We start from the raw sequence: 108,339 nt of genomic DNA on the forward strand, positions 1-108,339 counted from the left end.
GGCCGCGGCGGGTTCGGCCGCCTGGCGGGCCGGCGCGGCGGGCGCCTCGATGGCGGTCTGCGGACCGGCGTCACCGTTGAGCGCCAGCATGCGCAGGCAGGCCATGATGAAACCGGCGTACTCGTCCGGCGCCAGGGTCAGTTCGCCGCGGCTGTGCACCGCCACCGAATAGAACAGTTGCACCGCGTCGGGATGCAGGGTTTGCGCAAGGCGGGCGATGTCGGCCGCCAGCGGGTCCTCGGCCGGCGTCACGCCCGACACGCGCTGCTCGATCGCGATGCGCGACAGCAGCACGGCCAGGTCGGCCAGCGCGCCGGCATATGACAGTCCGCGCGTGGCCAGTTCATCGGCAACCGCCAGCACGCCTTTGGCATCGCCGGTGGCCAGCGCGTCCAACAGGCGCACCAGGTGGCGCTGGTCGATGGTGCCGAGCATGCCGCGCACGGCGTCCTCGGTCAGGTTGCCGGCGCTGTAGGCAATGGCCTGGTCGGTCAGCGACAGCGCATCGCGCATGGAACCGCCCGCGGCCTGGCCGATGAGACGCAGCGCCGGCACTTCGAAGCCGACCTGCTCTTCGCCCAGCACCGCCTGCAGGTGGCCCACGATGGAGTCGGCCGGCATCTGCTTCAGATTGAATTGCAGGCAGCGCGACAGCACCGTGACCGGGATCTTCTGCGGGTCGGTGGTGGCGAGGATGAATTTGACGTGTGGCGGCGGCTCTTCCAGCGTCTTGAGCATCGCGTTGAACGCGTGCCCCGTCAGCATGTGCACTTCGTCGATCATGTAGACCTTGAAGCGGCCCGCGCCCGGCGCATAGACGGCCTGCTCCAGCAGTTGGGTCATTTCCTCGACGCCGCGGTTCGAGGCCGCGTCCAGTTCGAGGTAATCGACGAACCGGCCGGCGTCGATCTCGGTGCAGGCGCGACAGACGCCGCAGGGCTTGGAGGTGATGCCGGTTTCGCAGTTGAGCGATTTGGCCAGGATGCGCGACAGCGTGGTCTTGCCGACGCCGCGGGTGCCGGTGAACAGCCAGGCGTGATGCAGGCGCTGGGTGTCGAGCGCATGCGTCAGCGCGCGCACCACGTGATCCTGTCCCACGAGGGTATCGAACGATCGCGGCCGCCACTTGCGGGCCAGTACCAGATAAGTCATGGCGGGATTGTAGAGCCTTTGCAAGAGCCTATGCGATTGCCGGCGCGAAATGCAAAAGGGACGGAATCATTTTCCGGGGAATCCCCCTTGGAAAACAACCCCGTCCCCTTTGAGAAACCGGTTGGCGAGCCTTACTCCGGCACTGACCCTAAACGACTATGGCTGCTTCGTTCCCGACCTGACCAGGTTCACCGTCGAACCATGCGGAGGGGCCCGCCAAGCAAGATTCTAGCAGAGCTTCGCGTTGCTCGCTCGGCTAGCCTCTTGCTTGGCGGGCCCCGGGGGGCTGTATGTGCGCCCCCTCCCCGGCCCTCCCCCCGAGGGGGAGGGGGAGAAGACGTTGCTTCGCTTGTCTTGGTGGCTCGCTTCGCTTTGCCTTGCTTGCCTTGCTTGCCTTGCTGCCTTGCTTGCCTTGCTGCTTTGCTTGGCTTGCTGTCTTGCTGCCTTACTTGGCTTGCTGTCTTGCCTATCTTGTTGTCTTGCGGTCTTTCTTGCTTGTCGCCTGGCTGGGTGTGCTTTGTTTGACCTCGTCGCTTTTGCCTTCCGGGGGGGGGGGGCTTGTCGGCGCTATTTGAGGGGGGAGGGTTACAGGTCGATCCAGGCGCGGGCGCGGGGGAAGTAGAGGGCGGCGCGGGCGTTGCGGCCGTCCAGGGCGGTGACTTGGGCGCAGTAGCGCAGGAGTTGGTCGCCGTGGCGTTGGCGCATGCGTTGGGCGAAGGCGGCGGGAGATTCATTGGGTTGGGGGCGGCCGGTCTTGTAGTCGACGATGAGCCAGCCGTCTTCGGTGCTCAGCGCCAGGTCGATGACGGAGACCTTGCCGGCGGCGTCGATGAGGGGCCATTCGCGACGGGCGCCGGATTGGGACAGGAGCCAGAGGCCGCGTTCATCGGCCAGGGTGGACTGGAGCGTGTCGAGCACGGCTTCGGCGGCGGCGTCGGCCTGGCTGGCGGGGATGCCGGCGCGGGTCAGTTGGCGGCGCATGGCGGACTGGCGCTGGGCCAGGGCCTCGGCCGGCCAGGCGGCGATGCCGTCGTGGCCGATGCGGGCCAGCCAGGCGTGGGCCAGGGTGCCGATGGCGGCGTCGTAGCCGGATTCGAGTTGCCAGGCGGGATGTTCGGCGCTGTCGCCCCAGGCGCCGCGCGCGGTGGCGGCGAAGCCGGGGCTGATGGCCACATCGGTCTGGCGCGCCAGCTGCGCCAGACCATCACCGCGCACGCGGCGCAGGGGCTCGCCTTGCCACTCGGGGCCGTCGTCGCGGGGTTCGGCGTTGTCGCCTTCCGTCGCGGGTGGCTCCGGTGTTGCCAGGCACGGCCAGAGGCGCCCCAGCAGACTGGCGGATGGCGGGGGCTTGGCCTGGCCGGTGGCCTCGTCGACGGCGACGTGGCCCACCAGGTGCAGGCGCTTGCGGGCGCGGGTGGCGGCCACATACAGCAGGCGGTCGATTTCGTAGGAAGCGCGGCGCGCCTCGCGCGCGCCGAGGTAGCGCGACACGGGGTCGGCCTCGGTCTCGGCGCGCGGCTTGACCGGGCCGAACAGCACGCGGCCGGCGCTTTGCTCGAAGCGCACCAGCGGCGGCTGGTCGCCGCGCGGGGCGCGATGCAGGCCGTAAAGGATGACGGTTTCGAACTGCAGGCCCTTGGACTTGTGCATCGTCATGATCTCGACCGCGGCATCTTCGTCGGCCGCGTCGGGCGCCGCGAACAGGCGCGCGATGCCGGCGTCAAGCGCGGCCGCATCGATGGCGCCGTGCGGCGCCAGCCGCTCGACCAACTGGAACAGGCTTTCGGCATCGTTGGCCACCGAGGGGCCGCTGTACAGCGCGGGCCCGCCCAGGCGGCGCCACAGCATCTCGACCCAGGCCGCGAAAGGCATGGCGCCCGACGCGTTGCGGGTGTCCAGCAGCACCGCCGCCACCTGCTTCAGGCGCGCGTATTCCTCGGGACGCAACAAGGCCTCGGCGCTGGGCCGGACGTCCGCGCCGCCCAGCGACGGCGCGGCCTCGCCCGCCGCCACCGGCATCGCAGCGGGTTCCTGCCGCGCCGCGGACGCCGAGTCGTCGAACAAGGCCCCTTGCGCCGGGTTCTCGGTGTCGTCGAACAAGGCCCCTTGCGCCGGGTTCTCGGTGTCGTCGAACAAGGACCCCTGGCGCGCCGCCGGCACAGTGGCCAAGGGGGTCGCGGCGGCCTTCGCTGGCGCGGGGCGCAACAGCCGTTCCAGCAGGACCGGCACCGGCGTCACGTGATCGTCGCCGAACAGGCGCTGCAAGGATTCCAGCGTCAGGCCGCAGAACGGCGCGCGCAGCACCGACAGCCAGGCCAAGCGGTCCCCCGGATGCGACAGCGCCCGCACCAATTGCACCAGGTCCGCCACCACTGGCCGCAACGCCAGCGGCACCAGGTCCACCGCGCGGCAACGGATGCCTTCCTGCGCCAGCCGGCGCGTCAGATTGCCCAGGTGGCTGCGAGCGCGCACCAGGATGGCGACCGGATGCTTGCTGCCCGCATGGTCGGCCAACGCCTGCCGCACCAGGCCGACCGCGATGTCCTCGGCCTGCTCCTCGGCCGGCGCGGCGCCGGCGCGTGACCAGGCGGGATGGAAACGCACGGCGGGCTCCGGCAGGGCCTCGTGGAAAGCGCTGGACGGGCTGTACTTGATGGCGCCGGCGGCGGCGTCGCTGCGCTTGGGCAGCAATTGCGCGAACGACTGGTTGACCCAATCGACGATACCCGCCTGTGAACGGAAATTGTCGGTCAGGTTGAGAAAGTCCGGCTGCAGCTCCCCCACGCCCTGCTCCGCCACTTCCAGGAACAGGCCCACTTCCGCCTTGCGGAAACGGTAGATCGACTGCATCGGGTCGCCCACCAGGAACAGGCTGCGGCCGTCGCCCGCCTGCCAGCCCGAGGTCAGCGTGCGCAGCAGGTCGAGCTGCGTCTGGCTGGTGTCCTGGAATTCGTCGATCAGCAGATGACGGATCGACGCATCCAGCTTGAGCAGCAGCTCGCCGGGATCGTCGGCGCTGCCCAGCGCCGCGGCGGCGCGCTGCGAGATCTCGATGAAATCGACCTCGCCGGTGTCGGCGAAGCGCAGCCGCAGTTGCGCCACGGCCAGCGTCAGTGTCATCAGCTGCGCGCCCAGCACCTCCCACTGGGCATCGCTCAAGCGCGGCGCGGGAATGTCGCGCACCGCGGCCAGGCGCCGCACCCACGGAGCATCGGCGTCGGCGCTTTCGAGCCAGGCCACGAACGGTTCCTTGTGCGCGCACTTGGCCGGAAACCCCAGGGTCTTGGTGACGGTCTTGCGCAGCGTACCCGCGCCGGTCAGCAGCAGATGCGCCACGGCGCGCCACTGGTCCAGCACCTCGGCGTCGGGCGGCAGTTCGTCGGTCCAGTCAAGCAATGCCGCCAGCCGGTCGTCTTCGCCGCCGTCCTGCAACTGGGCCGCGGCCAGGCGCGCCGGGCCGCACAGCGCCTCGGCCCAGCCGAGGGGCATGGCCTCGCACAGCGCGTCCAGGTCTTCGCCGATGGCCTCGGCCAGGGTTTGTTCCAGGGCCTCGCGGTCGGCGCTGTGGCGCAGCAGCGGCAGCCATTGGTCGCGCTGGCCCAGCATGTCGGCGATGGCATCGCGGGCCGCCTGCACGTCCACGTCCATGTGTTGCAGCAGGATGCGCACCGCGTCGTAGTCATCGGCCAGATCGAGCGTGGCGCGGGCCGCCGCCAGGTAATGGGCGCGGGCATCGTCGGTGATTTCGGGCATGCCGCCCAGTTCGGACAGCCACGGCATGCTGCGCACCAGGCCGGCGCAGAACGAGTCGATGGTGCGGATGGCCAGCCGCGCCGGGTGTTCCAGCAGGTGCCATTGTTGTTCGGCATTGCGCGCCAGCGCGGCGCGTGCGAGTTCCCAGCTGCGGCGTTCATGCGCGGCCTCGGGCGGCGCCTCTTGCCCGCGGCGCAGCTTGCTGAGCACGCGCGCATGCATCTCGGAGGCGGCTTTGCGCGTGAAGGTGATGGCGACGATTTCCTCGGGGCGGCTGACAGTGGCCAGCAGCGCCAGGATGCGGTCGGTCAGCAGCTCGGTCTTGCCGGAGCCGGCGGGGGCCTGCACCAGAAACGAGCGCGCGGGATCCAGCGCGGCCGCGCGCGCGGCGTGGTCCTGGGGCAGGCGTTCGACATCGGCCATGGCTCAGGCGTCCTCATCGTCCAGGTGCAAGCGCAGGAACGGCAGCGCATCGCAGTATTTCAGGTCATCGCGCCGGTAGGCGACATTGGCGGCATGCCCCGCCACGTATTCATCGGCCAGCGATTCGATCGCGGCGCGCCAGCGCTGGCGGATCTCGGGCCAGGACAGGCCGTCGAAATACTTGCTTTCGGCGGCCAGCGTCACGCCTTCCATGCCCAGGTCTTCGTCGGCCAGGCCCTGCGCCGCCACCTGGCGCGCGTGGATCTGGGCCAGCACCAGGCCGGCCACCTCGCCGCCGGCGGCGTCGGCCAGCACCGAGGCGTAGAACGGCAGTTGCAGGTTGACGGGACGGCTGCGCGACCAGTCCGGCTCGGGTTTGGCGGCGGCCACCCCGGTCTTGTAGTCGAGGATGACGTTGCGGCCATCGGCCAGCGTGTCAATGCGGTCCAGCCGCAGTTTCAGGTGCAGCGCGCCCCGCCGCCATTCATGGTTCTTCTCGACCTGCGCCACGGCGAACGGCAGGCGCTGGGCCTCCATGTCGAGCCACGACGCCAGTACCGCCCGGGCCCGCGCGCATTCCAGCGCCTTCAGGGCCGGCGCGTATTCCTTGAGTTCCTCGTCCGCCGCCTGCGCCACCGCCTGTTCGAGCAGCGCGGGCAGGCGGCCCGCGGCCAGCGTCTCGTGCAGGGCCTCCTGGTCGGGCAACATGCCCCACACCCGTTCAAGCGCCTTGTGCAGGAACTGGCCGCGCACGTTCACCGTGGCCGCGTCGGCGTAGGGCGCCAGTTCGCGCCCGCCCAGCCGGTGCCGCACGAAGGCCCACAAGGGGTTGCGCGCCTGCGTGTCCAGGACATCCAGGCCGCCGCCGCCGCGATCAGCGGCGGCCAGGGGCGGCCCGCGCGTATCGTCCAGCGATTCCTGCGGCAAGGCGGCCACGGCGGCAACCGGCGCCGGCCGCCAATCGGTCGGCGGCGCCGCCGCGATCAGCGGCGATGGCCGCAGCTCGCGTTCGCCATCCATGTGCGCATGGCTGACGATGACCTGCGGCGCGCAGCGGCACAACGCCGCGTAGATGCCTTCGGCCCATTCACGCTCGCGCTCGGGCGTGGCGCGCGGCGCCTTGGCCTGGCGCAACACGGCCAGCGGCAGCAACGGATTCGGCTTGGGCGAAGCCGGCAGCACATCGTCGGTCAGGCCCAGCATCCAGATGCCATCCCAGAAGCCGCCCTCGGCCTCGAGCAGGCCCAGCACGTCCAGCCGCGCCAGCGGATCGCGCTGCGGCTGGAACGACGCGGAGCGCGCCACGCTTTGCAGCAGATTGACCGCCGCCACGCCCCCCAGCCTGCCCGCCGCCGGCGCCAGCGCGGAGAAACCGCCCAGGGCCTCGCCCAGCGCGCCCAGCACCTGGTAGCCGACGCTGTCCAGCACGCCTTCGCCGGGAAAGCCCAGCGCCGTCAGCGCCGCTTTCATGCGCAGCATCCAGACGTCGCAGGAGGCGCGGGCGCCGCCGCGCGTCCAGATTTCCATGGCCTGGTCCCAGGCCTGCGCCAGCGGCGGCAGCAACGCCAGCTGCTTGCGCCATTCGACCGCGCCGACATGGACCTGGCCGCGGCGGCGCCAGCGCGCATCGATGGCGGCCAGGCGGGCACGCTCGCTGACATCGCCAGCGCAATGCCCCGCCAGCAGGGCCGCGCCAAGCACCTCGACGCCGCAGCCCTTGCCCGCCGCGCATTCGGCCAGCGCGCGCAGCCAGGCCAGCGCCGCGCGCGCCATCGGCCATTCATCCAGCGGCCGGCCAACCGCCACGTTGAAGGCGAACGCCGGCGCGCCGTCGCGCCCCGCCAGGGCCTGGCTGAGGACGCGGCGCGCAAAAGGCGACTCGGCCTCGAGCTGCGGGGACACGATGGCGTAGCGGCCGGAGGGGTGACGCGCGAGCTGGTCCGCGGCCCATTCGGCGGCCGCGCGCCATTCGGCCCCCTGGTCGGACGCCTCGAAGCGCCGCGGCGCGGCCGGCGCGCGCTGCGTGTCGCGCCATTGCGCGATCCGGCAGCCCTGCGCCTCGAAGGCTTGCAGCAGGCGCCGAAAGCGCGGCGACAAATCGGTGAAACCCGCCAGGACCAGTTGGCCGGGAACGGCCAGGCGGCCGTCTTCGAGCGCGCGCAATACGCGCGCGTAGCCCTGGTTCGCATCCTCGGCGTCGATGGCTGCCAGCGCCTCGCGGTAGCGCCGGCGCCAGCGGGCAAAGCCGCGGTATTCATCGGTATCGGCGCCGGATGGCACCTGCAATGTCCATTCGTCCATCAGCAGGTCGGCATCCATCGACAGGCGGGCGGCCTGGCTGGCGTCGAGCAGCACGCGTTCGGCCTCTTCGGCGCGGATGGCCTCGGTCCAGACCAACTGGGTGGCGAAGCTGTCCAGGCGATAGGCCGGCACATCCTCGTCGTCCTCGAACGCCAGCTCATTGGCGGACTCGGCCAGCCAGGCGGACAGGGGCAGGATGCGAGGCAGTTCGCTGACCTGGCGTTCCTGGCGCAACAGCCCGGCCAGTTCAAGCGTGAGCCGGCGCGACAGGCGGTTGTTGACCGTCAGCACCAGCAGGTCGGCGGCGGGCAAGGCGCCGATGCCGGGCAGGCTGAGATCAGGGAAGGAAAGCGGGGCGTCCTGCATGGAAAGGCGAAGAATCGTTCACCGCCGTAGGATACCGCGAGCCCGCCCCGCCAGCGTGCTCAAAAACCGCACAGCGAGGCCAGATTTTCCCAGTGGATCTGCATGCCGGGCGTGGTGTAGCCCCAGAAGGCCAGGCCCAGCACCAGCGCCAGCGCCACCCAGCCCAGCAGCCGCCAGCCGCGTTGACGGCGGACGGGCTTGGATGCTGGCGTGGCGTTCATGATGGCTTGCGGCAAGTCAGGCGGCGGCCGGCTGCGCCAGCGGCTGTTCGCGCACGGGCAGGCACAGCAACGCCGCGGCCACCGCCAGCGCCACGCCCAGCCACCAGACCAGGTCGTAGCTGCCGGTAGTGGCGTAGGCATAGCCGCCCAGCCAGACCCCGATGAAACTGCCGACCTGATGGCCCAGGAACACAATGCCGGACAAGGTCGCAGCATAGCGCAGGCCGTAGATCTGGCCGATCAGGCCCTGCGTCAGCGGCACCGTGCCCAGCCAGAACAGCCCCATCCAGGCTGCGAATGCATACAGCACCCAAGGTGACAGCGGCAGCCACAATAGCAACAGGATGCCGAAGGCGCGCATGCCGTAGACCACCGCCAGCAGACGCTTCTTGCTGTACTTCCCGCCAAGCTTGCCGGCATAGAAAGAACCCAGCACGTTGAACAGCCCGATCAGCGCGATCGCGGTGGCGCCCTGCCCCGGCGTCAGGCCGCCATCGGTGACGTAGGCCGGCAGGTGCAGCGTGATGAAGGCGGTGTGGAAGCCGCAGACGAAATAGCTCCAGAACAGGAAGTGGAACGACGGATGCCGCACCGCCTGGCGCACCGCCGCCGCCAGCGATTGCTGCGGCCCGCCATGGGCTTGCGGGCGGCCGCGCAGGTAATAGGCCAGCGGCGCGGCGCAGGCCACGAACAGCGACAGCACCCACAGCGCGCCCGGCCAATCCAGGCCGGAGATCAGCACCTGGCCGGTCGGCACCACGGCGAACTGGCCCAGCGAACCGCCGGCGCTGGCGATGCCCATGGCGGTGCTGCGATAGGCGGGCGGCACCGCGCGCGCCACCACCGGCAGGATCACCGGGAAGGTCGTGCCGGCCTGACCCAGGCCGACCAGCAGGCCGGCGCTCAGGTAGAGCGTGGTTTCGTCGGTGGCGAAACGCGTGCCGATCATGCCCAGCATGTACAGCAGCGCGCCCAACGCGATGGTACGGCCGGAACCATACCGGTCGGCCAGGATGCCCATGAAGATGCAGGCCACGCCCCAGACCAGGTTCTGCAGGGCGAAGGCCATGGAAAACACTTCGCGGCTCCAGCCGTGGGCCAGGCCCATCGGCTGCATGAACAGGCCGAAGGTGGCGCGCACGCCCATGGCCAGCAGCACCACCAGGGTACCCAGGATGATGGTGCGCAGGTAACGCGTATCGGTAGTGCTCGACATGATTGTTCTTATTGACGACGGCGGGCGCCCCCCTCTCCTCGGGACGGTCGGGCCTTGGGCCAGACGCGCACATCATAAACAAATAACCCGGACCGCCCGGGAATACCCGCGTCGGCACATCGCATATGCCCCCACAATTTAGTTGATTTTATCAACTACATATTCCAGAATGGGACTTTTCCCACCTCCCCTGAACCATGACTCTGCAAACCCCGCTGACCCGCCTGCTGGGCACGCGCTATCCGATTATCCAGGGCGGCATGAGCTGGGCCTCGTCGAATGCGGCGCTGGCGCTGGCGGTGTCGCGCGCCGGCGGCCTGGGCGTGATCGCCGCCGGCCCCATGTACCCCGAGGCGCTGCTGGCCGCCATCCGCGCGGTCCGCGCCGGCACCGACGCGCCTTTCGCGGTCAACATCCCGCTCTACAACAAACGCGCGCAGGAACACATGGACATCGCCCTGAGCGAGGGCGTGCCCATCATCATCGCGTCGCAGGGCGGGCCGCAGAAGCACATCGGCCGCGCGCGCGAGGCCGGCGCCAAATGGCTGCAAGTGATCGCCAGCCCCGAACATGCCGCCAAGGCCGAAGCGGCTGGCGTGGACGCGGTGATCGCGGTCGGCCTGGAAGCCGGCGGCCATCCCGGCCCCGATGAAATCGGCTTGCAGGTATTGCTGCGTTCCGTGGTGCGGCGCGTGTCGGTGCCGGTGGTGGCGGCCGGCGGCATCGCCGATGGCGCCGGCATCGCGGCGGCGCTGTGCCTGGGCGCCGCCGGCGTCCAGTTGGGAACACGGTTCCTGCTGACGCCGGAGGCCGGCGTGTGCGATGCCTACAAAGCGGCGGTGCTGGCCGCCGGCGTGGCCGACACCACGCTGGTGGGGCGCGGCCGCTCGCCGGTACGGATGCTGCGCAACGCCTTTGCCCACGACTATCTCGCGGCCGAACGCGACGGCGACCAGACCGTGCTGGAGACGATGTTCGCCGGCAGTTCCCTGAAGCAGGCCGCCTTCGACGGCGACGTGCGGGGCGGCAAGGTCGAGGCCGGCCAGAGCGCGGGCCTGATCGACAGCCTGCAACCGGCCGGCGCGGTGGTCGAGCAACTGGTGGCGCAAACCCGCGATGCGCTCAGGCGCGTGGCGTTACTGGCCGGATGAACCGCAGCGTCCGGCCAGAATCCGCCTATTTCTTCATCAACCCCGCCGCCTGCACCAGCTTGCGCATGGCGGCCTGGTTCCGCTCCACGAAGGCAGTGGCTTCCCGCGGCGTCATGGTCCACAGGTCTACCCCCTGCGCCTGCATCAGTTTGCGGTATTCGGGACTGGCGTTGACCTTGGCCACCGCGTCGTTCAGGCGCTGCACGACTTCCGGCGGCGTGCCCTTGGGCGCGGCCAGGCTGTACCAGGAGGCCGATTCGGCCCCCTTCACGCCGGATTCGGCCAACGTCGGCACCTCGGGCAGCAGCGGCGAGCGATGGTCGTTGGCATAGGCCAGCGCCTTCAGGCGCCCGCTGCGGATGAACGGCAGGCTGGCGGCCAGGTTCAGCACCGCCATGTCCACCTGCCCGCCAACCAGGTCGTTGATGGCCGGCGCGGCGCCGCTGTAGGGAATATGGACGATATCCACGCCGGCGCGTTCGCGGAACAGCTCCGCGCCCAGGTGTGGCGAACTGCCCGGCCCGGCCGACGCGTAGTTGATGCGCCCCGGCTCCTTGCGCGCCATCGCGATCAGTTGCCCGACGCTGTCGACCTCGAGCGTGGGCCGCACCACCAGCATATTGGGCTGGTTGGCAACAATCGAGATAAATGCGAAGTCCTTGATGCCGTCGTACGGCGTCTGCTGCATCAGCGGCGTGACCACATGCGCGGCCGAGGTGCCGAGCAGCAGCGTGTAGCCGTCGGGCTTGGCGCGCGCCACGTAATTGGCGCCGATGGCGGCGCCGCCGCCGGCCTTGTTCTCGACGATGACGGCCTTGCCCAGCTGTTTCTCCAGTTCGCGCGCCAGGGCCCGTCCGAGTACGTCGGCCGGACCGCCGGCGGCGTAGGGGTTGACCAGCGTGATGGGTTGCGACGGGTAGGCCTCGGCGGCCATGGCCGGGCCGCTCAGCGCGCCCGCCAACGCCGCGCCGCACAGCAGGCGCTTCATAATCTTCATGGTTTGTCTCCTGGAATATTGTGTTTTGTGTCTGATGGTGTGCGAGGGATGGCAACGGGGCGCCGCGCCCCGCCCCCTAGATCGCGCCCTGCTCGCGTAAAGCCTCGATCTGCGCCGGCGCCAGGCCCAGCCGGCCGGCCAGCACGCTGTCGGTATGCTCGCCCAGCAAGGGCGGGCGCTGCAGCCGCGGATCGTCGAAACCGTCGAACTTGAATGGCACCGGCACCGCGCCGAAGCGGCCGATGGACGGATGCTCGTAGCTGCCAACCATGCCGCGCGCCAGCACGTGCTCGTTGTGCAGGATTTCCTCTACGTCCAGGATCGGGCCGGCCGGCACGCCACGCGCATCGCAGCGGCGGCACAGTTCGTCGCGCGTCAGCCGCGCGGCGGCGGCCGACAGACCGGCCATGACCTCGTCGCGCCGCGCCACGCGCACGGCGTTGCGCGCCAGTTCCGGGTCGTCGGCCCATTGCGGCAGGTCGAGCGCCTCGCACAGCGGCTTCCAATGCTGGTCGCTGCCGGTGATCTGCACCCAGCGCCCGTCCCCGCACTGGAAGGCGGCGGACGGCACCCGGCCGGGGTGCTCGGTGCCCAGGCGCGGCGGCACTTCGCCCAGCGCAAAATAGCGCGCGGCGGCCAGCGACAGCAGGCCTACCTGCCCGTCCAGCATCGAGAAATCGATATGGCAGCCCTGCCCCGAACGCGCCCGTCCCACCAGCGCCGACAGGATGCCGATGGCGGCCCACAGGCCCGAGGTCAGGTCGCTGACGGGCAGGCCCGGCTTGACCGGACCGCCGCCCCGCTCGCCGGTCAGGCTCATGATGCCGCCCATGGCCTGGAACACCGTGTCATAGCCCTTGCGCGGCGCGTATGGCCCGGTCATGCCGAAACCGGTGCACGAGAAATAGATCAGGCCGGGGTTGTCCGGGGCGATGTGCTCGCGGTCGAGGCCGTACTTGGCCAGCGTGCCGACCGGGAAATTCTCCACCACCACGTCGCAAGTCTGGGCCAGGCCCCGGATCACGGCCTGCCCTTCGGGGTGGCGGAAGTTCACCGTGATCGACTGCTTGCTGCGGTTGAATGCTAGGTAGTAGGCCGACTCGGTGCCGCCCTCGCCATGCACCTTGGGTTCGAAGCCACGCGTCTCGTCGCCACCGCCGGGCTGCTCGACCTTGATGACCTCGGCGCCCAGCTCGGCCAGGATCATCGAGGCGAACGGGCACGCCAGCACGCGCGACAGGTCCAGGATAGTGACGCCTTCGAGCGGCCTCATCGCGCCGCCCCCTGGCGGAAGCCGCGCATGATGACGTTGGCGTCGCGGCCCACGCCCAGCGCCTCGCCCAACCCCAGATCGGCCGCGCGGTGGAAGGCGCGCTTGGTCAGGCCCATGGCCGCCGGTTCCCAGCCCGCCAGGCGCCGCGCCATCGCCAGCGCCTCTTCCAGCACCTGCGCGGCGGGCGCGACCCGGTTGGCGATGCCCAACTGCAACGCGCGCGCGCCATCGATCGGCTCGGCCATCGCCACCAGCTCGAAGGCATGCTTGCGGCCCACCTGCCGCACCAGGTTGGCCATGACCACGGCGGCCACGATGCCGTGGCGCAGTTCCGGATAGCCAAAGCGTACGTCCGAGGCCATGACCGTCAGGTCGCACGCCAGCGCCAGGCCGGCGCCGCCGCCGAGCGCGTTGCCATGCACCGCGCCAATGACCGGCTTGGCCATGCGCGAGAACACCAGGTGCAGATCGGTGGTGAGATCCGCGCGGCGCAGCACCGCGTCCGGTTGTTCCGGCGTCAGCGCCGAGAACTCGGTGGTGTCGGCGCCCGCGCAGAACGACTTGCCGTTGCCCGCCAGCACCACGGCGCGGATCGCCTCGTCGCGGTCGGCCTGGCGCAGGGCGTCCAGCAGCGACGTGGTCAGCGCGGTGTTCAGGGCGTTGTGTTTTTCCGGACGGTTCAGCCGCAGCAGCCGCACGGCGTCCAGGTCTTCGATGATCAGTTCCGACATCACGGATATCCTCTTCCAATGGCGATGTGCAAATTGATTGATTAAATCAACAATAAGGGTAAAAAAAGGCGCAAGGCGCGCCCCTCGCGTTCAGCGCGGCTGCACCCCGCGGCCACGACGCGCCGGCACCTCCGCCTTGCACTCGTTCAACATCTCCAGCGCATGCGCGGTGAGCTTGTCCAGCGTGCGCTCCAGGGTTTCGCGTTCGGTCTCCGAAAGCACCGACAGCATGCTCTCGTTGCGCTCGATCGCAGCCGGGAACATCTCTTCGTACAGCGCGCGGCCGGCGCGCGTCAGGTCCAGGCTGACGCCGCGCCCGTCCTGGCTGTCGGCGCTGCGCTGGATCAGGCCGCGCTCGATCAGCTCCGACACGGTGCGGCTGGCCTGGCTCTTGTCGATATTGGCCTCGCGCGCCACCGCGTTCAACGACATGTCCGGCGCCGCGCCCAGTAGCGCGATGATGCGCCATTCGCGCGGACCGACGCCGTAGCGGCTTTCGTTCAGGCCGGCGGCGATACGGCTGGACACATAGGCCAGCCGGTTCAGGCGGTACGAGAACAGCTCCTTTAACGCCCGGGGTGCGGGACGCGCGGCGGTGGCGGACTTGGATGCGGTGCGGGTGGCCATGGCGAACTCGTCAGATGCGGAAAAGCGTGGCGCGCGCGCGCGGCGCGCGCCACTGCCCGCATGATATACAAAGGCCGCGCGCGGCCCTCATGCCGCCGCTCCCGCGGCCACGCCGATCAGCGGGTTCAGCCCGCTTTGCGCCACCCGGCTGTGCAGGACGCGCCCCAGCACCTCCTGGCAGCGCGCCGAGATGGCCGCCAGCGCCCGCAGGTCCAGGCCGGTGCGCACGCCCATCGACTCGAACAGGTTGACCAGGTCCTCGGTCGCGACATTGCCGGTGTGGCCGCCGCCATAGCGCACCTTGGCCGGATGGCCGCCGACGCCGCCGAAGGCGCAGTCGAAATGCGTGACGCCCGCTTCCAGCGCTGCCAGGTAGTTCACCAGCCCGGTACCGCGCGTGTCGTGGAAATGCGCCACCGGCGTCACCTCGGGCAGCTCGCGCGCCATGCGGCCATACAGATCGCGCACCGAAGCGGGCGTGGCCATGCCGGTGGTGTCGCCCAGCGTCACGATGCCCACGCCCAGCGCGGCGAAGCGCCGCGCATCGGCCATGACCGCATCGGGATCGACCGCCCCCTCGAAGGGGCAGCCGAACGCTACCGAGATCGTGCCGATGAGGCGAAAGCGGCCATTCGCCAACCGCGCCATCGCGGCGATGTTGTCCCATTGCGCGGCGCGCTCGCGCTTGAGGTTGCGCGTCGAATGCGATTCGCTGGCCGAGACCAGCAGGCTGATCTCGTTGGCGCCGATGCCAGCGTCCAGGTCGGCCAGCGCCCGCTCGACGGCGCGCGCGTTGGCGCAGGTAGCCTTGTACCAGACCCCCGCGCGGCGCGGCAGCGCCGCCAGCAGTTCGCTGGCATCGCCAAACTGCGGCACCACTTTGGGGTTGGAATAGGAGGTCGCCTCGATCCGCTCGAAGCCCAGCGCCGCGAAACGGTCGATCAGGTCGGCCTTGACCGCCGTGTCGATGAAGTCGGGCTCGTGCTGCAGGCCATCGCGCGCGAAGCATTCGCACAGCACCACGTCGCGCGCGCTCATGCCTGTTGCTCCAGCCCGAACAGCGCCAGCGCATGGGCGCGCAGCTTGTTCTTCTGCACTTTGGAGCTGCCGGTCATGCCGATGTGCTCGAAGCTGTCGACGATCTCAACATAGCGCGGCACCTTGAAATTGGCGCACCGCGCCTTGCACCAGGCTGTCAGCTCGTCCGGCGTGCAGTCCTGCCCGTCCTTGAGCAGCACGAACGCCGCCGGCACTTCGCCCAGCCGCGCGTCCGGCACGCCCACCACCTGCGCCATGCGCACGGCGGGATGGCCGTGCAGGGTCTCCTCCACTTCGGCCGGCGCGACGTTCTCGCCGCCCACGCGGAACATATCCTTCAGCCGGCCCACCATGCGCAGCCGGCCGTGCGCGTCCATTTCGCCCAGGTCGCCGGTGCTGAGCCAGCCGTCCGCGCCGAGCGCGCGGGCAGTGGCCTCGGGCATTTTGTAGTAGCCCTTCATCACGCTCCAACCGCGCGCCTGGATCTCGCCCTGCATGCCGGGCGGCAATGGCGCGCCCGTTCCCGGGTTCACCACCCGCACCTGCATGCCCGGATGCGGCAGCGCCCAGCCCATGGCGCGCAGCTCGAACGGATCGTCGTGCGCCGACAGCGTGATGTTGGGCGAAGCCTCGGATTGGCCGTAGGCATTGCAAATGCCCGGCACGCCCATCACATCGCGGATCTTGCCCATTACCTGCGGGCCGGCGGCGGCCCAGCCGCCACGCAGGTGGATACGGCTGCGGTCGAAATCAGGATGCCCCATCAGCATGAGGAAGATGGTGTCATTGCCGGACGTCAGCGTGCAGCGTTCTTCGTCCAGCATGCGCAATGCCTCGGCCACGTCGAACTTCGGCAGCGTCAGCAGGCAGCACCCGGTCATCAGGCTCACCAGGATCGACAAGGTGGTGCCGGCCACGTGAAAGTACGGGCGGATGCTGAAGTAGCGGTCGTCGGGCCGCACGCCGATGCGCTGCGCCGCGGCCCAGGCGTTGGTCAGCATGTTGGCGTGCGTCAGCATTACGCCCTTCGGGAACGAGGTGGTGCCCGAGGTGTACTGGATCAGCAGCACGTCGTCCGGCGCCACGGCGCGCATGACGGCGTCGAGCGCCGCATCGTCGACCGTGGCGCCGGCCCGCAGGAAGTCCTGCCATGATTGCGCGCCCGTGGGGCAGCGCTCTCCCAGCACCACCACGCGCCGCAGCAGCGGCAGGGCCTGCCCGGGCAAGGCGGTCGTCAGCGCCGGCTCGACCTGCGCCAGCAGATCGAGGAAATCGATGCCCAGGAAGGTGTCGGCCGTCAGCAGCAGTTGAACGTCCGCCTGCTTGAGGCAGAACGCCAATTCATCGGTCTTGAAGCGCGTGTTGACCGGCACCGTCACGGCGCCCAGCAGGGCGCAGGCATAGAACACCTGCACCCAGGCGCCGCCGTTGCCCAACAGCACGCCGACGTGGTCGCCACGGCGCACCCCCGCCGCATGCAGGCCGCGGGCGATGCGGCGCGCGCCTTCCTGCAACGCCGCCCAGGTGTGGCGCTCGCCGGGCGCGACAAAGGCTTCGGCGTCGGCGCGATCGGCCACCTGGCGCGCCAGTGCCTGCGACAGAATCGTCGGGCCGATCATGCCTTGTCTCCCGCCGCGCCGAATCCGGCGATGGCCTGCTTCCAATCGGTGCCGCGCAGGTTTTCCTCGATGGCCAGCAATTCGATCGCCATCGCGCCCTCGCGCGTCGTCGCCAGCCCCTGGTCGATACTGCGCTTGGTCAGCCTGACGGTCAGGGGCGCGGCGCGCGCAATGGCTGCCGCCATCCGCGCCGCCTCCGCGGCAAGCGCCTCGGGCGCATAGACCTGATTGACCAGACCGATCACGCGCGCTTCGGCCGCGTCGAAACGGCGGCCGGTGAACAGCAGCTCCTTGGCCTTGCGGGCGCCGGCGATACGCGGCAGGCGCTGGGTGGCGCCCACCGTGCCCCAGCCCACCTCCGGATAGCAGAACGTGGCCTCGGACGAGGCCAGCACGAAGTCGCAGGCCGCGGCGATTTCGCAACCGGAACCGAACGCGGCCCCCTGCACCACCGCGATCACCGGCTGCGGCATGCGCTCGATGGCGGCATAGGCGGCAAAGCCCTGCACCCGGCGCGCCGTCAATTCGGCATTCGACATGGTCTTGCGCTCTTTCAGGTCGGCGCCGGCGCAGAACGCCGGGCCGGCCGCGGCGATCCGCAGCACGTGCACGTCGGGGTTGTCCGCCAGTTGCTGCATGGCCTGCACCAACTCGGCGCACATCAGGGAATTGAGCGCGTTACGGCTGTCGGGCCGGTTCAGCGTCACCGTGGCGACACGGTCCTGCACGTCCAGCAGGATCGTGTGGAAAGTCGGGGTCATGCCTGCTCCTGGATGTTCTGGGTCTGGGGCCGGCCCGCCGCGTCCAGCGCGACGACGACGGGCCCATGCCGGGCAATATAGGGCATATAGTTGATTAAATCCACTATTTTTCGGCTACTACCCAATGGTGTTACACTTGCGCCCCTGGTCTTTCCCTGGAATATCAAGGCACTAGGCGCCCTTTATGGCCCAGGCGTCTTCCGGGAACGCCCATGCTGCCCGTCTCGCCGTAGTTAAATGGATATAACCGGCCCCTCCTAAGGGTCAATTGGTGGTTCGATTCCACCCGGCGAGGCCACCCTTCCCGGCCTCGATCACGCAGGCCCATTGCAAACCCTTCCCACGTATTCAGCCAATTGAGGGTCATTCCGGGCTACGCTCACGCGCCGCGCGCCAGTAGCGTCGCGGAACGCGCCCGGTGACGTCTGTGTCGCCCGTCAATACGGCCCCGATATTTTTTTGCCCAATGATGGTGAATCGCCTTGCGCATCACTTGAAATTGCTGTTTAAATTCGACGCGTAACCCCCTAATTCATCTGGACTTTTCCGGAACCGCCACAAGCTCGACCCGGGAAACAATTCTTCACAGACTGACAAGCCTGCTCAAACCATGGCATTTAACTGGAAACGTGCAATTGCGAACGCGATAGCGCCGGCGGCGCTGGCGATGTGCGCGCTCCTGCCCCCTGCCGCGCTCGCCGCGAAGCACACCGATCCCTGCAAGACCAACGCCAAGTCGGCCGCCTGCAAGGCCCAACAAGCCAAGAAAGCCCCCGCCCCCGCCAAGAAAGCCGGCGCCGGCAAGGCGGCCACGCCCAAGCACGGCACGGCCAAGGCCACGCCCAAGGCCGCCGGCAAGCAGGCCGCGCCGAAGTCGGCCGCTGCCAAATCCACGCCCAAGGCCGCCGCGGGCAAACATACGGCTGGCAAGGGCGCGCCCAAGCAGGTTGCGGGCAAGAAGGCGCCGCCCAAGGGCAGCCGCCAGGCCGTGGCCCAACATGGCTCATCCAAGAAGGGCGCCAGCGGCAAGAACGGCAAGCCGAACAAGCCGCCGCGCGCGCAACGCACGGCCGCCGCCGCCATGCCGCCACCCGCGGTGTCGGTGCGCGCCGAAGCCGCCGCGCTGCGCTCCAGCACGGCTTACGTGCAGGATCTGGCCACCTCCACCGTGATCTTCGCCAAGAACGAAAACGTGGTGCGCCCGATCGCCTCGATTTCCAAGCTGATGACCGCCGTGGTGGTGGTGGACGCCAACCAGCCCATGGACGAGATGCTCGAGATCACCGATGACGACATCGACGGCCTCAAGCACACCACGTCGCGCCTGCGCGTGGGCACCCGGCTGTCGCGCGGCGACATGCTGCACCTGGCGCTGATGTCCTCGGAAAACCGCGCCGCCAATGCCCTGGGCCGCAATTACCCCGGCGGCCTGCCCGCCTTCGTCGCGGCCATGAACGCCAAGGCGCAGTCGCTGGGCATGACCAGCACGCATTTCATCGAGCCTACCGGCCTGTCCAGCAATAATGTCTCGTCGCCGCGCGACCTGGCCCGCCTGCTGCGCGCCGCGGCGCAGCGCCCGTTGATCCACCGCTATTCCACCGACACCGAATACGACGTCGAAATCAACAAACGCACGCAGACCTTCCGCAACACCAACCTGCTGGTGCGCAAGCCCGACTGGGACATCAAGGTATCCAAGACCGGCTACATCAACGAAGCCGGCGAATGCCTGGTGATGCTGGCGCGCATCAATGGCCGCGATCTGGCGATCGTGCTGCTGGATTCGCAAGGCAAGTTGTCGCGCATCGGCGATGCCGTGCGCATCCGCCGCATCGTGCAGAGCGAAGTGGCCATGGCCTCGACCCAGCCCGGCGGCTGATTCGCGCATCGCCCCGCCCAAGCAAAAGCCCGATCCAGGATCGGGCTTTTTTTCGCCTGCTGCGCCATGGTGAGCCGTCTACGCCGCCACCGGCCGTTTCGCACGCAGCGGCTGAGGGTCGTACATCGCAGGCGGCAGGCCCTCCAATACCGCCTTGGCGTTGAGCGAGCGGATCGGCACCGCCGCATCGGCGGGAATGCGGCCCTCGGCCTGCAGCAGCTGATACCTCAGGCAGCACACCCGCAGGAACGAAGTGAAATTGGCGGCCTCGCCGCGGTATTCCACCAGTTCGTCATAAAGGCGCTCGATCAGTTGCGTCACCCGCATGCCGTCGCGTGCCGCGATTTCTTCCAGCACCTGCCAGAACAACTGCTCCAGCCGCAGGCTGGTGGCCGCGCCGTGCAGGCGCAGGGAACGGGTCTCGGGCGCGTAGGACTGCTCGCTCGCGCGGATGAAGATTTCACACATGGGCGCTCCTGATGCCGACACGATACCTGCGGGCCACTGTACGACGAGAGCCGCCAGCGCGGCAAGATACCCGCGCCCAGGTGCGCACCGCGCCCATTCTGCAACGATAAGTTTCTTGCGTCGAAGCCTTCCGGCCCCCGTTGATATAAATCAAGGTCTCGGCCGCACACCCATCCGAGCATGCTAAGACTGTTCTGACTTCGGAGGTAGCAATGAACAAAACCATGAAGGCCGCCGTGGCTCGCGCATTCGGCAAACCCCTGGAAATCGAAGAAGTCGACGTGCCGCGCCCCGGCGCCGGCGAACTGCTGGTGAAGATCGAGGCCTGCGGCGTCTGCCACACCGACCTGCATGCGGTCGAGGGCGACTGGCCGGTCAAGCCCAATCCGCCTTTCATTCCCGGCCACGAGGGCGTGGGTCACGTGGTGGCGGTGGGCCAGGGCGTGACGCACGTCAAGGAAGGCGACCGCGTCGGCATCCCGTGGCTGTATTCCGCCTGCGGTCACTGCGAGCATTGCCTGGGCGGCTGGGAAACGCTGTGCGAACAGCAGCAGAACGCAGGCTACTCGGTCAACGGCGGCTTCGCCGAGTACGCGCTGGCGGCGGCGGACTATGTGGGCCTGCTGCCCAAGAATGTCGGCTTCGTGGACAGCGCCCCGGTGCTGTGCGCCGGCGTCACGGTCTACAAGGGACTGAAGATGACCGACACGCGCCCGGGCAACTGGGTCGTGATCTCCGGCATTGGCGGACTGGGCCACATGGCGGTGCAATATGCGCGCGCCATGGGCCTGAACGTGGCGGCGGTGGACATCGATGACGACAAGCTGGACTTCGCCAAACGCCTCGGCGCGGAAGTGGTGGTGAATGCCAAGACCACCGATCCGGCGGCGTACCTGAAAAAGGAAATCGGCGGCGCTCACGGCGCGCTGATCACGGCGGTGTCGCCCAAGGCCTTCGAACAGGCGCTGGGCATGGTGCGCCGCGGCGGCACGGTGGCGCTCAATGGCCTGCCGCCGGGCGACTTCCCGCTGTCGATCTTCGACATGGTGCTCAACGGCGTGACCGTGCGCGGGTCGATCGTGGGTTCGCGGCTGGATCTGCAGGAATCGCTGCAGTTCGCCGAGGAAGGCAAGGTGCACGCGACCGTGGCCACCGAGAAGCTGGAGAACATCAACAGCGTGTTCGACCGCATGCGCCGTGGTCAGATCGAAGGCCGCATCGTGCTGGACATGGCGGCTTGACCCTCGCCTGCCATGCAAAAGGCGCCTGCCGCGGCAGGCGCCTTTGTTTTGCGGCCACACGCCCATCGGCCGGGCGACGCGCCAACGAGGCGGCGACCGGCGCCGGATCGCGCGCAGCGGCCCAGGCCGCCACACGGCGCCGCTTCAGGGCGTGATCCGGGTGCCGAGCACGGCCAGGAATTGCGCCAGCCACGCCGGATGCGCGGGCCAGGCCGGCGCCGTCACCAGGTTGCCGTCGGTGTAGGCCTGGTCGATACCGATCTCGGCATAGGTGCCGCCGGCCAGCCGCACTTCCGGCGCGCACGCGGGGTAGGCCGAGCAGGTGCGGCCTTGGAGGATGCCCGCGGCCGCCAGCAATTGGGCGCCGTGGCAGACGGCGGCGATCGGCTTGCCGGCCTGGTCGAAGGCGCGCACGATCTCCAGCACTTTCTCGTTCAGGCGCAGGTATTCCGGCGCGCGGCCGCCCGGGATCACCAGGCCGTCGTAGGAGCCGGCCTCGACCCGGTCGAAGTCGTAGTTCAGCGCGAAATTGTGGCCCCGCTTTTCGCTGTAGGTCTGGGCGCCCTCGAAGTCGTGGATCGCGGTGGCGATGCTTTCGCCGGACTTCTTGCCCGGGCAGACCGCGTGCACCGTATGGCCCACCGCCAACAGCGTCTGGAACGGCACCATGGTCTCGTAGTCTTCGGCATAGTCGCCGACCAGCATCAACAGTCTCTTGCTCATGATTGTCTCCTGGAGTTGGGGAATCGCCGGCTACGGCGCCCCAGGACAGGGCGGCCGGTTCTTGATGTTCTGTAGCCATTGTGCCCCCGCCCGCAGGAACGGGGGTGGTAACCGGATACCACGCGGCGGCGGATGCCCCGACGCGGAGCCGCGTGCGGCCCTTGGGGGTCATGAGCGGCCCGCGCGCAACGCAAGGCCGTGGCCAGTCCCCTACTCCAGCGCCACCGTCACCGGCTTGGCGCCGAGCAGGCTCACCAGCGCGTTCGGATCGATGCCCACGAGGTAGCCGCGGCGGCCGCCGTTGATGTAGACGACCGGGTATTGCAGTATCTCGGCCTCGACCCACACCGGCATCTTCTTGCGCGTACCGAAGGGCGAGGTGCCGCCCACCTGGTAACCGGAATGACGCTGCGCCACCTCGGGCTTGCAGGGTTCGACCCTCTTCAGGCCGGCCTGGCGCGCCAGGTTCTTGGTGGAGACTTCGCGATCGCCATGCATCACCACGATCAGCGGCTTGGCCGCTTCGTCTTCCATCACCAGCGTCTTGACCACCGCGTGCGGGTCCAGCCCCAGCTGGCGCGCGGCCTCGCCGGCGCCGCCATGATCGACGTAGTCGTAGGTGTGCTCGGTGTACGCCACCTTGTGCTGCTTGAGGAACTGGGTGGCGGGCGTTTCGGAAACGTGGCGGGCTTTGCTCATGGCAGGGCGTTGGAAAGGCGAAGGCAAAAGTGTAGGCAGGCGGGCGCGGACGCGCAAACGCCGGCGTCAACCGCGCGGATGATGCGCGGCGTGCAGCGCCTTCAGCCGCTCGCGCGCCACATGGGTGTAGATCTGCGTGGTGGAGATGTCGGCGTGGCCCAGCAGCATCTGCACCACGCGCAGGTCGGCGCCATGGTTCAGCAGATGGGTGGCGAAGGCATGGCGCAGCACGTGCGGCGACAGCGGCGCATGCACCCCCGCCAGCACCGCGTACTTCTTGACCAATTGCCAGAACGCCTGGCGCGACATGGCCTCGGCGCGGGCGGTGATGAACAGCGCATCGCTGACGCGCCCGGCGGCCAGCTCGGGGCGCGCGGTCTTCAGGTAGCGATCGATCCAATGCGCCGCCTCCGCGCCCAGCGGCACCAGCCGGTCCTTGCCGCCCTTGCCCAGCACCACGCGCACCACGCCTTCGTCCAGGCTGACGTCGAGCGCCCGCAGGCCGACCAGCTCCGACACGCGCAGGCCGGTGGCGTAGAGCGTTTCCAGCATGGCGCGGTCGCGCAGGCCGCGCGCCTGGGACAGGTCCGGCGCGCGCAGCAAGGCATCGACCTGTTGCTCGGACAGCGTCTTGGGCAGGCGCGGGGGCTGCTTGGCCGCCACCAGGGTCAGGCAGGGGTCTTGCGCGGTGCGGTGCTCGCGCAGGGCCCAGGCGTAGAAGCGCCGTAGCGCCGCCAGGCGCCGGTTGGCGGTGGTGGCGCGGGTTTCTTCGTGGCGAAAGGCGAACCAGGCCTCGATATCGGCCTTGCCCGCCTCGGCCAGCGCCTTGGCGGGGCCGGCCGCCGGCGCGGCATGGGTCGGGGCCGCCTCGCCGTGCCGGTCAGCCATCTCGCGGGCGTAGGCCGCGGGGTCTTCCAGCCAGCGCGCGAAACCGGTCAGATCGCGCCGGTATGCCGCCAGCGTGTTGGCCGACAGGCCATCCTCGAGCCAGACGGCGTCGATGAAGGCATCGATGTCGGCCTGGGAAGCGAGCGTCGGGCGGGAATCGGGCATGGGGCGGATGCGATGCGTCAGGAGAGCCGGCCGGCGGCTGGCGGGGCCGGAAGCGGCGCCGGCAATGGGCCACATTCTACGGCGGCGCGGCCCGCGCCCGGGGTCAGCGCCCCACCACCGCCGCGGCAGCCGACTTGAGCCAGGCCTCGAACAGCTTCAACGCCTCGGAGCGCTCGCTGCGTTGCGGATAGCCAAAGTAATAGCCCTGGCTCACCGTCAGCGACTGCGGCACCGGCATCACCAGCGTGCCCAGGTCCAGCGCCGGCTGCGCCAGGAAGCGCGGCATCAGGCCCACGCCCAGCCCGGCCTGCACCGCCGCCATCACCATGGTGAACAGTTCATAGCGCGGGCCGCCCGCGGCCTGCGGGCCATACAGGTAGTTGTTGGCGCCGTACCACTGGCGCCAGGCATCGGGCCGCGAGCTCAGGTGCAAATGGGTCATGCCGGCCAACGCCCCCATTCCGGCCTCGGAAACCCCTGCCATCAGCCCGGGCGCGCAGACCGGCACCAGCTCGCGCTCGGGAAACAGCAAGACCCCCTGCGTGCCGGGCCAGAGCGTGTCGCCATGGTAGACCGCGCCGTCGAACGGCTGGTCCTTGAACTGGAACGGCAGGGTCCGCACCGACAGGCTGACCGTGATGTCCGGCTGTGCCCGCTGGAAATCCGCCAGCCGCGGGATCAGCCAGGTGGTGGCCAGTGTCGGCACCACGGCGATGTGGATGCTGCGGCCCATGCCGGTGCGGCTGACCAGGCCGAACGTGTCCTTCTCGATCTGGTCCAGGTGATGGCGGATACGTCCCGCATATTCGGCGCCAGGGTCGGTGAGCACGATGCGCCGCCGCACCCGCGTGAACAGTTGCACGCCGAGCCGCGCCTCCAGGCTGGCTACCTGGCGATAGACGGCGCTGTGGGTCAGCGACAGTTCTTCGGCGGCGCGCGAAAAGCTGCCCAGGCGGGCCGAGGCCTCGAACGCCTGCAGGGCGCTCAGATTGGGAATGCCGTTTCTCATGGGAGGCGTAATACCGGAGGCGTAATACCGGCCGGGGATGCGGCACCGCCCGGCAGCGTCAATGGCGACGCGGCCCGGGCCGTCCCGCCGGGTCGTGCCGGCGAATCAATAGATTGTGCAATTTTATCAATTGCGTTGTGCGATCAAGGAACATTATGCTCGGGAGTCTTATTCTCGGCTCATCCTGACACCCACCATGTCCCAGCAAGCATCCCGCCTCGGCGGCCACATCCTGGTCGACCAGCTCGTCGCCCAAGGCGTCAAACACGTATTCTGCGTTCCCGGCGAGAGCTACCTGGCGGTGCTGGACGGGCTGCACGACGCCGACATCAAGGTCACGGTCTGCCGCCAGGAAGGCGGCGCGGCCATGATGGCCGACGCCCACGGCAAGCTGACCGGCGAACCCGGCATCTGCATGGTGACCCGCGGCCCGGGCGCCTCCAATGCGCTGGCCGGCGTGCACATCGCCAAGCAGGACTCGACCCCGATGATCCTGTTCGTCGGCCAGATCGAACGCGGCATGCGCGAGCGCGAGGCCTTCCAGGAAATGGACTACCGCGCCGTCTTCGGCACCCAGGCCAAATGGGTCACCGAAATCGACCAGGTCGAGCGCATTCCCGAACTGATCTCGCGCGCCTTCCACATCGCCACCTCCGGCCGCCCCGGCCCGGTGGTGATCGCGCTGCCCGAGGACATGCTGGTCGAAGCCGCCCAGGTGGCCGACGCGCCGCGTTACGAAGTCATCGACTCCGCCCCCACCGCCGGCCAGTTGGCCGACCTGGAGCATCTGCTGGCGCAGGCGAAGCACCCCGTCGCGATTCTCGGCGGCACGCGCTGGGACGCGCGCGCGGTGCAGCAGTTCGCCGATTTCGCGCAGCGCCACGCGTTGCCCACGGCGGTGTCGTTCCGCCGCCAGATGCTGTTCCCCGCCGACCACCCGTGTTTCATCGGCGACGTCGGCCTGGGCATCAACCCGGCGCTGCTCAAGCGCGTGGCCGACGCTGACCTGGTGCTGCTGGTCGGCGGCCGCATGTCGGAAAACCCGAGCCAGGCCTACACCCTGCTGGACATCCCGGTGCCCAGGCAGAAGCTGGTGCACGTGCATCCGGATGCCGCCGAACTCGGCCGCGTGTACCGCCCGACCCTGGCCATCAACACCTCGCCCGCCGCCTTCGCCGCGGCGCTGGCCGGCGTGAAAGCCCCCGCCCAGCCGGCCTGGGCCGAAGGCACGCAGGCCATGCGCGAGTCGTACCTGAAATGGAGCGACCCGACAGCCGTCGCCACCCCGGGCGCGCTGCAGATGGGCCAGGTCATGGACTACCTGGAAAAGACCCTGCCGGCCGACGCCATCATGACCAACGGCGCCGGCAACTACGCCACCTGGCTGCACCGCTTCCACCGCTTCACCCGCTTCGGCACGCAGCTGGCGCCGACGTCTGGCTCGATGGGCTACGGCCTGCCGGCGGCCGTGGGCGCCAAGCGCGTCTGGCCCGACAAGACCGTGGTCTGCTTCGCCGGCGACGGCTGCTTCCTGATGCACGGCCAGGAATTCGCCACCGCCGTGCAGTACGACCTGCCCATCATCGTGGTGCTGGTCGACAACGGCATGTACGGCACCATCCGCATGCACCAGGAAAAGCACTATCCCGGCCGCGTGTCCGCCACCGAGCTGAAGAACCCGGACTTCGCCGACTACGCCCGCGCCTTCGGCGGCCACGGCGAACGCGTCGAGACCACCGAGCAGTTCGCCCCGGCCTTCGAACGCGCGCTGGCCAGTGGCAAGCCGGCCATCCTGCACTGCTTCATCGACCCGCAGGCCATCACGCCGTCGACCACGCTGGACAAGATCCGCGACGCGGCGCTCAAGGCCCAGCACTGATACCCCGGGGCGGCGGCAACCCACGGCGACGCGCCCGCGCGTCACGTAAACCCCGGGTTGCCGCGCCAATTATTTTAGGTTTAAACTTTCCAGATTCCGAAAACGGAAATCCATAGCGGAGACCCAGCATGTCCTCGAATCCCTCGTTCCACTGGCAAGACCCCCTGTTGCTGGACCAGCAGCTCACCGAAGAAGAACGCATGGTGCGCGATGCCGCCCACGCCTACTCGCAGGACAAGCTGGCCCCGCGCGTGCTGAATGCCTTCCGCAACGAAAAGACCGACCCGGAAATCTTCTCCGAAATGGGCGAGCTGGGCCTGCTGGGCGCCACCATCCCCGCCGAATACGGCGGCGCCGGCCTGAACTACGTCAGCTACGGCCTGATCGCCCGCGAAGTCGAGCGCATCGATTCCGGCTACCGCTCGATGATGAGCGTGCAGTCGTCGCTGGTGATGGTGCCCATCAACGAATTCGGCAGCGAAGCGCAGAAGCAGAAATACCTGCCCAAGCTGGCGCGCGGCGAGTGGATCGGCTGCTTCGGCCTGACCGAACCCAACCACGGTTCCGACCCCGGCGGCATGGAAACGCGCGCGGTCAAGACCGCCGACGGCTACAAGCTGACCGGCAACAAGATGTGGATCACCAACTCGCCCATCGCCGATGTGTTCGTGGTGTGGGCCAAGTGCGTCGGCGGCGAGTTCGACGGCAAGATCCGCGGCTTCATCCTGGAAAAGGGCACCAAGGGCCTGTCCGCCCCCGCGATCCACGGCAAGGTCGGCCTGCGCGCCTCGATCACCGGCGAAATCGTGATGGACGAAGTGGAAGTGTCCGACGACCAGATGATGCCCGGCGTGTCCGGCCTGAAGGGTCCCTTCACCTGCCTGAACTCGGCCCGCTACGGCATCGCCTGGGGCGCGGTCGGCGCCGCCGAAGCCTGCTGGCACACCGCCCGCCAATACACCCTGGACCGCAAGCAGTTCGGCCGCCCGCTGGCCGCCAACCAGTTGATCCAGAAGAAGCTGGCCGACATGCAGACCGAGATCACGCTGGCGCTGCAAGGCTGCCTGCGCCTGGGCCGCATGAAGGACGAAGGCACCGCCGCCGTCGAGATCACCTCGATCATGAAGCGCAACTCGTGCGGCAAGGCGCTGGACATCGCCCGCCTGGCCCGCGACATGCTGGGCGGCAATGGCATCTCCGATGAATTCGGCGTGGCCCGCCACCTGGTCAACCTGGAAGTGGTCAACACCTACGAAGGCACCCATGACGTGCACGCCCTGATCCTGGGCCGCGCGCAGACCGGCATCCAGGCCTTCTATTGATTCACAGTTCGCTGCGCGGAAGGAGCCCGGCTCTGCTCCCGACGCGCGGTTCGCCGCCATGGCGAAACGTTGACGCCCCTTTCGAGGGGCGTTTTTTTTGGCAGAGTCCCAACGACGCCGACCTCGCTGGTCCTGGCCGGGCATCAGCTTGAAGCGCTGGGCGGGGCCCCTTCGACATCGTGACAACGTAGGGTTTTCAGGATCTAGCCGGCATCCGGCCCTTGCCGTACGCTGTGCGGCATTGGCCTGGCGCCGGCCTGCTGCATCGGCCTGCCCGACCCCGGATTTTTCGTCACGACCAGGAGTCGCGCATGCACGGCAGTCCCTCGTTCCGCCTGTGGGCGGGCATCGTCATCGCCTTTGCCAGCCACGGCGCATTTGCCGCCACCACCCTCACCATGACCACCGAGTATCCGGCCACCTCGATGCCGGGGCAAGGCGTGTCCACCTTCGCTGACCTGGTGCGCAGCAAGAGCGGTGGCCAGGTTCTGATCGACACCAGCTTCGACGCCGCCCGCGGCATCAAGTCCGGCGACATGATCGACGCCGTCGAGGCGCGCAAGGTCGATGCCGGTGACGCCTTCGCCGGCGCGCTGGCGACGAAATACCCGCTGTTCGGCGTGTCCTCGCTGCCGTTCCTGGCCGATTCGCTGACCAAGGCCCGCGCGCTCAACAAGTCGGCGCGTCCCGCCTATGAAAAGCTGCTGGCCGCGCACGGCCAGAAGCTGCTCTACACCACGCCATGGCCGGCCTCGGGTATCTGGTCCAAGCAAAAGGTCGACAGCGTGGCGGCCCTCAAGGCCCTGAGCATCCGCACATACGACGCGACCTCGCAAAACGTGATGCAGAAGGCCGGCGCACGCGCGCAGAACATCTCGTTCGCGGATGCGATGCCGCGCATCGCCTCGGGCGAGGTCAACGCGGTGCTGTCCTCGGGCGACGGCGGCGCCGGCCGCAAGCTGTGGGAACATCTGCCGCGTTTTGCGGAGATCAACTACGCCATGCCGATCTCGGTGGCCACGATGAATCTGCAGGCTTACCAGGCGTTGGACGCGAAGTCGCGCAAGGCCATCGACCAGGCCGCCGCGCAGACCGAAGCCGAACAGTGGAAACGCATCGAGGGCCGCTTGCAACAGAACTACGCCAACATGCGCAAGAACGGCGTGACCATCGATACCGCAGTGCCCATAGCGGTGCGCCGCGCATTGAAGGAGGCGGCGGCGGATTCGGTAAAACAATGGGAAGCGGCGACGGGACCGGAGGGTGCGAATATCCTGAAGGCGGTACGGCGGCCCTGATCGCCGAAGCCGGCCTAGTCCCCCGACAGATCGAACAGGCTGGTCGCGTCCAGTTCCAGCACGGCTTCGTCGTGCTGGTTGATCACCGTCCAGGCCCAGGTGATGATGCCCAGGTCGGGACGGGACGACGAGGTGCGCGCACCCTGCACGCGGGCTTCCAGGCGCAGCTGGTCGCCTGGCCGCACGGGTGTGCGCCAGCGCACTTCGCCCAGGCCCGGTGAACCGAATGATTCGGAATCGTGCAGCGCGGCGTCCACCGCCATGCGCATGGCCAGCGCGCAGGTATGCCAGCCGCTGGCGATGAGGCCGCCCCAGCGGCCCTCGGCGGCGCGCTTGAGATCGGTGTGGAACCACTGCGGGTCGAACTTGCGGGCAAAATCGAGAATTTCCGCTTCCGTGATGGTGACCGGGCCGGCCTTGATCAGCATGCCGTCCTTGAAATCAGCGAACTTCATTGGTGGACTTCCCCTCGCATTAGCGACCGTTCGCGAGCGGCCGCAGCCGCCCGCTCAATAGGTCTCGAAGTGCAGCCGCCCCTCGCGGCGCAGCACATCGTGCAGGATAGTCCAATCCTGTCCCGCTTGCACCGTCACGTCGCGCAATGCGTCCAGCACGCCGACTTCCATGCCCTTCAGGCCGCAGACGTAGATGCAGGTATTGCGATCGGCCAGCAGGCCGCGCACGTCGGCGGCGCGTTCACGGATCAGGTCCTGCACGTAGCGCTTGGGCTGGCCGGCCTCGCGCGACAAGGCCAGGTTGATGTCGATGAAGTCGCGCGGCAGCTTCATCAGCGGGCCGAAGTACGGCAGCTCGCGTTCGGTGCGGGCGCCGAAGAACAGCATCAGCCGGCCGTTCTCGCCGGTCTCGATGCGGCGCCGGTAGCGCTCGGTCATGGCGCGCATCGGCGCCGAGCCGGTGCCGGTGCAGATCATGATGAGATTGGCGCCCGGGTGGTTCGGCATGAGGAAGGTATGGCCGAAGGGCCCGATCACCTGCACCGTGTCGTTCCTGGCCAGGTCGCACAGGTAGTTGGAGCAGACCCCGCTCACTGGCTGGCCCTGGTGGTCTTCGATGACGCGTTTGACCGTCAGCGACAGGTTGTTATAGCCAGCGCGCTCGCCGTCGCGCGGGCTGGCCAGCGAATACTGGCGCGCATGGTGCGGCCGGCCCTGGGCGTCGGTGCCGGGCGGCAGGATGCCGATGGACTGGCCTTCCAGCACCGGGAACGGCAGTTCGCCAAAGTCCAGCACGATGTGATGGATGTCGCTGTCGGTGTCGGCGCCGGTCACGCGGTAGTTGCCGACCACGGTGGCGGTCACCGGCGTCTTGTGGGTATAGAGGTTGACGTAGGGATGCGCGGCGGACCAGGGCGGCACGCTGGCGCCCGGCGTCACGCTGGCCTGCGCCGCCGGCGCGGGGTCGATGGCCGCATCCGCTGCCGGCTCCACGGCGGCCAGCGCGTCCGGCAAGGGCTGCTCGCGCGGCAGCTCGTCCCAGCCAAGTTGCTCCTGCACCGAGTAAGCGTCGCTGCGCGCCACCAGCCGCCAGTTGTCGATCGAGCCGGTCGGGCACGGCGGCACGCAGGCCATGCAGCCGTTGCAGATGTCCGGGTCGACCACGTAGTTGTTGCTGTCGTGCGTGATCGCGTCGATCGGACAGGTTTCTTCGCAGGTGTTGCAGCGAATGCAGATCTCGGGATCGATCAGGTGCTGCTTCAGGACTGCTACGGGCAGGGCTGCGTTCATCGCGGTCATCCGAATGCGCGGGGCGGCGGCGCCAGGCGCCGCCGCGGGGCCTTAGTTGAAACGTACGTACTCGAAGTTCACCGGCTGGCGGTTGATGCCCATGACCGGCGGCGCGATCCAGTTGGCGAACTTGCCCGGCTCGGTCACGCGCCCCATCAGCGATGCGACGAACGCGCGGTCTTCCGGCGTGGGCAGCCACTGGTGGCGGTGCGCCTGCCACTGCGCTTCGGACAGGATCTCGCCCTCGGGCGACATGCGGATGCCGGCCAACGAGCCGATCTGGCGGTTGAAGGCCTTGTGCGGCACCTGCAGGCGGAAGGCGATGCCGCTCTTCTCGATCACCTTGTTCCAGCGGCCGATGCCGGCCACCGAGTCGCGGATGAAGTCGTCGCGCAGCACTTCGTTCAGCGCATTCAGCATCGGCACCTCGATTTCGCGCAGCTTGCCGTTGTCGACGGAGAGCACGCGGTAGGTGTCGTTCTTGAGCTGGTGGTCGTCGTTGCGCTTGCTTTCCTCATAGCGGCCCTTCAGGCCCGAGCCGTAGAAGATGGCGGCGTTGGACGACTGGTCGGCGCCGAACAGGTCGATGGTGACGCTGTAGTGGAAGTTCAGGTAGCGCTGGATCGTCGGCAGGTCGATGACGCCGGCGGCGCGCACCGCGGCGGGGTCGTCGGTCTTGAGCTGGTTCATCACTTCGCAGGTGCGCTGGATTACGCGCGAGATGCCGGATTCGCCCACGAACATGTGGTGCGCCTCTTCGGTCAGCATGAACTTGGTGGTGCGCGCCAGCGGATCGAAGCTGGATTCGGCCAGCGCGCACAGCTGGAACTTGCCGTCGCGGTCGGTGAAATAGGTGAACATGTAGAACGCCAGCCAGTCTGGCGTCTTCTCGTTGAAGGCGCCGAGGATGCGCGGGTTGTCCGAATCGCCGGAAGTGCGCTGCAGCAGCGCGTCGGCCTCTTCGCGGCCGTCGCGGCCGAAGTAGCGGTGCAGCAGGTAGACCATGGCCCACAGGTGGCGGCCTTCCTCGACGTTGATCTGGAACAGGTTGCGCAGGTCGTACTGCGACGGCGCGGTCAGGCCCAGGTGGCGTTGCTGCTCGATCGAAGCGGGTTCGGTGTCGCCCTGCGTGACGATGATGCGGCGCAGGTTGGCACGATGTTCGCCCGGCACGTCCTGCCACACGTCGCGGCCCATGTTTTCGCCGAAGTGGATCTTGCGCTGGCCGTCCTGCGGCGCCAGGAAAATGCCCCAGCGGTAGTCGGGCATGCGCACATGGTTGAAGTGGGCCCAGCCGTCGGGCTCGACGCTGACGGCGGTGCGCAGGTAGACATCGAAGCCGTGGGAACCGTCAGGGCCCATGTCCTGCCACCATTGCAGGTAGTTGGGCTGCCAGTGCTCCAGCGCGCGTTGCAGCGTGCGGTCGCCGGACAGGTTGACGTTATTGGGAATCTTGTCGCTGTAGTTGATGCCTGACATTGTCTCTGCTCCTGGATGGAAGGCCGCGTCGGGGCGGCGTCGGGTACGTGGGGCGCCGGCCGCATGCGGACCGACGCCGTGTCTCGGTGTTTGCCGTGGGAAGCCGATCAGACGCGGTTCCAGTCGAACGCCGCCGGTTCGCCCTTGCCGTACAACTTGAGCGCGCCCTTCTCCCCCGCCGCGTTGGGACGGTTGAAGATCCAGTTCTGCCACGCGGTCAGGCGGCCGAAGATGCGCGTTTCCATGGTTTCGCGGCCGCCGAAGCGCAGGTTGGCCTCCAGCCCGGTGAGCGCGTCGGGCGACAGCGCGCGGCGCTCCTCCAGCATCATGCGCACTTCGTCATCCCAGTCGATGCTGTCGGGCGCGTAGGTCACCAGCCCCAGTTCCAGCGCCTCGCGCGCGGCCAGCGGCTGGCCGGCGCGGGCCCGCACCGCTTCCAAAGGCGCCGGTTCCTCGTGGAAACGGCGTTGCAAACGGCTCTGGCCGTTGACCATCGGGTAGGCGCCGAAGTTGCTCTCGCCCACGATCAACTGGGCCGCCTCGTGTTCCTCGCCCTCGCTGTCCAGCATGTAGCCGCGGTCGGCAGCCAGCGCCAGTTCCAGCAGCGTGCCGGCAAAGCACGAGCCCGGCTCGACCAGCGCGAACAGGCTGCGCGAGGTCACGTCCAGGCGCGCCAGCGTGCGGCGCAGCAGGCCGGCTGTTTCGCGCACGAACCAGTGACCGGCGTGGCGCTGCAGCGCGGCGTCGGCCGCCAGCACGGCCTGCGCATCGCCCTCGGTCTTGAAGATCCAGGTGCCGATGTCCAGCGCATTGGTGCGCAGCGACAGGATGGCGTCGTCCAGCTCACGCGCCATCTGCAACGGCCACCAGGCCGCGCCGGCGGCCAGGATGTCGGCCAGTTCGGATTCCACCGGGCCCTGCGGCGCGCGCACGGTCCAGGTGGCCTGGCGCTTGTCGCGATCGAGCCGCACGTCGACGTAGCGGTAGGACAAGCCATCGGCGCTTTCCTCGCGCGCCAGCGGCGTCAGCGCCACGCCGGCCTCGCCGGCCGGACGGTCGCTGCCTTCGGCCAGGGCCAGCGCGCGCGCGCGCACCGCGGCCTCGAATTGCGCCGGCTTGACCACATCGTCGACCAGGCGCCAGTCCTTGGCGCGCTGGCCGCGCACGCCTTCGACCAAGGTGCAGAAGATGTCGGCGTGGTCATGGCGCACGCGGCGCTTGTCGGTCACGCGGGTCAGGCCGCCGGTGCCGGGCAGCACCCCCAGCAGCGGCACTTCGGGCAAGGCGACCGAGGAAGAACGGTCATCGACCAGCAGGATCTCGTCGCAGGCCAGGGCCAGCTCGTAGCCGCCGCCGGCGCAGGCGCCGTTGAGCGCGGCGATGAACTTCAGGCCGCTGTGGCGGCTGGAGTCCTCGATGCCGTTACGGGTTTCGTTGGTGAACTTGCAGAAGTTGACCTTCCAGGCATGCGAGGACAGGCCCAGCATGAAGATGTTGGCGCCCGAACAGAAGATGCGGTCCTTCATGCTGGTGACGACCACGCTGCGCACTTCGGGATGCTCGAAGCGGATGCGCTGCAGCGCGTCGTGCAACTCGATGTCCACGCCCAGGTCGTAGGAATTGAGCTTGAGCTTGTAGCCAGGGCGCAGGCCGCCGTCTTCGGCCACGTCCATCGCCAGCGTGGCGACCGGGCCATCGAACGACAGGCGCCAATGACGGTACTGGGTGGGATCGGTCCGAAAGTCGACCTTGCTGGCGGTGCTGCTCATCGCTTGTCTCCTAATGCCCGAATCGGACAGGAAAAATACTGCACGACATGAATTATTATGCAGATTAGTGCAGGCGAAAATCACCGTCAAGCAAAAGATGCACAAAAGTGCAGATCGCAGGATGCCGCCGCGCTGCCGGCCGCTGGCGCCGCTTCCGGTGCGCGGACGCCCCGCCCCCCTGCGCCGCGCCAAAGAAAAGGCCGCCAAAGAAAAGGCCGCCAAAGAAAAGGCCGCCAAAGAAAAGGCCGCCCCAAAGGGCGGCCCCGGCGGCCGGCGCAAGGACGCGGGCGTTACAACGGCAGGCCGCAGGCCTTGCGCACCTGCGCGCGCAGGCCGGCGAAGCTCTCCTGCACCTCCAGGTGGCTGGTGACCCAGGTCAGGTCGGCCTTGGCGTAGAAGGCCTCGCGTCCGGCCAGGATGCGCTTCAGGTCCGCCATCGCCTCGTTGTTGCCGGACATGGGCCGGAAATCGCCCTGCGCCATCACGCGGCCCATGTGCTCTTCGGGCGTGGCGCGCAGCCAGACCGTATAGCAATGGGCCAGCAGCAGGTTGAGCGTGGCGGGCTCGGACACCAGTCCGCCCGGCGTGGCCAGCACCATCTCCGGATAGATCTGTACCGCTTCTTCGAGCGCGCGGCGCTCGTAGCGGCGGTAGGCGTTGGGGCCATACAGGTTGTGGATCTCCAGGATGCTGCAACCCGCGACGCGCTCGATCTCGCGGTTCAGCTCGACAAACGGGTAGCCCAGGTCGTCGGCCAGCATCTGACCCAGGGTCGACTTGCCGGCGCCGCGCAGACCGATCAGCGCGATGCGCTGGGTGCGGTTGGGCCGCTGCGCGCCGGCGCCCACGCCGAACAACTGGGTCAGCGCCTCGCGGGCGCGCTGCAGGTCGGATTCGGTGCGGCCGCTGAGCAGTTCGCGAATCAACAGCCAGTCGGGCGATTCGGTGGTGACGTCGCCAACCAGCTCGGCCAGCGCGCAGTTGAAGGCCTTGGCGATCTGCAACAGCACCAGGATCGAGGCGTTGCCCACCCCGTGTTCCAGGTTGGCCAGGTGGCGCTCGGACACGCCCGTCACCTGCGACAGGCTCTTGCGCGTCATGCCGCGTATGGCCCGCAGGCGGCGCACCCGCTCGCCCAATGCCACCAAAAAGGCTTCCCGCCTGGGTTCGGTTGGCGCCGTGTCTAGCGCTTGGTTCATGGTGTAGCTGACTCCGCAAAAACCCTGATAACACCCGATTTATGCACTATAGTGCTTGACCCACATCAATGGAAGCACTATTTTTCCTTCCATGGCTTCAACAGTGTGTCAGGTGTCGCAAAACAGCATTGGATTGCATCCGCCGCTGAAGCGCCGACAGTGTATAGGAGGAGACAGGGTGAGCACGCCAGAACAATTCCACGCGCTGATGCGCCAGGTGACAGGCCTGATGGCCGGCCAGGCGCTCGACGGCGCCCTGCAACAGCGGCTCAATGCCGAGGCCGGCCCCGACAGCGCCCTGTACGCGGACATCTTCGCCACCTGTAGGCAGGGCGTGGCCGACGGCTGGATGTGCAGCCGGGAAGGCGGCGGCATCCGCTATGGCCGCGTCATCAAGCCGGCCGAGGATCTGGCCGGCTGCTCGGTCGATGTGGTCGACATGGACGACCTGGCCGGCCCGCACCACGCCCATCCGAATGGCGAAATCGACCTGATCATGCCGTTGACCGCCGAGGCCCGCTTCGACGGCCACGGCGCCGGCTGGCTGGTCTACGGACCTGGCAGCGCCCATCGCCCCACGGTGACGCAGGGCCGCGCGCTGGTGCTGTATCTGCTGCCGGGCGGCGCCATCGAGTTCACCCAGCCATGAATCCGCGTCCGCTTCCCCGCCGCCGCATCGCGCGCGGCCGGCCCACCGCCGGCGTCGGCTGACCCACGCCCCTGCCATGCCGCCGGTCACGACAAGCCGCCAGACGCTTGCGGACCGCCGCAAGGGCCGCCCCGCCCGCCAGGACACCAGGAGACAACCGTGAATGCCTGCCCCACCGAACTGAATTTCGCCAGCCACCTGGCCGCCTTGAACGCGCCGCGCGCCGCCAAACCCGCCTACATCGACGATAGCGGCCAGATCACCTACGGCCAGTTGGCCGAGCGCGTGGCCCGCATGGCGGGCGCGCTGCGCCAGCTGGGGCTGCGGCGCGAAGAGCGCATCCTGCTGCTGATGCAGGACACGGCCGACTGGCCGGTGGTGTTCCTGGGCGCGCTGCACGCGGGCGTGGTGCCGGTGGCGGTGAACACGCTGCTGACGCCGGACGATTATGCCTACATCCTCAGCCACAGCCGCGTGCGGGCCGCCTTCGTCTCCGGGAGCCTGCTGCCGACGCTGCAGGCGGCGCTGGCTCAGGCGCCCGGCGAGGTCGAGCACCTGGTGGTGTCGCGCCCGGCCGCGGCGCTGCCTGACGGCGCCCACGACCTCGAAGCGCTGCTGGCCGCCGCCCCGCTGGCGCCCGCCGCGCGCACGCTGTCCGATGAAATCGCCTTCTGGCTGTATTCGTCGGGGTCCACCGGCAAGCCCAAGGGCGTGGTCCACACCCATGGCAATCTGTGGCACACCGCCGAGCTGTACGCCAAGCCGGTGCTGGGCATCCGCGAGGACGACGTGGCGTTCTCGGCCGCCAAGCTGTTCTTCGCCTACGGGCTGGGCAACGGCCTGACGTTTCCGCTGTCGGTCGGCGCCACCGTCGTGCTGATGGCCGAGCGGCCCACGCCGCAAGCCGTGTTCCAGCGCCTGGTGCGGCACCGCCCGACCGTGTTCTATGGCGTGCCGACGCTCTACGCCAGCATGCTGGCCGCGCCGGACCTGCCGTCGCGCGACCAGGTGGCGATGCGCATCTGCACCTCGGCCGGCGAAGCCCTGCCGCGCGACATCGGCGAACGCTTCCAGCGCCATTTCGGCTGTGACATCCTGGACGGCATCGGCTCGACCGAGATGCTGCACATTTTCCTGTCGAACCGCGCCGGCCAGTTACGCTACGGCACCACCGGCAAACCGGTGCCCGGCTACGAAGTACAGCTGCGCGACGACAACGGCGCGCCGGTGGCCGCCGGCGCCATCGGCGACCTCTACATCAAAGGCCCCAGCGCCGCGCTGATGTACTGGAACAACCGCGACAAGACGCGCCAGTGCTTTCTGGGCGACTGGCTCAAGAGCGGCGACAAGTACATCTGCGACGCCGACGGCTACTACACCTATGCCGGCCGCAGCGACGACATGATCAAGGTCAGCGGCCAATATGTGTCGCCGGTGGAGGTCGAGAACGTGCTGGTGCAGCACGAGGCGGTGCTGGAAGCGGCGGTGATCGGCGTGCCCGATCACGATGGGCTGGTCAAGACCAAGGCCTATGTGGTGCTGCGGCCGGGCTATGCGCCCGACGCCAACACCGGCGCCGACCTGCAACGCTACGTCAAGCAGCACCTGGCGCCCTTCAAATACCCGCGCCAGATCGACTTCACCGACGAACTGCCCAAGACCGCCACCGGCAAGATCCAGCGCTTCCGGCTGCGGCAATTGGAACAGGTCACGCCATGAGCGCCGTGCCGCTTCCCGCATCCGGCGCCCGCGCCGACGTGCATGTGTTCGGCCGCCCCCTGCAGCTGGAATACCAGTGGATCGCGGCATCGCGCCCGCACGCGCCGCTGCTGGTGTTCCTGCACGAAGGGCTGGGCTCGGTGTCGATGTGGAAGGATTGGCCGCGACAGGCCTGCGCGGCCGCCGGCTGCCGCGGCCTGGTCTATTCGCGCTACGGCTATGGCCGCTCCACGCCGCTGGCGGCGGGGGAAAAGCGCCAGGTGGATTTCATGCACCGCGAGGCCGGCGAGGCGCTGCCGGCGCTGTTCGCCGCGCTCGGCATCGACGCCGGACGCGACCGCCCCATCCTGTTCGGCCACAGCGATGGCGGCTCGATCGCCCTGCTTTATGCCGCCATGCATCCCGGCGCGGTGGCCGGCGTGGCGGTCGCCGCGCCGCACATCTTCGTCGAGGACCGCACCGTGACCCACATCGAACAGGCGCGCCAGGCCTACCGGGACACGGATCTGCGCGCGCGGCTGGCGCGCCACCACGACGACGTCGATTCGGCCTTCCGGGGCTGGAACGATATCTGGCTCGATCCCGCCTTCCGCCGCTGGAACATCGAAGAACATCTGCCGCGCATTACCTGTCCGGTCCTGGCGATGCAGGGCGTGGACGATGAATACGGCACGCTCGAACAGATACGCGGTATCCGCCGCGCCGCGCCGCAGACGCAACTGCTGGAGATTCCCGACTGCCGCCATTCGCCGCACAAGGACCAGCCCGCCACCGTTATCCAGGCCATCGCCGGCTTCGTCGGCGCGCTGGAACAACCCGGCCGCCCCAGCGGCAGCCCATGACAAGCACGGAGACTCCACCATGACCCACGCCCTGACCCGGGCCGCGCTAGGCGCGGCGCTGATGCTGGCCGCAAGCGGCGCCCTGGCCGCCGACAAACTCAAAGTCGGCTTCATGCTGCCCTACAGCGGCACCTATGCCGCGCTCGGCACCGCCATCGAGAATGGCTTCAAACTGTATGTGGCCGAACAAGGCGGCAAGCTCGGCGGGCGCGAGCTCGAGTACTTCAAGGTGGATGACGAGTCCAACCCTTCCAAGGCCGACGAGAACGCCAACCGGCTGATCAAGCGCGACCAGGTCGACGTGCTGATCGGCACCGTGCACTCGGGAGTGGCGATGGCCCTGGCCAAGGCCGCCAAAGACACCGACACCACCCTGATCGTGACCAACGCCGGCGCCAACGCCATCACCGGACCGCTGTGCGGCCCCGGCATCTTCCGCACCTCGTTCACCAACTGGCAGCCCGCCTACGCCATGGGTCCGGTGGCCAAGGCGCGCGGCCACAAGACCGCGGTGACCATCACCTGGAAGTACGCGGCCGGCGACGAAGCCATCGGCGGCTTCAAGGAAGGTTTCGAAAAGGCCGGCGGCAAAGTCGTCAAGGAACTCAGCCTGTCCTTCCCCAATGTCGAATTCCAGTCGCTGCTGACCGAGATCGCCGCGCTCAAGCCCGACATGGTGTTCACCTTCTTCGCCGGCGGCGGCGCCGTGAAATTCGTGCAGGACTATCACGCGGCCGGCCTGGATAAGACCATTCCGCTGTACGGCTCGGGCTTTCTCACCGACGGCACGCTGCAGGCGCAGGGCGCGTCGGCGCAGGGGCTGCTGACCACGCTGCACTATGCCGACGGCCTGAACACGCCGCGCGACAACGCCTTCCGCGCCGACTACGGCAAGGCCTACAACATGCAGCCGGACGTGTATGCGGTGCAGGGCTATGACGCCGCGCAACTGATGCAGTCGGGCCTGGCGGCGGTCAAGGGCGACTTCGGCAAGAAGGCGGAATTCCGCCAGGCCATGCGCGGCGCCACGGTCGACAGCCCGCGCGGTCCGTTCACGCTGTCCAAGGCCGGCAACCCGGTGCAGGACATCTACCTGCGGCGCGTCGACGGCCTGGAGAACAAGGTGGTCGAGGTGGCCGTGCGCAAGCTGGCCGACCCCGCGCGCGGCTGCAAGCTCTAGGGACGGCGCTCCCATGGACGTCGGCATCCTGCTCATCCAGAGCCTGAACGCCTTCCAGTACGGCCTGTTGCTGTTCCTGGTGGCCAGCGGGCTCACGCTGATCTTCGGCATCATGGGGATCATCAACCTGGCGCACGGCAGCTTCTACATGATCGGCGCCTACATGGCGTTCGCGCTGGGGCCGGCGGTGGAGCGCTGGCTCGGCGGCGGCTTCGTCGCCACGCTGGCGGTGTGCGTGCTGGCCGCCGCCGCGCTCGGCTATCTGCTGGAAGCGGCGTTCTTCAGCTACCTGTACCGCCGCAATCATTTGCAGCAGGTGCTGATGACCTATGGCCTGATCCTGGTGTTCGAGGAGTTGCGCAGCATCCTGGTCGGCAATGACGTCCACGGCGTGCCGCTGCCGTCCTGGCTGCAAGGCAGCATCGCCCTGGGCGACGTGATGAGCTATCCGGTGTACCGCCTGTTCATTTCGGCGGTGGGCATCGCGGTGGCGCTGCTGCTGTACTGGGTCATCGCGCGCACGCGGCTGGGCATGATGCTGCGTGCCGGCGCCAGCAACCGCGAGATGACAGGGGCGCTGGGCATCGACGTCAACAAGCTGTACCGGCTGGTGTTCGCGGCCGGCGTGGCGCTGGCGGCGCTGGCGGGCAGCATCGCCGCGCCGGTGTCGTCGGTCTATCCCGGCATGGGCAACAGCGTGCTGATCATCTGCTTCGTGGTGGTGGTGATCGGCGGCATCGGTTCGATCCGCGGCGCGTTCCTGGCGGCGATGCTGGTGGGCGTGGTCGAGACCTTCGGCCAGGTGCTGTTCCCGGCCGCCGCCGGCGTGCTGGTGTACGTGCTGATGGCCGCGATTCTGCTGTGCAAGCCCGAAGGGCTGTTCAAACAGGGCTGACCATGAAGACGCATCGAATCCTGCCTGTCGCGACCCTGCTGGCCCTGGCGGCCTTCGCCTGGAGCGGCAGCGACTACTACACCGGCCTGGCCGTGAAGATCATGATCTACGCGGTGTTCGCGCTCAGCCTGCAATTGCTGGTGGGCGGCGCCGGACTGGTCAGCCTGGGCCACGCGGCGTTCTTCGGCATCGGCGCCTATGTCGCCGCGCTGCTGTCGCCGCAATCCGAAGCCGCCAGCCTGTGGCTGCTGTTGCCGGCGGCGCTGCTGGCAGCGGCAGCCTATGCCGCGCTGACCGGCGCGCTGGCGCTGCGCACGCGCGGCGTGTACTTCATCATGGTGACGCTGGCCTTCGCGCAGATGGCCTATTACGTGTTCCATGACACCGAGGTCGGCGGCGGCAGCGACGGCATCTATCTGTATTTCCGGCCGCAGGCGGCCATCGGCGGCTGGCTGCCGTTCGACCTGGACCAGGGCCACACCTACTACTTCTTCGTGCTGACCTGCCTGGCGCTGGCCTGGGGTTTCCTGGCCTTGCTGCGGCGCTCGCCGTTCGGCGCCGCGCTGGCCGGTATCCGCATCAACGAACAACGCATGCGGGCGGCCGGCTATTCGACCTATCCGTACAAGCTGTCGGCCTATGTGATCGGCGCCGCGCTGGCCGGCCTGGCCGGCTTCCTGTTCGCGCTCAAGGACGGCTTCGTCACGCCCGAACTGCTGGCCTGGGAACAGTCGGGGCTGGTGCTGCTGATGGTGATCCTGGGCGGTATGGGCAGCCTGGGCGGCGCGGTGCTGGGCACGGCCACGCTGGTGCTGCTGCAGGAACTGTTCCAGTCACAGGCGCTGTTCGGCGACTACGCGCGCCATTGGCACCTGCCACTGGGCCTGACCATCATCGCGCTGGTAGCGCTGCTGCCCGACGGGCTGGCCGGCCTGCCGGCGCAATGGCGCCGGCGCCGCGCGCGGCAAGCGCCGGCCCCATCGGCCGCCGCCGCCAAGCCGCTGCCCCTGCCGATCCAAGGAGAACCCCATGCCTGACCCCCTGCTGGCTGCCGACGCGGTCACCCGGCGCTTCGGCGGCCTGACCGCCGTCAACGGCGTGTCGCTGGCGCTACGGCGTGGCGAAGTCCATGCCGTCATTGGCACCAATGGCGCGGGCAAGTCCACGTTGATCAACATCCTGTCCGGCGAACTCGCGCCCCACAGCGGCCGGGTGTCGCTGGGCGGGCGCGATATCACCGCCTGGGGCCAGCCGGAGCGGGCCCGCGCCGGCCTGGGCCGCAGCTACCAACGCTCGACGCTGTTCCCCGAACTGACCGTATTCGAGAACTGCCGGCTGGCGGCCCAGGCCCGGCGCCAGCGCTTCTGGCGCTGGTGGCGGCCGGCCACGGCCTGCGCGGCCAGCGCCGAACTGGCCGCGCAGGCGCTCGAACGCACCGGCCTGGCCGCCGACGCCGCGCAGCCGGCCGGTCTGTTGCCGCACGGGCGCAAGCGCCAACTGGAGATCGCCATGTGCCTGGCCGGCGAGCCGCAAGTGCTGCTGCTGGACGAACCGCTGGCCGGCATGGGGCCGGAAGAAACCGACCGCATCCTGGCATTGCTGCAATCGCTCAAGGCCAACCACGCCATCCTGCTGGTGGAGCACGACATGGACGCGGTGTTCCGCAGCGCCGACACCATCACGGTGATGGTCAACGGCAGCAGCATCGCCAGCGGCGATCCGGCGCAGATCCGCGCCAACGCCGAGGTGCGCACCGCATACCTCGGCGAAGACCTGGACGGAGAGTACGCATGCGCGCACTGATCGAAGCCGACGGCCTGCACGTGTACTACGGCGCCAGCCATGTGCTGCGCGGCGTCGGCCTGCGCATCGCGGCGGGCGAGTCGGTGGGACTGGTGGGCCGCAACGGCATGGGCAAGACCACGCTGATCCGCAGCCTGGTCGGGCAGATCCGCAGCGCGCAGGGCCGCGTGGCGGTGCGCGGCGCCGATTGCACCCGCGCCCGGCCGCATGCGATCGCGCAGATGGGCGTGGCCTACGTGCCCGAGGGCCGCGGCATCTTCCCCAACCTGAGCGTGCGCGAAAACCTGCTGGTGGCGGCGCGCGCCGGCGAACAGGGCCGGCGCGACTGGACCTATGCGCGCGTGCTGGAGACCTTTCCGCGCCTGACCGAACGGCTGGGCCACGGCGGCCAGCAATTGTCGGGCGGCGAACAGCAGATGCTGGCGATCGGCCGGGCGCTGATGACCAACCCCGACCTGCTGATCCTGGATGAAGCCACCGAAGGCCTGGCGCCGCTGATCGTGGCCGAGATCTGGAAGATCATCCGGCAGATCCGCGCCACCGGCATGTCGACGCTGATCGTCGACCGCAACTACCGCGCGGTGCTGGCGCACACCGACCGCTGCCTGGTGATGGAAAAAGGGGTGATCGTGCAGGACGGCGACAGCACGGCGCTGGCCGCCCAACCCGAACAATTGACGCGCTACCTGGGCGTCTGAACGCGCCGCGCCGGAACTGCCCGGCGCGGGCCGGCGGCGTCAGATCAGCGCTTCGATCAGGAACGGGCCGCGGCGCTTCAGGCCCTCCTGCAGGGCGCGGGCAAAGCCTTCGACCGTATCGACGCTGACCGCCTCCACGCCCATGCCGCGCGCCAAGTGGGTCCAGTCCAGATAGGGCTCTTCCAGGTCGAGCATGCGGCGCGCGTTGCGGCCCGGCTCCTGCACCCCCACGTTCTTCATCTCGCCGTGCAGCGTGGCGTAGGAACGATTGGCCAGGATCACCGTCAGGCAGTCCAGGTTCTCGCGCGCCTGGGTCCACAGCGCCTGCAAGGTGTACATGCCGCTGCCGTCGGCCTGCAGGGTGATGACCTTGCGGTCCGGGCAGGCCACCGCCGCGCCGGCCGCCAGCGGCAGGCCGATGCCGATGGCGCCGCCGGTCAGCATCAGCCAGTCGTGCGGCGCGCTGCTGGCGCTGTAGATCGGGAATTCGCGGCCCTGGGTGATCGACTCGTCGCAGACGATGGCGTTCTCGGGCAGGTGGTGCGCCACCAGGATGTTGACGGCGGCGCCGGTCAGCTTGCCGCTGGCCGGGACCTCGTAGGCCGGCGCCGGCGCGGCCAGGCACGGCGCGTCGGCGGCGATGCCGAGTTCGTCGGCCAGCCATTCCAGCGCATGCGCCAGATCCTGCTCGACCGTGGCCAGCACGACCTTCTCGCAATCCTCCGGCGCCAGCAGGCTGGGCTTGCCGGGATAGGCGAAAAAGCCCACTGGCGCCTTGGCGCCCACCAGCACCAGATGACGCACGTCCTTGAGCTTGGCCACGGCCAGGTCGATCGGGTACGGCAGCCGGTCGACCGGCGTGCGGTCGCCGCCGCGCTCGACGCGGCGGTTGGAAGTCTCGGACATCAGCCGCACGCCGGTGGCGCGGGCGATGCGGCCAGCGGCCTTGAGCGCGCGTTCTCGCAGCGCCGTGTTGCCGAGCAGCAGCGTGGTGACTTCGCCGGAACGGATCGCCTTGGCGGCGGCGCGAACCGCCTCGATGGTGGTGTGCGGCACGGCCTCGTCGACCACCTTCACCACCGCGCTGTCGGCCGGCAGTTCGGTCCAGGCGGAGTTGGCCGGCAGGATCAGGGTGGCGATGTTGCCGGGATGGCGGCGCGCCACGCCGATGGCCTCGGCGGCGTCGGCCGACATCGACTCGGCCGACATGCCGCGCTTGACCCAGTGCGACATGGGGCGCGCCACGCCTTCGACATCGCTGGTCAGCGGCGCGTCGTACTGCACATGGTAGGTGGCATGGTCGCCGACGATGTTGATCATCGGGGTGCGCGCGCGCTTGGCGTTGTGCAGGTTGGCCAGGCCGTTGCCCAGGCCCGGGCCCAGGTGCAGCAGCGTGGCGGCCGGCTTGTCGGCCATGCGGGCGTAGCCATCGGCCGCTCCCGTGACCACGCCTTCGAACAGGCCCAGCACGCAGCGCATCTTCGGTTTGCGATCCAGCGCCGCGACGAAGTGCATCTCGGACGTGCCCGGATTGGCAAAGCACACGTCCACATCATTGGCCAGAAGGGTATCGCAAAGACTATCAGCGCCGTTCATCGTTTTTCCCTGGTTGTTTTACGTAAGCTCGGGCCGGCGGCGGCGCGCCGGCCCGATTGGCATGATAGGTAGGGTAGCGCAAACCCGCTAGAGCCAGTTGCGCGCGCCGGCATGGAACCATTCGGCATGTTCCGTCGGACGGAATTTCAGACGGCGCGCGCCGCGCCTACGCCAGGATCTGCCCCAGAAAGGCCTGCGCCCGCTCCGTGCGCGGCGCGCGGAAGAACTCGTCGGGCGCGGCGGTCTCGACGATCGCGCCCTGGTCCATGAACACCACCCGGTCGCCCACCTCGCGCGCGAATCCCATCTCGTGGGTCACGCAGACCATGGTCATGCCGTCGCGCGCCAGGGCCACCATGGTATCGAGCACTTCCTTGACCATCTCCGGGTCGAGCGCCGAGGTCGGCTCATCGAACAGCATGATCTTCGGCTGCATGCACAGCGCGCGGGCGATCGCCACGCGCTGCTTCTGGCCGCCGGACAACTGCCCCGGATACTTGGCGGCGTGCTGCGGGATCTTGACGCGCTCCAGGTACTGCATGGCGCGGCTTTCCGCCTCCGCCGGCGCCACGCCCTTGACCAGCATCGGCGCCAGTGTGCAGTTCTCCAGCACCGTCAGGTGCGGGAACAGGTTGAAATGCTGGAACACCATGCCGACCTCGGCACGGATGCGCTCGATATTGCCGACCTCGTCGTTCAGCTCGATGCCGTCGACAATGATGGTGCCGCGCTGGTGTTCCTCCAGCCGGTTGAGCAGGCGGATGGTGGTGGACTTGCCCGAACCGGAAGGACCGCAAAGAATCAGCTTTTCGCCGGGCCGCACCGCCAGGTCGAGCCCGTCGAGCACCTTGAAGTCGCCATACCATTTGGAGACGCCCCGCATGCTGATGATGGGCGCCACGTCGTTGATTGCATCCATGGCGTCAGGCCTTCGAGATATCGTGGTTGTCGCCGGCGCCGCTCCAGTAGCCGGGCACGGTCAGGCGCTTTTCCGAGCGCCGGAACAGATAGGCCAGCGCGCTGCACAGTACGAAGTAGATGACCCCGACCATGGTGTAGACCGTCAGCGCCTGGAAAGTGGCGCCGGCCAGCATCTCGCCGGCGCGCATCAGTTCGTAGACGCTGATCACGGCTACCAGCGAGGTCTCCTTGACCAGCACCAGCGCGTAATTGCCGAGCGCCGGGAAGATGGTGCGCAGCGCCTGCGGCAGCACGATACGCTGCAGCCGCTGCGTGCGCCGCAGCCCCAGCGCGCGCGCCGCCTCGTATTGCCCCGCGTCCACCGATTGGATGCCGCTGCGGAACAGCTCGGCCAGATAGGCGCCGAAATTCAGCGTCAGCCCCAGCACGCCGGCCACGAAGCCGTTGATCACCACGCCCAGCTCCGGCAGGCCATAGTAGATGTAGAACAATTGCAGCAGCAGCGGCGTGCCGCGGATGATGTCGATATAGACGCGCGCGGCGCGGCTCAACGCCGGCCGCCGCGACAGGCGGCACAGGCACACGACCAGGCCCAGCGCCACCGCCAGGAAGGCCGAACAGAAGAACAGCGCAAGGGTCCATACCGTGCCCTCGGCCAGCGGGGTCAGGTACATGCGCAACGTAGCGAGATCCAATTCCGGCTCCTTGTCGGTGGCGCGAGGCGCGTTATTTGCTCAGCAGGTCGGACACGCCCCACTTCTGCCCGATCGCGGCGAGTTCGCCGTTGCGCTTCATCTCGGCCAGCGCGGCGTTGACGGCTTCCAGCAAAGTCGCGTTGCCCTTCTGCACCGCCATGCCCACCTGCCACTTGCGCTGCGGCTGGTAGCTGGTGTCCAGCTTCACGCCGGGGATGTTCTTGGTCTTGATCTGGTAGATGATGCTGGGCGGATCGACGATGCCCAGGTCGATACGGCCGGCGCGCACGTCGGCCAGCAGCGTCGAGTAGTCCTGGTATGTGGATACCTTGGTGCCCGGCATGTCCTTGATCATGTTGAACTGCACCGAGTCCACCAGCACGCCGACCTTCTGGCCCTGCATGTCTTCGAACTTGCCATAGCGGCGCTTGGCCTTGTCGCTGACCACGATGCCTTCGCCCCATTCGTAGACCGGCGCCGAAAAATCGATGGCGCGGGCGCGTTCCTCGGTGATGAACAACGGCGCCGACATCAGGTCGGCGCGGCCCGAGGTCAGCGTCGGAATCAACCCGGAGAACGGCACGTCCGTCAGCGTGTCGGCCACGCCCAGGTGCTTGGCGACCGCGGCGGCCACGTCCACCATGATGCCTTCGAGCCGGTTCGACCGCGGGTTCTTGAAGCCGTGCGGCGGCGCGGACGCGGTGGTCACCACGTTCAAGGTCTTGTCGGCACGCACTTCGTCGAGCGTGCGCGCCACGCTGGCGCCGGCCTGCGCCAGCAACGCGGCCGACGCCAGGCCCAGCAGGATGGATTTGAGTTTCATGCTATTCCCCTTGTATGAAATGGATGCCGCAATGCGCCGGTTCAGTCCGGACGTCCTTGCGGGTACTGCCGTACCGCCACCGCCGCCAGGGCGCAGAATTCCTGCATGACGGTGGCGGCCAGGAACGCCGTGGCGCCCTGCACGTCCTGTGGCGGCGAGACGGTGTTCACATCGAACGCCACGAAGTTCAGGCCCGCCAGCTGACGCAGCAGGCCCAGCCCTTCCTTGGGCGACAGCCCGCCCCACTCCGGCGTGCAGACGCCCGGCGCGCAGGAAGGATCGAAGATGTCCATGTCGAAGCACAGGTACACCGGCCGCTGGCCAATGCGCTGCTTGATGGCATCGAGCGCGCCGCGCTGGTCCGCGTCGAACTCATCGAACGGCACGATGGTGTAGCCAACCTCGCGGCCGAATTCCAGCACGCCCGGCATGAACGAGCTGCCGCGCGTGCCCACGTGGTAGCTGCGCTGCACGTCCAGCAATCCTTCTTCGGCGGCGCGGGTGAAGGTGGTGGCGGTGTTGTAGCCAGGGATCGGATAGGTGTCGGTGTGCGAATCGAAGTGCAGCACCACGAAATCGGGATGACGTTGCGCCACGGCACGCAGTTGCGGCAGGGTCACCGCGCCATCGCCTCCCATCGAGATCGGGATCGCGCCGCTGTCGAGGATGGCGCCGATGCCTGCCTCGATCAAGGGATAGGAAGCGTCCGGATCGCCCGGATGGCAGGCCACATTGCCAACGTCGATCGCGCGCAGGAACTCCGGCGGATTGTCGATGCCATGGCGGCGGAAGATATCCACCGGCCGCAGCAGGCGCGACTGCTCGCGGATGGCGTCCGGCCCCTGGCGCGAACCGACCCGGAAAGGGTGCGTGCCGCAATCGAACGGGATGCCCACCACGCAGGCGCGCGCCGCGCCGGCTGCGGCGGCGCGGGCCGCTGGCAGGCCCATGAATCCCGGCACGGGATGAAAGCGGACTTCGGCGGACGACGGCACTGCGCAGCTCCTTGGCGACGGCCCGCTATCTGGGCGAACCGATAATTTAGATTCAATCAAATCGCTATGCGATACGATCGTGTCAAAATCAGATTAGCGCGTACACCAAGGCACCGCCAATTAGGGAGTTCCCCTGAATTGGCAACGGAATATCCGACAAAATAAGTATGGAATCAGGACGCGCGGCACCCTGCGGGCGCACCGGCGGCGCACCGGGCCGGCGCCTGCGGGGCGCCGCGATCGCGCTCAGGCGTCGTCGTCGGCAAACGGCGTGGCGCGCAGCGCGCCGCCGGGCGGTTCAAGCTCATAGAAGGGATGCGAGCGCCCCAAGGTGCGCGAGGCACTGATGGCGTGCGCGGTCTCCACCACTTGGGGGCCGAACACGGCTTGCGCCTGCTCGAACGACCAGCGGCTCGACGGCACCGAGACGTTGACCGCCCCCAGCGGCGTACCGCCGGCATCCAGCACGGCCGCGCTGACGGTGATGTCGCCGGGGTAGAACTCGCCGTTCGAACGCGCATAGCCATGGCGGCGCGCGAACTCCAACTCGGCCAGCAGCGCGTCCAGCCCGGTGATGGTGGCCGCGGTATAGGCCTTGCGCTCGCATCGCGCCAGCAGCCCGCGCGCCACGTCCGGATCCAGGCGCGCCAGCACCGCGCGGCCGGCCGCCGTGCAATACAGCGGCAGTCGCATGCCGACCGGCATGTTGACGAACATTTCCTTGTGGGTCGCAAAGCGCGCCACGTACACCATGTCCAGCCCGTCGGGCTCGGCCAGGCTGCACGTTTCCTGGCAATTGCGGTTGAGCGAGTGCAGGAACGGATTGCCCCCCAGCACCAGCGGACTGGTCTGCACATACTTCATGCCCAGTTCCAGCGACCACGGCCCGAGCGAGAATTTCTTGCTGGCGGGGTCCTTGCGCAGGTAGCCCAGCGTCCACAACGTGTGGGTGAAGCGCTGCACCGAACTCTTGCTCAGGCCGGTGGCTTCGGCCAGTTCCGGCAGCGTCATGGCCGGCCGGCCCTCGCTGAAGGCCCGCAGCACGGAAACACCGCGTGCCAGGGCGGCAATGAACAAGGGAGAGTCCTCGGGTCGGGTCTGCGTCATGGCGCGCGCTGCGTCCGGTGGAAAAGCGCATAGCGTACCGCATTACGGTGCGGCCATATCGCATGACGATCCCGCCATTGCTCGTCGCACGGGCCGTAAAACACAAACGGCCCGCGCGCGGCGGGCCGTTCCAGCTCAGGCTGGCATGCTCAGCGGATCGGCCACGGATACATCGCGCCGCCCTTGCTCCACAGCGCGTTGGTGCCGCGTTGCAGTCCGAGCTTGCTGTCCTTGCCGACATTGCGCTCGAACACTTCGCCATAGTTGCCCACGGCCTTGATCGCGTTGTAGGCCCACTTTTCGTCCAGGCCCATGTTCTTGCCGGCGCCCGGCGTCACACCCAGGATGCGCAGGACATTGGGGTTGTTGCTCTTGAGCATCTCGTCCACGTTTTTCTGCGTGATGCCGTATTCCTCGGCTTCCAGCAGCGCAAACAGCGTCCAGCGCACGATGCCGAGCCAGTTCTCGTCGCCCTGGCGCACCATGGGGCCAAGCGGCTCCTTGGAGAAGCGTTCCGGCAGGATCTCGTAGTCATCCGGCTTGGCCACCTGGGTGGCGCGCACCGCGGCCAGCTGCGAGGCGTCGTCGGTGAAGGCGTCGCAGCGGCCCGATTCGAAGGCGCGCACGACTTCGGTGACCTTGTCGATCACGACCGGCTTGAACTCGATGTTGTTGGCGCGGAACCAGTCGGCCAGGTTCAGTTCGGTGGTGGTGCCCGGCTGCACGCAGACGGTGGCGCCGTTCAGTTCCTTGGCGCTTTTCACGCCCAGCTTCTTGCTCACCAGGATGCCCTGGCCGTCGTAGAAGCTGGCGGCCACGGCCGACAGGCCCAGCGAGGTATCGCGCGTCTGGGTCAGGGTGACGGTGCGCAGCAGCACGTCGACCTCGCCCGACTGCAGCGCGGTGAAGCGTTGCTGCGTGGACAGGGCGGTGCCCTTGAATTTGGTCGGGTCGCCGAACACGGCGGCGGCGACGGCGCGGCAGATGTCCACGTCCATGCCTTCCCATTCGCCCTTGCTGTCGGTGGCCGAGAAGCCCGAAACGCCATCGGTCAGGCCGCACTGCACGAAGCCTTTCTTCTTGACTGCATCCAGCGTCGGGCCGGCCACCGCCGCCTGGGAGGCGCACGCCAGGGCAAGCGCGCCGGCAGCAAACGAAATCAACCGCTTCATTATTGCTTCTCCTGAATTAGATGCCCGCGCCGGCCTGTAGGCCCACAGCGGCTGAAACCAAGCCCATGCGTTATGGACCGGCCGCCAGATTACGCGATGTCCACTGAGTGAACAACGCGCCCGGCCCTAGTGGAAACCCGAGTAGCAAATGGTTAGGTAGAGACTCATGAAGTCCGGTGATCGAACTTTATTGACGGGCTCGCGCCGCGGCCAGGCCGGGCCCGCGTGCCATACTTTTTTCGCGCCCTGTCCGCTGGACGGCGCGATCAACTATCCACAGAAAAGCCGGCCGCGCCAAAACAACAATCCGCGGGACGCGCGCCGGCCAACGGCCGACTCATGGAGGAGACAAATCCATGGCACTTGCAAGAAAACCGCAGCTCCGCAGCCCGGCGGCAAGCTATCGCCGCCACGCCCTCAAGACCCTGTTGTGCGCCGCCCTGACCGCCAGCGGCCTGGCCGCCGCGCCGGCCCATGCCGACGACTGGCCCAGCAAACCGATCAAGGTGATCGTGCCCTACACGCCGGGCGGCTCCACCGACACCGTCACCCGCATCGTGATGGACAAACTCGGCCCGCGCCTGAAGCAGACCATCATCGTCGAGAACCGGCCGGGCGCCAACAGCAGCGTGGGCGCGTCGATCGCCGCCAAGGCCGATCCCGACGGCTACACCTTCCTGTCCGTGCTGCCGGCCTACATCATCAATTTCCACCTCTACAAGCTGGGCTACAAGCCCGGCGACCTGACGCCCGTGGCCCAGATGGCGGACCTGCCGCTGTTCCTGTTCGTGTCCCAGGACATTCCGGTCAACAGCGTGGCCGAACTGGTGGAATACGCCCGCAAGCATCCCGACAAGCTCACCTACGCCTCCAGCGGCAACGGCTCCAGCGCCCACCTGACCGGCGCCGATTTCGCGCTGCGCAACAAGATCACCATGACGCACGTGGCCTACAAGGGCAGCGCGCCGATCCTGACCGACCTGCTCGGCGGCCGGGTGTCGATGGTGTTCGACCCGATCCTGGTGCCGATGCAGTACGTCAAGCAGAGCCGCCTGAAGGCGCTCGGCTTCACCGGCAAGCAGCGCTGGCCGACCGAACCGTCGATTCCCACCATGGAGGAAGCCGGCATGCCCGGTTTCGTCACCGGATCGTGGGCTGGCCTGATGGCGCCGGCCAACACGCCCAGGCCGATCATCGAACGCATGGCGCGCGAAATCAGCGAGATCGTGCAGGAACCGGACGTGCGCCAGAAATTCCTGGACGCCGGCTTCCTGCCGGCCAGCGGCACGCCGGCGCAATTCGCCGAACTGATGAAGCAGGACTCGGCGCGCTACGCCGAGATCATCAAGCAGGCCCGCATCACGGTGAATTGAGCAACACGGGGCGCGCCGCCCGCGCGCCCCATCGGAAGCAGCAACCATGATCGACAAGTTCATCGACACTCCCGCGGCCGCCGTGGCCGACATCCATGACGGCGCCACCGTGCTGGTCAGCGGCTTCGGCGGCGCCGGCATGCCCACCGAACTGCTGCACGCCCTGATCGACCAGGGCGCGCGCGAACTCACCGTGGTCAGCAACAACGCCGGCAACCACGAGACCGGCCTGGCCGCCTTGATCAAGGCCGGCCGCGTGCGCAAGGTCATCTGCTCGTTCCCCAAGGCTTCGCATTCGTGGGTCTTCGACGATCTGTACCGGCGCGGCGGCATCGAACTGGAATGCGTGCCGCAGGGCACCATCGCCGAACGGCTGCGCGCCGCCGGCGCCGGCCTGGGCGGCTTCTTCACCCCCACCGCCTACGGCACCGAACTGGCCGCCGGCAAGGAGACCCGCATCATCGACGGCCGCGGCCATGTGTTCGAAACGCCGCTGCGCGGCGACTTCGCGCTGGTCAAGGCCGATCAGGCCGACCGCTGGGGCAACCTCACCTACCGCAAGAGCGCCCGCAACTTCGGCCCCATCATGTGCATGGCCGCGGCGACCACCATCGTGCAGGTGCGCGCCAAGGTGGCGCTGGGCGAACTGTCGCCCGAGGCCGTGGTGACGCCGGGCATTTTCGTCCAGCGCGTCACCCAGGTGGCCCAATCCGCGTTCTCCAGCTGAAGGAATTCCCATGCCCACTCCCCTCTCCCGCGAGGCCATGGCGCGGCGCCTGGCGCAAGACATCCCCGACGGCAGCTACGTCAACCTGGGCATCGGCATGCCGGTGCTGGTGGCCGCGCACCTGCCGGCCGGCCGCGAAATCGTGCTGCACAGTGAAAACGGTATTCTCGGCATGGGCCCGCCGCCCGCCGCGGAGCAGATCGACCTGGACCTGATCAACGCCGGCAAGCAACCGGTGACGCTGCTCGAAGGCGGCGCCTATTTCCATCACGCCGACTCCTTCGCCATGATGCGCGGCGGCCACCTGGACATCTGCGTCATGGGCGGCATGCAGGTCGCGGCCAACGGCGATCTGGCCAACTGGTCGCTCAACAAGCCGGGCGAGGCGCCGGCCGTGGGCGGCGCGATGGACCTGGCGGTGGGCGCGCGCAGCGTCTACATCCTGATGGAACACAACAGCAAGGACGGCTCGCCCAAGATCGTCGAGCGCTGCACCTACCCGCTGACCGGCGCCAGCGTGGTCGACCGCATCTACACCGACCTGGCCGTGATCGACGTCAGGCCCGACGGCCTGTGGGTCCGGGATATGATCGACGGCATGACATTGACAGCGCTGCAGGCACGCACCGGCGCGCCGCTGCGCGCAGGCTGATGCTGCCCAACCTTCCCCCGCCCGGCTACGCCGCGCCGCTCGCCCCCGAGGATCACCCCGACCAGTTGCGCGGCGATCCCGACTACATGCTGACGCTGGCGCGCGGCCTGCACGTGATCCGCGCCTTCGGCACCCGCCGCCATCCACAGACGGCGGCCGAACTGGCGCGCCGCGCCGGCCTGCCGCGCGCGGTGGTGCAGCGCTGCCTGCACACGCTGATCCTGCTCGGCATCGCCGAACAGCATGGCCGCCAGTACATCCTGACCCCGCGCATCCTGGGGCTGGGCTACGCCTACTTCTCCTCGACGCCGTTCGTCTCGCTGGCGCAGCCGGTGCTGGAAGAACTGAGCGCCACTGTCAATGAAACCTGTGCGCTGGCCATCATGGAGGGGCACGAAATGCTCTACCTGGCGCGCTCGGAAGTGAACCGGCTGCTGGCCACTTCGATGGGGCTGGGCAGCCGCCTGCCGGCCTACTGCACTTCGATCGGCCGCGTGCTGCTGGCGCAGTTGTCCGAACCGGCGCTGGCGCGCTATTTCGCCGCCACCGACCTGCAGCCCTACACCGAATTCACCCTCACCACCGAAGCGCGGCTGCGGGCCGAACTGGCGCGCATCCGCGAACAGGACTACGCGGTGGTCGACCAGGAACTGGAGTTGAATGTGCGCGCCATCTCGGTGCCGGTGCGCTCGGCCAGCGGCAAGGCCTGCGGCGCGGTGAACGTCAGCGTCAAGGCGGCGCGGGTGCCGCTGGAACGGCTGACCGGGGAATTCCTGGCGCCGATGCGCCAGGCCGTGGCCAGGATCGGCGAATTCCTGGCGGCCTGAACCGCCGGCCTACAGGTCGGTGGTGTCCAGTGTGAACGCGGCGGCGGCGCGGCCGATGCGGTCGTTGACCGCGTGCCAGGCGTCATCGGCCGGCGGCGCCTGCACGATGATGCGCTCGAAGCCCCTGCCATCCAGGTCGCGCAACAGCGCATACAGGGCCTGCGCATAGCGCGCCGGATCGGCCGGCACCTGTTGCCATTGGATGCGCGCGTCGCAGGCCGCCGGCGGCGGCGTGTACGCCACCACCACCACCTTGCCCGGCGGCAGGCCGCGGCCTTGCAGCACGGCCTGCAGACGCGCATCCGACGCCAGTTCCAGCGCGGTGCGCGGCGCGTAGTGTGCCTTCAGCGTGCCCGAGGCGCGCGGCGCGGCGGCGTCGGGCGCGAACACCTGCACGCCCAGCACCGCCTCGATCTGCGCAGCGCCGATGTGGCCGGGACGCAGCAGCACCGGGCCGGCGCCACGGTCCAGCCGCGACAGGTCCAGGATGGTGGATTCGATGCCGACCTCGGAGGCGCCGCCTTCCAGCACCGGCATGCCGGCCGCGACCTCGTCGGGGAATTCACCGCGCACGTGATCGGCGCGGGTCGGCGAGACCTGGCCGAACTTGTTGGCCGAGGGCGCGGCCACGCCGCCCTGCCCGTTCGGCTTGCCGGCCGCGAACGCCGCCAGCAGCGCCTGCGCCACCGGATGCGAGGGGCAGCGGATGCCGATGCTGTCCTGGCCGCCGCTGACGGTGTCGGCGATATGCGGCGCGCGCTTGAGGATCAGCGTCAGCGGACCGGGCCAGAAGGCGTCGATCAGCAGGCGCGCCTCGGGCGGCACCTCGGCCGCCCAGTACGACAGGTCGCCCTGCGGCGCGATGTGCACGATCACCGGATGGTTCGCCGGCCGGCCCTTGGCGGCGTAGATCCTGGCCACCGCCTGCCGGTTCTCGGCGTCCGCGCCCAGGCCGTAGACAGTCTCGGTCGGGAAGGCGACCAGTTCGCCGGCCAAGAGGCGGCGGGCGGCGTCGGCGATGTCCGCGGCGCTGGTGGAGTCGGGCGAAGCGGGCATGGCGTTACTCGGGCGCCTGCATGCCCAGGGCGGCGGCAACCCGGGCGGCGTCGGCCTGGGCCTGTTGCAGCGTCGGCGCGACGATCGTAACGTGGCCCATCTTGCGGCCGCGGCGCGCCTCGCGCTTGCCGTACAGGTGCAGCTTGGCCGTAGGCACCGCCAGCGCGGCCGCCCAGTCGGGCTCGCGCTGCGCATCGCCGGTGGCCGCCGCATACCAGATGTCGCCCAGCAGATTCAGCATCACCGCCGGCGCCAGCAGGTCGGTGGCGCCCAGCGGCAGGCCGGCCATGGCGCGCGCCTGCTGCTCGAACTGGCTGGTGATGCAGGCGTCCATGGTGTAGTGGCCGCTGTTGTGCGGGCGCGGCGCGATCTCGTTGACGATCAGGCTGCCGTCCTTGAGCACGAAGAATTCCACGCACAGCACGCCGTGATAGCCCAGGCCCTGCGCGATGGCCTGCGCCGCCGCGGTGGCCTGCGCCTGGCGTTCGGCATGGGCGGCATCGAGCTTGACCGGCGCCGCCGTCGACACGGCCAGGATGCCGTCGCGGTGCACGTTGCGCGCCACCGGGAACACCACGCTGGCGCCGTCGAAACCGCGCGCGATCACCACCGAGATTTCGTAGTCCAGCGGCATCAGCGCTTCCAGCACGCAGGCCACGCCGCCGAACTCGGCGAACGCGGCCAGCGCCGCCTCGCGCGTGTCGATGCGGGCCTGGCCCTTGCCGTCGTAGCCCAGGCGGGCCACCTTGAGGATGCCAGGGAACAGGCTGTCGGGCGCCGCGCGCAGGTCGGCTTCGCTGCGGATGGCGGCGTGCGGCGCGACCGCGATGCCCTGACTGGCGATGAAGGCCTTTTCGGCGATGCGGTCCTGCACGATGGCGACCGCGTCGGCGGCCGGGCTGACGCGGCAACGGGTCGCCAGCGCGCGCAGACTGTCGGCCGGCACGTTCTCGAATTCGGTGGTGACGGCCTGACAGGTCTGCGCCAGGCGCGCCAGCCCGTCTTCGTCGTCATAGGCGGCCTGGATGTGCAGGTCCGCCACCATGCCGGCGGGGCATTCGGCGGCCGGGTCCAGCACCGCGACCTTGTAGCCCAGGCTCTGGGCCGCGTGGCAGAACATGCGGCCCAGTTGGCCGCCGCCCAGCAGGCCGAGCCAGCCGCCGGGGGCAATGGTGAAAGCAGTCGATTGCGTCATACGGATCAGGCCTCGGGCGGAACCTTCATGTCGCGCGCGGCCTGCGTCTGGCGCGCGCGGAAAGCCACCAGCTTCTGGTGCAGGCCGGCATCGGTGCCCGCCAGCGTGGCGATCAGGTGCAGCGCGGCGTTGGCGGCGCCGGCCTCGCCGATGGCGAAGGTGGCGACCGGCACGCCCTTGGGCATCTGCACGATCGACAGCAGCGAATCCTCGCCGCGCAGGTATTTGGACGGCACCGGCACGCCGAACACCGGCACTTCGGTCAGGGCGGCCATCATGCCGGGCAGGTGGGCCGCGCCGCCGGCGCCGGCGATGATGCCACGCAGGCCGCGCTGATAGGCGGCGGCGCCGTATTCGGCCATGTCCTGAGGCATGCGGTGCGCGGAAATCACGCGCGCCTCATGCGGCACGCCGAAGTCTTCGAGCATGGTGACGGCGTGCTTCATGACCTCCCAATCGCTGGAGGAACCCATGATCACGCCCACCACGGGGGGGGCCTCTGCCGCTGCGGAAGTCTTGGCTGTCATAACCGATGTCGAGTAGTTGGAAGGCCGCGGCGGTACCGCGAAACCCGTTATTTTACCCGGCGTCGGCGGCAGGCTACGGCGCGCTGCCCGAATCCAGCCAGAGGTAGGTGGTGGGGTTGTCCGGGCAAGGCCCGAAGCCGCATTGCAGCGTGGTGCTGCCCAGATTGGCCAGCACCAGGACGAAAAACAGGGCCATGATGATCATGCCCAGTACCGACACCGGCCGCTTGAGCATGTTGTCGCCCCATTTGCGGTCCACCGACAGCATCAGCACGCAGAACACGACCAGGGCGCAGAAGGCGATGAAAGCCCAGGTATAGAAGTGCAGGCCCAGGAAGGGTGTGCCATAGCCGGGATCGCCCGGGGCGATGTGCAGCAGCACCTGGCGGCCCGATGCCACCATGCCCCCGAGCGAGGCGGCGATGGTCATGGCGTAGTGCATGGGCGAAGGCCCCAGCCGCAGGTTCAGCAGCAGGCCCACGCCGGCCAGAATGAAGGCCACGCGTTGCAGCTGGCACAGCGGGCACGGCAATTCGTCGTAGGCGAACTGCCAGGCGAACGCCATGCCCAGGATGACGGTCACGCCCAGCAGGGCCAGGGCATTGAGCACGCGCGAGCCGCGCGCCGGATTACGGGAAAAGATCATCGCGGCCCATCCTACAGCGACAGCGTCAGCGGGCTGTTCATGTGGAACTGGCACCAGGCGGCGAACACCAGCAAGGTGATCAGCCAGAAGGCGACGCATGGACGGCGCTTGCCCAGCACGCCGAACCACACGGCGACCAGTCCGGTCAGGAAAGGCAACATCATGATCATGCGCAGCTCCTTTCTACATCCGGTGGGCGCTAGGCCCAGGCGGCGGCTGCGGGCCGCGTCCGGCAAATTGGCGGAAGGGAAGCCGCGGATTGGCCGGCTTCCTGTTGCAGGTTGCCGGCGAGTATAACGTAACAATAAGCAATAATTTTTACGGAAAAACAGGGATTACCCTCAGCGGCGTGGCCTCAAGGGCAAAAAAAACCGCCCGGAGCGGGCGGCTTCTTGCGGCGGCTGCGTCTCAGGCAACCAGGCGGTCGAGCGCTTCGCGGTATTTCGCGGCGGTCTTTTCCAGCACGTCCTGGGGCAGGCGCGGCGCGGGCGGGGTCTTGTCCCAGGTCTGGGTTTCGAGCCAGTCGCGCACGAACTGCTTGTCGAACGAGGGCGGGCTGATGCCCACGCGGTAGCCGTCGGCCGGCCAGAAGCGCGAGGAATCGGGCGTCAGCACTTCGTCCATCAGGTGCAGCGTGCCGTCGTCATCCAGGCCGAACTCGAACTTGGTGTCGGCGATGATGATGCCCTTGGTGGCGGCGAATTTGGCCGCTTCGGTGTACAGCTTGAGCGTGACGTCGCGGATGCGCTCGGCCATTTCCTGGCCGACTTCCTTGACCACGTGGGCGAAATCGACGTTTTCGTCATGCATGCCGAATTCAGCCTTGGCCGCCGGCGTGAAGATCGGTTCGGGCAACTGGCTGGCCTGCTGCAGGCCGGCCGGCAGTTTGATGCCACAGACGGCGCCGGTGGCCTGGTAGTCCTTCCAGCCAGAGCCAATCAGGTAACCGCGGGCCACCGCTTCCACCAGGATCGGCTTGAGGCGCTTGACCACCACGGCGCGGCCGCGTACCTGGTCGACTTCATCGGGCGCGACCACGTCTTCGGGCTTGATGCCGGTGGAGTGGTTCGGCAGGATGTGGGCCAGCTTCTGCAGCCAGAACTCGGTCAGTTCGGTCAGCACCTGCCCCTTGCCGGGGATGGGATCGTCGAGGATGACATCGAACGCCGAGATGCGGTCCGACGCGACGATCAGCAACTTGTCGTCGCCCACCGCGTACATGTCGCGGACCTTACCGCGGCCCAGCAGCGGCAAGGACTTGATGCTGGATTGATGCAAAGCAGAAGTCACGGAAAAATGGCCTATGGCAAAAATGGGGGTCGCGCAAAGCGCATAGATTACTGCAAATAGCACCGTCTTGCCGGGCGGCGGAGCGCGGGTTAGTCTGGCCGGATTCCAAAAAATGCGCCGGCCGCGCAGCCGCGTCACGGCGCCCCCTTGACCCCTGGAGGAGACACAGTCGTATGCAGGATGCAACCCAGAAACGCCCGGCCCACGCCGATGCGCAGGTCCACCTGACCGGTGGCTGCCAATGTGGCGCGGTGCGCTACGCAGTGACCGACGAACCCATCATGGCGGCCACCTGTCATTGCCGCGATTGCCAGTACTCCAGCGGCGGCGCGCCGGCCCACGCGCTGATCCTGCCGGCCGGCTCGGTCACCCTGCTGCGCGGCCAGGCGCGCGAACACCGCTACAAGGGCGATTCCGGCCACACCGTGATGCGCAGTTTCTGTGCGGACTGTGGCACGCCGCTGTTCGGCGGCTCCGAAGGCATGGCCTACGAAGTGGTGCGGGCCGGCTCCCTGGACGACCCCGAGGCATTCCATACCCGCGTCAGCATGTGGACCGACTCGGCGCCGTCCTGGCACCACGTGGACCGGAGCGTGCCGAATTTCCCCCGGAACGCCCCGCCCGCCTGAGGCGGCTGGCGGCGGACGAAAAAAAAGCGGGCCCGCGAGGGCCCGCCCTTTTGCGGCCGGCCTCCCCGAGGGGAGGCGGCTGGCGGCTTACTGCACCACCTGGGCCAACTTGCCCGACGCGTACTGGGCGGCGATCTCGGTCAGGGGCAGCGCCTTGATCTTGCTGGCGTTGCCGGCGGTGCCGAATTCCGTGTAGCGAGCCACACAGATCGCCTTGGCGGCGGCGCGGGCCGGCTTCAGGTATTCGCGCGGGTCGAACTTCTCGGGGTTCTCGGCGAAGAAACGGCGGATGGCGCCGGTCATGGCCAGACGGATATCGGTGTCGATATTGATCTTGCGCACGCCGTACTTGATGGCTTCCTGGATTTCCTCTACCGGCACGCCGTAGGTTTCCTTCATATTGCCGCCGAATTCACGGATCTCGGCCAGCAGTTCCTGCGGCACGCTGGAGCTGCCGTGCATCACCAGATGGGTGTTGGGCAGGCGGGCGTGGATTTCCTTGATGCGGGCGATCGACAGGATGTCGCCAGTGGGCTTGCGCGTGAACTTGTAGGCGCCGTGGCTGGTGCCGATGGCGATGGCCAGCGCGTCCAGCTGGGTGCGGCGCACGAAGTCGGCGGCCTGCTCCGGATCGGTCAGCAACTGGTCCATGGTCAGCTTGCCGTCGGCGCCGTGGCCGTCTTCCTTGTCGCCTTCCATGGTTTCGAGCGAGCCCAGGCAGCCCAGTTCGCCTTCGACCGTCACGCCCAGCTTGTGGGCCACGTCCACCACCTTCTTGGTGACTTCGACGTTGTAGTCGTAGTCGGCGATGGTCTTGCCGTCTTCCTTGAGCGAGCCGTCCATCATGACGCTGGAGAAGCCCAGGTCGATGGCGCCCTGGCAGACCTTGGGCGACTGACCGTGGTCCTGGTGCATGACCACGGGGATGTGCGGGTAGGACTCCACGGCGGCCTGGATCAAGTGCTTCAGGAAGCCTTCGCCGGCGTACTTGCGGGCGCCGGCCGAGGCCTGCATGATCACCGGGCTGTCGGTCTCCGACGCGGCTTCCATGATGGCCTGGACCTGCTCCAGGTTATTGACGTTGAATGCCGGAATGCCGTAGCCATGCTCGGCGGCGTGGTCGAGCAACTGGCGCATGGAGACTAGGGCCATGAGTGGTCCTCCTTAGGTACTGTCGATTGAAAGATGGTTGAAACCGAGCGGGATGGTGGGATTTTACGGGGGATTCGCGGAAAGGTCTTGAAACGGCCGGTATCCCTATCCGCCAGGACTAAACCGGCGGGATGAACCGCCGCCGCACCGCCTCCCCGTTCGACCCTCGCCCGTCCTACGGCCGTCCCGCGTGCGGCACGTCCACCTCGGTCATCAGGATCCGCCCTTCCGGCTTGGCGCGGCGGTTGGCCTCGATGAAGTCGGGCGCCGCCGCCATGAACAGTGTCCTGCCGTCCGGGCCGCCCAGGGCCGCCGCGAAAATGCCCAGCTCGCCGGTATCGATCTGTTCCAGGATCCGGCCGCCGCGCGCCAGCCGCACGATACGCTTGCCGATGGCGTCGGCCACCCACAGCGCGCCCTCGGCGTCCAGCGCCCCGCCGTCCGGCCCGATGGCCGAGGCCGCGATCAGCACCGACAGGTCGTCCGACTCGGGCAAGGCGCCGAAATGGGCCCAATCGCGCCGCGGCCCGAGCGCGCCATCCGCCAGGATGTCGAATTCCGAGATGCGGTTGCCGAAGGTCTCGTTGACGATCAGGGTCTTGCCGTCGGGGGGGATGAAGGAGCCATTGGGAAACCACAGCCCATCGGCCACCACCTGCGCCACGCCGTCCGGATCCACCCGCACCAGGGTGGTGGTGGCGAAAGGCTCGCCGGCCATCAGGTCGAAGCCGAAATTGCCCACGTAGGCGCGCCCCTGCTCGTCGACCACCAGGTCGTTGACCGGGCCGCCGGTCAGGGCCGACAGATCGCAATGCGTGACCAGCCGGCCGTCGGGCTCGCGCCGCAGCAGCTTGCGGTCTTTCATGGAGGAAATCAGCAGGCGCCCGTCGGGCAGCCAGCCCAGGCCGGACGGTTGTTCCAGCACGCGGCAGATGACCTCGACCCGGCCCTGCAGGTCCACGGCGATCACCTTGCCCGTATAGAAGTCCGACGCCCACAGGCGCCCGTCGCGCCAGCGCAGGCCTTCCAGGTAGGTGTACCCCGAGACCAAGACGGACAATTCGCGTTGCGGCATGGCTTTTGTCTCCTGATGGTGGCGGCGGGCCGGCATGGCCCTGTCCTTATCTTTATTTAGGGAGGGCCCCAGGGCGCTTGCGCGACCCGGGCCAGGCCATTTTGTCATGCCGGCGGCGTCGCGGCAGTCGGGGTTGACCCGTCCCCAACCTGACAACTGACTGTCAGGCTGGGGACGTTAACATCGCGCCCCAAGGGTTAACCCGCACTCCGGTTGCCCTCCGGCATATCCGTCATTGGACCGATCCGCCCCGCCCCATGCCGGCGGGTAAGGCCCTCCCTGGGGCCGACCGGGACGATCCCTGTTCTCCTGTTTTTGAAGATGAATACTAAGAAGCTGACGCGTTACATCGGCATCGCCATGGTGCTGGGCGTCGTGGTGGGTTATTTCTGCAACAAGTACGCGCAGAGCGCGCAAGAGGCCAAGGACATCGCCTCGTACTTCAGTCTGATCACCGACATCTTCCTGCGCATGATCAAGATGATCATCGCGCCCCTGGTATTCGCCACCCTGGTGTCGGGCCTGGCCAGCATGAGCGATGCCAGCGCCGTCGGCCGCATCGGTCTGCGCGCCATGTTCTGGTTCATCGCCGCCTCGGCCATCTCGCTGCTGCTGGGCCTGGCGCTGGTCAACATCTTCCAGCCGGGCGCCCACTTGAACCTGGCGCTGCCCGACACGGCCGTCAGCGCCGGCCTGAAGACCGGCGACTTCACCCTCAAGGCCTTCATCGCGCACGTGTTCCCCAAGAGCATCGCCGAAGCCATGGCCAACAATGAGATCCTGCAGATCCTGGTGTTCTCGCTGTTCTTCGGCGCGGCGCTGTCGTTCATCCGCGGCAAGGGCCACAACACCATTTACAACGTGATCGACGAGCTGGCCAAGATCATGTTCCGCGTCACCGACTACGTGATGCGCTTCGCGCCGCTGGGCGTGTTCGCCGCCATGGCCGCGGCCATCACCACCGAGGGGCTGGGCGTGCTGGTCAGCTACGGCAAGCTGATCGGCGAGTTCTACCTGGGCCTGGCGTTGCTGTGGGCCATCCTGTTCGGCGTGGGCTACCTGTTCCTGGGCAAGTCCACCTTCCGCCTGGGCGGCCTGATCAAGGAACCGACCCTGCTGGCCTTCTCGACCGCCAGCAGCGAATCGGCCTACCCCAAGACCATCGAGGCGCTGGCGCGTTTCGGCGTGTCCAAGCGCATCTCGGGCTTCGTGCTGCCGCTGGGTTACTCATTCAACCTGGACGGCTCGATGATGTACCAGTCGTTCGCGGTGCTGTTCATCGCGCAGGCCTACAACATCGAAATGAGCTTTTCGCAGCAGCTGACGCTGCTGCTGGTGCTGATGGTGACCAGCAAGGGCATGGCTGGCGTGGCGCGCGCCTCGCTGGTGGTGGTGGCGGCGACGCTGCCGATGTTCCATCTGCCCGAGGCCGGCCTGCTGCTGATCATGGGCATCGACCAGTTCTTCGACATGGGCCGCACCGCCACCAACGTGGTCGGCAACAGCCTGGCCACCGCCGTCATCGCCAAGCTGGAAGGCAAGGAAGAGGATCTGGCGGCCGCGGACGGATCCGCGCCTGCTCAGTCGTTGACCGAGCAGGCCACCGGCGCGCCATCCTCGAATTCGACGTCGTAAGTGTGGACCGGGTCCCAGGGCAGCGTGAACCATAGTTCGTAGCCGTCGCCGTCCTCGTCGAACAGCCACAGCGCGCGCAGCACGGCCTTCTCGGCCATGGCCTCGGCGCTTTCCTCGCCCAGCAGCTGGTCGTCTTCGAGACCGAGTTTCTTGTAATGCTCGTACGAGTAGTTGTCGAGCAGGAAGTCGGCGGCGGCCAGGATCTGTTCGTCGAGGTTGTCGATGATGGCCTTGACCACCTTGGACGCCGCGCCGGTCGGCGCTTCGCCGTCGGTCTGGATCATGACGTGGATGGGCGGACGCCCCTCGCCCGCAGGCACGTTTTCGGCGGCCCAGAGATCGGGTTCTTCGAGGTCCTGGGTGAAATTGAATCGTGCCATCGTACGCTCCGGAAAATAAAGGAGACGGGCCGCGCAAGCCGCGGCCCCCCGTCATCACCCATTTAACCAGATGCGCGTGTCCGGCGCTTGTCCGGCGACAAGGTTGGCCGCGCGATACCGCCGGCCCTGCGGGTCAGGCCGCCACCCGTCCGCGCGCTTCGGCGGCCGGCTCGGCCGCGCGGGCGGAGGGATAATGGGTCGAGAACACCAGCCGGCCCGCGCTCCAGGTGTGGCTGATCAACGGCAGCGCGCCGACCTGCGCCACCGCGACCAGATCGGCACGCAGGCCCACCGCGATGCGGCCGCGATCGCTCAGGCCGCAGGCGTCGGCCGGATTGGCCGTGACCAGCGCCAGCGCCTGCGGCAACGTCAGTTCGGTCTGCGCCGCCAGCGCGAAGGCCGCGGCGATCAGGGTCGAGGGCTGGTAATCCGAGCACAGGCAGCTCGCCACGCCGGCGCGGATCGCGTCGATGGCGCGCATCGAACCGCTCTGGCTCTTGCCGCGCAGCACGTTGGGCGCGCCCAGGATGGTCGGCAGCCCGCAGGAGACGGCGGCGCGGGCGGTGTCCAGCGTAATCGGGAATTCGCTCATCGACACGCCCAGGTTGCGCATGGTGGCGATGCGGTGGATCGAATCGTCGTCATGACTGGCGGTGGGAATGCCCAGGCCGTGCGCATGCGCCAGCAGGGTTTCGACCCGCTGCACCGCGCCGTCCTTGGCGCGGGTCTTGGCATGCGCGGCCGCTTCGGCCTGCTCGCGGCTCATGGCGTGGTTGCCGATCATGTACTGCAGGTAGGATTCCAGCGTCTTGAACTGCCCCTGGCCGGGCGAATGATCCATCACCGACAGCAGGTCCACCGCGCCCTCGTCCATCAGCGCCCGCAACAGCGGCACCGAGGCGGCATCGGTGACTTCGTAGCGGCAATGCACGCGGTTGTCCACCAGGCTGTGCTGGCGGAAGGCGCGCACGCCGCGCACCACCTGGGCGGCGGTTTCATTATTGCGCACGCCCCATTCGCTGTTGGCGAACGACAGCGCATGGTACGGCGTGGTGATGCCGGCGGCGGCGTTGCGGCGGTCCACCTGCGCCACCGCGAAATCCAACGGAAACAGCACTTTCGAGCGCGGCTCGGCTTCCTTCTCGATGGCATCGCAATGCAGGTCGATCAGGCCGGGCGCCAGGGTCAGGCCGCGCAGGTCGATCTCGCGGTCGGCGGCGGCGCCGTCGGGCGCGATGGCGGCGATGATGCCGTCGTCGATCAGGACGGCGCTGTCTTCCAGCACGCGGTCGGACAGGACGACGCGGGCATGGGTCAGGTAGGTGCTGGTCATGCTCGCTCCCGTTCGGCGGCAGCCTGCGCGGGACGCAGGGCCAGGACGCGCGACGCCACGGCGTCGCGGACTTCGGCATCGTGGAAGATGCCCAGCAGGCAGCGGCCGGCCGCGCGCGCCTCGCGGATCAGTTCCACCACCACGGCGCGGTTGTCCGGGTCCAGCGAGGCGGTCGGCTCGTCCAGCAACAGGATCGGATGCCGGGCGATGAAACCGCGGGCGATATTGACGCGCTGCTGCTCGCCGCCCGAGAAGGTGGCGGGCGCCAGCCCCCACAGGCGCTGCGGCAGGTTCAGGCGCCGCAGCATGGCGGCGGCGCGCTCGCGCGCCTCGCCGGCCTCGACGCCGGCCATGCGCAATGGCTCGGCCACCACATCCAGCGCCGACACGCGCGGGATCACCCGCAGGAACTGGCTGACGTAGCCGATGACGTCGCGCCGCAGCGCCAGGATGCGCTGCTCGGGAGCGCCGACCAGTTCGGCCCAGTCATCGCCGGCGCGCACGCGGATGCTGCCCTCCGTGGCCAGATAATTGCCGTACAGGCAGCGCAGCAGGGTGCTCTTGCCGGTGCCCGAGGGGCCCGCCAGCACCAGGCAATCGCCAGCGGCGGCATCGAAATCGACCGCCTCCAGCACCGGCAGGCGGATGCCGCCCTGGTTGTGCAGGGTGAACAGCTTTCCGAGGCCCCGCACCTCGATCATGGGTTTCGCGACAGTCATGCTCAGCTCTGCAAAATGGAAGACACCAGCAACTGGGTGTAGGGATGCTGTGGATCGTCGAGGATCTGATCGGTCAGGCCGCTCTCGACCACCTCGCCGCCACGCATCACCAGAGTGCGGTGCGCCAGCAGCCGCGCCACCGCCAGGTCGTGGGTGACGACAATGGCGGCCAGGCCCAGGTCGGTCACCAGTTGGCGCAGCAGGTCCAGCAGGCGCGCCTGCACCGATACGTCCAGCGACGCGGTCGGATCGTCCATGAACACCAGGCGCGGATGCGTCACCAGGTTGCGGGCGATCTGCAGGCGCTGCTGCATGCCCCCGGAAAACGCGGCCGGCGCGTCGTCCAGGCGGCCGGCGTCGATCTCCATCTTGCGCAGCCAATTGCCCGCGGCCTGGCGCAGTTCGCCATAGTGGCGTTCGCCGACCGCCATCAGGCGCTCGGCGATGTTGGCGCCGGCGCTGACCTGCATGCGCAGGCCATCGCGCGCATTCTGGCGCACGAAGCCCCAATCGGTGCGCGCCAGCAGCCGCAGGCGCGCACTCGGCAAAGCGGCCAGGTCGGTGAAGCCCTGGTCGCGGGTGTCGTACCAGACGCTGCCGGCCTCGGGCGGGGTCTGGTACGACACGGCCGACAGCAGCGTGCTCTTGCCGGAGCCGGATTCGCCCACCACGCACAGCACCTCGCCGGGGAACAGGTCGAAGTTGACGTCACGGCAGCCGTGCACGCCGTCCCAGGTGCGCGTCATGCTGCGCACGGAAAGCAAGGGTTGGGCATTCATGCGGCGGCTTCCTTTGCGGCCTGCGCGGCCTGGCGGTCGTTGCAGTATTCGGTATCGGAGCAGACGAAGCGGCGGGTGCCGGCATCGTCCAGGATGATTTCGTCAAGGAACGTGTCGCGCGAGCCGCACAGGTCGCAGCATTCCGACCACGTTTCCACCGCGAACGGATGGTCCTCGAAATCCAGGCTCTTGACCCGCGTGTATGGCGGCACCGCGTAAACACGCTTTTCGCGGCCGGCGCCGAACAGCATCAGCGCCGGGCTGTTGTCGAGCTTGGGGTTGTCGAACTTGGGGATCGGCGACGGCCGCATCATGTAGCGGTCGTTGACGATCACGGGATAGTCGTAGGTGGTGGCGATGTGGCCATGCTGGGCGATGTCCTCGTACAGCTTGACGTGCATGCCGCCGTATTCGGCCAGCGCGTGCATGGCGCGGGTCTCGCTCTCGCTCGGTTCGAGCCAGCGCAGCGGCTCGGGAATCGGCACCTGGAACACCATGATCTGGCCCGCGCGCAACGGCGTTTCCGGAATGCGGTGGCGCGTCTGCACGATGCTGGCCTCGCGCGTCGATTCGGTGGTGGCCACGCCGGTCACGCGGCCGAAGAAGCGCCGGATGCTGATGGCATTGGTGGTGTCGTCCGAACCCTGGTCGATCACCTTGAGCACGTCACCGGGGCCGATGATGGACGCCGTCACCTGGATGCCGCCCGTGCCCCAGCCGTAGGGCAGCGGCATCTCGCGGCTGCCGAACGGCACTTGGTAGCCGGGAACCGCCACCGCCTTGAGCAGCGCGCGGCGCAGCATGCGCTTGGTGGATTCGTCGAGGTAGGCGTAGTTGTAGTGGTCGTCGCGTTCGACCGCGGCGTCGGGGGTGTGGCAAGTGTTCATGGGGCAACGGCCTCGTCCAGCTGGCGGGTGTTCTCGGGCGCCGGCGCGGCGCGCTCGGCGCGCAGGCGGCGCAACAGTTCCAGGTTGGCCTGGAAGTCCACGTAGTGCGGCAGCTTCAGGTGCTGCACGAAACCGGAGGCCTCGACGTTGTCGCTGTGGTACAGCACGAACTCGTGGTCGTTGGCCGGCGCATCGGCGCGTTCGCCCAGTTCCTGCGCCTTCAGGGCGCGGTCCACCAGCGCCATCGACATGGCCTTGCGCTCGCCGTAGCCGAAGGTCAGGCCGTAGCCGCGGGTGAACTTGGGGCCTTCCCCCGCGTTGCCGGCGAACTGGCTCACCATCTGGCATTCGGTGATCTCGATGTCGCCCACGGTCACCGCGAACCCCAGTTCCTCGATGTGCATCTCGACTTCCAGGAAGCCGTAGCGGATCTCGGCGGCGAACGGGTGCGTGTTGCCGTAGCCGCGCTGCGTGGAATAGCCCATCGACAGCAGGAAGCCTTCGTCGGCGCGCGCCAGATTCTGCAGGCGCGCGGCGCGCGAGGCGGGAAAGTCCAGCGGCTGGCGCGTCAGGTCGAACGGCTCGGGATCGCCTTCGGGCACCGGCTCGGTGTCGATCAGGTCGTCGTGCGCCAACAGGTCGGTGACGCGCGGCATGGCGCTGTCCAGCGGTGCGCCGCCGGCCGGCAGGGCATCGGCCTCGCGCCCGGCTTCCAGTGAAAAATCCAGCAGGCGCTGGGTGTAGTCGTAGGTCGGGCCGAGGATCTGGCCGCCCGGCACGTCCTTGAAGGTGGACGAGATACGCCGTTGCAGGCGCATGCTGCCCGTGTCGATGGGCTGGGTGTAGCCATAGCGCGACAACGTGGTGCGGTAGGCGCGCAGCAGGAACACCGCCTCGATCGCGTCGCCCGCCGCCTGCTTGAGCGCCAGCGCCGCCAGTTGCGGATCGTAGAGCGAGCCCTCGGCCATCACGCGCGACACCGCCAGCGGCATCTGTTCGCGGATCTGGTCCAGGCTCAGTTCGGGCAGGTCCCGGTCACCACGCCGGTAGTCATCCAGCATGCGATAGGAATTGAGGATGGCGCGTTCGCCCCCTTTGACGGCCACATACATGTCAGCTCTCCACGCGCGTGCTGCGGGGCAGCGCGCACAATTGCCGGCCGTGCGTCAGGAACACGTCGACGCCCAGCGGAAAACGTTGATGGTTGATGCGCCATTCGCGCCAGAAGCCATCCGGCAGGCCGGCGGCGCGCAGCGCCTGGCGGTTCTGGATGCCTGGGCCGCTCAGCGCGACCTCGGGGCCGGCGTCCAGCGACGCGACCTCGATCAGCAACGTGGTGGACAGGTCCGGATAGGCCGGATCGCCCGGATGGCAGGACGCCAGCGTCGGCGCCGCGCGACCGGCCGGCACCGCGGCAAAGCGCGCCAGCGAGGGCGACGGCACCACCAGGCAGGCGCAATGAAAGCGCAGGAAGTCCAGCACGCCGGCGTCCACGCCCGGCGGCAGCCACAACGGCGTGTCCACGTCCGCCAGCGTCAGCAGCAGCGCGGTCAAGGCTGGCGACAGGCCGGCCGGCACGCCGCTGGCGGCGGCCACCTCGTATACGCGGCCGGGATGCGCCATGGCGTCGAGCGCGGCGCGGAAGGTGGCCTGCGCGTCGTTCACCGGATTCGCGAAGCCCGGCAGCAGTTGGCGGCTGGCGGCCGCCGCGCCAAGAAGTTCTTGATGCATGTCAGTCCTCGCCTCGCACCATCGTGAAGAATTCGACCTTGGTCTGCGCGGCCACGCGCGCCTGGCGCTCGACCCGCTCGGCGCGGGCCTGCGCCAACGGCGCGATCAACTGCGCCTGCACCGTGTCGTGCCAGTCGGGCAATTGCAGCAGCGCGTCGGCCACCGCCGCCTGTTCGGCGTGGCGCAGCGAACGGCCCTGCACATACGCGATCCCGACCACGCCGTTATCCAGGCTGACCGCGCAGCGCGTCACCGTCATTTCGCCCAGGTTGAAACGCGCGCCGGTGCCGCCGCTGCGGGCTCGCACCATGGCCATGCCGGTCTGCGCCGGGCGCAGCATCTGATGGGGCGGCACGCCGCCGAGCGCGCCGAACGCGCCTTCCAGCATGGCCGGATCGGCCAGTGCCAACACCCGCATCCAGGCGGCCCGTTGCGCCGGGACTGCGCCCTGCGCTGTTTGTGGATGGTCCATTATTTCCTCTAAACGTCTAGACGACTGGATGAAGTATGATCGCGTCCAGATGGAAGTTCAACAGCCTGGCGTGAATTTTTGATGACAGTTGCGGTGGGGACGCATCGCCTATCCCGCGCCCGCCGCTTGGTGCACAATCACAGCCATTCTTGATGAAGCTGACATGACAGCACGAGCACATCCCATGGTCGAAAGAGGTTCCGGTATCGCCGTATGGCGGCAGATTGGCGAGTCATTGGCGGACGACATCCGCAACAAGCTGTACACGGCGGGGGAACAATTGCCCTCCGAACCGGAACTGGCCGCCAAGTTCTCCGTCAACCGCCACACCATCCGCCGCGCCATGGGCGAACTGGAACAGAGCGGACTGGTCCGCATCGAGCAAGGCCGCGGCACCTTCGTGCAGGAACACGCCATCGACTACGCCATCGGCAAGCGCACGCGCTTTTCCGAGAACCTGCGCAGCCAGGGCATGCTGGGCCACCTCGAGGCCCTGGGCAGCCAGACGCTGCGCGCGGCCGAGATCGCCCGGCACCTGGGCCTGCCGCGCACCGCGCCGCTGCTGCGGGTGCAGATGGTGGGCAAGGCCGAGAACCGCCCCATCAGCGCTTCGGAACACTACTTCGATGACAAGCGCTTTCCCGACTTCATCGAGCGCATGAACACGCTGCGCTCGGTCTCCAAGGTCTATGCCCACTACGGCATCGGTGACTACACCCGCAAGTGGTCGCGCATCACCGCGGCGCTGCCGACGCCGGAAGTGGCGCGCATTCTGGGCCAGCCCAAGACCCGCCCGATCCTGCAAGTGGAAGCCCTTAACGTGGACCAGGCCGGGGCGCCGCTGCAATACAGCATCACCCGTTTCGTCGGCGACCTGGTGCAACTGATGGTGGCCGACGACAGTTGAAGCCGCCGGGCCGCCCCCAGGGGGGCGGCAAGGGCCCCCATGCGATTTCAAACATCTAGACATCTGGTTGTAATGCAACCCCGCTAACTTTCTCCACATGAACCAAGCACACGCCCCCTCGCCCCTGGCCGGTGTCACAGGCCAACGTATCCTGACCCCGCGCGGCATCGAGCACGCCAGCCTGCGGTTCCATGGCGGACTGATCGACGACGCCGCCGGCACGCCCGCCCGCGGCGCGGCCTGGTTCGACGCCGGCGGCCTGCTGGTGCTGCCCGGCATCGTCGACCTGCATGGCGATGCCTTCGAGCGCGCCATCATGCCGCGCCCCAGCGTCACGTTTCCCTACGATGGCGCGCTGCACGATGTCGACCGCCAGTTGCTGGCCAACGGCATCACCACCGAATTCCACGGCGTCACGCTGTCGTGGGAAGGCGGCCTGCGCGGCGAAGCCTATGCCGAACGCATGTTCGCCGCGCTCGATCGCATGCGCCACATCATGGGCGCGCGCCACTACGTGCACCTGCGTTTCGAAACCCATCACATCGACGGGGTCGACACCGCCCGGCAGTGGATCCGCGACGGCCGCGTGCGCTTCGTCGCGCTCAACGACCACCTGCCCAGCATGGCGCGCCGTCTGGGCGACGACCGCAAGCTGCTGCAGTACGCCGACCGCGCCGAATGCGACCTGGACACCTTCCAGGAGCGCATCCGCCGCGCCATGGGCGCGGCCGACTCGGTGGCCGACGCCATGCGCGAACTGACCGGCGCCGCGCAGGCGGCAGGACTGCGGGTCGCCTCGCACGACGACCCCGATGCCGCCACCCGCCGCTACTACCACCAACTGGGCTGCGGCGTGGCGGAGTTTCCGCTGACGCGCGAGGCCGCCAGCGTGGCCCGCGACCTGGGCAACGCGGTGGTCTTCGGCGCGCCCAATGTGGTGCGCGGCGGCAGCCACACCAACGCCCCCAGCGCCACCGAGATGATCCGCGCCGGCCTGTGCGACATCCTGACCTCCGACTACTACTATCCCGCGCCGCTGGCCGCGGTCCTGCGCCTGGCCAGCGAAGGCGTGCTGCCGCTGGAACAGGCCTGGAACCTGGTGTCGCTGAACCCCGCCCGCGCCGCCGGCCTGCAGGATCGCGGCATGCTGGCGCCCGGCCTGATCGCCGACGCCATCGTGGTCGACGACCAGGTGCCGGGCCTGCCGCGCGTCTGCGCCGCCATCGTCGGCGGCGAGCTGCGCTACGCCACCCGCGCCTTCGGCGACGAGCGCCACCAGCGCATGGCGGCCTGACCATGCCCGCGGCCCACCGCTACGCGCTGTATCTCGCCCCCACCGGCCCCTGGCGTGAATTCGGCAGCCGTTGGCTGGGCCGCTGCGCCGACACCGGCGCGGCCCTGCCGCCCCTGCCCGGCCAGCCCGAGGCCGCGCGTGACTGGACCGAGGCGCCGCGCCATTACGGCCTGCACGCCACGCTGAAGCCGCCGTTCCGGCTGCGCGCCGGCGCCACGCCGCAGGACGTGGACGCCGCCGCGCGCCGCCTCGCCGCCGGCGACAGCGCCTTCGCCATCCAGCTCGAATGCGAGCCGCTGCGCGGCTTCCTGGCCTGGCGCATCGCATCCGCCGACGCCGAAGGCCGCGCCCGCATCGAGGCCCTGGCCGCCGCCGCCGTGCGCGGTCTGGACGACCTGCGCGCCGCCCCCAGCGCCGACGAACTGGCCCGGCGCCAGGCGCACGCGCTTTCGGCCGGGCAGCAGGCCATGCTGGCGCGCTGGGGCTACCCCTACGTGTTCGACACCTACACCTTCCACATCACCCTGACCGGCCGGCTCGACGGCAAGGCGCTGGAGCGGGCCCGCGCGGGCATCGCCGCCTTCGCCGACCCGTTGCGCGGCCAGCCCATGACGGTGCCCGGCGTCAGTGTGTATGTGCAGCCGGCAGCGGGCGCCGACTTCATCGCCGCGCGCCACTACCTCTTCGCTGGCGGCCACACCGACGCCGCGGGCGCGGCCTACCTGGAAGGACCGGCCACGGCATGAATCCCCCCGCCCGCGGCGAACGCCTGGTCTACCTGATGGGCGCATCCGGCAGCGGCAAGGACACCTTGCTGCGCCTGCTGCGCGCCGGGTTGCGCGAGCGCGAGCCAGTGCTGGTGGCGCACCGCTACATCACCCGCGACAGCGGCGTCACCGAGGACGCGCTGCGCCTGAGCGCGGACGAGTTCGCGCGCCGCGCCGCGCTGGGCTGCTTCGCCCTGCGCTGGAGCAGCCACGGCCTGCACTACGGCATCGGCATCGAAGTCGATACCTGGCTGGACGGCGGCGCGGCCGTCATCATCAATGGCTCGCGCGCCCACCTGGCCGAGGCGCACCGGCGCTATCCGGCGCTGACGGCGGTCGAGATCTGCGTCGATCCCCGCCTGCTGGCGCGCCGGCTGGCCGCGCGCGGCCGCGAAAGCGCGGCGCAGATCGCCGAGCGCCTGCGCCGCGCCACGCAGGCCTTTCGCGTGCCCGAAGGCTGCCGCCTGCTGCGCGTGGACAACGACGGCGCGCCCGAAGCGGCCGCCGCCGAATTGCTGGACATCGCGCGTGACCGGCTGAGCGCCTGATGCCCGCCGCCACCGCGCCTGCGCCCGCGCGGTCCGCGGCCGGCCAGCGCCGCGTCATGCCCCGGTTCGCGCCCGCGAATCCAGGCCGGCGCACAATTCCAGCAGGATCTCCGAAAAGCGCTCCTCGGCGGCCAGCGCCTGCTCGCGCCGGCGCCGGATCAGGTTGATCGGCGGCAGCGCCCAGCCGAAGTCCCAGGGCACCATGCCGAGCTTGCCGCGCTGGCACAACTCGCCCGCGATGTCCTCCGGAACCACCGACACCAGCGCGGGATTGGCGCTCAGCATGCCCTCGATCACATCGGTGGAATAGGCTTCCAGCACCGGCGCCGGCGAGCGCAGGCCGGCACGGATGAAATGCTCGACGATCAGTTGGCGCGTCGGCGTGTTGACTGCCGGCAGCACCCAGTCCATCTCCGCCAGCGCCGCCCAGTCCGGCCGGCGCCGCGCCAGCCGCTGCGCCAGCCGGCCATGCGCGATCAGACGCGGCTGCTGGCAGTACAGCACCTGGTGGCTCAGGTCGTCCTGCGCCACGGTCGACGTGGCCCGGCTGACGATGCAATCGAGCTCGTGGCGCCGCAGCATCGGCACCAGATGATCGGTGGTGGCCCGGTGCAAGGTCAGCGTGACGCCGTGGCGCTGGTGCAAGCGGCCGATGGCGTCGGTCAGCAGCGCGCTGGATACATACGGCACCACGCCCACATGCAAGTGCGCGGCGCGGCCATCGTGCAGCGCCTCGACTTCGCGCGCCCACAAGGCCAGGTCGCTGCGCATGCGGCGCGCGCGCACCAGCGCCAGCTCACCCAGCGCGGTCGGCTGCAGGCCGCGCCCGGTGCGCAGGAACAACGGCGCGCCGAAGATCGCCTCCAGCTCGGCCAGCGCCTTGGTCGCCGCTGGCTGGCTGATGCCCGTGGCCGCCGCCACCCGCGTCAGCGTGCCATGCCGGGCAATGTTCTCCAGCAGGACCAGATGGCGTTGCCGCAGGCGGTTGGCAAGGCGGGCGGCGTCCCAGGTCATGGCCGTTCTTCCTATAACTGTATGGTTATTGGATTATGCCAACAACGGCTACCGAAGTTATTTCAGGCTCCTATACTGCAACCGATCCCAACCCTTGCATCCCGGTCGTCCCATGTCCGCCTTCACCACCCGCCCGGAAATCCGCGGCACCTTCGGCGTTGTTTCGTCCACGCATTGGCTGGCCTCGCAAGTCGCCATGGGCGTGCTGGAGCGCGGCGGCAACGCCTTCGACGCCGCGGTGGCCGGCGGCTTCACGCTGCAGATCGTCGAGCCGCACCTGAACGGTCCGGGCGGCGAAGTGCCGATCCTGCTGTGGAGCGAGCAGGAAGGCCGCATGCGCGCGCTGTGCGGCCAGGGCCCGGCGCCGGCGCTGGCCACGCCGGCCTATTTCCGCGGCCTGGGCGTGGACCTGGTGCCCGGCATCGGCCTGCTGCCGGCCACCGTGCCCGGCGCGTTCGGCGCCTGGCTGACCCTGCTGCGCGACTACGGCACCTGGGAACTGTCCGACGTGCTGCGTCCGGCCATCGACTATGCCCGCAACGGCTTCCCGCTGGTGCCGCGTATTTCGCAGGCGATCCTGGCGGTGCAGGCGCTGTTCCGCGACGAATGGACCAGTTCGGCCGCGGTCTGGCTGCCCGACGGCAAGGTGCCCGCGCCCGGCGCGCTGCTGCGCACGCCAGCGATTGCCGCCACCTACACCCGCATCCTGGACGAGGCGCACGCGGCGGCGACCGATCGCGTCGGCCGCATCGACGCGGCGCTGGCCATCTGGTATCGCGGCTTCGTGGCCGACGCCATCGACAGCTACTACACCCATGAAGCGGTGCGCGACACCACCGGCCAGCGCAATCGCGGTCTGCTGCGCAAGGCCGACCTGGCCGACTGGCGCGCCCGCTACGACGATCCGGTCACGCTGCAATATGGCCGCTACACCGTGGCCAAGTGCGGCGTCTGGTCGCAAGGCCCGGTGCACCTGCAACAACTGGCGTTGCTGCGGCACCTGCAGATGGACACGCTGGACCCGGCCTCGCCACAGTTCGTGCACCGCGTGGCCGAAGCCGCCAAGCTGGCCTTCGCCGACCGCGCGGCATGGTACGGCGACCCGGATTTCGTCGACGTGCCATTGGCGGCCTTGCTGAGCGACGACTATGCCCGCGCGCGCGCCGCTGCCATCGGCCCACGCGCCGCCACCGCGCTGCAACCCGGCGCGCCGGCGGGCCGCGCGCCGCGCCTGCCCGACCTGGAAGCCGCCGCGCGCACGCTGGCCGCGTCCGACACCCGCTTCGGCGTGGGCGAACCGACTTTCGCGGCGCTGCCGCCCGTGGCCGAATGGGCCGCGCGCGAGATCTTCGTCGGCGACACCTGCCAGATCGACGTCATCGACCGCCACGGCAACATGGTCGCGGCCACGCCCTCCGGCGGCTGGCTCTCGTCCAGCCCGGTGGTGCCGACGCTCGGCTTTCCGCTGACCACGCGGCTGCAGATGACCTGGCTGGACGAGGGCGTGCCCGGCCAGCTGCAACCCGGCAAGCGGCCCTGCACCACGCTTTCGCCCGGCCTGGTGCTGCGCGACAGCCAGCCCTATATGGCCTTCGGCACACCCGGCGGCGACCAGCAGGACCAGTGGACCGTGGCCTTCTTCCTGCGCAACGCCATGGGCCTGAACCTGCAGGAAGCGATCGATGCGCCCTCCTGGCACATCGACCATTTCCCCGGCTCGTTCTGGCCGCGCGCGCTGACGCTGAACCGCCTGACCGTCGAGGGCCGCCTGCCCGACGCCACGCAGCAGGCGCTGCGCGAGGCCGGCCACGATGTGCGCGTCGGCCCCGACTGGTCGGAAGGCCGCATCAGCGCCTGCACCCGCGAGCCCGCGGCCGGCGGCGGCCTGCTGCTGCGCGCCGCCGCCAATCCGCGCGGCATGCAGGGCTACGCCGTGGGCCGATGAACCGATTTTCCATCCAGCCGGCGACCAGACCGGCCTTATCACACGGGGTACATACCATGAAGACCATCCGACGACTCTTGCGCGCCTGCGCCCTGACCCTGGCCTGCGCCGCGCCCGCGCTGGCCCATGCCGCCTGGCCCGAAAAGCCGATCACCCTGATCGTGCCATGGGCGGCCGGCGGCTCCACCGACATCCTGGCGCGCGTGCTGTCCGAAGGACTGACGCAATCGCTGGGCCAGCCGGTGATCGTGGAGAACCGCTCGGGCGCCTCCGGCAACATCGGCAGCACCTTCGTCGCGCGGGCCAAGCCCGACGGCTATACCCTGCTGGTCGGCTCGATGAGCACCCACACCATGAACCAGGCGCTCTACAGCAACATGCCGTTCGATGGCGTCAAGGACTTCACGCCGATCGCCGAACTGGCGCTGGTCACCAACACGCTGGTGGTGCATCCGTCGGTGCCGGCCAGCAACGTCAAGGAATTCATCGATTACCTCAAAGCCAACCCCGACAAGGTGGCCTATGCCTCGGCCGGCCAGGGCTCGACCAACCACCTGAGCGCCGTGCTGTTCGAGAAGGCGGCGGGCGTGAAGATGATGCACATCCCCTACCGCGGCGGCGCGCCCGCGGTGCTGGACACGGTGGCCGGCCGCACCCAGGTGCTGTTCAGCGCCGGCACGCAGACGCTGCCGCACGTGCAGAGCGGCAAGCTCAAGCTGCTGGCCGTCACCGAAGAAAAGCGTTCGCCGCTGCTGCCGGAAGTGCCGACCGTGGCCGAGACGCTGCCCGGCTACGAACTGGCGGTCTGGTACGGCGCCTTCGGCCCGGCCGGCATGCCGCCCGAACTGACCGCCCGCCTGAATCAGGAAATCAACAAGATCCTCAAGCGTCCCGAGGTCGTCAAGAAGATGGGCGACATGGGCGTGCTGCTGCTGGACACCACGCCGGAACAGTTCGGCCAGGTACTGGCGCGCGATGCCGACAAGTACGGCAAGCTGATCAAGGAACTGGGAATCACCGCGGAATGAGCGCCACGCCCGACTCCACCGACGTCGAGCGCCTCGCGCAGGCCTACGCCGAGGCCTCGGCCCCGGCCGCCTTCGCAGCGCTCGACGCGCAGGCCCGCGCCACGCTGGGACACACGCTGTGCACCATCAACCGCCACGACGCCGAACACATGCGGATGGTGCGGCTGTACAGCTCGAATCCCGGCGCCTATCCGCCCGGCGGCAGCAAGGACAAGCACGGCACCGCCTGGGGTCGCCATGTGCTGCTCGAACGCAAGGTCTTCATCGGCGAAGGCGTCGACGCGATCCGTGAATTCTTCGACGATCACGACGCCATTCAGGCGCTCGGCCTGCAATCGGTGATCAACGTGCCGGTGGTGTTCGACGGCGCCTGCCTGGGCACCGTGAACTTCCTGATGGCGCGCACCGCGCTGGCGCCGGCCGACGTCGATGCCGCCCGCCTGGCGGGCGTGCTGGCCCTGCCGGCCTTCCTGGCGCTGACACCGGCCGCTTGAGCAACGGGCGCGCCACCGCGCGCCCGGTCTCAGATCAGCGCGCGGCGGATGCGCGCCGACGCCATGTCGATCACGACCACGAAGCCGACGATGATGATCATCACCGCGCAGGTCTCGGCATAGCGGAAGCTGCGGATGATCTCCCACAGCACGGTGCCGATGCCGCCGGCGCCGACAATGCCCACCACCGAGGCCGAACGCACGTTCGACTCGAAGCGGTACAGCGAATACGAGATCCACAGCGGCAGCACCTGCGGGATCACGCCATAGACGATCTCCTCGAGCGCATTGGCGCCCGTGGCGCGCACGCCCTCGACCGGACGCGAATCGATGGCCTCGACCGCCTCCGAAAACAGCTTGGCGAGCACCCCGGTGGTATGCACCCACAACGCCAGCACCCCAGCGAAGGGCCCCAGGCCCACCGCCACGATGAACAGCATCGCGAACACCATTTCATTGATGGCGCGGCAGGCGTCCATCAGGCGCCGCATCGGCTGGTAGACCCAGGCCGGCACCATGTTCGACGAACACAGCAGCCCCAGCGGCACCGCCAACACGATCGCCAGGAAGGTGCCCCACACGGCGATCTGCACCGTCACGATCATCTCGTCCAGGTACATGCGCCAGTCGCGGAAATTCGGCGGGAAGAAATCCGCGGCGAATTGCGCCATGTTGCCCGAGTCCCGCAGCAGGTCCAGCGGCCGCATGTCGGCGCCGCGCCAGGACAGCACCAGCAGCGCCAGCACGAACGCCCAGACGAGCAGGACCGGCAGCGACGAACGCGGCGCGGCGGGAGAACGGGAAGCAGACACGGCCAGGGACATGGAAATTCCGGAATAGAGAAAGCGGATGGTCGCGCGCCGGCGGTAGGCGCCGGCGCGCAGCGGCGTCGTTACGGCTTGGCGGTGGGCTGGCCCAGGCTGGCCAGCTTGGCATCCAGCTCGGCCAGTTGCTTCTGCTTTTCGGCCTGGCCGATGGTGGCGTCGGCCTCGACCTTGGCCTTCTCGCGCGCCAGCTCGATCTGGCGGATCGGCACAAGCTGTTGATTGTCCGAGGCGCGGAAACCCTGGTAGGTCAGCGCCTTCAGGTTGGCCATTTCGCGCGCGGCGTCCTTGCCCTTGCCGTAGTTGACGAAGAAGTCGCGGATCTTGGCCTTCATGTCGGCCGGCAGGTCGCTGCGCATGACCAGCGGATCGGCCGGAATCAACGGCGACTTCCACAGGACGCGCACGCTGTCGTTGGCATCCTTGCCGGTGCTCAGGCGATAGCGCTCCAGCGCCTCGGTGTTGTTGACGGCCACATCGACCTGCTTGTTGATCACCGACAGCAGGTTGGTCTCGTGGTTGCTGACGCGCACCGCCTTGAAGAAGGTCTTGGGCTCGATCTTGTTGGCGGCCCACAGGTAGTAGCCCGGCACCGCGGTGCCCGAGGTCGAGTTGGGATCGCCGGCGCCATAAGTCAGCTGGCCGCGACGCTTGAGCACGTCGTCCAGGGTCTTGAGATCGCTGTCCTTGTTGACGATCAGCAACGACCAGTAGCCCGGGTTGCCGTCCTTGTCGATCACCGAGGCGAACACTTCACCCTTGGCGCGGTCGACGGCCTCGATGGCCGACTTGTTGCCGTACCAGGCCAACTGCACCTTATTGAAGCGCATGCCCTCGATGATGCCGGCGTAGTCCGAAGCGAAGAACGGCTTGACCGGCACGCCGAGAGCGCGGCTCAGGTCATCGATGACCGGCTGCCAGACCGATTTCAGGTTGGTCGACGATTCCGTCGAGATGATGCCGAAGTTCAGCGGCTTGGCCTCTTGCGCATGGACTTGCGTGGACAGGGCGGCAGCGGTGATCAGGGCAAAGAAAGTTCTGCGTAGCATGGAAAGCTCCGGGTAGGGAACAGGCAGGGTCAGGCCGCGTAGGCCTGTTGGGAAAGCGGCGCCAGGGCCGGCACGGGTTGGGCTTGCGGCGCGTATTCGGGCAGCAGCTCGCTCAATTCCGAGCCGTAGAGATCGCGCAACATGGCGGGGGTCAACGCAGCCGAGGGGCCGTCGTAGACCACCTTGCCGTGGCGCAGCGCCACCACCCGCGGGCAGTAGCGCAGGGCCACCTCGACCTGGTGCAGCGACACCACCACCGCCACCTTGCGGCTGCGGTTGATCTGCGCCAGCGTGTCCATCACGCGGCGCGACGATTCGGGATCGAGCGAAGCGATGGGCTCGTCGGCCAGGATCACGCGGGCGTTCTGCACCAGCGTGCGGGCGATCGCGGCGCGCTGCTGCTGACCGCCGGACAGCGTCGAAGCACGCTGAAATGCATAGTCGTCTATACCAACCTGGGCAAGCGCGTCGAGCCCCTGGCGCACTTCGGCGCGCAGGAACACGCGCGTCAGGCTGCGCCACACCGGCACGCGCGGCAGCAGGCCGGTCAACACATTGGTGATCACCGGCAGGCGACCCACCAGATTGAACTGCTGGAACACGAAGCCGATGCCGGCGCGCGCGGCGCGCACATTGCGCGACAGACGCCCATGGCGCTGGATCAACTGGCCATTGACAGTGACGCTGCCCTGGCCCGCGTCGCCCGCCACGAAACCGGCCAGGTGGCGCAGCAGCGTCGACTTGCCGGAACCCGAGGCGCCCAGCAGCGCGACCATCTCGCCGTCCGCCACGCGCAGATCGACGTTGTCCAGCGCCAGCGCGCCGGGGTGGAAGGACTTGCTCAGCCCCTGAACTTCGATGGCGTAGGTCATCGTTGAATCCCCTTGGTTTGATTCATTCGCGCATTCTGTTTTCGCGGCATGACAGCGCGATGACCCGGGAATCGAATCATTTGGCGGAAAATCGGGGCCAAGGCAACCGACTGAAAGACCTCTGTCATACAAGGCCGCGCCGCGGCCGCGCGCGGCGGGTATAGTCAAACCACCCTCCTTTCCGACAGGCGGTCATCATGCTCAACGGTTCCTGCCTTTGCGGCCGTGTGGCCTACCACATCACCGGCCCGCTCACCGACGCGCTCAATTGCCATTGCGCCATGTGCCGCAAATCGCACGGCGCCGCGTTCCGCAGCCGCGCCACCGTGCAGGCCGGGGACTTCGCCTGGACCAAGGGCGAAAACCACGTCACCTGGTACTGCTCCTCGCCCGGCACCTACCGTGGCTTCTGCGAAGCCTGCGGCACGCCGCTGCTCAGCCGCTTCGACCAGACGCCCGACATCTACGGCCTGCCGCTGGGCGCGCTGGACGACGATCCCGGCATCAAACCGGCCGCGCACTGCCACGTGGCGAGCAAGGCGCCGTGGTTCGACATCACAGATTCCCTGCCGCAATACCCCGAGGCCTGCGAAGACGCCGGGACGGCATTGCCGCACGCGGTCACTTGAGACGGTTACATAAAAATTCAACCAGATCGTTGAATGCGGCTTGTCGGAAAGGCTATATTCAACCTTATGGTTGAATCACTGCCTCCCCCGTCCCTCGATGCCGTATTTCGAGCGCTGGCCGATCCCACGCGCCGCGACATGCTGCACTGCCTGGCCGGCGGAGACCGGACCATCGGTGAACTGGCCGCGCCCCTGCGCATGAGTTTCGCCGGCGCCTCCAAGCATGTGCAGGCGCTGGAACGGGCCGGCCTGCTGCGGCGCACCGTCAAGGGCCGCAGCCACGTGTGCAGCCTGAACCCGGCCCCGATGGCCGAGGCCATGCAATGGCTGCGCTTCTATGAACATTTCTGGTCGGGCCGGCTGGACGCGCTCGAAGCCGCGCTGGCCGCCCATGCGCCCCGGCCGGATTCCCAGGAGATCCCCCATGAGTGATTACGGTGTCGTCACCAGCCCCACGTCCCTTTGCTTCACCCGCATCCTGCCCGGCGGGGTGGAACGGGTCTGGGCCTTCCTGACCGAGTCCGACAAGCGTGGCCTATGGCTGGCCAGCGGCGACATGGAGCTGCGCGAGGGCGGCGGCGTGACGCTGCGCTTCGTGCATGCCGATCTCTCCTCGGTGCCCGAACCGGCCCCCGAGCCGTACAAACCGTATGAAAACGGCGTCACCACGCACGGCGTCATCACCCGCTGCGAACCGCCGCGGCTACTGGCGTTCACCTGGGGCGGCTCGCACGGCGAACCGTCCGAAGTCACCTTTGAACTGTCCCCCGAAGGTAACGACACGCGGCTGGTGCTGACCCACCGCAAACTGGCCTCGCGCGCCGACATGATCGACGTGGCCGGCGGCTGGCACACCCACCTGGAGGTGCTGGCGGCGCGCCTGGCCGGCCGTGCGCCCGGCCCATTCTGGTCGGCGCTGCTGCGTTGGGAAGCCGACTACCAGGCGCGCATCCCGGCGTGATCGCGGCGCCACCCGGGCGAAGCCCGGCGGCCGCGGCCGGATCGCGCGCGGCGCAGTCGCCCAGCAGCAACTATCACGCCGTCCCGGAGCATAAAAACTGGCTAATCATCGCGCTTTGCAGTAACATAAGTGCGTGATTTTTCCGCAAAAACCGGGCTTCGTTCCCAACATCGAGTGCCAACCCACGGTGGCAGTCTGAATACCTCCCCGCAGTGGTGGGTCATGTCGGACTTACGCCCGGCATGCCTGTGGCACGGCAACCGGTTTTCTTGGGTGAACCCTGCCCCCGCCCCGCGGCGCATTGCGCGTTGCCCGGCATCGCAGCAGACACTCCAACCGCTTCTTCCGGCAACGCGCCACAAGCGCCGCCCCGCGACCAAGCTGCGCTTCGCGCACACAGCCCTCGCGGCGCGAGTATCCGTCATTTCAGACATCCACTCGGGATGCCATGGCCCATACCCGCGCCTGCCCGGACGTTTTACGTTCAACCGCAGGACCTGGCTAACAGAGTCCGACGCGCCCGCTGCCCCAGGCGGCGTGCCATGCCCACGGCATGGCGGCGCGTATTGATCAAGGAGTAGAGAATGGCTAAAGAAGAACTCATCGAACTGGACGGCATCGTTGACGAAGTGCTGCCCGATAGCCGCTACCGCGTCACCCTGGACAACGGCATCGAAGTGGGCGCCTACGCCTCCGGCCGCATCCGCAAGCACCGCATCCGCATCCTGGCCGGCGACCGCGTCACCCTGGAAATGTCCCCGTACGACCTGACCAAGGGCCGCATCAACTTCCGCCACAAGGACGAACGCGGCCCGGCCCCGAGCCGTCCCCAGCATCACCGCCGCTGATCGGCGCGGCCGGCGCTCGCAGGCCTGCCGCCTCCCGGCGGCCAGGGCGCGGCCTTAAAACCGCCCGCGCCTTGCCGTAGTAATGCGCAAGACCCCGGTTCGTGAAAGAATGGCGCTCCGCCCGGCGCCAGGCCCGGCGGCAACGCATGGCGCAGCAAGATGGATCTGAAACAGGAATTGAAAGAAGCGGCTGACCAGCTCTCCCTGACGCGAAGACGTTTCGCCAAGGGGGAAGAAGGCCTGCGCCTGCTGCGCCAATCGCGCGAAGCCTTCATCCACAGCCTGCGCAACACCGGCCTGACCTACGCCGAAGCCAAGACCAAGTACGACAACTGCCTGGACGACCAGGAAGTGCAGTTGCACGACATGATGGAACAGATGCGCTACGCCGAGCGCATGCATCAGTACATCCTGCACCGCATCGCCATGCAGCAGGCGCAGGAAACGGCCGCGCCGCAGGCGGCGACCGCCTGAAGACGGTCGCGTCCGGCCTCAGGGCTTGAAGGCGCCGATGAAAATGGCGGGATCGACCCGCGCATCATTCAAACTGACATTCCAGTGCAGATGTGGCCCGGTGGCGCGCCCCGTGGCCCCGACCCTGCCCACCACGCCGCCGCGCGGCACCGTGTCGCCCACCTTCACGTCGATCGCCGACATGTGGCAGAACATGCTCACGAAGCCCTGGCCATGGTCCAGGAAGACGGTCTTGCCGTTGAAGAAGTAGTCACCCACCAACGACACCACTCCCGCGGCCGGCGCCTTGATCGGCGTGCCGGCCGGCACCGCGAAATCCAGGCCCGAGTGCGGATTGCGCTCTTCGCCGTTGAAAAAACGCCGCAACCCAAAGGGGCTGGATAGACGGCCGCCCTTGACGGGCCGGTCCAGCAGCAGGTTGCTGGGCGTGACGCCGGCGCGATAGGCGCGGTAGGCGGCGCTCTGCTCGGCCATTTCGCGCTCGATGCGCCGCATGTCATCGGGATTCGGATTGACCTGGCGCGGGTTCTTCAGGGTGATGTGCTGCGCCACGTAATCCTTGGCCCCCACCGTGAAAGGCAGCTGGCGCGCGCCGGCGGCATCGCGCAGCGTGATTTCCTGCGGGCCGGGCTTGACCGCCAGCGGAATACCCACCACGGCGATCCATTGCCGGCCCGCTTCGCGCACCACCAACACGCGGCGATCGCGGTAGCTCGCTTCGGGCGCGATCGCGGCATCGCCCAGGGACAGCACCGCGACGCCTCCCGGCACCGGCGCATCGAGCTTGCGGCTGATGAAGCCGCCCGACGGCGCGGGCGGCGCCTGCCTGGCGCGGACCGGCAGGGCCAGACCCACGGCCGCCGCGGCCAGGCCCAGCCGCAGCATGTCCCGACGCGCCGGCATCACGGTTGCAGGCAGAGGTTGGCGGGCTCGATCAGGCTCTGATCACGGCGGGCGATGCGGGTCGACAGACGGGCCTCGGTCTTGCCTTTCCAGGTCGTCGTGGTCAGCACCGCTTCGACCCCCAGGCTGTCGCTCTGGATCAGTTCGAAGCCATTGCGCACCGCCTTGCGCTCGAAATTCACGTCCATGCCCTTCCAGGCCGCGGCCACGCAATTGGTGTAGTCCTCGGCCGTGCGCTGGGTCGAACCATAGAACACCGGATCGCGCTGCCGGACGTCTTTGACGTTGGCGCAGGCCGACACGGCGAGCAGGACAGCGGTAAGGGACAAGGCGGTGCGGACCTTCATATCGGGACTCTCAAGCGATGGATGGAAAGCAGCGGCCAACTATACCGCAGCGTCCGAGGACGGCTGCGGGCGGCGCGCGGACTTGGGGCGGAAGGCGGCGATGACCTCGGGACGGGTCTCGGCGTAGGGGCCGCCGATCAGGTCAATGCAATAGGGCACGGCGGCGAAAATGCCCGGCACCTGCACCGCGCCGTCGTCGGCCCGCAGGCCTTCGAGGGTCTCGCGGATCGCCTTGGGCTGGCCCGGCAGGTTGATGATCAGGGCGGCGTGGGCAGGCCGTTCGCGGATCACGGCGACCTGGCGCGACAGAATCGCGGTGGGCACGAAGCGCAGGCTGATCTGGCGCATCTGCTCGCCAAAACCCGGCATTTCCTTGGTGCCGACCGCCAGCGTGGCCTCGGGCGTGACGTCGCGCCGCGCCGGGCCGGTGCCGCCCGTGGTCAGCACCAGATCGCAGCCACAGGTGTCGACCAGTTCGATGAGCGTCTCGGAAATGCGCGGCGCCTCGTCGGGAATCAGGCGCTCGACCGCCTGCCAGGGCGAGGCCAGGGCCGCGCCCAGCCACTCGCGCAGGGCGGGCAGCCCCTGGTCCTGATAGCTGCCGGCCGAGGCGCGGTCGGAGATCGACACCAGGCCGATGATCAGTTCGTCGGGGTGGCGGCGGGCGATGCGGGTAGGGGCGGTCATGGGCGGTTGGGCGTAAAGGCAATGGGAACAGAGCGGGGGCCGGCCGGTGGCGGGTCTGCGGGACCGGCCGCCAGACAAGGATGCTATCGCATTCTCCGCCGGCCGGGCCCCGCGCAGGCCGGCGCCGCCGGCGCACACCGAGAAAAGTGCCGGGAGCAACCAGGGACGGGTCACAAATCTGTAATAATCTGGGCTCGCCGGAACCTCCCCCCGCCTCCCAATGTCCTCCCTCTTTCACGGCCTAGATTTCTGGGTCGGCCTCAGCCTCGTCCTGGCCCTGACATTCGTCCTGGCCTTCGAATTCATCAATGGTTTCCACGATACGGCCAACGCGGTCGCCACGGTGATCTACACCAAGGCCATGCCGCCCCACCTGGCGGTCGTGCTGTCCGGTATCTTCAACTTCCTCGGCGTGCTGCTGGGCGGCGTGGGCGTGGCCTACGCCATCGTCCACTTGCTGCCGGTGGAACTGCTGATCAACGTCGACACCGGGCGCGGTCTGGCGATGGTGTTCGCCATGCTGGCCGCGGCCATCGCCTGGAACCTGGGCACCTGGTACTTCGGCATCCCGGCCTCCAGCTCGCACACGCTGATCGGCTCGATTCTGGGCGTGGGCCTGGCCAACGCGCTGATCACCGACCTGCCGCTGGCCGACGGCGTGAACTGGGGCAAGGCGATCGACATCGGCGCCTCGCTGGTGGTGTCGCCGGTGGCCGGCTTCCTGGTGGCGGGCGCGTTGCTGCTGGCGCTCAAGCGCTGGCTGCCGCTGTCCAAGATGCACAAGACGCCCGAACAGCGCCGCGCCATCGACAACAAGAAGCACCCGCCGTTCTGGAACCGCCTGGTGCTGGTGCTGTCGGCCATGGGCGTGAGCTTCGTGCACGGCTCGAACGACGGCCAGAAAGGCATCGGCCTGATCATGCTGGTGCTGATCGGCATCGTGCCGGCCAACTTCGTGCTCGACACCAACAGCACCACCTACCAGATCGAGCGCACGCGCGATGCCGCCACCCACCTGAGCGCGTTCTATCTGCGCAACGAAGCCATGCTGGGCGACTTCCCGGCGCTCAAGCGCGCCGGTTCGGCCTCGGACCTGCCGCGCAATTTCCGCTGCGATCCGGAACTGACGCTGCCCACCATCGACGCCTTGCAGGCCGACCTGCGCGGCGTCAGCAACTACGCTGACCTGTCGGCCGCCAAGCGCATCGACGTGCGCCGCTACCTGCTGTGCCTGGACGACACCGCCAAGAAGGCGGCGCGCATCGAAGGCCTGCCGGCGCGCGAGCGCACCGACCTGCAACGCCTGCGCGCCGACCTGACCGCCACCACCGAATACGCGCCCTTCTGGGTGATCGTGGCCGTGGCGCTGGCGCTGGGCGCCGGCACCATGGTCGGCTGGCGCCGCGTGGTGCTGACGGTGGGCGAGAAAATCGGCAAGCAGGGCATGACCTACGCGCAAGGCATGTCGGCGCAATTGACGGCAGTCGGCGCCATCGGCCTGGCCAACGTTTTCAGCCTGCCGGTGTCCACCACCCACGTGCTGTCGTCCGGCGTGGCCGGCACCATGATCGCCAACAAGAGCGGCCTGCAGGGCGGCACGGTGCGAAATATCCTGCTGGCCTGGATCCTGACCCTGCCGGCCTCGATGCTGCTGGCGGCCGGCCTGTTCTGGGTCGGCGTGCAGATCGCCGGCTGACGCGCCCACCGGCCGCGCAGCGCATCTGCCCGGCCGGCGCAACACAGTGGCTACCGCGCCGGGCTATCTCCGGCGCGGGCGCGCTTCTACCATGGCGCCATGGCTACCTCTTCCCCCATCCTGCATTACCTCTACGATCCGCTCTGCGGCTGGTGCTACGGCGCCGCGCCGCTGGTGGAGGCCGCCCGCGGCATCGACGGCCTGGCCATTGCGTTGCACGGCGGCGGCATGATGACCGGCGCCAACCGCCAACCGGTCACCGAGGCCTTGCGCCGCTACGTCGTGCCGCACGATGAACGCATCGCCGGCCTGACCGGCCAGGCGTTCGGCCCGGATTATTTCGACGGGCTGCTGCGCGACAGCGGCGCGGTGTTCGATTCGGCTCCGCCCACCACCGCCATCCTGGCCGCGCAGGCGCTGGACGGCCGCGGCCTGGACCTGCTGCAACGGCTGCAACGCGCCCACTACGTGGAAGGCCGGCGCATCGCCGACCCGGCCGAACTGCGGCGCCAGGCCGGGCAGATCGGGCTGGACGGCGCAGCCTTCCAGTCCGCCTACGCCGCGGCCGAAGGCGCGGCCACCGAACGCCACATTGCCGAGAGCCGCGCCCTGCTCAGGCAGGTGCGCGGCTCGGGCTTTCCGACGCTGGCGCTGGAACGCGATGGCGCCTGTGAGCTGCTGGAACCGGCCCGCTTCCTGGGCCGCCCGTCGCAATGGCAGGCGGACCTGCGCGCACGCCTGGCGTGATCAGCCTTGCCCGATGCCGCCGTCGCGCGGCAATGCGCGGTGCATCGCCGGACGCGCCGCCAACCGTTCGGCATCGGCTGAGAACACCGGATGCCCGTCCGCCGCGACAGGCCCGCGCCCTATTCCTCGGCGCCCAGCGCGCGCAACTGCGCCTTCAGGCGGCGCACTTCCTGGCTCAGGTCCAGGATCAGCGCCACGGCGTCCAGGCCCGCCCCGAAGTCACGCTCCAGGCGGCGGGCGTGCAGCGCGCGCTGCAGGTCGACGCTGTAGAAGCGCCATTCGGCCGGACGCGGACCGCGGGCGTCGACGATGCCGACCTCCACCAGTTGCGCGACCCATTCGACCTCGGCGCAGCAGGCGCGGGCCAGGTCGTCGGCGCTGAGCGGCTGTGACTTGTCCACCACGGTGGCGCTGCTGATGACGATTTTTTTCATGCTCAGACCCCCAGGTGGCGGCGCGGGTTGAACGGCAGTTCCTGCTGCAGCTTGCGGTAGGCCTCCTTGGCCGCCTCGCTGTCGGCCGGCGGCAACGCCAGATCCAGCACCAGGTACAGGTCGCCAGGCGGATCGCCCGGAATGCCGCGGCCGCGCAGCCGCAACTTGCGGCCATTGCCCGACCCCGCCGGCACCGAGACCTCGACCGTGCCGCCGGGCGTGGGCGCATTGACCTTGGCGCCCAGCGCCGCTTCCCAGGGCGCCACCGGCAGCGTCATGTACAGGTCGCGGCCTTCGACACGGTAGCGGGGGTGGGGCTTGAAGCGCACCTCCAGGTACAGGTCGCCGTTCTCGCCGCCGCCATAGCCCGGCATGCCCTGCCCGGACAGGCGGATGAACTGGCCTTCGCGCACCCCCGGCGGGATGCGCACGCTGAGCGTGCGGGTCTGCATCTGCGGGCGCCCCTGCTCGTCGAGCTTCATGGCGCGCAGGCTGATGTCGCGGGTCGCGCCTTGCAGCGCGTCTTCCAGGTCGACCTCGATGGCCGCGTGGTGATCGTCGCCACGGGCGCGAAACGCCTGTTCATGGCCCCGCCCCGCGCCGCGCTGGCCGCGGCCGCCGAACAGCGACGAGAAGAACTCGCTGAACTGGGCCTCTTCGCCCGACGCGGGGCCGCGATGGAACTCGAAGCCCTCGTCCCATCCCGGCGGCGGCTGGAAGCCCCCGCCCGGTGACACGCCGGCGGCAAGGTTGTCGTAGGCCTCGCGCTTTTCCTTGTCGCGCAGCACGTCGTAGGCTTCGTTGACATCGCGCATGCGCGCCTCGGCGTCGCTTTCCTTGCTGACGTCGGGGTGGTATTTGCGGGCGAGCTTGCGGTAGGAGCGGCGAATTTCGTCTTCGGTGGCGCCGCGCTCCACACCAAGAATGCTGTAGTAGTCCTTGAACTCCATTTTCCAGCCCATGGTAAGGGTTGCAGCCAAAGGCGGCTCGCGCCGGATTCGGCCCTGATTGGAAAGAAGATAGGGGTTACGGGGCGATTTTTCAATGCGTTTCGTCAGTCAGGCCGCTTCGCGCATAATGAGCGGTCGCATCGCCCGCCGCCGGGCGGGGCGAGCCATCGCCAACGAACAGGAACCGATCGTGCTGGAAATCATCGACGTCGACTTCAACAACCCGGAACACGGCCAGCAGGTCATGGCCATGCTCAACGAGTATGCCAGCGGCCCCATGGGCGGCAACACGCCCCTGCCCGAGTACGCGCAGCGCAACCTGATCGCGGAACTGGCGAAACGGCCGACGGCGCGCGCGCTGCTGGCGCGGGTCGATGGCGCGGCCGCCGGTGTGGCCATCTATATCGAGGGCTTCTCGACCTTCGCCTGTCGGCCGCTGTTGAACCTGCACGACCTGGCCGTCTCGCCGCGCTTCCAGGGCCAGGGCGTGGGCAAGCAGTTGCTGGCCGCGCTGGAAGATCGCGCCCAACGCCTGGGCTGCTGCAAGATCACGCTGGAAGTGCTGGAAGGCAATCAGGTGGCCCAGAGCCTGTACCGCAAGCTGGGCTACGAAGGCTACTCGCTGGACGAAGCGACCGGCCGCGCCATGTTCTGGCAGAAGAAACTGGCCGCCTGACCCCCGCATCCGCATTACCACGGCGCCCGTGAGCGCGCCGCCACCAGGAAATCCACCATGAAGATGAGCAACATCCCCTTCGGCACCACCGACTGGTCCGAGGTCGAACCCACCGAGCACCCCGGCGATACCGGCATGGCCTACTGGCGCACCCGCCAGTTCGGCGACCTGCGCGTGCGCATGGTCGAATACACGCCGGGCTACCTGGCGGATCACTGGTGCAGCAAGGGCCACATCCTGTTGTGCCTGGAAGGCGAGCTGCACACCGAGCTGGAAGACGGCCGTACCTTCGTGCTGACGCCCGGCATGAGCTACCAGGTGGCCGACCAGGCTGAGCCGCACCGCTCGTCCACAGCCGTCGGCGCCAAGCTGTTCATCGTCGACTGACGCGCGGGCGCGACACGCTGAATTTCAGTTGCGTTACGCTTTGCGCTGCGCCGCCTCGCGCGGCCACTATTCAACCGCCTGACCGGAGATGCACTTGGGCGCCCCGTTTACGCTGTACGTCGATTCCCAGTTCCTGAGCCCCTATGCCCTGTCGGTCTATGTGGCGCTGGCCGAGAAAAAGCTGCCGTTCGAGGTGCGCCTGATCGACCTCGAGGCCGGCGAACAGCGCATGCAGCCGTACCAGTGCCGCGCCCTGACCGCGCGCGTGCCGGCGCTGACCCACGGCGACTTCAACCTGACCGAATCGACCGCCATCGCGGAATACCTGGAAGACCTGTATCCGGCGCCGGCCTGTACCGCGCTGTATCCGGCCCAGCCGCGTGAACGTGCCCGCGCCCGCCAGTTGCAGGCCTGGCTGCGCAGCGACCTGGCCGCCCTGCGTCAGGAACGTCCGACCGAGGGGGTGTTCCATGGTGAAGCCGGCCAGCCGCTGTCGGACGCCGGCCATGCGGCCGCGGCCAAACTGATCCAGGTGGCCAGCGCGCTGATCGGCGCCGGCCAGGCCAGCCTGTTCGACGCCTGGAGCATCGCCGATCTGGACCTGGCGGTGGCGCTGCGGCGCCTGTGGCAGGACGAACTGCCCGAGTCCCTGCGCGCCTATGTCGAAATCCAGTGGCAACGGCCCTCGGTCCGGCAGTGGCTGGACCACAACGCCGCCGCCCGCGCCTAGCCCGGCCACCACGGAGAACGCCATGCAATTGCTGGATCACGTCTCCATCAGCGTCGCCGGGCTCGACAGCGCCCGGCCGTTCTACGACGCCGTCATGGCCACCCTGGGCGCGGTCAAGGTCTACGACCAGACCGACGCGCTGGGCTACGGCGAGCGCTGCCGCCCCGGCGACGCCGGCCACACCTACCTGAGCGTGCAGGCCGACCCCGCCGCCTCGCCCACGCCGCCGGCACGCCGCCATTGGTGCTTCAAGGCCGCCAGCCGCGCTGCGGTGGACGCCTTCCATGCCGCCGGTCTGGCCCACGGCGGGCGCGACGCGGGGCCCCCGGGGCCGCGTCCGCAGTACCATCCGCATTACTACGCCGCTTTCCTGTCGGACCCGTCGGGCAACCGCATCGAAGCCGTCTGCCACGACGCGCCATGAGGCCCGGCGCGGCGCTGCAATCAAGAAGGGACAGATAGTTCCGGGCATTTGACTTGCATCAACCGTCCCCATGTTGCGATGCAACATCCATTCAGGTGTAATGGGGGGGTCAAGTCAGCTGGTTCCACTTGAGGAACCGGGCCGGCAGCCCCCGCTGCCGGGAGCTACCTACAGGAGATCGCCATGGCCGGATCCGGCAACGATCGCGTTTCGGCACCGTCCTTCAACCCCTGGACGGCCGCCTATGAATATGCCGTGGACGCGTGGCAGCGCGGCGTGCTGTACGCAGACGTCATGCGCCAACGCGGCAACCAGTACCACGAACACATGGCCAAGCGGGCCCCCAACGTGCTCAGCATGGAGTACGAACTGGTGCTGGACGGCCGCGAGCTGCCGCGCCCGGTCAATTACGGCCTGCTGCGCATCAAGCCGCCCGAGGGCGTGGTGGTGGACCCGATCAAGCGCCCCTTCCTGGTGGTCGACCCGCGCGCCGGACACGGCCCCGGCATCGGCGGCTTCAAGCCCGAGAGCGAGATCGGCGTGGCGGTGCGCGCCGGCCACCCCTGCTATTTCGCCACCTTCCTGCCCCAACCCGTGCCGACCCAGACCGTCGAAGACGTGATGAAGGCCGAGGCCCATTTCCTGGAAACCATCATCGCGCGCCACCCGGACGCCGAAGGCAAGCCAGTGGTGGTGGCCAATTGCCAGGCCGGCTGGCAGATCATGATGACCGCCGCCGTGCGTCCCGAGCTGTTCGGCCCCATCATCATCGCCGGCGCGCCGCTTTCCTACTGGGCCGGCTGGCGCGGCATGAACCCGATGCGCTACGCTGGCGGCCTGCTCGGCGGCAGCTGGCTCACCGCCCTGACCAGCGACCTGGGCAACGGCAAGTTCGACGGCGCCTGGCTGGTGCAGAACTTCGAGAACCTCAACCCCGCCAACACGCTCTGGTCCAAGCAATACAACCTGTATTCCAAAGTTGACACCGAAGCCGGCCGCTATCTGAGCTTCGAGAAATGGTGGGGCGGCCACGTGTTCCTGAACGGGCCGGAAATCCAGTACATCGTCGACAACCTGTTCGTCGGCAACCGCCTCTCGACTGCCGGGCTGGTGACCTCCGACGGCATCCGCATCGACCTGCGCAACATTCGCTCGCCGATCGTGGTGTTCTGCTCCAAGGGCGACAACATCACCCCGCCGCCGCAGGCGCTGGGCTGGATCCCCGACCTGTACCAGGACGATGCCGAAGTGCTGGCGCACGACCAGACCATCGTCTATGCCGTGCACGAAAGCATCGGCCACCTGGGCATCTTCGTGTCAGGCAGCGTGGCGCGCAAGGAGCACCAGGAATTCACCTCCAACATCGACATGATCGATGTGCTGCCGCCGGGCATCTACCAGGCCGAGATCACCGACAAGACCCCCGACACGCCCAACGCCGATCTGGCCTACGGCAACTACGTGCTGTCGTTCGAGCAGCGCAACATGGACGACGTGCGCGCCATCGTCGAGCGCAAGGAAGATGACGACCTGCGCTTTGCCGCCGTGGCCCGCATCTCCGACATCAACCTGGGCATGTACCGCAGCTTCCTGCAGCCGTGGCTGCGCGCCCTGGTGACGCCGCAATCGGCCGAGTGGAGCCAGCGCCTGCATCCCCTGCGCCTGCCGTATGAACTGGTGTCCGACCGCAATCCGCTGATCGCCCCGATCGCCCAGGTCGCCGAGCGGGTGCGCGAGCACCGCCAGCCGGTGGCGCCCGACAATCCGTTCCTGCAGGCCCAGGAGATGATGTCCAAGCTGATCGAGACCAGCCTGAACATCTTCCAGGAACTGCGCGACTCGGCCGATGAGCGCACGTTCATGAACGTGTATGGCTCGCCACTGGTCCAGGACATGGCCGGCCTGGGAGCCAAGGAAGGGCCGCCGCGCCGCCACCCGGGCGTCTCGCCGGAACACCGCCGCTTCATGCAAGAACGAGCCGCCGAGTTGCGATCGCTGCTGCAGGAAGGCGGCCTGCGCGTGGCCGCCATCCGCATGCTGCTGTACGTGGCCGGCGCCGAGGGTGGCCTGGACGAGCGCAGCTTCGCGCTGATCCGCAAGATGCGGGCCGAAGCGGGCAACGCCATGACCTTGCAGGAATTCAAGGACATCACCCGCGACCAGGCCATGATGATGCGGCTCGATTCGGCCGCCGTGCTCAAGACCATGCCGCATTTGCTGGAAGACGCCACGCCGGCCGCCATCCGCGAGGCGCTGGCCATGATGAAGCACGTGCTGGAAGCCGCCGAGCCCCTGAGTCCGGCCGCCCGCGCCAGCCTGGCCGAGATGGAACAGATCTTCGAGACCGCCGCGCGCCGCGCGCAGCAGCAAGCGCCAGCGCCGCGCGCGCGCAAGGCGGTGCGGGCCGCGACCGCCCGTATCGAGCCGCCCGCCGACGCCAAGCCCGCCCCCGCCCGGAAGCAGGCCGCCGCCCGCAAAAAGGCTGCCGCCCCCGCCACGCGCGTCCGCAAACCCGCCACCGCCAAGGCCAAACCAGAATGAGCCTGCCCCCCTCGACACACTACGACAAGCTCATCGCGCGCGCCCAGACCCTGGCGCCCACCCCCTGCGCCATCGCTCATCCCTGCGACGAACCGTCGCTGTCGGCCGCGCTCGAAGCGCGCGACCTCGGGCTGCTGCACCCCATCCTGGTGGGGCCGGAACACAAGATCCGCGACACCGCCGCGCAATACCGGCTCCACCTGGGCGACGCCCGCATCGTCGATGCCCCGCACAGCCACGCCGCGGCCGAATGCGCGGTCGCGCTGGTGCGCGGCGGCGAGGCCGCGCTGCTGATGAAAGGCAGCCTGCACACCGACGAGCTGATGCACGAGGTGGTGGCGCGCGCCACCGGCCTGCGCAGCGGCCGGCGCATCAGCCATGTCTTCATCATGGAAGTGCCGACCTACCCCGAGCCGCTGTTCATCACCGACGCGGCCATCAACATCTTCCCGGACCTGGAAACCAAGGCCGACATCATCCGCAACGTCATCGACCTGCACCACGGCCTGGGCCTGGGCGAACCGCGCGTGGCGATCCTGTCGGCGGTGGAACAGGTCACGCCCAACATCCCCAGCACCATCGAGGCCGCCGCGCTGTGCAAGATGGCCGACCGTGGCCAGATTGTCGGCGGCGTACTCGACGGCCCGCTGGCGCTGGACAACGCCATCAGCCCCGACGCCGCCCGCATCAAGGGCATCCGTTCGCTGGTGGCGGGCGTGGCCCAGGTGCTGGTGGTGCCCGACCTGGAAGCCGGCAATATGCTGGCCAAGAACCTGACGTTTCTGGCCAATGCCGAGGCCGCCGGCATCGTGCTGGGCGCGCGCGTGCCGATCATCCTGACCAGCCGCGCCGACAGCCCGCGCTCGCGCCTGGCCTCGTGCGCGGTGGCGGCGATCTACGCGAACCACCTGGCCACGCAGCAGGCGCGTCCGCTGGCCTGAAGCGGCGGGCCCGGCTTGGATCGACACCCCCGCGCACGCGGCGCGGAGCGATCCATCCCGGCCCCGCCTTGTCCGTTCGTTGCAACCGGAGGCGATCGCCCCATGTCCGACACCATCCTCGTCATCAACGCCGGCAGTTCCAGCATCAAGTTCTACCTGTACGACATCGACGACAAGCAGGCGCTGGCGCCGCGGCTGGGCGGCCAGCTCGAAGGCATCGGCACCAGTCATCCGCGCCTGCGGGTGCGCGACGCGGCCGGCCACACGCTGGTGGAACGCGACATTGCGCCCAGCCACGCGCCCGACGTACCCAACGGCCAGGAGGTGGTCGGCACCTGGCTCAGCGGCCACCTGGGCGGGGCGCCGCTGGCGGTGGGCCACCGCGTGGTGCACGGCGGCCCCGACCTGGCCGAGCCGGTACTGATCGACGACGCCATCCTCGCCAGGCTCGACACCCTCACGCCGCTGGCGCCGCTGCATCAGCCCAACAACCTGGCGCCGATCCGCGTGATCCGCGAGCGGCGCCCCTGGATCCCGCAGGTGGCCTGTTTCGACACCGCCTTCCACCGCAGCCATTCCGACGTCGCCGACCGCTACGCGCTGCCCGAATCGCTCTACCAGCAAGGCGTGCGCCGCTACGGCTTCCATGGGCTGTCGTACGAGTACATCGCGCAGCGGCTGCGCCAGGCGCTGCCCGAGATCGCCATGGGCAGGATCATCGCCGCGCACCTGGGCTCGGGCGTATCCGCCTGCGCCATGCACCAGGGCAAAAGCGTCGATAGCACCATGGGCTTCACCGCCCTCGAAGGCCTGCCGATGGGCACGCGTCCGGGCCGCCTGGATGCGGGCGTGGTGCTGTGGATGATGGAGCAGGGCATGTCGCACGACGAGATCGAGCATATGCTGTATTACGACTGCGGCATGAAGGGACTGTCCGGCATCAGTAACGACATGCGCGAACTGCTGGCCAGCGACGCGCCGTCGGCCAAGCTGGCGCTGAAGTACTTCGCCTGGCGTGTGGCCGAAGGCATGATCGGGCTGGGCTGCGCCATGAATGGCATCGACGGCATTGTCTTCACCGCCGGCGTCGGCGAGAACTCGGCCGAGATCCGCCAGGCCATCAGCGAACACTGGGGCTGGCTCGGCATCAAGCTCGACCCGGAACGCAACGCGCGTCACGGGCCGCGCATTTCCAGCGACGACAGCCGCATCGGCGTATACGTGGTGCGCACCAACGAAGAGCTGATCATCGCCCAGCACACCCTGGCCCTGGTGCAACAGCGATGAACGCGCCGCTTCCCCTCGCCGGCAAGCGCGGCCTGGTCACCGGCATCGCCAACGCCGACTCCATCGCCTGGGGCTGCGCCAAGGCGTTCCGTGCCCTGGGCGCGGAACTGGCGGTGACCTACCTGAACGACAAGGCGCGCCCGCACGTCGAGCCGCTGGCGCGCCAGGTCGACGCGCCGCTGCTGCTGCCGCTGGACCTGCTGCGCGAGGGCGAACTGGAGGCCGTGTTCGAGCGCATCACCCGCGAATGGGGCGGCCTGGACTTCGTGCTGCACTCCATCGCCTACGCCCCGCGCGAAGACCTGCACGGCCGCGTCACCGACTGCTCGCGCGACGGCTTCCTCACGGCCATGGACGTGTCGTGCTGGTCGTTCATTCGCATGGCCAAACTGGCCGAGCCGCTGATGCCGGCCGGCGGCACCTTGTTCTGCATGAGCTACTACGGCTCGCAGATGGTGGTCGAGCACTACAACATGATGGGCCCGGTGAAGGCCGCGCTGGAATCGGCCACCCGCTACCTGGCGGCCGAGCTTGGCCCGCAGGGCATCCGCGTGCACGCCATTTCACCCGGGCCGCTCAAGACCCGCGCCGCCTCGGGCATCGCCGAGTTCGATGCGTTGCTCGACCGCGCCCAAGCCAAGGCGCCAGCCCGCAGCCTGGTGTCGATCGACGACGTCGGCGAGGCCACCGCCTGGCTTGCCACCGATGCCGCCCGCCGCATGACCGGCCAGACGCTGTACATCGACGGCGGTTATCACATCATCGATTGAAGGCGCGTCAGGCCAGCGTTGCCGGCGCCGGCCCCTGGCGCCAGCGCTCGATGGCCTCGACCGCCTGTTCGGGCGTGGGGAAGATCTTGTCGCGGCCGATGCGCTCGGCCAGGCCGGAGCGCTCCAGCGCCAGGCGGAACTGACCGTGGCCGCCGGCCACCAGCAGCACCATATCGCGGTCGCGCAGTTCGCGCCGCAATTCATACAGCGCCTCGATCGCGTCGGCATCGGCCTGCGTCATGGCCTCGGCGTCGAGCACGAACCAGGTGGCGTCGCCGGCCTGCTCGATGACCTCGCGCGCGCGGCGGCGGAACGCATCGGCATTGAAGAACCACACCGAGGATTCGAACAGCCAGATCACCGTGCCCGGCACCGGTTGGGCCTGCGGGTTCAGGTGCATCTTGCCCAGCACCGATTCGCCCGGCAGACGGCCCAGCAAGGCGTCGCGCGGATTGCCCGAGACGTACATGGCGTACAGCAGCGTGGCGCCCACCGACACCGCCACGCCCTGCAGCACGCCGAAGCCCACCACCCCCACCGCCGCCAGGATGCCGAACGCCAGTTCGATGCGCGAGATGCGCGCCAGCCGCATGAAGGCCTGGCCATCGAACAGGCTGGCGGCCGCCAGCAGCAGGATGGCCGATAACACCGCCTGCGGCAGCCAATAGAGCGGCGCGCTCAGCAGGCCCACCACTACCGCCAGCGCCAGCGCCGCGCTCACGCCCACCAGCGGCGACGACCCGCCGGCGGCCAGGCCCACCGCCGTGCGTGAATCGGCGCCTGTCACCACAAACCCCTGGAACAATCCCGCCGCCACGTTGGCCGCGCCGAAACCGACCAGCTCGCGGTTCGGATCGACATGCTCGCCGGTGCGCGCGGCGAAGCTGCGCGCGGTCACGATGCCGCTGGAAAAACTCACCACCAGCACCCCCGCCGCGCCCAGCAGGAGGTCGTCCACGCCCTCCAGCCGCACCGGCAGTCGCAGGGCCGGCAGTCCGGCCGGCACTTCGCCCACCACGGCGATGCCGAGACGGGGAAAATCGAACAGCCACGACAGCAGACAGGCCCCCACCACCAGCATGATCGGTCCGGGCCAGGTCGGCCGCCAACGCTTGATGGCGACCAACAGCAGGCACGACGCGATCCCCAGGCACAGGGTCGGTATGCGGATCTCGGACACGCGCCGCGTCAGTTCCAGGAACGGATGCACCAGACCGCTGTTGCGCAGCCCCACCCCGGTCAGGCCGCTCAATTGCGAGATCGCCAATGTCACCGCCACGCCCGCCATGTAGCCGATCAGCACCGGCCGCGACAGCAGGTTCGCCAGCACGCCCAGGCGCAGCAGCCGCGCGATCAGGCATCCCACGCCCACCGTCAGCGCGATGCCGGTCGCGGCCATCAGGCGCTCCTCGGGCGAGGTCAGCGCCATGCTGGTCAGGGTTGCCGCGATCAGCGTGCAGGTGGCGGTGTCCGGCCCCACGATCAACGTGCGCGAGGAACCGAACAGCGCATAGCCCAACATGCCGGCGATCGCCGCCCACAGGCCCGCCACCGGCGGGACGCCCATCATCGCCGCGTACGCCAGCCCCACCGGCAACGCCACCGCGGCCACGCTCAGGCCTGCGGCGATGTCGCGGCCGGCGGACTGCCGGGTCATGCCCCGCAGATTGTTCAGGCCAGGAAGAAAGCGTAGGTTCATGGGACTGCGGGACAGGCGAAATAGGACCGAAGAACCGCAGAGCGCGGGCGAGCGCCAAGCCTACACCAGTCCGGCCGCCCCGCATCGGCGGCAGATCAAATCCGCGTGTGCCTGCCTGCCCCTTCATTCCAAAAAGGAATGTATTTTCTTAAATATTTATCCCTTTTTATCAAGTGCCAATTTGCGTAGAGTCGTGCCACCCCATACGCGGCACCAATGCCGCACGCAGGCTGTCGCCGACAGCCCCCGATAACAAACAGCGCGGCCGTCCCCCGGACCGCGCAAACAGGAGACTCCATGCCGCACGCATTCCTGCGTCGCGCCGCCAGCGCGCTCGCACTGGCCGCGTTCGCCGCCTTCCCCGCCCTGTCGCAGGCCCAGGCCTATCCCGACCACCCCATCAAGCTGGTCGTGCCCTGGCCCCCGGGCGGCGCCACCGACGCCCTGGGCCGCATGCTGGCGCAACGCCTGAGCGAGCGCCTGGGCCAGACCGTGATCGTCGACAACAAGGCGGGGGCCGGCGGCAATATCGGCACCGCCGCCTTCGTGCGCGAAAAGCCCGACGGCTATACGCTGCTGGTCGCCACCAGCTCCACCAATGCCGCCAACCCGCATCTGTACGCGCGCCTGGGCTTCGATCCGGTCAAGGACTTCGCCCCTATCGCCTTTGTGGCCGAAATTCCCAATATCCTGGAAGTGCCGAAGCAGTCGCCCTACCAGTCCGTGCGGCAGTTGATCGACGCCGCCAAGGCCGCGCCCGGCAAGCTCAATTATGGTTCTGGCGGCGTCGGCTCGTCGCAGCACCTGGCCGGCTCCATGTTCAACGCCCGCACCGGCGTCGACATCCTGCACATCCCCTACAAAGGCAGCGGTCCGGCCGTCTCCGACCTGCTCGCCGGCCAGGTCGACATGATGATCGACACCGGTTCGCTGGCCCAGGTCCAGGCCGGCGCCCTGCGCGCCCTCGCCGTCGCCGCGCGCCAGCGCCTGCCCGCGCTGCCGAACGTGCCAACCTTCGCCGAAGCCGGCGTCAGCGATATGTATGCCTCCGCCTGGTACGGCATCGTCGCGCCGGCCGGCACGCCCGACGCCATCGTCCAGCGGCTGAACCACGACATCAACGCCATCACCGCCGACCCCGCCATGCGCCAGCGCATGGAATCCATGGGCGCCATCGTCCCCGCCGGCCAGACCCCCGCCCAGTTCGGCGCTTTCATGCGCAGCGAGATCGACCGCTACGCCGGCATCGTCAAACTCTCAGGCGCGAAGATGGAATAAACGCCGCGAACCCGCGCGCGCAGCGGCGGGCTCGATCCCCGCCCGGGCGCAGCGGCGGAAAGCGCCCATGAAAAAGCCGCTCCGGAAGGAGCGGCTTTCTGATCGAATCAGGCCGACTTAGTTGGCCCGCTCTTCCAGCACGGCCACCGCCGGCAAGGTCTTGCCTTCCAGGAACTCCAGGAATGCGCCGCCACCGGTCGAGATATAGCCCACCTGATCGCCGATGCCATACTTGGCGATCGCCGCCAGCGTGTCGCCGCCGCCCGCGATCGAAAAGCCCTCGGAATCGGCGATCGCCTGCGCCACCACCTTGGTGCCATTGGCGAACTGGTCGAACTCGAACACGCCCACCGGACCGTTCCACACGATGGTGCCGGCGCTCTTCAGGATTTCGGCCAGTTGCTGCGCGGTCTGCGGGCCGATATCCAGGATCATGTCGTCGGCGGCAACCGCATCGGCCGCCTTCACCGTGGCTTCGGCGTCCGCGCCGAAGGCCTTGGCGCACACCACGTCCACCGGGATCGGCACATCCGCGCCGCGCTGCTTCATCAGCTCGATCACGGCGCGCGCCTGATCCACCTGGTCCGGCTCGGCCAGCGACTTGCCGATCGGCAGCCCCGCCGCCAGCATGAAGGTGTTGGCGATGCCGCCGCCCACCACCAACTGATCGACCTTGTCGGCCAGCGATTGCAGGATCGACAGCTTGGTCGACACCTTGGAACCGCCGACGATCGCCACCAGCGGGCGCTTGGGCTCATGCAGCGCGCGGCCCAGCGCGTCCAGTTCGGCTTCCAGCAGCGGGCCGGCGCAGGCCACCGGCGCGAAGCGCGCGATGCCGTGCGTGGTGGCCTCGGCGCGGTGCGCCGTGCCGAAAGCGTCGTTGACGTAGACGTCGCACAGCGCCGCCATCTTGCGTGACAGCGCCTCGTCGTCCTTTTTCTCGCCGACGTTGACGCGGCAGTTTTCCAGCAGCACCACCAGGCCCGGCTCGACCTTGACGCCGTCGACCCAGTCGCGCACCAGCGGCACCGGCATGCCGAGCAGCTCGGACAGGCGCTGGCCGACCTTGGCCAGCGAATCGGCTTCGGTCAGCTCGCCTTCCTTGGGACGGCCCAGGTGCGAGGTGACCATCACCGCGGCGCCGGCGTCCAGCGCCAGGCGGATGCCGGGCACCGAGGCGCGGATGCGGGTGTCTTCGGAAATGCGGCCGGCGTCGTCGAACGGCACGTTCAGATCGGCGCGGATGAACACGCGCTTGCCGGACAGGGCGCCGGCCTTGGCCAGCGCGGACAGGGTATTGACCTTGGGCATATGCTTTGCTTCTCCTAGAGTTGGCGAGCAAAGGGGACGAACCCGCCTTCCGCCGTGGCGGAAAACCTGTTCGTCCCCTTCGACCCGACAGCGGTGCTTACTTGGCCGACATCAGCGCGACGGTGGTGTCGAGCATGCGGTTCGAGAAGCCCCACTCGTTGTCGTACCAGGACGAAACCTTGACCAGGCGGCCCGAGACCTTGGTCAGCGACGCGTCGACGGTGCTGGAGGCCGGGTTGTGGTTGTAGTCCACCGAGACCAGGGGCTCGGTGTTGTAGTCCAGGATGCCCTTGAGCTCGCCTTCCGAGGCGGCCTTCAGGATGCCGTTCACTTCCTCGACGGTCGTGTCGCGCTTGGCCACGAAGGACAGGTCGACGATCGACACGTTGATGGTCGGGACGCGGATGGCGTAGCCGTCCAGCTTGCCGTTCAGTTCCGGCAGCACCAGGCCGACCGCGGCGGCGGCGCCGGTCTTGGTCGGGATCATGCTCATGGTGGCCGAACGCGCGCGGCGCAGGTCTTCGTGGTAGACGTCGGTCAGGACCTGGTCGTTGGTGTAGGCGTGGACGGTCGTCATCAGGCCGTTTTCCAGGCCCAGCTTGTCGTTCAGCGGCTTGACCAGCGGGGCCAGGCAGTTGGTGGTGCACGAGGCGTTCGAGATGACGGTGTCGGAGGCCTTCAGCACGCCGTGGTTGACGCCGTAGACGACGGTGGCGTCAACGTCCTTGCCACCGGGAGCCGAGATGATGACCTTCTTGGCGCCGCCCTTGATGTGCGCGCCGGCCTTTTCCTTGGTGGTGAAGAAGCCGGTGCATTCCAGCACCACGTCGACCTTCAGCTCGCCCCACGGCAGTTCGGCCGGGTTGCGGTTGGCCAGCACGCGGATCTTGTCGCCGTTGACGACCATGAACTCGCCGTCGACCTCGACGGTGCCCGGGAACTTGCCGTGGGCGGTGTCGTAGCGGGTCAGGTGGGCGTTGGTCTTGGGATCGCCCAGGTCGTTGATGGCGACGATTTCGATATCGTGCTTCTTGCCACCTTCGTAGTGGGCACGCAGGATGTTGCGGCCGATGCGACCGTAACCGTTGATGGCGACGCGAATGGTCATGACTAGGCTCCTTTTTTACAGAACTTGCTTGACGGTCTCGGCCACCTTGTCGGCGGTCAGCCCGAAGAACTTGAACAGCGCGCCGGCCGGGGCGGATTCGCCGTAGCGGTCGATGCCGACCACGGCGCCTTCCAGGCCCACGTACTTGTGCCAGAAGGCGGTCACGCCGGCCTCGACGGCCACGCGCGGCAGGCCCTTGGGCAGCACCGACTGCTTCCAGGCGGCGTCCTGCTTGTCGAACACGTCGGTGCTCGGCATGGACACCACGCGCACCGCGATGCCTTCCTTGGCCAGCTGGGCTTGCGCGTCCAGGGCGATGGCGACTTCGGAACCGGTGGCGATGATCACGGCACGGGCGCCTTCGGCGTCGCGCAGCACATAACCGCCGCGGGCGATGGCGTCCACGGTGGCGGCATCGCGCTGCACGAACGGCAGGTTCTGGCGCGACAGCAGCAGCGCCGTCGGGCCGCCGTCATGCACGTCCATGCCGATGCTGGCCGGACGCGTCACGGCGGCGTTCCAGGCCACGGCGGTCTCGGCCGTGTCGCAGGGTCGCCAGAGCGACAGGTTGGGAATCAGGCGCAGGCTGGCGGCGTGCTCGATCGACTGGTGGGTCGGGCCGTCTTCGCCCAGGCCGATGGAGTCGTGCGTGAACACGTGCACCACGCGTTGCTTCATCAGCGCGGCCATGCGGATGGCGTTGCGCGAGTAGTCGGAGAAGGTCAGGAAGGTGCCGCCGAACGGCAGGTAGCCGCCATGCAGCGCCACGCCATTCATGATGGCGGCCATGCCGAACTCGCGCACGCCGTAGTTGATGTGACGGCCGAACTGGATGCCCTTGTCGCCCGCGCGCACGGCGGCCACGCCCTTCCAGTCGGTGAAGTTGGAGCCGGTCAGGTCGGCCGAGCCGCCGAGCATTTCCGGCAGCGCGGCGGCCAGCGCCGTGATCGCGAACTGCGAAGCCTTGCGGGTGGCGACGGTTTCGGCCTTTTCCAGCGTGGCATTCAGGAACGCCTGGAACTGTTCGGCGTAGCCGGCCGGCAGTTTGCCCTGCATGCGGCGGGTGAACTCGGCGGCCTCGGCCGGGAATTCGGCGGCGTAGGCGTCGAACGCCGACTGCCATTCGGCCTGCGCGGCGGCGCCGGTCTTGCGGCGGTCCCAACCGTCGTAGATGTCCTGCGGGATCTGGAACGGCTCGGCCGACCAGCCCAGCGCGGCGCGGGTGGCGGCGATCTCGTCCTTGCCCAGCGGGGCGCCGTGCACGTTGTGGGTGCCGGCCATGTTGGGCGAACCCTTGCCGATGACGGTGCGGCAGACGATCAGCGTGGGCTTTTCCGATTGCGCGCGGGCGGCCTTGATGGCGGCGTCCACGGCGGCGGCGTCGTGGCCATCGACGCCACGGATGACGTTCCAGCCGTAGCCTTCGAAGCGCTTGGCGGTGTCGTCGGCGAACCAGTGCTCGACGTGGCCGTCGATGGAAATGCCGTTGTCGTCGTACAGCACCACCAGCTTGGACAGCTTGAGGGTGCCGGCCAGCGAGCACACTTCGTGCGAAATGCCTTCCATCAGGCAGCCGTCGCCGGTGAAGGCGTAGGTGTGGTGGTCGACGATGGTGTGGCCGGGCTTGTTGAACTCGGCGGCCAGCAGCGCTTCGGCCAGCGCCATGCCGACGGCATTACCCAGGCCCTGGCCCAGCGGGCCGGTGGTGGTTTCCACGCCCGGCGTGATGCCCACTTCGGGGTGGCCCGGCGTCTTGGAATGCAGTTGGCGGAAATTCTTCAGTTCTTCGATCGGCAGGTCGTAGCCGGTCAGGTGCAGCAGCGCGTAGATCAGCATCGAGCCGTGGCCGTTGGACAGCACGAAGCGGTCGCGGTTGGCCCAGGCGGGATCCTTGGGGTTGTGGCGCAGATTGCCGATCCAGAGGGCCTGGGCGATTTCCGCCATGCCCATGGGAGCGCCCGGGTGCCCGGAGTTCGCTTGTTGCACGGCATCCATCGCGAGGACGCGGATGGCATCCGCCAAGGCAAGTTTAGGGGCGGTCGGATTGCTCATTCGGAAGGCTCTTTGAAGCTGGCTCGCCCATGCAGGAAATGGGGGCCAGTTGAGTAGGTTGCGAAGCAGACGATTTTAACACCTGGGGATGGCCCGGCCGGCGGCCGCTGGCGGGGTCCGCCAGATGGACGATGCCCTCTGGGTGAAACATGGGCTCCAAGGGTGGCAACCCCAATGGCATGGCGTCGTTCCCGCGCCGCCAACCTGATCGGCCGGGGCATCAAGGTGGTAGGCTACACGCTCAGCCAACCTCTCAGGTAACCTGTAGCCGGGCCGCCCCAGCCTGCGGCCCCGGGGCCTGCGCCCTGCCCCACGTCCGCCGTCCGTCCATTACTGCAACACCCATGTCCGCTCCCCGCTTCTTCTGCGACGCTCCCTTGTCCGCCGGCGCCCGCATCGCCCTGCCCGAGTCCCTGGCGCACCACGCCATCCGGGTGCTGCGGCTGCGCGCGGGCGAAACCGTGGTGCTGTTCAACGGCCAGGGCGGCGAATATCCGGCGGTGCTGGACATCGAGGGCAAGGCCGGCTTCGCCCAACTGGGCGCGTTCGATCCGCGCGAAGCCGAGTTGGCCGGTCGCATCACCCTGGTGCAGGGCCTGCCGTCCGGCGACAAGATGGACTGGGTGGTGGAAAAGGCCGTGGAACTGGGCGCCGCCCGGGTCTGTCCCATCGCCGCGCAGCGCAGCGTGCTGCAGCTGGCTGGCCCGCGCCTGGAAAAAAGGGTGACCCACTGGCAGCGCATCGCCCAGTCGGCCGCCGAGCAATGCGGCCGCAACCGCCTGATGGCGGTCGACGCGCCCGTGGCGCTGGCCGACTGGCTGGCGCAGCCTACCGACGGCCTGCGTCTGTTATGCCACCCGGAGGCCGACACCGACGTGGCCGGTCTGCTTGGCGCCACGCCTGGCCTGGCGTCCCTGACGCTGCTGGTCGGCCCCGAAGGGGGCTGGTCGGACAAGGAATTGGCCCAGGCGCGCGAGGCGGGCGTGCACGCCGTCAGGTTCGGCCCACGGGTGCTGCGCACCGAGACCGCCGGATTGGCATTGATATCCGCCGCCAGCGCCGTGCTGGGCTGGTAGCGGCGAAACGTTCAGTGGTTCTCGCCGTAGGGCGCGGCGGCCACGCCGGGTTCGGGGTCCGGATGCTTGCCCGCGTGTTCGATCACATACGCGAAGGTGCGGCCGTTCTCGTGGGCGAATTCGGCGGCGTCGGCGCACACCGATTCGATGCGGGCGGCGTCTTCCTCCAGCGCCGGGTCGCCGGAGTGCAGCTTGTACAGCCACAGCACCACGCCGGTCTTGTGATCCAGCACGGTGTCGCACAGGCAGTCATAGAGCGCGTCGAGATTGCCGCCGAAATACTCGGGAAAATCCACCGCCTTGACGATGGCGCGCAGCACCGCGGAACGGCTGCGCGCCGGGTCGCAATTGGCCACGAACAGCGCCAGGCCGAGTTCGTGCGCGGCATCGACCACGGCCTTTTTGTCCAACCCTTCATGGGGCAGCGCTCCACCTCGCTTCAACTGCCGCTGCAGGGTAGATTGGGCATTGCGCGTCATGCCTGTGCCTCCTTGAAAAAGGCGATCACTTCCTCGTTACGCTGCATCGTATCGGCATAACCCAGTTCGATCAATCGCTTGGTGTAGCTGGACTCGAACAATAGGTATGACATCAGCGCGCCGCCCCCAGGGCGGCTTGGATCGGACGATACACCGAGTACGCGGAAAAGGGCACGGGCCTGGGGCGGCATATCGTCCATATGCTCCAGCGCCAGCGCATCGAGCGAACGGCTCGGGGTGATCGTCAGCACCTGGATGCGGCGCACCGTGACCGGCTCGCCGCCCTTGTGGGGGGGCACCAGCTCGACCAGGTGGTTCATCCGCTCCAGGCGTTCGATGTCCATCGACAGGCCGTCCAGGAAGATGCTGGACAGGGCGTGGCCGCCGACCTGGGCCAAGGAGGGATACGGCGGCGCATCCTCGCGATGTTCCGGATGGGTATCGTCGCGAAACCCGGTGCCGATCACCAGCACCCGGTGCGCGCCCAGGTGGATGGCGGGGCTGATCGGCGCCAATTGCCGCATGGAGCCATCGCCGCACCACTCGCCCTTGCCATGCACGGTGATCTGCCTGGCCGGAAAAACGAACGGAATGGCGGATGACGCCATCAGGTGATCGACCGTGATCGGCGTCGGAATGGCCAGCCGCAGGTAGCGATGCCACGGCTCGATCGGCGTGTGTGCCTGGTAGAAGGTCAAATGCTCGCCGCTGGTGTAGCCCGAGGCCGTGATCGCCAGCGCCGACAGGGCGCCGCTTTCCAGGCCCGACTGCAAGTGGTCGAAATTCAACACACGGTCCAGCAAGGCCTGCATCGGGCTGTTGTCCAGCAGCGACTGGGGCCGCTTGCGCGTCAGGCCGGAATACATCCATCCCAGCGACAGCAGGCCCAGCCAGCGCACACCGGTGCGGATCAGGCCGGGCGCGTCGGCCCGGTAGATCATGTCGGTGTTAAGCGACGACCACAGCCGGCGGATGCGGCGCACTCCCAGGTGCGGCCGCTCGGCGCGGCAGGCCAGCGCGGCCGCATTGATGGCGCCGGCCGAAGTGCCGCAAATGATGTCGAAAGGGTTCTTGAAGCGCGAATGCCAGTCGGGGTCCAGCAGTTCCATGATGGCACTGAGCACCCCGACCTGATAGGCGGCGCGGGCACCGCCCCCGGTCAGGACCAGGCCGACCGGCGCGCGCGGGCACGCCGGACCGCCATTGTTGACTTCAACGCGGGGTATTGGCATCGACCACCGTCATCGCGGTCATGTTGACGATGCGGCGCACGGTCGAGCTGGAAGTCAGGATGTGCACCGGCGCATTGGCGCCCAGCAGGATCGGGCCCACCGCCACGTTGCCGCCGGCGGCCGTCTTGAGCAGGTTGTAGGCGATGTTGCCGGCGTCCACGTTCGGGCACACCAGCAGGTTGGCCTCGCCCTTGAGCGTCGAGGACGGCAGGATGCGCAGGCGCAGCGCCTCGTCCAGCGCGCAATCGCCGTGCATCTCGCCGTCGATCTCCAGGTCAGGTGCGGCCTCGCGCACCAGCTCCAGCGCGCGGCGCATCTTGGCGCCCGATGCCGAACTGCCCGAACCGAAGTTCGAGCGCGACAGCAGCGCCACCTTGGGCGCCAGGAACATGCGCTGCATCTCCTTGGCCGCGGCGATGGTGAACTCGGCGATCTGCTCGGCCGTGGGCTCATCGTTGACGTGCGTGTCCACCAGCACCACGGTGCGTTCGTTGAGCAGCAGGATGTTCATCGCGGCATAGACGTTGCGGCCCGGCCGGCGGCCGATGACCTCGTCGATGAAGCGCAGGTGGTCGTGGTAGGCGCCGACCGTGCCGCAGACCATGCCCTCGGCGTCGCCCAGGTGCACCATCATCGCGCCGATCAGGGTCATGCGGCGGCGCATTTCCACGCGCGCCATTTCCTTGGTGATGCCGCGGCGGCACATGCGCTCCCAATATGTGGTCCAGTACTGGTGGAAGCGTTCGTCGTATTCGGGGTTGGTGACTTCGACGTCCTCGCCCAGGCGCAGGCGCAGGCCCAGTTTCTCGATGCGGGTCAGCAGCACGGCAGGGCGGCCCACCAGGATGGGGCGCGCCAGGCCTTCATCCACCACCACCTGCACCGCGCGCAGCACGCGTTCGTCTTCGCCCTCGGCGAACACGATGCGGGCCGGACCGCCTTCGCGCACGATGCGCTTGGCGGCCGAGAACAGCGGCTTCATGAAGGCGCCGGAGTGGTACACGAATTGCTGCAGTTGCTCTTCGTAGGCTTCCAGGTCGGCCAGCGGGCGCGTGGCCACGCCGCCCTCCATGGCGGCCTTGGCCACCGCCGGGGCGATGCGCACGATCAGGCGCGGATCGAACGGCTTGGGAATCAGGTATTCAGGGCCGAACGAAATGTCGAACGTGCCATAGGCCGCGGCCACCACTTCGTTCTGTTCTTCCTCGGCCAACTCGGCGATGGCGTAGACCGCCGCCTTTTCCATTTCGCGCGTGATGGTCGTGGCGCCCACGTCCAGCGCGCCGCGGAAGATGTACGGAAAGCACAGCACGTTGTTGACCTGGTTCGGGTAGTCCGAACGGCCAGTCGCCATCACC

105 protein-coding genes, 1 tRNA gene and 1 other RNA gene are annotated in these 108,339 nt (G+C 68.5%); 45 read left to right on the forward strand and 62 right to left on the reverse strand.

What is annotated here, in order from left to right; translation table 11 throughout:
• The 6 genes from dnaX to HV701_RS14755 all read right to left on the reverse strand — a co-directional run.
• Positions 1-1,152 (reverse strand): DNA polymerase III subunit gamma/tau (dnaX, locus tag HV701_RS14730; protein ID WP_175133766.1); only part of this gene is annotated, 1,152 nt, incomplete at its 3' end.
• Positions 1,153-1,272: 120 nt separating this feature from the next.
• Positions 1,273-1,370: signal recognition particle sRNA small type (ffs, locus tag HV701_RS14735), an RNA gene on the reverse strand.
• A gap of 367 nt (positions 1,371-1,737) precedes the next feature.
• Complete coding sequence (locus HV701_RS14740; protein WP_175133767.1) at positions 1,738-5,328, reverse strand: UvrD-helicase domain-containing protein; 3,591 nt, start codon at positions 5,326-5,328, stop codon at positions 1,738-1,740.
• A gap of 3 nt (positions 5,329-5,331) precedes the next feature.
• Positions 5,332-7,995: a PD-(D/E)XK nuclease family protein gene (locus tag HV701_RS14745; protein WP_175133768.1), complete on the reverse strand. Its 2,664-nt coding sequence runs from the start codon at positions 7,993-7,995 to the stop codon at positions 5,332-5,334.
• A 59-nt stretch (positions 7,996-8,054) separates the two neighbouring features.
• On the reverse strand, positions 8,055-8,216 hold the full coding sequence (locus HV701_RS14750; protein WP_175133769.1) for a hypothetical protein: 162 nt from the start codon (positions 8,214-8,216) through the stop codon (positions 8,055-8,057).
• A 16-nt stretch (positions 8,217-8,232) separates the two neighbouring features.
• Positions 8,233-9,432, reverse strand: coding sequence for an MFS transporter (locus tag HV701_RS14755; protein WP_175133770.1), 1,200 nt, complete (start codon positions 9,430-9,432; stop codon positions 8,233-8,235).
• A 197-nt stretch (positions 9,433-9,629) separates the two neighbouring features.
• Here HV701_RS14755 and HV701_RS14760 point away from each other — a divergent pair, with 197 nt between their 5' ends.
• A complete protein-coding gene (locus tag HV701_RS14760) occupies positions 9,630-10,583 on the forward strand; it encodes an NAD(P)H-dependent flavin oxidoreductase (protein WP_175133771.1) in 954 nt (317 codons plus the stop codon).
• A gap of 25 nt (positions 10,584-10,608) precedes the next feature.
• Here the strand turns inward: HV701_RS14760 and HV701_RS14765 are convergent, their stop codons facing one another.
• The 7 genes from HV701_RS14765 to HV701_RS14795 all read right to left on the reverse strand — a co-directional run bounded on the left by HV701_RS14765 (position 10,609) and on the right by HV701_RS14795 (position 17,629).
• A complete protein-coding gene (locus tag HV701_RS14765; RefSeq protein WP_175133772.1) occupies positions 10,609-11,580 on the reverse strand; it encodes a Bug family tripartite tricarboxylate transporter substrate binding protein in 972 nt (323 codons plus the stop codon).
• 76 nt (positions 11,581-11,656) lie between these two features.
• Positions 11,657-12,853, reverse strand: coding sequence for a CaiB/BaiF CoA transferase family protein (locus HV701_RS14770; RefSeq protein WP_175133773.1), 1,197 nt, complete (start codon positions 12,851-12,853; stop codon positions 11,657-11,659).
• Positions 12,850-13,584 carry an enoyl-CoA hydratase/isomerase family protein gene (locus HV701_RS14775; protein WP_175133774.1) on the reverse strand — a complete coding sequence of 245 codons (735 nt, stop codon included), beginning with the start codon at positions 13,582-13,584 and terminating at the stop codon, positions 12,850-12,852. The genes HV701_RS14770 and HV701_RS14775 overlap by 4 nt, the downstream gene beginning before the upstream one ends.
• 90 nt (positions 13,585-13,674) lie before the next feature.
• A complete protein-coding gene (locus tag HV701_RS14780) occupies positions 13,675-14,211 on the reverse strand; it encodes a MarR family winged helix-turn-helix transcriptional regulator (RefSeq protein WP_175133775.1) in 537 nt (178 codons plus the stop codon).
• An 87-nt stretch (positions 14,212-14,298) separates the two neighbouring features.
• Positions 14,299-15,249, reverse strand: coding sequence for a hydroxymethylglutaryl-CoA lyase (locus tag HV701_RS14785; protein WP_175133776.1), 951 nt, complete (start codon positions 15,247-15,249; stop codon positions 14,299-14,301).
• Positions 15,246-16,868 carry an AMP-binding protein gene (locus HV701_RS14790; RefSeq protein WP_175133777.1) on the reverse strand — a complete coding sequence of 541 codons (1,623 nt, stop codon included), beginning with the start codon at positions 16,866-16,868 and terminating at the stop codon, positions 15,246-15,248. The genes HV701_RS14785 and HV701_RS14790 overlap by 4 nt, the downstream gene beginning before the upstream one ends.
• Positions 16,865-17,629: an enoyl-CoA hydratase/isomerase family protein gene (locus tag HV701_RS14795; protein ID WP_175133778.1), complete on the reverse strand. Its 765-nt coding sequence runs from the start codon at positions 17,627-17,629 to the stop codon at positions 16,865-16,867. Before HV701_RS14795 ends, HV701_RS14790 begins: the two co-directional genes overlap by 4 nt.
• Positions 17,630-17,852: 223 nt before the next feature.
• Here HV701_RS14795 and HV701_RS14800 point away from each other — a divergent pair.
• A tRNA-Arg gene (locus HV701_RS14800) sits at positions 17,853-17,927 on the forward strand.
• A gap of 312 nt (positions 17,928-18,239) precedes the next feature.
• A complete protein-coding gene (pbpG, locus tag HV701_RS26760) occupies positions 18,240-19,508 on the forward strand; it encodes a D-alanyl-D-alanine endopeptidase (protein WP_254595179.1) in 1,269 nt (422 codons plus the stop codon).
• Between the two features lie 78 nt (positions 19,509-19,586).
• On the opposite strand, the gene HV701_RS14810 is transcribed toward pbpG, so the two are convergent.
• On the reverse strand, positions 19,587-19,976 hold the full coding sequence (locus tag HV701_RS14810; protein WP_175133779.1) for a ribbon-helix-helix domain-containing protein: 390 nt from the start codon (positions 19,974-19,976) through the stop codon (positions 19,587-19,589).
• A 212-nt stretch (positions 19,977-20,188) separates the two neighbouring features.
• Here HV701_RS14810 and adhP point away from each other — a divergent pair, with 212 nt between their 5' ends.
• Positions 20,189-21,217 (forward strand): alcohol dehydrogenase AdhP, encoded by a 1,029-nt coding sequence (adhP, locus tag HV701_RS14815; protein WP_175133780.1) that lies wholly within the window; start codon positions 20,189-20,191, stop codon positions 21,215-21,217.
• Positions 21,218-21,361: 144 nt separating this feature from the next.
• Here the strand turns inward: adhP and HV701_RS14820 are convergent, their stop codons facing one another.
• From HV701_RS14820 to HV701_RS14835, 4 genes are all read right to left on the reverse strand, one after another.
• Positions 21,362-21,940, reverse strand: coding sequence for a DJ-1/PfpI family protein (locus HV701_RS14820; RefSeq protein WP_175133781.1), 579 nt, complete (start codon positions 21,938-21,940; stop codon positions 21,362-21,364).
• A 210-nt stretch (positions 21,941-22,150) separates the two neighbouring features.
• Positions 22,151-22,639: a Cys-tRNA(Pro) deacylase gene (gene ybaK / locus HV701_RS14825; RefSeq protein WP_175133782.1), complete on the reverse strand. Its 489-nt coding sequence runs from the start codon at positions 22,637-22,639 to the stop codon at positions 22,151-22,153.
• Between the two features lie 66 nt (positions 22,640-22,705).
• Complete coding sequence (xerD, locus tag HV701_RS14830) at positions 22,706-23,692, reverse strand: site-specific tyrosine recombinase XerD (protein ID WP_175133783.1); 987 nt, start codon at positions 23,690-23,692, stop codon at positions 22,706-22,708.
• 103 nt (positions 23,693-23,795) lie between these two features.
• Positions 23,796-24,701, reverse strand: a complete 906-nt coding sequence (locus HV701_RS14835; RefSeq protein ID WP_175133784.1) for a LysR substrate-binding domain-containing protein — start codon at positions 24,699-24,701, stop codon at positions 23,796-23,798.
• Between the two features lie 196 nt (positions 24,702-24,897).
• On the opposite strand from HV701_RS14835, the gene HV701_RS14840 reads away from it, so the two are divergent.
• The 3 genes from HV701_RS14840 to HV701_RS14850 all read left to right on the forward strand — a co-directional run bounded on the left by HV701_RS14840 (position 24,898) and on the right by HV701_RS14850 (position 29,200).
• Positions 24,898-26,580: a thiamine pyrophosphate-binding protein gene (locus HV701_RS14840; RefSeq protein WP_175133785.1), complete on the forward strand. Its 1,683-nt coding sequence runs from the start codon at positions 24,898-24,900 to the stop codon at positions 26,578-26,580.
• A 128-nt stretch (positions 26,581-26,708) separates the two neighbouring features.
• Positions 26,709-27,902: an acyl-CoA dehydrogenase gene (locus HV701_RS14845; protein WP_175133786.1), complete on the forward strand. Its 1,194-nt coding sequence runs from the start codon at positions 26,709-26,711 to the stop codon at positions 27,900-27,902.
• 311 nt (positions 27,903-28,213) lie between these two features.
• The gene (locus HV701_RS14850) at positions 28,214-29,200 is read left to right on the forward strand and encodes a TRAP transporter substrate-binding protein (RefSeq protein ID WP_175133787.1); all 987 of its coding nucleotides are present in this window, start codon (positions 28,214-28,216) and stop codon (positions 29,198-29,200) included.
• A gap of 14 nt (positions 29,201-29,214) precedes the next feature.
• Here the strand turns inward: HV701_RS14850 and HV701_RS14855 are convergent, their stop codons facing one another.
• The 5 genes from HV701_RS14855 to HV701_RS14875 all read right to left on the reverse strand — a co-directional run bounded on the left by HV701_RS14855 (position 29,215) and on the right by HV701_RS14875 (position 35,392).
• Positions 29,215-29,655 (reverse strand): MaoC family dehydratase, encoded by a 441-nt coding sequence (locus tag HV701_RS14855; RefSeq protein ID WP_175133788.1) that lies wholly within the window; start codon positions 29,653-29,655, stop codon positions 29,215-29,217.
• Between the two features lie 54 nt (positions 29,656-29,709).
• Positions 29,710-30,945: a benzoyl-CoA 2,3-epoxidase subunit BoxA gene (gene boxA, locus HV701_RS14860; protein WP_175133789.1), complete on the reverse strand. Its 1,236-nt coding sequence runs from the start codon at positions 30,943-30,945 to the stop codon at positions 29,710-29,712.
• 51 nt (positions 30,946-30,996) lie between these two features.
• A complete protein-coding gene (gene boxB, locus HV701_RS14865; protein ID WP_175133790.1) occupies positions 30,997-32,424 on the reverse strand; it encodes a benzoyl-CoA 2,3-epoxidase subunit BoxB in 1,428 nt (475 codons plus the stop codon).
• A 107-nt stretch (positions 32,425-32,531) separates the two neighbouring features.
• Positions 32,532-34,193, reverse strand: coding sequence for a 2,3-epoxybenzoyl-CoA dihydrolase (gene boxC, locus HV701_RS14870; RefSeq protein WP_175133791.1), 1,662 nt, complete (start codon positions 34,191-34,193; stop codon positions 32,532-32,534).
• 290 nt (positions 34,194-34,483) lie between these two features.
• Complete coding sequence (locus tag HV701_RS14875; protein ID WP_175133792.1) at positions 34,484-35,392, reverse strand: helix-turn-helix transcriptional regulator; 909 nt, start codon at positions 35,390-35,392, stop codon at positions 34,484-34,486.
• A gap of 178 nt (positions 35,393-35,570) precedes the next feature.
• Here HV701_RS14875 and HV701_RS14880 point away from each other — a divergent pair, with 178 nt between their 5' ends.
• The 8 genes from HV701_RS14880 to HV701_RS14915 all read left to right on the forward strand — a co-directional run bounded on the left by HV701_RS14880 (position 35,571) and on the right by HV701_RS14915 (position 43,178).
• On the forward strand, positions 35,571-36,041 hold the full coding sequence (locus HV701_RS14880) for a DUF4863 family protein (protein ID WP_175133793.1): 471 nt from the start codon (positions 35,571-35,573) through the stop codon (positions 36,039-36,041).
• Positions 36,042-36,200: 159 nt separating this feature from the next.
• Entirely contained in the window at positions 36,201-37,760 is a 1,560-nt protein-coding gene (locus HV701_RS14885) for a benzoate-CoA ligase family protein (protein WP_175133794.1), read from the forward strand.
• Positions 37,757-38,602 carry an alpha/beta fold hydrolase gene (locus tag HV701_RS14890; RefSeq protein ID WP_175133795.1) on the forward strand — a complete coding sequence of 282 codons (846 nt, stop codon included), beginning with the start codon at positions 37,757-37,759 and terminating at the stop codon, positions 38,600-38,602. The genes HV701_RS14885 and HV701_RS14890 overlap by 4 nt, the downstream gene beginning before the upstream one ends.
• A 19-nt stretch (positions 38,603-38,621) precedes the next feature.
• Entirely contained in the window at positions 38,622-39,782 is a 1,161-nt protein-coding gene (locus HV701_RS14895) for an ABC transporter substrate-binding protein (protein ID WP_175133796.1), read from the forward strand.
• 13 nt (positions 39,783-39,795) lie between these two features.
• Positions 39,796-40,677 carry a branched-chain amino acid ABC transporter permease gene (locus HV701_RS14900; protein WP_175133797.1) on the forward strand — a complete coding sequence of 294 codons (882 nt, stop codon included), beginning with the start codon at positions 39,796-39,798 and terminating at the stop codon, positions 40,675-40,677.
• 2 nt (positions 40,678-40,679) lie between these two features.
• On the forward strand, positions 40,680-41,714 hold the full coding sequence (locus tag HV701_RS14905) for a branched-chain amino acid ABC transporter permease (protein ID WP_175133798.1): 1,035 nt from the start codon (positions 40,680-40,682) through the stop codon (positions 41,712-41,714).
• Positions 41,707-42,480, forward strand: a complete 774-nt coding sequence (locus HV701_RS14910) for an ABC transporter ATP-binding protein (RefSeq protein ID WP_175133799.1) — start codon at positions 41,707-41,709, stop codon at positions 42,478-42,480. Before HV701_RS14905 ends, HV701_RS14910 begins: the two co-directional genes overlap by 8 nt.
• Positions 42,468-43,178: an ABC transporter ATP-binding protein gene (locus HV701_RS14915; protein ID WP_175133800.1), complete on the forward strand. Its 711-nt coding sequence runs from the start codon at positions 42,468-42,470 to the stop codon at positions 43,176-43,178. Before HV701_RS14910 ends, HV701_RS14915 begins: the two co-directional genes overlap by 13 nt.
• 39 nt (positions 43,179-43,217) lie before the next feature.
• Here the strand turns inward: HV701_RS14915 and HV701_RS14920 are convergent, their stop codons facing one another.
• The 7 genes from HV701_RS14920 to HV701_RS14950 all read right to left on the reverse strand — a co-directional run bounded on the left by HV701_RS14920 (position 43,218) and on the right by HV701_RS14950 (position 50,487).
• Entirely contained in the window at positions 43,218-44,774 is a 1,557-nt protein-coding gene (locus tag HV701_RS14920) for an acetolactate synthase large subunit (protein WP_175133801.1), read from the reverse strand.
• A 166-nt stretch (positions 44,775-44,940) separates the two neighbouring features.
• Positions 44,941-45,693 (reverse strand): amino acid ABC transporter ATP-binding protein, encoded by a 753-nt coding sequence (locus HV701_RS14925; protein ID WP_175133802.1) that lies wholly within the window; start codon positions 45,691-45,693, stop codon positions 44,941-44,943.
• 4 nt (positions 45,694-45,697) lie between these two features.
• Positions 45,698-46,390, reverse strand: a complete 693-nt coding sequence (locus tag HV701_RS14930; protein ID WP_175133803.1) for an amino acid ABC transporter permease — start codon at positions 46,388-46,390, stop codon at positions 45,698-45,700.
• A 31-nt stretch (positions 46,391-46,421) separates the two neighbouring features.
• Positions 46,422-47,213 (reverse strand): ABC transporter substrate-binding protein, encoded by a 792-nt coding sequence (locus HV701_RS14935; RefSeq protein WP_175133804.1) that lies wholly within the window; start codon positions 47,211-47,213, stop codon positions 46,422-46,424.
• Positions 47,214-47,254: 41 nt separating this feature from the next.
• Positions 47,255-48,163: an arginase family protein gene (locus HV701_RS14940; RefSeq protein ID WP_175133880.1), complete on the reverse strand. Its 909-nt coding sequence runs from the start codon at positions 48,161-48,163 to the stop codon at positions 47,255-47,257.
• Positions 48,164-48,454: 291 nt separating this feature from the next.
• Positions 48,455-49,315 carry an IclR family transcriptional regulator gene (locus HV701_RS14945; protein WP_175133805.1) on the reverse strand — a complete coding sequence of 287 codons (861 nt, stop codon included), beginning with the start codon at positions 49,313-49,315 and terminating at the stop codon, positions 48,455-48,457.
• 149 nt (positions 49,316-49,464) lie between these two features.
• Positions 49,465-50,487, reverse strand: coding sequence for an amino acid ABC transporter substrate-binding protein (locus HV701_RS14950; RefSeq protein WP_175133806.1), 1,023 nt, complete (start codon positions 50,485-50,487; stop codon positions 49,465-49,467).
• Positions 50,488-50,843: 356 nt separating this feature from the next.
• On the opposite strand from HV701_RS14950, the gene HV701_RS14955 reads away from it, so the two are divergent.
• Genes HV701_RS14955 through HV701_RS14970 form a run of 4 tightly spaced genes read left to right on the forward strand, consistent with a single transcriptional unit; the run spans position 50,844 to position 54,066 of the window.
• A complete protein-coding gene (locus tag HV701_RS14955; protein ID WP_175133807.1) occupies positions 50,844-51,860 on the forward strand; it encodes a Bug family tripartite tricarboxylate transporter substrate binding protein in 1,017 nt (338 codons plus the stop codon).
• 46 nt (positions 51,861-51,906) lie between these two features.
• Entirely contained in the window at positions 51,907-52,587 is a 681-nt protein-coding gene (locus tag HV701_RS14960; RefSeq protein WP_175133808.1) for a 3-oxoacid CoA-transferase subunit A, read from the forward strand.
• Between the two features lie 10 nt (positions 52,588-52,597).
• Positions 52,598-53,239 carry a 3-oxoacid CoA-transferase subunit B gene (locus HV701_RS14965; RefSeq protein ID WP_175133809.1) on the forward strand — a complete coding sequence of 214 codons (642 nt, stop codon included), beginning with the start codon at positions 52,598-52,600 and terminating at the stop codon, positions 53,237-53,239.
• A complete protein-coding gene (locus tag HV701_RS14970; protein WP_175133810.1) occupies positions 53,239-54,066 on the forward strand; it encodes an IclR family transcriptional regulator domain-containing protein in 828 nt (275 codons plus the stop codon). Before HV701_RS14965 ends, HV701_RS14970 begins: the two co-directional genes overlap by 1 nt.
• Positions 54,067-54,075: 9 nt before the next feature.
• On the opposite strand, the gene HV701_RS14975 is transcribed toward HV701_RS14970, so the two are convergent.
• From HV701_RS14975 to HV701_RS15000, 6 genes are all read right to left on the reverse strand, one after another.
• Complete coding sequence (locus tag HV701_RS14975) at positions 54,076-55,122, reverse strand: L-threonylcarbamoyladenylate synthase (protein WP_175133811.1); 1,047 nt, start codon at positions 55,120-55,122, stop codon at positions 54,076-54,078.
• Between the two features lie 4 nt (positions 55,123-55,126).
• Positions 55,127-56,317 (reverse strand): 5-(carboxyamino)imidazole ribonucleotide synthase, encoded by a 1,191-nt coding sequence (locus HV701_RS14980; RefSeq protein WP_175133812.1) that lies wholly within the window; start codon positions 56,315-56,317, stop codon positions 55,127-55,129.
• A gap of 5 nt (positions 56,318-56,322) precedes the next feature.
• The gene (gene purE / locus HV701_RS14985; RefSeq protein WP_175133813.1) at positions 56,323-56,844 is read right to left on the reverse strand and encodes a 5-(carboxyamino)imidazole ribonucleotide mutase; all 522 of its coding nucleotides are present in this window, start codon (positions 56,842-56,844) and stop codon (positions 56,323-56,325) included.
• 73 nt (positions 56,845-56,917) lie between these two features.
• A complete protein-coding gene (locus tag HV701_RS14990; RefSeq protein ID WP_175133814.1) occupies positions 56,918-57,490 on the reverse strand; it encodes a disulfide bond formation protein B in 573 nt (190 codons plus the stop codon).
• Between the two features lie 11 nt (positions 57,491-57,501).
• On the reverse strand, positions 57,502-57,660 hold the full coding sequence (locus HV701_RS14995) for a DUF5993 family protein (RefSeq protein WP_175141581.1): 159 nt from the start codon (positions 57,658-57,660) through the stop codon (positions 57,502-57,504).
• 238 nt (positions 57,661-57,898) lie between these two features.
• Entirely contained in the window at positions 57,899-58,780 is an 882-nt protein-coding gene (locus HV701_RS15000) for a phosphoribosylaminoimidazolesuccinocarboxamide synthase (protein WP_175133815.1), read from the reverse strand.
• A gap of 173 nt (positions 58,781-58,953) precedes the next feature.
• Between HV701_RS15000 and HV701_RS15005 the strand changes: the two genes are divergently transcribed.
• A complete protein-coding gene (locus HV701_RS15005; protein WP_175133816.1) occupies positions 58,954-59,409 on the forward strand; it encodes a GFA family protein in 456 nt (151 codons plus the stop codon).
• 87 nt (positions 59,410-59,496) lie between these two features.
• Here the strand turns inward: HV701_RS15005 and fba are convergent, their stop codons facing one another.
• Entirely contained in the window at positions 59,497-60,561 is a 1,065-nt protein-coding gene (fba, locus tag HV701_RS15010; protein ID WP_175133818.1) for a class II fructose-bisphosphate aldolase, read from the reverse strand.
• Positions 60,562-60,736: 175 nt separating this feature from the next.
• A complete protein-coding gene (locus tag HV701_RS15015; RefSeq protein ID WP_175133819.1) occupies positions 60,737-61,636 on the reverse strand; it encodes an SMP-30/gluconolactonase/LRE family protein in 900 nt (299 codons plus the stop codon).
• 321 nt (positions 61,637-61,957) lie between these two features.
• Here HV701_RS15015 and HV701_RS15020 point away from each other — a divergent pair, with 321 nt between their 5' ends.
• Positions 61,958-63,271 (forward strand): dicarboxylate/amino acid:cation symporter, encoded by a 1,314-nt coding sequence (locus tag HV701_RS15020; RefSeq protein ID WP_175133820.1) that lies wholly within the window; start codon positions 61,958-61,960, stop codon positions 63,269-63,271.
• Here the strand turns inward: HV701_RS15020 and HV701_RS15025 are convergent.
• The 8 genes from HV701_RS15025 to phnG all read right to left on the reverse strand — a co-directional run bounded on the left by HV701_RS15025 (position 63,217) and on the right by phnG (position 69,572).
• Positions 63,217-63,651 (reverse strand): hypothetical protein, encoded by a 435-nt coding sequence (locus HV701_RS15025; RefSeq protein ID WP_175133821.1) that lies wholly within the window; start codon positions 63,649-63,651, stop codon positions 63,217-63,219. The two genes, HV701_RS15020 and HV701_RS15025, sit on opposite strands and share 55 nt — an antisense overlap.
• 133 nt (positions 63,652-63,784) lie before the next feature.
• Positions 63,785-64,984 carry an alpha-D-ribose 1-methylphosphonate 5-triphosphate diphosphatase gene (locus HV701_RS15030; RefSeq protein ID WP_175133823.1) on the reverse strand — a complete coding sequence of 400 codons (1,200 nt, stop codon included), beginning with the start codon at positions 64,982-64,984 and terminating at the stop codon, positions 63,785-63,787.
• On the reverse strand, positions 64,981-65,703 hold the full coding sequence (phnL, locus tag HV701_RS15035; RefSeq protein ID WP_175133824.1) for a phosphonate C-P lyase system protein PhnL: 723 nt from the start codon (positions 65,701-65,703) through the stop codon (positions 64,981-64,983). The genes HV701_RS15030 and phnL overlap by 4 nt, the downstream gene beginning before the upstream one ends.
• Before the next feature lie 2 nt (positions 65,704-65,705).
• Positions 65,706-66,482 carry a phosphonate C-P lyase system protein PhnK gene (gene phnK / locus HV701_RS15040; protein WP_175133825.1) on the reverse strand — a complete coding sequence of 259 codons (777 nt, stop codon included), beginning with the start codon at positions 66,480-66,482 and terminating at the stop codon, positions 65,706-65,708.
• The gene (locus tag HV701_RS15045) at positions 66,479-67,369 is read right to left on the reverse strand and encodes an alpha-D-ribose 1-methylphosphonate 5-phosphate C-P-lyase PhnJ (RefSeq protein ID WP_175133827.1); all 891 of its coding nucleotides are present in this window, start codon (positions 67,367-67,369) and stop codon (positions 66,479-66,481) included. Before HV701_RS15045 ends, phnK begins: the two co-directional genes overlap by 4 nt.
• Positions 67,366-68,481, reverse strand: coding sequence for a carbon-phosphorus lyase complex subunit (locus HV701_RS15050; protein ID WP_175133828.1), 1,116 nt, complete (start codon positions 68,479-68,481; stop codon positions 67,366-67,368). Before HV701_RS15050 ends, HV701_RS15045 begins: the two co-directional genes overlap by 4 nt.
• A gap of 1 nt (position 68,482) precedes the next feature.
• Entirely contained in the window at positions 68,483-69,100 is a 618-nt protein-coding gene (phnH, locus tag HV701_RS15055) for a phosphonate C-P lyase system protein PhnH (protein ID WP_175133830.1), read from the reverse strand.
• 1 nt (position 69,101) lies between these two features.
• Positions 69,102-69,572, reverse strand: a complete 471-nt coding sequence (gene phnG / locus HV701_RS15060) for a phosphonate C-P lyase system protein PhnG (RefSeq protein ID WP_175133832.1) — start codon at positions 69,570-69,572, stop codon at positions 69,102-69,104.
• A 184-nt stretch (positions 69,573-69,756) separates the two neighbouring features.
• Here phnG and phnF point away from each other — a divergent pair, with 184 nt between their 5' ends.
• The 4 genes from phnF (at position 69,757) to phnN (ending at position 73,088) form a co-directional block, all read left to right on the forward strand.
• Positions 69,757-70,479 carry a phosphonate metabolism transcriptional regulator PhnF gene (phnF, locus tag HV701_RS15065; protein WP_175133881.1) on the forward strand — a complete coding sequence of 241 codons (723 nt, stop codon included), beginning with the start codon at positions 69,757-69,759 and terminating at the stop codon, positions 70,477-70,479.
• A 97-nt stretch (positions 70,480-70,576) separates the two neighbouring features.
• Complete coding sequence (locus HV701_RS15070) at positions 70,577-71,773, forward strand: alpha-D-ribose 1-methylphosphonate 5-triphosphate diphosphatase (RefSeq protein WP_175133834.1); 1,197 nt, start codon at positions 70,577-70,579, stop codon at positions 71,771-71,773.
• 2 nt (positions 71,774-71,775) lie between these two features.
• Positions 71,776-72,519: a DUF1045 domain-containing protein gene (locus HV701_RS15075; protein WP_175133836.1), complete on the forward strand. Its 744-nt coding sequence runs from the start codon at positions 71,776-71,778 to the stop codon at positions 72,517-72,519.
• The gene (phnN, locus tag HV701_RS15080; RefSeq protein ID WP_175133837.1) at positions 72,516-73,088 is read left to right on the forward strand and encodes a phosphonate metabolism protein/1,5-bisphosphokinase (PRPP-forming) PhnN; all 573 of its coding nucleotides are present in this window, start codon (positions 72,516-72,518) and stop codon (positions 73,086-73,088) included. The genes HV701_RS15075 and phnN overlap by 4 nt, the downstream gene beginning before the upstream one ends.
• Before the next feature lie 54 nt (positions 73,089-73,142).
• On the opposite strand, the gene HV701_RS15085 is transcribed toward phnN, so the two are convergent.
• Positions 73,143-74,102, reverse strand: a complete 960-nt coding sequence (locus HV701_RS15085) for a LysR family transcriptional regulator (RefSeq protein WP_175133839.1) — start codon at positions 74,100-74,102, stop codon at positions 73,143-73,145.
• A gap of 112 nt (positions 74,103-74,214) precedes the next feature.
• On the opposite strand from HV701_RS15085, the gene HV701_RS15090 reads away from it, so the two are divergent.
• From HV701_RS15090 to HV701_RS15100, 3 genes are read left to right on the forward strand one after another with little or no spacing between them, the layout of a single operon-like run.
• Positions 74,215-76,047, forward strand: a complete 1,833-nt coding sequence (locus tag HV701_RS15090) for a gamma-glutamyltransferase family protein (RefSeq protein ID WP_175133841.1) — start codon at positions 74,215-74,217, stop codon at positions 76,045-76,047.
• A 56-nt stretch (positions 76,048-76,103) separates the two neighbouring features.
• On the forward strand, positions 76,104-77,075 hold the full coding sequence (locus HV701_RS15095) for a Bug family tripartite tricarboxylate transporter substrate binding protein (protein WP_175133843.1): 972 nt from the start codon (positions 76,104-76,106) through the stop codon (positions 77,073-77,075).
• Positions 77,072-77,569 carry a GAF domain-containing protein gene (locus tag HV701_RS15100; protein ID WP_175133845.1) on the forward strand — a complete coding sequence of 166 codons (498 nt, stop codon included), beginning with the start codon at positions 77,072-77,074 and terminating at the stop codon, positions 77,567-77,569. The genes HV701_RS15095 and HV701_RS15100 overlap by 4 nt, the downstream gene beginning before the upstream one ends.
• A gap of 29 nt (positions 77,570-77,598) precedes the next feature.
• Here the strand turns inward: HV701_RS15100 and phnE are convergent, their stop codons facing one another.
• From phnE to phnC, 3 genes are all read right to left on the reverse strand, one after another.
• Positions 77,599-78,393: a phosphonate ABC transporter, permease protein PhnE gene (phnE, locus tag HV701_RS15105; protein ID WP_175133847.1), complete on the reverse strand. Its 795-nt coding sequence runs from the start codon at positions 78,391-78,393 to the stop codon at positions 77,599-77,601.
• A gap of 68 nt (positions 78,394-78,461) precedes the next feature.
• Positions 78,462-79,442 (reverse strand): phosphonate ABC transporter substrate-binding protein, encoded by a 981-nt coding sequence (gene phnD, locus HV701_RS15110; protein WP_175133849.1) that lies wholly within the window; start codon positions 79,440-79,442, stop codon positions 78,462-78,464.
• Between the two features lie 29 nt (positions 79,443-79,471).
• Complete coding sequence (gene phnC / locus HV701_RS15115) at positions 79,472-80,314, reverse strand: phosphonate ABC transporter ATP-binding protein (RefSeq protein WP_175133851.1); 843 nt, start codon at positions 80,312-80,314, stop codon at positions 79,472-79,474.
• 197 nt (positions 80,315-80,511) lie between these two features.
• Between phnC and HV701_RS15120 the strand changes: the two genes are divergently transcribed.
• The 5 genes from HV701_RS15120 (at position 80,512) to HV701_RS15140 (ending at position 83,226) form a co-directional block, all read left to right on the forward strand.
• Positions 80,512-80,943, forward strand: coding sequence for a GFA family protein (locus HV701_RS15120; protein ID WP_175133853.1), 432 nt, complete (start codon positions 80,512-80,514; stop codon positions 80,941-80,943).
• 66 nt (positions 80,944-81,009) lie between these two features.
• Positions 81,010-81,375, forward strand: coding sequence for an ArsR/SmtB family transcription factor (locus HV701_RS15125; protein ID WP_175133855.1), 366 nt, complete (start codon positions 81,010-81,012; stop codon positions 81,373-81,375).
• The gene (locus tag HV701_RS15130) at positions 81,368-81,904 is read left to right on the forward strand and encodes an SRPBCC family protein (RefSeq protein ID WP_175133857.1); all 537 of its coding nucleotides are present in this window, start codon (positions 81,368-81,370) and stop codon (positions 81,902-81,904) included. The genes HV701_RS15125 and HV701_RS15130 overlap by 8 nt, the downstream gene beginning before the upstream one ends.
• Positions 81,905-82,488: 584 nt before the next feature.
• A complete protein-coding gene (gene infA, locus HV701_RS15135) occupies positions 82,489-82,752 on the forward strand; it encodes a translation initiation factor IF-1 (RefSeq protein ID WP_175133858.1) in 264 nt (87 codons plus the stop codon).
• A gap of 159 nt (positions 82,753-82,911) precedes the next feature.
• Complete coding sequence (locus HV701_RS15140; protein WP_175133859.1) at positions 82,912-83,226, forward strand: hypothetical protein; 315 nt, start codon at positions 82,912-82,914, stop codon at positions 83,224-83,226.
• A gap of 18 nt (positions 83,227-83,244) precedes the next feature.
• On the opposite strand, the gene HV701_RS15145 is transcribed toward HV701_RS15140, so the two are convergent.
• From HV701_RS15145 to mog, 3 genes are read right to left on the reverse strand one after another with little or no spacing between them, the layout of a single operon-like run.
• Complete coding sequence (locus tag HV701_RS15145; protein WP_419761646.1) at positions 83,245-84,096, reverse strand: peptidoglycan DD-metalloendopeptidase family protein; 852 nt, start codon at positions 84,094-84,096, stop codon at positions 83,245-83,247.
• 32 nt (positions 84,097-84,128) lie between these two features.
• Positions 84,129-84,476, reverse strand: coding sequence for a hypothetical protein (locus HV701_RS15150; RefSeq protein WP_175133860.1), 348 nt, complete (start codon positions 84,474-84,476; stop codon positions 84,129-84,131).
• Between the two features lie 39 nt (positions 84,477-84,515).
• Entirely contained in the window at positions 84,516-85,163 is a 648-nt protein-coding gene (gene mog, locus HV701_RS15155; protein ID WP_175133861.1) for a molybdopterin adenylyltransferase, read from the reverse strand.
• A 220-nt stretch (positions 85,164-85,383) separates the two neighbouring features.
• Here mog and HV701_RS15160 point away from each other — a divergent pair, with 220 nt between their 5' ends.
• Positions 85,384-86,859 (forward strand): inorganic phosphate transporter, encoded by a 1,476-nt coding sequence (locus tag HV701_RS15160; protein WP_175133862.1) that lies wholly within the window; start codon positions 85,384-85,386, stop codon positions 86,857-86,859.
• Positions 86,860-86,958: 99 nt separating this feature from the next.
• Positions 86,959-87,606: a DsbA family protein gene (locus tag HV701_RS15165; protein ID WP_175133863.1), complete on the forward strand. Its 648-nt coding sequence runs from the start codon at positions 86,959-86,961 to the stop codon at positions 87,604-87,606.
• A gap of 119 nt (positions 87,607-87,725) precedes the next feature.
• Here the strand turns inward: HV701_RS15165 and HV701_RS15170 are convergent, their stop codons facing one another.
• Positions 87,726-88,040, reverse strand: a complete 315-nt coding sequence (locus tag HV701_RS15170; protein ID WP_175133864.1) for a chaperone modulator CbpM — start codon at positions 88,038-88,040, stop codon at positions 87,726-87,728.
• Positions 88,041-88,042: 2 nt separating this feature from the next.
• Positions 88,043-88,990 carry a DnaJ C-terminal domain-containing protein gene (locus HV701_RS15175; RefSeq protein ID WP_175133883.1) on the reverse strand — a complete coding sequence of 316 codons (948 nt, stop codon included), beginning with the start codon at positions 88,988-88,990 and terminating at the stop codon, positions 88,043-88,045.
• A 190-nt stretch (positions 88,991-89,180) separates the two neighbouring features.
• Between HV701_RS15175 and HV701_RS15180 the strand changes: the two genes are divergently transcribed.
• From HV701_RS15180 to fabI, 8 genes are all read left to right on the forward strand, one after another.
• Positions 89,181-89,666: a GNAT family N-acetyltransferase gene (locus HV701_RS15180; RefSeq protein WP_175133884.1), complete on the forward strand. Its 486-nt coding sequence runs from the start codon at positions 89,181-89,183 to the stop codon at positions 89,664-89,666.
• A 57-nt stretch (positions 89,667-89,723) separates the two neighbouring features.
• The gene (locus HV701_RS15185; protein WP_175133865.1) at positions 89,724-90,053 is read left to right on the forward strand and encodes a DHCW motif cupin fold protein; all 330 of its coding nucleotides are present in this window, start codon (positions 89,724-89,726) and stop codon (positions 90,051-90,053) included.
• 94 nt (positions 90,054-90,147) lie between these two features.
• Entirely contained in the window at positions 90,148-90,783 is a 636-nt protein-coding gene (gene yfcF / locus HV701_RS15190) for a glutathione transferase (RefSeq protein WP_175133866.1), read from the forward strand.
• Positions 90,784-90,805: 22 nt separating this feature from the next.
• Positions 90,806-91,207, forward strand: coding sequence for a VOC family protein (locus HV701_RS15195; RefSeq protein WP_175133867.1), 402 nt, complete (start codon positions 90,806-90,808; stop codon positions 91,205-91,207).
• Between the two features lie 183 nt (positions 91,208-91,390).
• Positions 91,391-93,748: a DUF3141 domain-containing protein gene (locus HV701_RS15200; protein ID WP_175133868.1), complete on the forward strand. Its 2,358-nt coding sequence runs from the start codon at positions 91,391-91,393 to the stop codon at positions 93,746-93,748.
• The gene (locus HV701_RS15205) at positions 93,745-94,689 is read left to right on the forward strand and encodes a phosphate acetyltransferase (RefSeq protein WP_175133869.1); all 945 of its coding nucleotides are present in this window, start codon (positions 93,745-93,747) and stop codon (positions 94,687-94,689) included. The genes HV701_RS15200 and HV701_RS15205 overlap by 4 nt, the downstream gene beginning before the upstream one ends.
• A gap of 102 nt (positions 94,690-94,791) precedes the next feature.
• The gene (locus HV701_RS15210) at positions 94,792-95,976 is read left to right on the forward strand and encodes an acetate/propionate family kinase (protein WP_175133870.1); all 1,185 of its coding nucleotides are present in this window, start codon (positions 94,792-94,794) and stop codon (positions 95,974-95,976) included.
• Complete coding sequence (gene fabI / locus HV701_RS15215; protein WP_175133871.1) at positions 95,973-96,746, forward strand: enoyl-ACP reductase FabI; 774 nt, start codon at positions 95,973-95,975, stop codon at positions 96,744-96,746. The genes HV701_RS15210 and fabI overlap by 4 nt, the downstream gene beginning before the upstream one ends.
• A gap of 7 nt (positions 96,747-96,753) precedes the next feature.
• Here fabI and HV701_RS15220 read toward each other — a convergent pair whose 3' ends face one another.
• Positions 96,754-98,445 (reverse strand): SulP family inorganic anion transporter, encoded by a 1,692-nt coding sequence (locus tag HV701_RS15220; RefSeq protein ID WP_175133872.1) that lies wholly within the window; start codon positions 98,443-98,445, stop codon positions 96,754-96,756.
• Positions 98,446-98,742: 297 nt separating this feature from the next.
• Here HV701_RS15220 and HV701_RS15225 point away from each other — a divergent pair, with 297 nt between their 5' ends.
• A complete protein-coding gene (locus HV701_RS15225; protein WP_175133873.1) occupies positions 98,743-99,723 on the forward strand; it encodes a Bug family tripartite tricarboxylate transporter substrate binding protein in 981 nt (326 codons plus the stop codon).
• A gap of 117 nt (positions 99,724-99,840) precedes the next feature.
• Here the strand turns inward: HV701_RS15225 and HV701_RS15230 are convergent, their stop codons facing one another.
• The 3 genes from HV701_RS15230 to tkt all read right to left on the reverse strand — a co-directional run bounded on the left by HV701_RS15230 (position 99,841) and on the right by tkt (position 104,194).
• On the reverse strand, positions 99,841-101,034 hold the full coding sequence (locus HV701_RS15230; RefSeq protein WP_175133874.1) for a phosphoglycerate kinase: 1,194 nt from the start codon (positions 101,032-101,034) through the stop codon (positions 99,841-99,843).
• A gap of 97 nt (positions 101,035-101,131) precedes the next feature.
• Positions 101,132-102,142 carry a type I glyceraldehyde-3-phosphate dehydrogenase gene (gap, locus tag HV701_RS15235; RefSeq protein WP_175133875.1) on the reverse strand — a complete coding sequence of 337 codons (1,011 nt, stop codon included), beginning with the start codon at positions 102,140-102,142 and terminating at the stop codon, positions 101,132-101,134.
• 15 nt (positions 102,143-102,157) lie between these two features.
• Complete coding sequence (tkt, locus tag HV701_RS15240) at positions 102,158-104,194, reverse strand: transketolase (protein WP_175133876.1); 2,037 nt, start codon at positions 104,192-104,194, stop codon at positions 102,158-102,160.
• A gap of 344 nt (positions 104,195-104,538) precedes the next feature.
• Between tkt and HV701_RS15245 the strand changes: the two genes are divergently transcribed.
• Complete coding sequence (locus HV701_RS15245; RefSeq protein WP_175133877.1) at positions 104,539-105,270, forward strand: 16S rRNA (uracil(1498)-N(3))-methyltransferase; 732 nt, start codon at positions 104,539-104,541, stop codon at positions 105,268-105,270.
• Between the two features lie 11 nt (positions 105,271-105,281).
• On the opposite strand, the gene HV701_RS15250 is transcribed toward HV701_RS15245, so the two are convergent.
• The 3 genes from HV701_RS15250 to HV701_RS15260 all read right to left on the reverse strand — a co-directional run.
• On the reverse strand, positions 105,282-105,749 hold the full coding sequence (locus HV701_RS15250) for a barstar family protein (protein WP_175133878.1): 468 nt from the start codon (positions 105,747-105,749) through the stop codon (positions 105,282-105,284).
• On the reverse strand, positions 105,746-106,981 hold the full coding sequence (locus tag HV701_RS15255; RefSeq protein ID WP_236755852.1) for a patatin-like phospholipase family protein: 1,236 nt from the start codon (positions 106,979-106,981) through the stop codon (positions 105,746-105,748). Before HV701_RS15255 ends, HV701_RS15250 begins: the two co-directional genes overlap by 4 nt.
• Positions 106,962-108,339, reverse strand: a 1,378-nt coding sequence (locus HV701_RS15260; protein ID WP_254595180.1) for a phosphate acyltransferase, incomplete at its 5' end; no start/stop codon positions are given. The genes HV701_RS15260 and HV701_RS15255, both read right to left, overlap by 20 nt.

Source organism: Achromobacter pulmonis, assembly GCF_902859765.1.
Lineage (GTDB): Bacteria > Pseudomonadota > Gammaproteobacteria > Burkholderiales > Burkholderiaceae_B > Achromobacter > Achromobacter pulmonis.

Bases quoted from the DNA above. Each gene is read 5' to 3' on its own strand.
- HV701_RS14840 (WP_175133785.1), top strand. From the start codon at position 24,898: ATGTCCCAGCAAGCATCCCGCCTCGGCGGCCACATCCTGGTCGACCAG.
- HV701_RS14810 (WP_175133779.1), bottom strand. From the start codon at position 19,976: ATGTGTGAAATCTTCATCCGCGCGAGCGAGCAGTCCTACGCGCCCGAG.
- HV701_RS15160 (WP_175133862.1), top strand. From the start codon at position 85,384: ATGTCCTCCCTCTTTCACGGCCTAGATTTCTGGGTCGGCCTCAGCCTC.
- HV701_RS14965 (WP_175133809.1), top strand. From the start codon at position 52,598: ATGCCCACTCCCCTCTCCCGCGAGGCCATGGCGCGGCGCCTGGCGCAA.
- HV701_RS15085 (WP_175133839.1), bottom strand. From the start codon at position 74,102: ATGACCTGGGACGCCGCCCGCCTTGCCAACCGCCTGCGGCAACGCCAT.
- HV701_RS14785 (WP_175133776.1), bottom strand. From the start codon at position 15,249: ATGAGCGCGCGCGACGTGGTGCTGTGCGAATGCTTCGCGCGCGATGGC.
- HV701_RS15020 (WP_175133820.1), top strand. From the start codon at position 61,958: ATGAATACTAAGAAGCTGACGCGTTACATCGGCATCGCCATGGTGCTG.
- HV701_RS15095 (WP_175133843.1), top strand. From the start codon at position 76,104: ATGAAGACCATCCGACGACTCTTGCGCGCCTGCGCCCTGACCCTGGCC.
- boxB (WP_175133790.1), bottom strand. From the start codon at position 32,424: ATGTCAGGCATCAACTACAGCGACAAGATTCCCAATAACGTCAACCTG.
- HV701_RS15070 (WP_175133834.1), top strand. From the start codon at position 70,577: ATGAACCAAGCACACGCCCCCTCGCCCCTGGCCGGTGTCACAGGCCAA.
- phnK (WP_175133825.1), bottom strand. From the start codon at position 66,482: ATGAATGCCCAACCCTTGCTTTCCGTGCGCAGCATGACGCGCACCTGG.
- HV701_RS14760 (WP_175133771.1), top strand. From the start codon at position 9,630: ATGACTCTGCAAACCCCGCTGACCCGCCTGCTGGGCACGCGCTATCCG.
- HV701_RS15225 (WP_175133873.1), top strand. From the start codon at position 98,743: ATGCCGCACGCATTCCTGCGTCGCGCCGCCAGCGCGCTCGCACTGGCC.
- phnE (WP_175133847.1), bottom strand. From the start codon at position 78,393: ATGTCCCTGGCCGTGTCTGCTTCCCGTTCTCCCGCCGCGCCGCGTTCG.
- HV701_RS14980 (WP_175133812.1), bottom strand. From the start codon at position 56,317: ATGACGCAATCGACTGCTTTCACCATTGCCCCCGGCGGCTGGCTCGGC.
- HV701_RS14940 (WP_175133880.1), bottom strand. From the start codon at position 48,163: ATGGGCCTGCCAGCGGCCCGCGCCGCCGCAGCCGGCGCGGCGCGCGCC.
- HV701_RS14970 (WP_175133810.1), top strand. From the start codon at position 53,239: ATGCTGCCCAACCTTCCCCCGCCCGGCTACGCCGCGCCGCTCGCCCCC.
- HV701_RS14900 (WP_175133797.1), top strand. From the start codon at position 39,796: ATGGACGTCGGCATCCTGCTCATCCAGAGCCTGAACGCCTTCCAGTAC.
- HV701_RS15030 (WP_175133823.1), bottom strand. From the start codon at position 64,984: ATGACCAGCACCTACCTGACCCATGCCCGCGTCGTCCTGTCCGACCGC.
- HV701_RS14775 (WP_175133774.1), bottom strand. From the start codon at position 13,584: ATGTCGGAACTGATCATCGAAGACCTGGACGCCGTGCGGCTGCTGCGG.
- phnF (WP_175133881.1), top strand. From the start codon at position 69,757: ATGGTCGAAAGAGGTTCCGGTATCGCCGTATGGCGGCAGATTGGCGAG.
- HV701_RS15250 (WP_175133878.1), bottom strand. From the start codon at position 105,749: ATGACGCGCAATGCCCAATCTACCCTGCAGCGGCAGTTGAAGCGAGGT.
- HV701_RS14895 (WP_175133796.1), top strand. From the start codon at position 38,622: ATGACCCACGCCCTGACCCGGGCCGCGCTAGGCGCGGCGCTGATGCTG.
- HV701_RS15185 (WP_175133865.1), top strand. From the start codon at position 89,724: ATGAAGATGAGCAACATCCCCTTCGGCACCACCGACTGGTCCGAGGTC.
- HV701_RS15150 (WP_175133860.1), bottom strand. From the start codon at position 84,476: ATGAAGGTCCGCACCGCCTTGTCCCTTACCGCTGTCCTGCTCGCCGTG.
- HV701_RS14990 (WP_175133814.1), bottom strand. From the start codon at position 57,490: ATGATCTTTTCCCGTAATCCGGCGCGCGGCTCGCGCGTGCTCAATGCC.
- phnC (WP_175133851.1), bottom strand. From the start codon at position 80,314: ATGACCTACGCCATCGAAGTTCAGGGGCTGAGCAAGTCCTTCCACCCC.
- HV701_RS14925 (WP_175133802.1), bottom strand. From the start codon at position 45,693: ATGGATGCAATCAACGACGTGGCGCCCATCATCAGCATGCGGGGCGTC.
- HV701_RS15195 (WP_175133867.1), top strand. From the start codon at position 90,806: ATGCAATTGCTGGATCACGTCTCCATCAGCGTCGCCGGGCTCGACAGC.
- HV701_RS14955 (WP_175133807.1), top strand. From the start codon at position 50,844: ATGGCACTTGCAAGAAAACCGCAGCTCCGCAGCCCGGCGGCAAGCTAT.
- HV701_RS14850 (WP_175133787.1), top strand. From the start codon at position 28,214: ATGCACGGCAGTCCCTCGTTCCGCCTGTGGGCGGGCATCGTCATCGCC.
- HV701_RS15205 (WP_175133869.1), top strand. From the start codon at position 93,745: ATGAGCCTGCCCCCCTCGACACACTACGACAAGCTCATCGCGCGCGCC.
- HV701_RS14890 (WP_175133795.1), top strand. From the start codon at position 37,757: ATGAGCGCCGTGCCGCTTCCCGCATCCGGCGCCCGCGCCGACGTGCAT.
- HV701_RS15210 (WP_175133870.1), top strand. From the start codon at position 94,792: ATGTCCGACACCATCCTCGTCATCAACGCCGGCAGTTCCAGCATCAAG.
- HV701_RS15200 (WP_175133868.1), top strand. From the start codon at position 91,391: ATGGCCGGATCCGGCAACGATCGCGTTTCGGCACCGTCCTTCAACCCC.
- HV701_RS14835 (WP_175133784.1), bottom strand. From the start codon at position 24,701: ATGAGAAACGGCATTCCCAATCTGAGCGCCCTGCAGGCGTTCGAGGCC.
- mog (WP_175133861.1), bottom strand. From the start codon at position 85,163: ATGACCGCCCCTACCCGCATCGCCCGCCGCCACCCCGACGAACTGATC.
- HV701_RS15050 (WP_175133828.1), bottom strand. From the start codon at position 68,481: ATGTATGTGGCCGTCAAAGGGGGCGAACGCGCCATCCTCAATTCCTAT.
- HV701_RS14790 (WP_175133777.1), bottom strand. From the start codon at position 16,868: ATGATCGGCCCGACGATTCTGTCGCAGGCACTGGCGCGCCAGGTGGCC.
- HV701_RS15220 (WP_175133872.1), bottom strand. From the start codon at position 98,445: ATGAACCTACGCTTTCTTCCTGGCCTGAACAATCTGCGGGGCATGACC.
- HV701_RS15100 (WP_175133845.1), top strand. From the start codon at position 77,072: ATGAGCGCCACGCCCGACTCCACCGACGTCGAGCGCCTCGCGCAGGCC.
- HV701_RS14780 (WP_175133775.1), bottom strand. From the start codon at position 14,211: ATGGCCACCCGCACCGCATCCAAGTCCGCCACCGCCGCGCGTCCCGCA.
- xerD (WP_175133783.1), bottom strand. From the start codon at position 23,692: ATGCCCGATTCCCGCCCGACGCTCGCTTCCCAGGCCGACATCGATGCC.
- HV701_RS15075 (WP_175133836.1), top strand. From the start codon at position 71,776: ATGCCCGCGGCCCACCGCTACGCGCTGTATCTCGCCCCCACCGGCCCC.
- boxA (WP_175133789.1), bottom strand. From the start codon at position 30,945: ATGAACGCAGCCCTGCCCGTAGCAGTCCTGAAGCAGCACCTGATCGAT.
- HV701_RS15230 (WP_175133874.1), bottom strand. From the start codon at position 101,034: ATGCCCAAGGTCAATACCCTGTCCGCGCTGGCCAAGGCCGGCGCCCTG.
- tkt (WP_175133876.1), bottom strand. From the start codon at position 104,194: ATGAGCAATCCGACCGCCCCTAAACTTGCCTTGGCGGATGCCATCCGC.
- HV701_RS15165 (WP_175133863.1), top strand. From the start codon at position 86,959: ATGGCTACCTCTTCCCCCATCCTGCATTACCTCTACGATCCGCTCTGC.
- HV701_RS14740 (WP_175133767.1), bottom strand. From the start codon at position 5,328: ATGGCCGATGTCGAACGCCTGCCCCAGGACCACGCCGCGCGCGCGGCC.
- infA (WP_175133858.1), top strand. From the start codon at position 82,489: ATGGCTAAAGAAGAACTCATCGAACTGGACGGCATCGTTGACGAAGTG.
- HV701_RS15005 (WP_175133816.1), top strand. From the start codon at position 58,954: ATGCAGGATGCAACCCAGAAACGCCCGGCCCACGCCGATGCGCAGGTC.
- fba (WP_175133818.1), bottom strand. From the start codon at position 60,561: ATGGCCCTAGTCTCCATGCGCCAGTTGCTCGACCACGCCGCCGAGCAT.
- HV701_RS14795 (WP_175133778.1), bottom strand. From the start codon at position 17,629: ATGACCCCGACTTTCCACACGATCCTGCTGGACGTGCAGGACCGTGTC.
- phnL (WP_175133824.1), bottom strand. From the start codon at position 65,703: ATGACTGTCGCGAAACCCATGATCGAGGTGCGGGGCCTCGGAAAGCTG.
- HV701_RS15015 (WP_175133819.1), bottom strand. From the start codon at position 61,636: ATGCCGCAACGCGAATTGTCCGTCTTGGTCTCGGGGTACACCTACCTG.
- boxC (WP_175133791.1), bottom strand. From the start codon at position 34,193: ATGAGCAGCACCGCCAGCAAGGTCGACTTTCGGACCGATCCCACCCAG.
- HV701_RS14755 (WP_175133770.1), bottom strand. From the start codon at position 9,432: ATGTCGAGCACTACCGATACGCGTTACCTGCGCACCATCATCCTGGGT.
- HV701_RS14820 (WP_175133781.1), bottom strand. From the start codon at position 21,940: ATGAGCAAGAGACTGTTGATGCTGGTCGGCGACTATGCCGAAGACTAC.
- phnG (WP_175133832.1), bottom strand. From the start codon at position 69,572: ATGGACCATCCACAAACAGCGCAGGGCGCAGTCCCGGCGCAACGGGCC.
- HV701_RS15255 (WP_236755852.1), bottom strand. From the start codon at position 106,981: ATGCCAATACCCCGCGTTGAAGTCAACAATGGCGGTCCGGCGTGCCCG.
- HV701_RS14995 (WP_175141581.1), bottom strand. From the start codon at position 57,660: ATGATCATGATGTTGCCTTTCCTGACCGGACTGGTCGCCGTGTGGTTC.
- ybaK (WP_175133782.1), bottom strand. From the start codon at position 22,639: ATGAGCAAAGCCCGCCACGTTTCCGAAACGCCCGCCACCCAGTTCCTC.
- HV701_RS14855 (WP_175133788.1), bottom strand. From the start codon at position 29,655: ATGAAGTTCGCTGATTTCAAGGACGGCATGCTGATCAAGGCCGGCCCG.
- HV701_RS14750 (WP_175133769.1), bottom strand. From the start codon at position 8,216: ATGAACGCCACGCCAGCATCCAAGCCCGTCCGCCGTCAACGCGGCTGG.
- HV701_RS14920 (WP_175133801.1), bottom strand. From the start codon at position 44,774: ATGAACGGCGCTGATAGTCTTTGCGATACCCTTCTGGCCAATGATGTG.
- HV701_RS14910 (WP_175133799.1), top strand. From the start codon at position 41,707: ATGCCTGACCCCCTGCTGGCTGCCGACGCGGTCACCCGGCGCTTCGGC.
- phnH (WP_175133830.1), bottom strand. From the start codon at position 69,100: ATGCATCAAGAACTTCTTGGCGCGGCGGCCGCCAGCCGCCAACTGCTG.
- HV701_RS14905 (WP_175133798.1), top strand. From the start codon at position 40,680: ATGAAGACGCATCGAATCCTGCCTGTCGCGACCCTGCTGGCCCTGGCG.
- HV701_RS15245 (WP_175133877.1), top strand. From the start codon at position 104,539: ATGTCCGCTCCCCGCTTCTTCTGCGACGCTCCCTTGTCCGCCGGCGCC.
- HV701_RS15125 (WP_175133855.1), top strand. From the start codon at position 81,010: ATGGTTGAATCACTGCCTCCCCCGTCCCTCGATGCCGTATTTCGAGCG.
- HV701_RS15120 (WP_175133853.1), top strand. From the start codon at position 80,512: ATGCTCAACGGTTCCTGCCTTTGCGGCCGTGTGGCCTACCACATCACC.
- HV701_RS14960 (WP_175133808.1), top strand. From the start codon at position 51,907: ATGATCGACAAGTTCATCGACACTCCCGCGGCCGCCGTGGCCGACATC.
- HV701_RS15025 (WP_175133821.1), bottom strand. From the start codon at position 63,651: ATGGCACGATTCAATTTCACCCAGGACCTCGAAGAACCCGATCTCTGG.
- HV701_RS14935 (WP_175133804.1), bottom strand. From the start codon at position 47,213: ATGAAACTCAAATCCATCCTGCTGGGCCTGGCGTCGGCCGCGTTGCTG.
- fabI (WP_175133871.1), top strand. From the start codon at position 95,973: ATGAACGCGCCGCTTCCCCTCGCCGGCAAGCGCGGCCTGGTCACCGGC.
- HV701_RS15045 (WP_175133827.1), bottom strand. From the start codon at position 67,369: ATGAACACTTGCCACACCCCCGACGCCGCGGTCGAACGCGACGACCAC.
- HV701_RS14945 (WP_175133805.1), bottom strand. From the start codon at position 49,315: ATGACGCAGACCCGACCCGAGGACTCTCCCTTGTTCATTGCCGCCCTG.
- adhP (WP_175133780.1), top strand. From the start codon at position 20,189: ATGAACAAAACCATGAAGGCCGCCGTGGCTCGCGCATTCGGCAAACCC.
- HV701_RS15130 (WP_175133857.1), top strand. From the start codon at position 81,368: ATGAGTGATTACGGTGTCGTCACCAGCCCCACGTCCCTTTGCTTCACC.
- pbpG (WP_254595179.1), top strand. From the start codon at position 18,240: ATGGCATTTAACTGGAAACGTGCAATTGCGAACGCGATAGCGCCGGCG.
- HV701_RS14845 (WP_175133786.1), top strand. From the start codon at position 26,709: ATGTCCTCGAATCCCTCGTTCCACTGGCAAGACCCCCTGTTGCTGGAC.
- HV701_RS15140 (WP_175133859.1), top strand. From the start codon at position 82,912: ATGGATCTGAAACAGGAATTGAAAGAAGCGGCTGACCAGCTCTCCCTG.
- phnD (WP_175133849.1), bottom strand. From the start codon at position 79,442: ATGCTACGCAGAACTTTCTTTGCCCTGATCACCGCTGCCGCCCTGTCC.
- HV701_RS14975 (WP_175133811.1), bottom strand. From the start codon at position 55,122: ATGCCCGCTTCGCCCGACTCCACCAGCGCCGCGGACATCGCCGACGCC.
- phnN (WP_175133837.1), top strand. From the start codon at position 72,516: ATGAATCCCCCCGCCCGCGGCGAACGCCTGGTCTACCTGATGGGCGCA.
- HV701_RS14745 (WP_175133768.1), bottom strand. From the start codon at position 7,995: ATGCAGGACGCCCCGCTTTCCTTCCCTGATCTCAGCCTGCCCGGCATC.
- HV701_RS14770 (WP_175133773.1), bottom strand. From the start codon at position 12,853: ATGAGGCCGCTCGAAGGCGTCACTATCCTGGACCTGTCGCGCGTGCTG.
- HV701_RS14875 (WP_175133792.1), bottom strand. From the start codon at position 35,392: ATGAACCAAGCGCTAGACACGGCGCCAACCGAACCCAGGCGGGAAGCC.
- gap (WP_175133875.1), bottom strand. From the start codon at position 102,142: ATGACCATTCGCGTCGCCATCAACGGTTACGGTCGCATCGGCCGCAAC.
- purE (WP_175133813.1), bottom strand. From the start codon at position 56,844: ATGACAGCCAAGACTTCCGCAGCGGCAGAGGCCCCCCCCGTGGTGGGC.
- HV701_RS15090 (WP_175133841.1), top strand. From the start codon at position 74,215: ATGTCCGCCTTCACCACCCGCCCGGAAATCCGCGGCACCTTCGGCGTT.
- HV701_RS15170 (WP_175133864.1), bottom strand. From the start codon at position 88,040: ATGAAAAAAATCGTCATCAGCAGCGCCACCGTGGTGGACAAGTCACAG.
- HV701_RS14950 (WP_175133806.1), bottom strand. From the start codon at position 50,487: ATGAAGCGGTTGATTTCGTTTGCTGCCGGCGCGCTTGCCCTGGCGTGC.
- HV701_RS14765 (WP_175133772.1), bottom strand. From the start codon at position 11,580: ATGAAGATTATGAAGCGCCTGCTGTGCGGCGCGGCGTTGGCGGGCGCG.
- HV701_RS14915 (WP_175133800.1), top strand. From the start codon at position 42,468: ATGCGCGCACTGATCGAAGCCGACGGCCTGCACGTGTACTACGGCGCC.
- HV701_RS15175 (WP_175133883.1), bottom strand. From the start codon at position 88,990: ATGGAGTTCAAGGACTACTACAGCATTCTTGGTGTGGAGCGCGGCGCC.